The following is an 85,515-nucleotide window of genomic DNA, read 5'->3' on the forward strand; positions in this document are numbered from 1 at the left end:
CAAATGGCACAAGTGTCCTATAACGGTGTTATCGAAAGCGGCAACGCATCCCGCGGATTCCAACGCATGGAAGAGAAGATCATCCAGCTTGAAGTTGAAGCCGAAATCGCTCGCAAGCCATACGTACCTGCTGGAACTGTAGGCAGCTATAACAGCTACACGCCGGTTGATACAGCGAAGCAAGCCAAAGTGGATGAGCAGCTAAACCTGCTCAAAGAGAAATTGAGTGGCCAAGCGGCTGAGTAGCAGCTTGCAGCAAGGAGAGGCCGGAGAGCGTTAGCCCGGTACGGAGAAGCGGTCCCAATGTCATCACAGATGACGGCGGGGCGGCTTTTTTCTTTTTTAGTAGGTGGGGGAGCAGGCGAGCCCTTAGCATCTGCTAGTGCTTCCTTACAGCCATCGCCCCACGCACAGCCCGCCTCCATCGCTATCTCTATCTACAGATAGAGAGACGCTGATCCAAAGTTCAACCGCGCGGTAGAAGCCGCGAATCAACGCTCATGATAAGCTAGCTAAGTAGTCAAATTACTTATTCGAAGGAGACGTTGATAACGTTGAATACAACAACTTGGATTGAAATTTTACTAATTATGGCGATTGCTATGTGGACGCAAATGGGGAGAAGGGCTTTTACCACGCGAAGAATCTTTATGCCTTTTATCGTGTCGATTATTATGGGGCAGCAATATTTGCATGGTATTCCGATGAGCGGTTCGAATCTCGGCGCACTCGGATTGTGTCTTCTTGTAGGAATCGTATTCGGAGGATTGCTTCTTGCAGCGACTACTGTGGAGCGGGATGCCAGTGGTGTTGTATATACGAAAGCAGGTTTACCTTATCTAGTGATTTGGGTGCTGGAGCTGGGTTCACGTGTTGCGTTCGCTTATTATGCGCGGTCGCATCAACAACAGGTTGGGCATTTTCTACTTTCGCATCACTTGAGTCCCGATGTTATCGGATCTGGCTTCATGCTCATGACGATTGCGATGCTTTTGACGCGGGTGTTAGGGATTGTGGTCTGGGGGAAATGGGTCCGAACATCGCGAAAGGCTGTTATGTAGGGAGTCCCAAGCTGTAACGAGGTATACGGCATCGGAAAAACATAATAAAGAAGAATGGCAAGCTAGAATAAGCCCACAGCGAGGTCCTATTCACTGGCATATAGCGAATTCCTAAGGAGTAAGCAAGCTGAGCGTGCTTATTGTGAGGAAAATCAGCCAATGTGGTCCAGGATAGAGCTAATAAGCACTTTCCATGGTCTTGAACCGGGTCATATCCCGATTTCAGAAGTAATAAGCAAGTTGACAGTGCTTAATGTGAGGGAAATTCACAGTAAGTGGTCTCTGCGCGGAACAGATGCAATAAAGATCACTGCACGTAAAAACCTTCAATACCACGCCTACGAGGCTGGTCTTGAAGGTTTTTTTGCATGCCTACAGTAAGAGGTCACAACACGCAACCAGTTCCGCGCCTTCGACTAATCAGAAGATTTTCAACGTTTTTGAAGAGATTTATCCACTCTCATTCCAGCTTCTGGCAGGTAGAATGAACTCATGAGCAAGGGACATGACGAACGAGGGTACGAGGTGAGATAGACAATGAATGAAGAAGTGTTGCTGCGGATGGAAGGGATTGAGAAGCATTTTCCCGGTGTGCACGCGCTGCATCAGTGCCAACTCGAGCTGGCAGCAGGTGAAGTTCTCGCACTTGTCGGTGAGAATGGGGCAGGCAAATCGACCTTGATGAAAATCGCCACAGGCGTATACCAAAAAGATGAAGGCAGCATTTGGGTAAAAGGCAAGGAAGTGAGCATCCCAAATACGCGATCCGCACAGCTGCTGGGTATCTCCATGATCCATCAGGAATTGAATCTGATGCCAGATTTGACGATAGCACAGAATATTTTTATCGGCCGCGAGCCGAGACACAGCGTCAGGCTGTTCATCGATGAGCGCAAGCTGAACGAGCAAGCTCAGCTGTTACTGGATCAAATGAATCTCCAGCTAGACCCGCGAACGAAAGTGGCGGATTTGACGGTTGCGAAGCAGCAGATGGTGGAGATTGCGAAGGCGTTGTCCTTCCAATCTGAGGTGCTGATTATGGATGAGCCGACAGCTGCTCTTACGCACGCAGAGATCGAGGAACTGTTCCGGATCATCAATCAGCTGCGCGCCCGAGGTGTTGGCATCGTTTACATCTCACACCGGATGGAGGAATTGAAACGCATTAGCGACCGCATCACCGTGATGCGTGACGGCCGCTATATCGATACGGTACAGACGCAGGCGACATCTATCGATCAGATCATCTCGATGATGGTAGGCCGCGAACTCTACGTCAGCCAGAATCAACAAACAACCACCAACTCGCAGACGAAGGTGCTGGAAGTATCCAAACTAAACCGCGGCTCAGCCGTGAAGGATGTCTCCTTCCACTTAGCCAAAGGGGAAATCCTCGGCTTCGCCGGCCTTATGGGAGCGGGGCGCACGGAGGTGGCTCGGGCGATTTTTGGCGCAGATGCGATTGATTCAGGCGACATCCGCATCCACGGACGGCAAGTCCAGATCCAAGCCCCGCATGATGCGGTGAGGCACGGCATCGGCTACTTGTCCGAGGATCGCAAGCGTTACGGTCTCATGGTGGATATGGATGTGAAAATGAACATCGCACTAGCCTCTTACAAAAAGGCACGGCGGCTCGGCTGGATGCAAGATGGCATCATCGGCGAGAAAGCGCAGCACTATGTGGAAGCGCTTCAAATCAAAACACCAACCATTCACCAACAGGTGAAATTCTTATCTGGCGGTAACCAACAGAAGGTCGTTATTGGCAAATGGCTGCTGCGAGACTGCGATATTCTCATCTTCGATGAACCAACGAGAGGTATCGATGTAGGAGCCAAAACTGAGATCTACAAGCTGCTCGATGATCTCGCGGCGCAGGGGAAATCGATCATCATGATCTCCTCGGAGCTGCCCGAAATATTGCGCATGAGCCATCGCATTATGGTCATGTGCGAAGGACGCATAACCGGTGAGCTCACACAACAAGAAGCTACGCAGGAAGCTATTATGAAATTCGCCACGATGCGGATCAGTTAGGAGGCGCCCCATGTCAACACGACTAGCGCATGCATACAAAAAAACCATCCCCACCCTGTCTAAACAAAGCGGGGCTACACAGAAACTGCTGGCATTCGCCAGCTTGATCATGTTAGTTATTATTTTTTCCGTATCGTCGAGCAATTTCTTTCAGTTTGATAACCTGATTGCGATTATGTTATCGACCGCCGTTATCGGCGTTCTGGCTCTGGGCTCAACGTTCGTTATCATCACCTCAGGGATTGATTTGGCGGTCGGAACGGTGATGACGTTCTCGGCTGTGATGGCCGGCGTTATCATCACAACTTGGCAATTGCCGCTGCCGCTTGGCATTGTTGGAGGCATTCTTGCCGGTGCTGTTTGCGGGCTCATTAGCGGACTTCTTGTAGCCAAAATGAAAATTCCGCCCTTCATCGCAACGCTCGCCATGATGATGGTGACGAAGGGCTTATCGTTAGTTATTTCAGGAACGAAGCCGATTTATTTCAATGATACGCCCGCATTTAGCAAAATCGCGATGGGTTCAATCATTAGCGACATCCTGCCTGGCGTGGAGATTCCGAACGCGATTCTCATCTTCTTCGGGGCAGCGATTGTGGCCAGCATTATTTTGACCAAAACGATTATCGGTCGTTATAACTTCGCCCTAGGCAGCAATGAAGAGTCCACGAGGCTTTCCGGTGTTAACGTCGACTATTGGAAAATCGTTATTTACACACTTACAGGTGTATTTAGTGGGATAGCCGGCATTATGATGGCTTCTCGGCTCAATTCTGCACAGCCTGCACTCGGATCGGGTTATGAGCTGGAAGCGATCGCAGCTGTCGTTATTGGAGGGACCTCGCTCAGCGGAGGCAAGGGCTCCATCCTCGGAACCGTCATTGGCGCCTTGATCATGAGTGTATTGACGAATGGATTGCGCATTTTATCCGTGAAGCAAGAGTGGCAGACCGTCATTGTTGGGATTGTGATTGTGTTGGCGGTTTACGCAGATATGATGCGCCGCCGCAAGAAATAACCTTGGTATTCACTCCACTCGGAGTTCTATACAACCAAAATGAGAAGCAAGGGGCGATGTACAGTGCATAAACGGACTAAGAAATTTGCTGTAATATCATCAGTAATATTGCTATCAGCGATCGTGCTGAGCGCATGCGGTTCCACGACAACGAAAACAGCAACCTCCACAGCAGGAGCAAGTGCAACTACAGCGGTGAAGTCAGATAAGATTTATATCCCAGTGATCTCCAAGGGATTCCAGCATCAGTTCTGGCAAGCGGTTAAGCAAGGCGCAGAGAAAGCAGCGAAGGAGTTCAACGTAGAAATTACATTTGAAGGTCCTGAGACGGAAACACAGGTGGATAAGCAAATTGAAATGCTGCAAGCTGCACTGGGTAAAAAGCCGCAGGCCATCGCGTTCGCTGCCCTTGACAGCAAAGCGGCGACGCCGCTGCTCGAGAAGGCCAAAGCAAGCAAAATCCCGATCATCGGCTTTGACTCCGGTGTGGACAGCGACATTCCGATAACGACGGCCGCTACGGATAATAAAGCCGCGGCTGCGCTCGCTGCCGACAAAATGGCTGCGCTTATCGGGAACGAAGGCGAGATCGCTTTGGTTGTGCATGACCAAACGAGCCGCACAGGCGTTGATCGCCGAGATGGCTTCACCAATGAAATCAAATCGAAGTTCCCGAATATCAAAATTGTGGATACGCAATACGGCGGCGACCCGCTGAAGGCTACGGATTTGGCGAAAGCGATTTTCCAAGCTCACCCGAATATTAAAGGGATTTTCGGCTCTAACGAAGGTGCGGCGATTGGTGTTATCAATGCGATTACAGAAAGCAAGAAAGATGGCAAAATCGTTGTTATTGGCTTTGACTCCGGTAAACAGCAAATGGATGCGATTAAGAGTGGTAAAATGGCAGGCGCCGTTACACAAGATCCGATCGGCATCGGCTACTGGTCCGTGAAAGCGGCTGTGCAAGCGATTAAAGGTGAAACCGTTCCGAAAAATATCGATACCGGCTTCCACTGGTACGACAAAACAAACATTGATTCACCGGATATCAAAGCACTCCTATACGAATAAGATAGGATAGAGGCTGACCCCTAGGGGCAGCCTCTATTGCCAGTTGTTGGGACTGCTGTGTACAATACATATAGAGCTTAATTTGATTTCGCCAGAGGTGAACGGACATGTACACAATCATCATGATCGATGATGAGGATGAAGTCAGAGAAGGCATTAAGCGGAAGACGAACTGGGAAGCATGCGGCTTCCAGCTTATCGGTGATTATGATAACGGCCGCGACGCCTATGAGGCGGTTGAACGGCAGCAGCCTGACGTCGTTATTACCGACATTAACATGCCCTTTATGGACGGACTCCAGCTCACAGAGCGGATTGTCACCAAGTATCGTACCGTTAAGGTTGTTATTGTAACCGGTTACGAGGATTTCGAATATGCCAAGCAAGCGATCAAGCTGAAGGTCAAAGACTATCTGTTGAAGCCGATCAATAGCGCAGAATTCACCGAATTCTTACAGAAGCTATGCCTAGAGCTGGATGAGGAACGCAAGCAACGGGAAGACATCACCTTCCTTCGCCACCAGTTTCAAGAAAGCATGCCACTGCTGCGTGAACGATTCCTAGAGCGGCTGGTCACTTCAGGCATGCGCAAAGACGAGATAGAGCGGAAGCTGCCGATGTTTGGCTTACATTTGAACAGAGTCTCAAGTTCGGCTTCCGTTTTGCAAATAGGCGCTGGCGCTGGCTCAGATCTGGACGCTAGCTCAGTTTCCAACTTCGGACATACCATACTCGCATTAGATATTGACGATTTCCATAGGGAGTTGTACAACGACCAAGTGGCCGAGGAGGAACTGCTGCGGTTCGCGGCGTTTAATATTTTGCATGAAATCGTGGAGCAGGAGCATGGCGGGGCGGTATTCCGAACCCGTGATGATAAGCTTGTTGGCCTCATTTCGGGGCAGCAGGATCAAGTGGAGGTTATCTGTCAGACACTTGCGGAACAGGCGAGATACAGCATTGAGAAATATTTAGGGATGACGGTTACGATCGGCATTAGCCGCATGTATGAAAGTTTACAGGAGCTGCCGAAGGCTTTTCAGGAAGCGCTTACGGCACTCGATTATCGTTTCATGCTCGGGAACAATCGGATTATCGCGATTGGCGATATGGAATTCGGGAGCAGCCTAGATAACACGAGTTATTTACGTATGGAAAAGAGATTGATCGCTGCCATGAAAATGGGAGAAAAGTCGGTCATCACGCATACGTTACAGGAATGGATCGAAGATTTGAAGAAATCGGCTTGCCCGATGGATAAATGCTATGGCAAGCTCAATAAATTACTCGTCGCCCTAATGAATGTCGGTATGGAGACGGGTCTAGAAGAAGAAGATGTACTCGGGCTAGGCGATCATTCATTTATGGAGCTGTACGCGCGCAAAACGTTAGACGATGTACGTCTGTGGCTTGAAGCCATCTGCTTGGCCTTCGTGGATCGGCTGGCGGATAAGCGCACACATGTGTCGCAAGCTCAGCTGGAGTCGGCTGTTGCCTACATCCATGAGAATTACGCCGACGAGCAGCTTTCGCTGCAAGGGGTATGCAATCATATTTATATGAGCATGAGCTACTTCAGCGCTTTGTTCAAGCCGCACACGGGGGAGACCTTCATTGAGTATGTGACACGTTACCGCTTGGAGAAAGCCAAAGAGATGCTGGCCACGACCCAGCTCAAAACGTATGAACTTGCCGCTAAAGTCGGTTATAGTGATCCGCAATATTTTAGTGTTATTTTCAAAAGGCATACCGGAATGACGCCGAAGGAGTTCAGAGCCGCCAATAAGGCTGGGTCGAACGTATGAGACATGTCCTTCGCTCTTTTCAATTCAAAAGCATTCATACGAAGTTTGCGCTGGCCTTTTCCTGTTTAATTTTATGCACAACGGTCATTCTCAGCTTTAGCGCTTATCGACTGTCGACGGTTGCTGTGACAGATGCCTCCTTGACCTATACGAACCAACTGATCGAGCAAGTGAATAAGAACATTCAAACCTACATCGGGAACATGGAGAGCATCTCCACACTTTCCCTCAGTAATACGGACTTGAAGCAGTATCTTTCCTTGAAAAATCCTCAGGAGGCTGAGGCCCAGCAGCTTGAGCGCCAAATCAGCGGTTACTTTAGCACGATTGTGGCATCGCGAAATGATATCGCTTCCATTATGTTTGTAGGCTCGAATGGCGCTATCGCGTCAGATCGGGTGGCTCCCCAATTTAAGCCGTATGCGGAGCTCATTTCACAGGAGTGGTACACGAAAGCAAGTAGAAGCAAAGGCGATGTGGTGATCTCGTCCTCCCATGTTCAGCACCTGTACCAAGATGAATATAAATGGGTCGTGTCGATTTCGAAAATGATGCCAAGTCCTGCGCCCGGTGCCGCAAGCGGCGTGCTGCTGGTTGATTTGAATTTTAACCTGATTAATGATCTCTGTAATCAAATTCAGTTAGGCCAGCGGGGGTATGTGTTCATCCTCGATCAAAGCGGCGATCTGATCTATCATCCTCAGCAGCAATTGCTGTATTCGGGCTTGAAATCTGAGGATATCCGCGCGTTGATGCAGGCCAAGGATAGCACGTTCGAGACGCTGACGTCGGATGAAAATAAGATCTACACCGTGCGCACAACGAGCTTTGGTTGGAAAATTATTGGCGTTACCTACGCCGGTGACCTCAGCGGAAACAAGAAGGAAATGCAGTTGACCTCGGCGATGTGGGGCGGGATTGCGCTGATTATTGGGCTTGCGATATCCGTTTGGCTATCCATTACGTTGACCAAACCCATCAAGCAGCTTGAAGTGCATATGAAGCAGGTGGAGAAAGGGAATTTCGACATCCGCGTCGATGTCGAGGGTGCGAACGAGATCAGCAAGCTGTCACGGACGTTCAATCTGATGATCAGCAAAATCAAAGAACTGATGAGCCAGACGGTGCTGGATCAAGAGGTGAAGCGGATCAGTGAGCTCAAGGCGTTGCAGGCGCAGATTCAGCCTCATTTTTTATACAATACACTCGATTCGATCATATGGATGGCCGAGATGGGGAAGGTCGATGATGTCGTGACGATGACTTCTGCCCTGTCCAAGCTGCTGCGTTCGAGCATTAGCAAAGGGGAGGAGCTGATTCCCATCTCGGTGGAATTGGCTCATATTGAGAACTACTTAACGATCCAAAATATCCGTTACCGCAACAAATTTACCTACACCATCGAGGTGGAGGCAGATCTCTTGGAGGATCGTATTTTGAAAATCGTCCTACAGCCGCTTGTCGAAAATGCGATTTATCATGGCATGAAGCATTTGCCTGAAAGCGGTCATATCCGGATTACGGGGCGGAAGCGGGATGGCGTTATCGAGCTGAAGGTCATGGACAATGGCGTGGGAATGAGCGAAGAGCAGCTCAAGTCGTTGAGGCTGAAGACGCACCAAGCGCAGTCAGGCAAGGGCTTCGGCTTGCACAATGTCAACCATCGTATTCAGTTGTATTTTGGAGAGCTGTATGGCTTACAATTCGAAAGCGAGCTGGAAGAAGGCACCACGATCACGATAACCATTCCAGTCATGCCAACTATTTCGGAACAAAGTGAAAGTTAGAAGCGAGGTGTTCCTTTTGAAAATAAGAGTTGGCGCTGTCGTGATTACGTTAGCTGCAAGCATTCTATTGACGTTGGGATACAGCGTCGTAGCGAAGAGCCTTAGCGCAAAAGAGGAAACGATCATCTTGATTCCCAAGACGATTGATTCGCGTGTGGAATTTTGGCAGGTACTTAATCAGGGCGTTTTCGCAGCGGCAAAAGAGTATAATGCGGAGATAAAGATCATGGGAACTGCTTCGGAATCGCAAATCGATGAGCAGATTAAGATTGTGGAACAAGCGATAGCGGAGAAGCCGAAGGCGATCATTCTAGCGGCGACGGATTACAATCGGCTCGTCCCCGTTGCACGGCGCGTGATCGATGCGGGGATCACGCTCATAACTGTGGATTCGGGGTTGGAAGGCGGCGTGTCTACGAGCTTGATAGCGACCGATAACTATGCGGCTGGACGCAAAGCGGTGGAAACAATGCGGAGCTACGTGCAGGAGTCGGCTACCTATGCTATCGTTAGTTTTGTGAAAACCTCGAACACACAGATGGACCGTGAGAATGGGGTACGGGATGGCTTGAAGAGCGATACTTCGATTAAGCTGTTGGATACGTTATATAGCAATGGATCAGAGGATAAGGCGTATGAGCTGACGAAGGAACTGCTACAAGAGCATTCGGAGATTCGCGGTATTTTTGGCTTGAATGAGCCATCTACAATGGGCGCGGCCCGTGCACTGAAAGAGTTGGATCCCGACCGAAGGATCAAGCTTGTGGGCTTCGACAGCTCCATGAATGAAATTTCGTTCCTGGAATCGGGGATTTTGCAAGGGACGGTCGTGCAGAAACCTTTTAACATGGGATATTTAGCTGTCAAAACAGCCCTTCAAGCTCACCGCGGTGAAACGGTCAAACACATGATGGATACGGGCTCCGAGGTCATTACGAAAGAGAATATGTATACGAATGAGAATCAGAAGCTATTGTTTCCTTTTGTCGGGAAATAGGTTGGGGGCTGTGTCCTCATCATCAGTTTCGAGGTAATTAGACAAACGCTATCGCTCTTCTGCAAAATTTCCCAGGAAATAGTAAGGGGATTGTCGAAAGTTAAGCGTGTTAATGAAATGGTTAAGGGAAAAGAGTCGGAGGTTGCTTATGCCTGATGTGGTACAAATCGGATCGCTGCAGTTGCAGGGAAAATTAGTCGCTCTGTTATTGGCGTGCGTGCTCGGGTACTGGCTCATGCGGCGGGTGATTCAGAGAATGAATCGGGAGGGGCTCTCGAGTCGGAAAACATATGAGGATAATGAGACGCAGGACGCTCATGATGGCGAAGCTAGGGAAGGCAAAGTTAAGGAAGGGCTGCGCGTAACAGGTGTTGACGATCTTATTCTAAACAGTGCTCTAATCGTGTTCTTTACTTGGCGCTTAGGCAATCTGCTGACAGATCCATCGCTGTTATGGAAGAGCCCAATGAAGCTGCTCCTGACCGCGGGCTCGAATATGGAGATCATTGTAGGCATCGTTTTGGCGTACATCTACCTAAGCTACCAAGTACGTAAGCATGCTATGGATTGGCGGCTTTTGCTTGATGTTCTCGCTATCGGCGCAGGATCTGCTATGTTCCTTTATGCCGCGTTGACGCCTGCCTTCGGGCTGCCAACCTCGATGCCTTGGGGCATTGGCGTGGAAGGCACAGTCTCACGGTTTCATCCCGATCACGCGTATCTAGCCATTCTTTTACTGCCAATATTGGTGTGGCAACAGATGGTGACAGTCCGTTCGACGGGGATTCTAGGTTCAGGTGTTTTGCTTAAGTTCACCTTGGTATATGGTGGTGCGGCTGGAATGATTGCGAGCTTTTTCGCCTTGGTTGAGCCGACAGCGGCGTATCTCAGCCCTGGGCAGTTATTGAATCTAATCCTGATGATCATTGGAATGATCCTCCCTGATTTGTCGCATACTACGGGCAGAAGGGAGCTGATGGATATGAGTCAGAACGATTCCAAAATGCAAATCCAGCAAGAACAACAAAACCAAGAGCGCGCCAAAACACCCGCAGGTAAAGAGGGCTTCGTCGATAAAAAACTGGACGGTCCCAACCGCCCATCCACATGAGTCAGGACAATAAAAAGTCGACCAAGTCAGCCAAGGACCAGAGCGAGCTTGATCCCTATGAGATTGACTTTCTGCCACAGTTTGAGCAGGGACGCGGACCGCGAGCTCCATTTGTGAATGAGTACGGGGTGACCATTGGAGATCATGATTATGAATCCGATAACTCCCCTCTTGAACAATGGACAGCGGAAACCAACCCGGAGGTTATGGCGGGAGATCAATGGGTGCATCCATTCAAGGATGTTGGCTTTCAGAGCGCAGAGAATCGGGAGCTGTTTGAAGAGGGCATCGTGCCACAGAGCGGCATTTTCACCCACCCGGATAAAAATGTTGCCTATGAGCCTGGAGAAGCTATTGGTAAGGAAAAGGATGATAAAGCGGAAGCCTAACAGCTTTCGCTTTATTTCTGTGTCATGGAGAGGGACATTGGACTTTGCTTTCACTGCCAACGGATGTATAATATAAGTTGTAGTCATTACGTTTTAAGAGTAACTATTAAATCCTAAGGGGTGGCACATATGGCAATGTCTTTTGATTCATACATGAAGGATATGGTTAAACCGATGAGAGAAGATTTGACTCGTCTGGGTATTACGGAGCTTCTGACTCCTGAGCAAGTAGAAGAAGCAATTGAGAAATCCAAGGATGGCACGATGCTGCTTGTCGTGAACTCCGTTTGTGGTTGTGCCGCTGGCCAATGTCGTCCAGGTGTAGCGAAAGCTCTTCAGAACGATACAGTGCCAACGTACACGTACACGGTATTTGCTGGTCAAGAGAAGGATGCAACTGCGAAAGCGCGTGAATTCCTAGCACCTTACCCGCCATCATCCCCATCCATCGCGTTGTTCAAAAATGGTGAGCTCGCTCACTTCATTCAACGTCACCAAATCGAAGACCGCTCCGCGGACATGATCGCTGGCGATTTGATTGGTGCTTTCGAGCAATATTGCAAATAATATAAGCTAGGAACCATAGAGGGCCTACCTGCGAATGAGCAGGTGGGCTTTTTCTTTGTGTAGATTGGTTGAGCGAGGACGGTGAAGGCCGCCCGTGGAGATTTGTGCAACGGGGTGAAAGGCGGGAAGAACGACTAAGGCGAAGGAAGAGCGTCTTTGGTTGAGGTGTAAGTTGAAAAAATCGACAAAGGGGAAGGAAAGGGTCCTCTGGCTGCTGTGTAAGTCGAAAAAATCGATTAAGGCGGAGGAAAAGCGCCTCTGGCTGCTGTGTAGGTCGAAAAAATCGACCAAGGCGAAGGGGAAGCGCCTCTGGTAGATGTGTAAGTCGAAAAAATCGACTTGCAGGCAAGAAAAAGAGAATTACTGATGCAGATAGCCGGAAAACCCGACTAACCGACAAGAAAAGCAGGCCAAACTGATGCAGATAGTCGGAAAACCCGACTAACTGATAAGAAAAGCAGGCCATACTGATGCAGATAGCCGGAAAATCCGACTATCTGCCAAGAAATCAAGGCCCCACCAATGCAGATAATCGGAAAACCCGACTATCTGGCAAGCCACCGAGGCTTTGTATCTCTTTTTCTCTTTTCCTGCGGATTACACTTTGAAATTTAAGGGCCGAAAGTCTATACTAGATCTCAAAGAAGGCATCATTCCAAAATTTAGATAAAAGGTGGAGAGTTGCATGAGTTTGCAAACAGAAATCATCGCAAAACTTGGCGTGAAGCCGGAAATTGATATTGACGAAGAGATCCGTAAACGGGTGGATTTTCTGAAAAATTACGTACTTGGCGCACACGCGAACGGCTTGCTGATCGCGATCAGCGGCGGTATTGACAGCGCGGTAGCGGCAGGGCTGTGTAAGCAGGCAACCGACGAGCTGACAGCGGAAAAAGGCAAAGAATACAAAACCGTCGGCGTGTTCCAGCCCTATGGGCAGCAAGTCGACATCGAAGATAGCTACGCTGTGGCGAAAGCCTTCGATTTGAAATATCAAATCGAGAACAACATCGAAGAATCCGTCGATGAGATCGCGATCGAGGTCGAGTACGGCCTCAAGCATATCGGCGTTCACCAGCACGTGAGTCGCGGCGGCAAAGGCAACATTAAGGCGCGTACACGCATGGTTATGCAGTATGCCTTGGCTTTTGAGCTGGGCTTGATCGTCGTAGGCACGGATCATGCATCTGAAGCGGTCACCGGCTTCTATACGAAGTACGGCGACGGTGCAGTTGACATCACGCCGCTCAGCACGCTGAACAAGCGCCAAGTTCGTTCACTCGCGGCCAAGATTGGCGTACCGCAAAGCGTGCTGGATAAAGCACCGACAGCTGGACTGTGGGATGGCCAGACGGATGAGGGCGAGCTAGGCATCACGTATGGTGATAACAGCGACTATCTCGAAGGTAAGCAAATTGATCCTGCTGTGCAAGAAAAGCTGGAGAAGCAGTACTTGAAGACCGAACATAAGCGTGTTCCGATTCCAGGGATTTAGGATTTACGGCAAGCAACTCGGAGCAAACATGGCCGGAAGATAGACTATCCATTTCAAACATGGATGGTCTTTTTTTATTTTTCAAAGTGGTAAGGGGATCGGAACTGCTAGGCTTGACAAGTTTGGATTACAACTGTAATATTCAAAGTGTATTACAGTTGTAATCCAATGAAAAGGAGGTAACGAAGTGAAGACGGTCCCTCATATTACGGATGCCGAATGGGAAGTTATGAAGGTACTCTGGAACGAATCTCCACGCACGGCTAATGAAGTGATTGAGGCTATGCAGGAACGGACGGAGTGGAAGCCCAAAACAATTCGAACTTTGTTAAACAGGCTAGCGCAGAAGCAGGCGATATCTTTTACGCAAGAGAACAGAGTTTATGCTTACTTCCCTTTGGTTTCTGAGGGTGAGTGTGTCAAGTCGGAGACGCAATCGTTTCTGAAAAGAATTTATGGCGGGGCTTTTAAGCCGATGCTCGTTAATTTTTTGAAAGAGGAGCAATTATCGGAGGAAGATATTCAAGAGTTAAGGGCGATGCTCGACGGTAAAAACAAATAACAGGGATACCGAGAACAGGCAGTCCTGATTCTGGAAGTTTCCACTTCTAGGAAAGAAGGGAGGCGTGAATGTGCACCAAACCAGTGAACTTCTCAGAGGTTTTTTTGATTGGATTATATCTGTATCGATCATGGCAACCATTACGGTAATGTTCATCATGCTGATCCAGCGCGTCCTGCATAAGCGGATAAAACCTAGATGGCACTATCTCATGTGGTTGTTGGTGTTGGTAAGGCTGCTCCTACCTTGGCACTTGGAAAGCGACCTAAGCATTTATAATTGGATATCTTACCCAGATAGCATTCACGAAATCGACTCAGCCGCAGCGGTTGGGACACATGCAGAATTAGCCGCTAACAACACAACGGAGAATCTGTTATATAAATATGCGATGTATATATGGCTGCTGGGCATTGTCCTTTTTGGGATATACACATGCGTGATCAACCGTAAATTTACGCTCAAAATATCGAAGGAAACAAGACCGATAACAGACATCGGCATCGTACAGTTGTTTGCTCAGTGCCAACAGCTTATGTCGATACATAAACCTGTCACATTAGTGGTATCGGACAAAATGTCGATGCCGACGCTTTTTGGATTCAGGAACCCTCGGTTAGTCTTGCCGCAGACGGCCATCGACAGTTTGAACAAGGAACAACTACGGCATGTCTTTCTACATGAATTAGCACATTGCAAACGAAATGATATTGGTGTTAATTGGCTGATGCAATTTCTGTTGATCATTCATTGGTTCAATCCTGTACTTTGGTATACTCATCAACGTATGCGTGAAGACCAAGAGATCGCAAGCGATGCGCTAGCTCTTTCTTATTTAGAACCGTCAACAAGAGAAGAGTACGGATACACGCTCATTCAATTGTTGGAAAATTATGTGCGCCCCGTCAGTGTGCCAGGCAATGTGCATTTATCAGGAAATAAATCGCAGTTAAAAAGGAGAATTATGATGATTAAACAGTTTCAATTTAATTCATATCGTTGGTCGTTCATAGGTTTGGCTGCCGTTCTCATCATTAGTGGGTGTTCGTTGACGAATGCTAGTGTGGATAAAAAGTCAGCAGCTGAATCGAATTCGCCGATTGTTGATCAAAAGACGACAGATACAAGCACGCAAACAACAACGGGGACGGATAAAACGACTTCATCAGTAACCGTAGGTGAAATGAAGGCTGCCGACGTACCAACTCCGACAGTGGAACCAAGTCCAACCCCAGCAGTTCAACCAGTGGAGGAGTCAAAGCCAGCCCCTGCGCCCCAAGTAGTGGAGGATGTAAGGTCGGCACGTGCAGCCCAAGCAGTAAGGCCAGCTCCAGCACCTCAAGTAGTGGAAGAGGTAAGATCAGCACGTGCAGCTCAAGCCGTGGAGGAGTTAAAGCCAACCGCTGTCCCCCAAGTAGTGGAAGGGTCAAGATCAGCACGTACACCCCAAGCAGTGGAGAAGTTAGTACCTGCACCAGCAGTTAGAAATTAAAGTCACTCCCAGCAGTACCAACTGTCAAACAATTACATTTGTCGGACTAGCCTGCTTAAACAAAAAGACCTGAGGGATTCAACAAATCCCCTCAGGTCTCTTCTATATCCCAACCGCTAGCCTAAGGCAAGCGCTGCCCGCGGGAGCTCTCTAACAGCGCGTACCACTCGTCGCGCGTCATCGCTTCTGAGATGCGAACTGCGTCTTGGCAAGCGAGTACACGCTCGGCGGATGAAGTGCCAATGACCGGCTGAATGCGAGCCGGATGCTTCATGAGCCAGCCCAGCACGATCGCTTCGGGCGTCGTTTCTTTTTCTGCAGCGAGCTTCTGCACGAGTGCGGCTGTGTTCTTCACAGTGTCTGGCGCATCTTCGATCACGCGGCCAGAGAACTTGCCTTGGGCAAGGGGACCCCATGCCTGAATTTGAATATTAGCCATTTGGCAATGTTCCAGAATGCCGTCGGCGAAATTGATGCTGGTTCCGGCTTTTTGATTCACCAGAATGCCTTGTTCCACCCAATCCAAGCGAGCTAAGCTCATCTCCAGTTGGTTGACGACAAGCGGCTCTGGCAGCGAGTTTTGAATGAAGCGCATTTGTGCGGAGGTCATGTTGGACACACCGAAATGGCGCACCTTGCCAGCTGAACGCAGCTGATTGAAAGCTTCGGCGATTTCTTCAGGCTCCATGAGCGGATCAGGGCGATGCAGCAGCAAGATATCGATATGCTCTACGCCAAGGCGGCCGAGAATACCATCAACGGAGCTAATAATGTGGCTTTTGCTAAAATCGAAACGATGCGGATGTGCATCATCTGGAAAACGAATTCCGCATTTCGATTGCAAAATGATTTGGTCACGCAAATCAGGTCTATTCTTGAGAATTTGACCGAAGACAGTCTCCGAATTCCCTCTTTTATAAATATCCGCATGATCGAACATCGTAATGCCAATCGACAATGCAGCTTCTACGGCTTTTTCAGCTGTTACATAATCGTCCTTCGTCAAAGGACTTCCGGCCCAATCCCCGCCTAATCCCATACATCCGAACACAATTCGGCTATTCGAAATTCCGCGTCTTTCCAGTGGCATGATCTTCACTATGTTGGCCTCCTAGCTATGATTTCTAAGCCTAGTATAACCCTTGTGGCAGATTGGCATAAGAACTGAAAATAGGGTAACTTACTTACCTCCATGTAAGCTATGGCACTGCGAAGATCAGGCGTTGGTAACTTCAGGTTATCTGCTACAAAGTTCGCGATCTTGACCTTGACCGAGGAATCGGTTAAATTGTACGCAAAGCGTATCATTAGCAGAAATGAGGAACACGTAGCAATGATCATTGGGGTCGGAACAGATTTAATTGAAATTGCGCGAGTAGGCAAAATGCTAGAGGGATCTTCCGGCGATCGGTTTATGGAGCGGATTCTGACACCGGCGGAGCGGGAGTTAGCGCAAAAGCGCCGTGGACGACTCGCTGAATTTGTAGCAGGCCGTTTCGCCGCGAAGGAAGCGATCGTGAAAGCGATTGGCTGCGGCATCGGCAAGCAGATCGGTTTTCAAGATGTGGAGGTACTGCCGGATGCCCTAGGCAAGCCAACCTGCCAGGTGAAAGAGGAGGCCCTGCTGCGAGCAGGACTGGAAGGCAGCCACCGCATCCATATCAGCATTACACATACGGGATCCATGGCTGCGGCTTATGCGATTGTGGAGCAGGCGTGATGAAAGTTAGTTTAACGTCTTAGCTAGTTCGTACAAAGCAGTTCCAATGGAGCAGATTGGGCTCCACCTTAATTGAAGCAGACTAACTGCATTTCCTGCATGTAATTGAACAGATTTTGAAGCTGTAAAACAAATAGATGGATTTTCCGCTGTTAATTTCAATCGATGAAGCCGAAACCAGCTGCAATCGATGAAAATAGAAGCAGAAAATCCATCTAAACCGCGAATTTCAACGTTTTCCCCGAAATTAGCGGGAGGTTTTCCAGTTAGTTGGAAGCCCGTCCCCAAACCCGCAGCATATACCCGCTCACGAGCAGGCTGATGCCGCCCATTCCCTCAAGAATCACACCCGAATACCCCAGATACCACACGCCCATGATGGCGGTTAGCACGAATAGCCACAATCCCAAATAAATGAGGGATCTGCCGAGCAACAACCCGGCCTGCACGAAGCCGATGGCGAGTAGGAACGCTCGTAAAATCGGTGCAAACAGCGGATTGACCGCGCCAATCGCCTCCAACAAAGCAACTGCTGCGATGAGCAGCGCCCCTGGCAGCACGAGCATGAAGGGATGTCCCCAACCGCTGCTACTGCGTGCGGAGTCCTCATTTGCCTTCGAGTCCCCTGCACCCTCTCTAGGGCCAAATAGCTTCCGCATCCCCCAAATCTGAATTAAGCTGGCAACTACTGCGGTGATAAAAGCAGCTTGCTTCAGCCAATCCCAATCGCGCCAGTAGATGGCAAAATCAATAACGGCATTGAAAACCCACTCTGTGCCCCAGATGAAAAGCAACGCAATGAAACCTTGCGCTTCATGGAGCCAATCTTTTCTTTTATTATGTAACTGTTGGTTGCGAGTTTGGGCTAAATCAGCTTGCTTGGACGTTTGCATACATTCACCTCTAGTTTTATGTTCCATACTTCTCGTATAATGGTACCATATTCATTCATCTATTATAACTTGAACGTGCCCCATAGAGAAGGAGAGCTCATGTACAGCGAAGAACAGAAATTATATTTTTCCCAAAATCTCTTGGATTGGTACCAGACACATAAGCGTGATTTACCATGGCGAAGAAGTAAAAACCCTTATTATATATGGATTTCCGAAGTGATGCTGCAGCAAACTCGTGTGGATACCGTGATTCCGTATTTCCATCGGTTTGTAGATCAATTTCCAACCGTGGAAGCTTTGGCAACGGCACCAGAGGAGAATGTACTCAAAGCGTGGGAAGGACTCGGCTACTACTCGCGTGCGAGGAACCTGCAATCAGCAGTCAGAGAAGTACACGAACGTTACGAGGGCATTGTCCCGCAAAATAAAGAGGATATCTCCGCGCTCAAAGGTGTCGGCCCTTACACCTCTGGGGCGATCTTGAGTATCGCCTATAATAAGCCAGAGCCGGCGGTCGACGGCAATGTGATGCGCGTGCTTTCGCGTTATTTTCTGATCGAAGAAGATATTATGAAGCCCTCCACCCGCACAATTATGGAGAAGCTGGCGCGTGAACTCATCTTGGAGGGGACCGCAAGCGACTTCAATCAAGCGCTCATGGAGCTAGGAGCTATGGTCTGCACACCGAGGTCACCGCACTGCCTGACATGTCCTGTGATGGCACACTGTTCGGCACGAGAAGCTGGCATGGAAGAAGCGCTGCCGATCAAAAAGAAAGCCAAACCGCCCCGTCCAGAGCTGCGAGCAGTGGCTTTCATTGAAGGTACTGGTGAGCATGCGGGCAAATGGTTGATTAGACAGCGTCCGCAAGAGGGCTTGCTGGCACGCATGTGGGAGCTTCCCCATGTAGAATGGGCGACAGCTGCCTGGCAGTCCGATGAAGTGAATATGTCCGAGCTTCGCGAGGCGCTTGCCGAACAGGAACAAATTGGGATTCAACCGGATGAATGGTTTATGGATACCGAGCATATTTTCAGCCATATTGTCTGGAAAATGAAGGTGTACCGCGCTACGCTCGGTGACGCGAACCGGCCGAGTACGGGAGAAGAATGGATACCGTTCCATTATCGCTGGGTAGGTCCGGAGGACCTTCAAAATTACGCGTTTCCTAATGTTTTCGTGCGAATAATGAAAGAATGGCAGGAGCGAAACGAAGAGTAGCAGCAGCCCTAATCTATAATCGATAGGCTAGCGAATCTCGGCTTGTATCGCCTCTATATTTCTTAATGTAATTAGCTTTTTATCAATGTGAATAAGCTCGTCATCCAGAAGTTCTTGCAGCACTTTCGTCACGGACTCCCTTACGGTGCCTACTAAATTAGCCAGTTGCTGGTGAGTTAGCTTCACATCGATCAATAGTCCATTTGGTGTTGGAATGCCGTGCTGCTCGGATAAGCGGATTATCATTTTAATAATACGTGAGCGTACCCCGAGGAACGTTAAATCATAGATTTGATCATTCGCATGGCGCAAGCGTTGCATCGTCGTTTCCAGGAGCTTTAGGCATAGCCTAGGGCTCTTTTCCATGAACGAAGTGAATGCAGTTCGGTTAAGCACGTACAGGGTGCAAGGCGCCATCGTCTCGGCCGTTGCCGAACGTGTCATTCCACTGCTTAGCAGCGACATTTCCCCGAAAAAGTCTCCATCCCGAAACAAGGCCAGCGTGACTTCCTTCGCTTCATCTAGCCGATATATTTTCACGACGCCAGCTTGAATCACAAATAACTCCTCACCAACATCTCCTTCTCGGAAAAGGATTGTGTTCTTCTTTACTTTCTTTTCTGTAAACAAAGGGGCAATGGTAATCAAATCTTCTTCAGCGAGCTCTTGAAAAAGAGGGATATGTTGGAGCAAAGGGATAATGCCCAAGACCTCGTCAACTCATTTCCGGTTTAGATGTATTTACCATTATCGTACAGCTTGGCTCGAATGACGTAAAGAGAAATTAGGGTTTGTATGATAGGACTTTAGCCTACGCGTGTGGGTATTAATTGAATAAAATAAGAAAAAATGTCGAATTGGGCTGCTGAGTTGTATCCTATCCCATACAGGATGAAGAATATCTGAATATACTGCACCATCTCAATGGGAGGTGTATGCTTGTTGAAGCAAAGTTCAAGTAATAGCAGGAAAAAAGCAGTGGTGGTGAGTGGTTGCCACGAGAAGAAGAAAATCAGTAAAGCATGCTGTAAACCGACTAAACGTGGTCGCTCTTCATGTGTTGTAAAGATTACTTTACCGCCATCTGAAGGCGGGTATTGTCCGCCATGTCCACCGGGACCTCAGGGACCTCAAGGTCCGCAGGGTCCTCAAGGTGTGCAAGGACCCCAAGGCGTACAGGGCGCAGCAGGGGGGCAAGGGATGAAAGGAGACCCTGGAGCTACGGGGTCTACAGGGGCAACCGGAGCCACAGGGGCAACGGGAGCAACAGGAACAACAGGAGCCACGGGAGCCATGGGAGCCACAGGGGCAACAGGAGTTACAGGAGCCACAGGGAATACCGGCGCTACTGGGGATACTGGAGCGACAGGAGATACCGGAGCTACCGGGGATACAGGAGCAACAGGATATACTGGAGCTACTGGGGGTACCGGAGCGACAGGATATACTGGTGCAACAGGGAATACAGGAGCGACAGGAGATACTGGAGCGACTGGGGATACCGGAGCCACAGGGGATACCGGAGCCACAGGGAATACTGGAGCGACAGGAGATACCGGAGCCACAGGGGGTACTGGAGCGACCGGGGATACCGGAGCAACAGGAGATACTGGTGCGACTGGGAATACTGGAGCTACCGGGATTACCGGGGCCACCGGGGACACTGGAGCTGCGGGGAATACCGGAGCCACAGGAGCCACTGGGGCCACGGGAGAAGATGGCCCAACAGGTGCGACAGGATCAACAGGAGTTACTGGTCCCACCGGAACGACCGGAGCAATGGGAGCCACAGGAGATGCCGGGCCAACAGGAGCGACGGGAACAACGGGAGTCACAGGTGCAACTGGGCCTAATGGAACGACCGGAGCCACTGGAGCGACAGGAGATGCCGGCCCAACCGGTGCGACAGGATCTACAGGCGTCACAGGAAATACAGGCTCAACTGGAACGACCGGAGCAACCGGAGCCACGGGAGATGAGGGCCCAACAGGGCCAACAGGTGCTACAGGTGCAACTGGCACCACAGGAGCTACGGGTTCAACAGGGACTTTTACACCAGCATATGGTCAGATCTATAACAACACAGCAAGAAAAATCGATACTGGTGATAAAATTATTTTTAATAACAATGGTATTTTAGTAGGGATGACGCATGCGGTAAACTCGACGGATCTCATCGTAACAGTTGCCGGGGATTATGATGTGATCTACGAAGTTCTGACTAGAACTTATGGAGAAGATTCTTCACTTAATAGTGCTTATGCCATTTTTATCAATGGGGTTGCACAACCGCAATCTCAATATGGCATCCATGCTGATGTGGGGATAAGCCTAGATCGATTAATGACAGGATCGGCAATCGTGACGATTCCGGCGGGAGGCATTGTGACACTTGGGAATGTTGGGGTAACGGACGATATTATTCCTGACATTGTTGATGGTGTCACCGTCATTAATGCCTCGATTCGTTTGATCAAACTAAACTAGCGCTAAGCAACAAAAAAAGCGACCCGCGGGGTCGCTTTTTCAATGCCAATTACTTCGCTGCGTCGTAACGTTTGCCAACTTCGTTCCAGTTAACAACGTTCCAGAAAGCTGCGATGTAGTCAGGGCGTTTGTTTTGGTAGTTCAGGTAGTAAGCATGCTCCCAAACATCAAGACCAAGAACTGGCGTTTCGCCTTCCATGATCGGGCTGTCTTGGTTTGGCAAGCTGTATACTTTCAATTTACCAGCTTTGTCAACAGCTAGGAAAGCCCAGCCAGAGCCAAAACGTGTAGTTGCAGCAGCAGCGAAGTCTGCTTTGAATTTATCAAAGCCACCAAGCTCGCTGTCAATTGCAGCAGCTAGAGCGCCTGTAGGTGCGCCGCCAGCTTCTGGTCCGATTGTTTCCCAGAATAGGGAGTGGTTAGCGTGACCGCCACCATTGTTACGAACTGCAGTGCGGATATCTTCAGGAAGGCTGTTTAGGTCAGCGATCAGGTCATTAAGGGATTTATCATGCAGAGCAGGATGTTTGTCCAATGCTGCATTCAAGTTTGTTACATAAGCGTTATGATGACGATCGTGATGGATTTCCATTGTTTTTGCGTCGATGTGCGGCTCAAGAGCTTCGTTCGCGTACGGAAGAGCTGGTAGTTGATGTGCCATTGAATAAATACCTCCTAAAAGTTATGTAGTTTCAACTTCATTATGAAGCAACTCCGATAATAAAGCAACATTTGTGTTTACTAAGTCGGTCGCTAATCAGATACCTCGGCGTTCCATTTCCCTTGTAATTTGATTGTGCATAGCGGAATCTTGCTCGTGAAGCCAAGGGGATAAGTCGCTCATCGTGCGGTGGAGATGCAGCAGCTCGATTTCGGTCCATTCTTCAGGCTTTTTGGTGCTCAGCAGCTGAAAATCAGGAATGTTACGGGGATACTCTCCCTCGTTATCGAGTGTAATAATTTTATCAGACATGAGTTTCACCTCTTTCTCGTAGGAATATCCTCCTATAAGATGGTTTTTTTGGAGCGATCTCATACATCAGGCAAGGATGTAATCCTATATTTATCATGTCATGTCTAAAGCGTGTGGACTAAGCAGGCGATCATTAGAACTAGAATATTCTGCTCTATATTATAACTTAATGTTGTAAACGCTTGCATTTAAGCGCTTTCACGAGAAATATCGAAAAAAACAAAGTTTTTTGTGAATTTCACCACAATTTCAGCAGGATTTCGTGTTTTTTTGTCGTATTTACTAATTTACCAGAAAATTAATATCAACAAATTAATATGGAATTGGGAGAGAACCGTATGCATGTTCGTTCATTTCAGCTTGGTGATACCTCTTCGGTAAAAGAACTTCTAGAGGACGTTCTGTCGGAAACCTGCTATGAAGAGACGATTGAAGCCTTCGCACGTCAGCTATCGTGGGACACGGAGCTCGTTTTAATCGCGCAAGAAGAAGAGCAAGTTGTAGGCTTGATTATCGGTACGATTGATAATAACAATGGCTACTACTATCGGATCGCAGTCGCAACAGCATATCAACGTAAGGGTATCGGTAAAGCATTGATCGAAGCAATGAAGCAGCGGTTCCTCCAACGGAACGTGAAGAAAATTATGGTGACGGTTGATGTTCATAACGAAATCGTATTGCCTGTGTACGAGTCTGCGGGTTACAGTGCTGCTGACTTTTCCAGGGCTGCTCATCGCCTCAGTATTGTGAAGAAAGTAAGCGTGTAGCCCTTCACGGGGCTCAGCATGGAAATGAATAGGTTTGGCTTATAGGAAGCATATCTGTGCCGCCATTGCAATTGGGGGTCAGATATGCTTTTCTTAAAATATGAGAAAAACTTTTTGAGAGCGACTACAGGTTTAGATGTTGTTTTGTTTTAGGTTTAACATAAGGTGACGTTTTCGGCAGCAATTAACAAGGGAGCTTTGAACATGGATAAATTCACGCCGTATGTGATAAAAAGCTTCAAACATGACGGGCATCTGCATCGGATGTGGTTGACCAACTGGCGAGTACCCCAGCATATTCTCCATGAAGAGCATCAGAAGATGGGCATGATGGTGTTCATTAACAGCCAGACCAAGATTCAAGAAGCAGACGGCAAAGAATGGGTGAGCCGCATTCCAGGTGTTTCTTTTTTCATTCCGAAAATGTGGTTTAATATCGTTGCTCTAATGGAAGAAGCAGGTGTGCGCTATTATTGCAATGTGGCCTCACCACTTTATGTGAACGGGCGTGTGTTAACCTATATTGATTACGATCTGGATGTGATTCGGATGCCGGATCGAACTGTACATATCGTGGATCAAGAGGAATACGAGCGCCATAAGCTTCACTATCACTATTCTACTCTCGTCGAGTCGAAGGTGAAAGATGGCCTAGCTGCGCTGCTTGCGCTAGTTAATGGAGACAAGCCTCCCTTCCAGGATGAAACGGTGATTTACTATTACGAAGAGTGGGAAAAGCATAAGAACGGGGGCGTTTGAATGGGCTTTTTCGCAGGACGCGAAGATTCGAATGAAGTTATGGCTGCGCCGAGACATAATCATGAAGCCAAAAGCTTCACGCATGAGCTGTGGGATTGGACCAAATCCATTCTCGTAGCTCTTCTTGTTGTTATTGTTGTTCATCAATTCGGCTTTAATCTTTCCACAGTTCGCGGGCACTCGATGGACCCGACGTTAGCCGAAGGGAATTGGCTGTTCGTGAACAAAGCCATCACCTATCTGAAAGCGCCTAAACGTGGGGATATTGTCATACTGAAGGAGCCTGAGAAGCTCGTGCTACCCCAGCAGCACCCTTTCCTGGTCAAAAGGGTCGTCGCCATCGCGGGCGATGAAGTACAAGGGCGCTCAGGGGCGCTCTTTGTGAATGGCGACAAGGTCGATGAGTCGTACACAGATACGCCTATCGAGGATGGCGACTTCGGACCGACAGAGGTCGGTCAGGGAGAAATCTTCGTGATGGGCGATAATCGCCATCTGGCGGCAAGTGCAGACAGCAGACTGTTCGGAGTGATTCCGACTAGTCTTGTGCAAGGACGGGCAGAATTTGTACTTTGGCCGTTCGACATGGCTACGAAGCTATAAAGAAACCAATAAAGAGATGTAAATAACACAGTAATCAGATAGCCATTCAGGGAGGTGAGAGGGTTGACGGTTTCAGGCGAATTCAGCCTAGATGGGACAAGATTGGATTGGCGCAAGCTGAAACAAGAGATCGTGGAAGCCGCGCCCTCTCTCGGCATTGATAAGATCGGCTTTACTTCCGCGGAGCCGTTCCATGAACTTAGGGATATCCTTCTCCGCCACAGGGAGAAGGGCTTCGAATCCGGCTTCGAGGAGCCGGATATCGATAAGCGGGTATACCCCGAGCTGAGCTTCGAATCACCGCGGTCGATCATTTCGATCGCGGTCGCGTACCCGTCGAAGCTGGCGGACCCGCCCCGATCCGAGCCGGGAGCGTATCGGGGCATCATCTCGCGCTCCTCGTGGGGGAGCGACTATCACGACGTGCTTCGCGACCGACTCGCGAAGCTGGAGGCCTTCATCGCCGAGCGCGTGCCGGAGGCGAGACTGCAGAGCATGGTCGACACCGGTGTCCTAGTCGACCGTGCTGTCGCCGAGCGTGCCGGCATCGGCTGGAGCGGCAAAAACTGCGCCGTGATCACCCCCGAGTGGGGGTCGTGGGTATATTTGGGCGAAATCATCACGAACATTCCATTCGAATCCGATATATCGATTATGGATCAATGCGGAGACTGCACGATATGCATCGATGCTTGTCCGACAGGGGCGCTAGTCGGCCCAGGGCAGCTCAATTCAAGTCGCTGCATCTCGTTTATCACACAGACCAAAGGGTATGTGGATGACGAGTACAAACGCAAAATCGGCAACCGACTCTATGGCTGTGATACCTGCCAGATCGTCTGCCCGAAGAACAAGGGGATGAACTGGACGCATCATCCCGAGTTCACGCCTGACCCCGAGAAGGTCAAGCCGTTACTGATTCCCTTGCTCACAATGTCGAACAAGGATTTCAAAGAGCAGTACGGACGCATCGCGGCCTCCTGGCGCGGCAAAAAGCCGATCCAGCGCAACGCGATCATCGCGCTCGGCAATTTCAAGGACCGATCGGCGGTGCCGGTCCTGGTGGACCTGCTGCGGAGCGATCCCCGCCCGGAGATCCGGGCTACCGCAGCATGGGCCCTTGGCCGCATCGGCGGCGAGGAGGCCGTGTCGGCGCTGGAACGAGCTGCTGCAGCTGAGCAAGAGCCTCAGGTGCAGACGGATATCGACAAGGCGCTGGCTGCGCAGAAGAGCACAGCAGCCGTACAGGAGGAATAAAGATGAAACAGCTTCAGGAGCCAGTCCTGCTTTCTTATACAGAGATCCATACACCCATCGGTCCGCTAGTTCTTGTGGCATCTCCACAAGGGCTGTGCAAGGTGGAGTTTGGCACGTTCGAAGAGAACCGCGAGCGGCGCGAGCAGTGGGCTCGTCGCTGGTACGGAGAGTACGAGCTTAGCGAGAACACGGATGAGCAATTGACGTCTATCGCGCAGCAGTTAACGCAATATTTTACAGGTGAAAGAAAGAGCTTTGAAGGCGTCATGGATCTGCAAGGGACGGACTTTCAGAAACGTGTCTGGCAAGCGCTGCAGACGATTCCTTATGGAGAGACCGCATCGTACAAACATATTGCAGAGGCGATTGGCTCGCCGAAGGCCGTGAGAGCTGTTGGGGGAGCGAACAATCAGAACCCGATTCCTGTCATCATCCCGTGTCATCGCATCATTGGCGCAAGCGGTGATCTCGTTGGTTACGGTGGAGGCTTGCCGACGAAAGTTCACTTATTGGATTTAGAGCAAAACAAAGCAAACGCATAAGTTCAACAACTATAATACGTGGAGTGAATCCTATGAAATACGTGCACTTGGATTCTGTAGAGCCAGGACAATATCTGGGACGTACGATTTATTCAAGTAATGGCGCGATTCTGCTCGCGGATAATGTGCAATTAACGGTATTTATGATTAATACGCTGAATCGCATTGGGGTTACGATGATTTATATCAAAGACCCGAATCTAGAGGATGTCGAAATCCCGGAAATCCTTTCAGATGAAACGAAGCGGCTTGTCATGACTCAAATGGGGCAAACGTTTGCGGCAATCCAGTCGGGCAAAGAATTTAATACGCGTTCCGTCAGTATGTCGATTAATACGCTGCTCGATGAGATCATGAAGAATCGCGATGTCCTTATTCAACTGAATGATATTCGAACGCAAGACAACCAAATGTACATCCACGCGATGAACGTATGCATGATGGCTGTGCTCATCGGGATGAATATGGGGATGAATGCGACGCAGCTGAAAGACCTGGCCATGGGGGCACTCCTGCACGATATAGGCAAAGTGGAGCTGTTAACCGACGATGAGTCAGACGATCCGCGGAGGCATCATACATGGAGAGGCTTTGAGCTATTGAAGAGCAAGCGCGAGTTCTCTCTGTTGATTGCGCATGTGGCGTTCCAGCACCACGAGACGTTGACGGGGGATGGTGTTCCTAGAGGGCTCATGAATGAAGACATTCATCTCTATGCCAAAATAACGGCCGTCGCGAATATGTACGATAATTTGCTCTTCGATATGTCCGCCGGCAAGCGTAAGCTGCCTCATGAAGCTTGTGAATATATGCTGGCGCTAGCGGAAACGAAGCTGGATCGCGATGTGTTGATCCAATTCCTTAAAATCGTTTCTATCTACCCGACAGGTACTTCCGTGCGGTTAACGAATCGCGAGACGGGTGTTGTCGTGGGTCAACATAGAGGACTGCCGACGCGTCCGATCATTCGGATTGTGAAACAGGATGCTACAGACAAGGTGCTTGAGATCAAAGAGCTCGATTTGGCCAAAGAAACGACTCTATTTATAGAACAAGTGCTTTAGAAGCTAAGCATGTCTAGGGTATTATTTCGATTTGTAAAGCGTGGAACAGTAATGATATGATAGAACAAGTATTCTATTCTAATTATGTACAAGCAGGGGGCACAGGTTATGTGGAGTTATTTGATTCCCATTCTCACATTGATTGTTGGCTTGGTTGGCGGTTTCTTTATTGGGGTATTTTATTTGAAGAGACAATTGGAATCTATGCAGAACAATCCTGAAATGTTAGCCAAAATGGCGAAGCAAATGGGTTACAACATGAATAAGCAGCAGCTGAATAAAGCACAGCAAATGATGAAAAACCAAAATTTCAACCAAAAGAGGAAATAAGAAATAGGGTGGAGTGGTAGAGAAGATGGCATCCATCGACTATAAAAATGCATTGGTCGCAGAGAATCGTGAGAAGATCGAAGGCCATGTGCGGGAGATTTTACGCTTAATTGGTGAGGATGTAGATCGCGAAGGTCTATTGGATACACCAGCTCGTGTTACGCGTATGTATGAAGAAATTTTCTCGGGTTATGCAGCGGATCCTCGTGATGTGATCGGCGTAACCTTCGATGAACAGCACGAAGAGCTAGTGATCATCAAAGATATCGTGTATTACAGCCAGTGTGAGCACCATATGGCGCCTTTCTATGGCAAAGTCCATGTGGGTTACCTGCCAAGCGGTAAAGTAGCGGGGCTCAGCAAATTTGCTCGTCTAGTCGATGTCATTACTCGCAAGCTGCAGGTGCAAGAACGAATCACCTCTGAGATCGCGGATATCCTGGATGAGGTGCTCAAGCCGCATGGCGTCATGGTCGTCGTTGAGGGCGAGCATATGTGTATGTGCGCGAGAGGCGTGAAGAAATACGGCAGCCAAACAGTTACATCCGCAGTACGCGGCTCGTTCCGCAAGGATGCAACATTGCGTTCGGAATTCCTATCTTTAATCAAATCCTAATCAAACAGGGAATGTGCATGGAGACAATGGTCTTGTGCAGCATTCCCTTTTTTTGCGTATGCTGTAAGTTAGGCTTGTTGGCGACTGAGGAATATAGTATTCTTGTAAATTAATAAGGACGACAGAGTCGGTGATCGGTGGAGTCGGGTACCTTGCCATAGGAGTGAAGAGCGAAGTAGATGTTCGAAGAGTGACTATCGTACATGCTCTCGCATAAACTGAAAATAATGAATAGATGGCTTCAGCAGCAGGATACTGGTGAAAGATCGGCGCCTTTACAGCGCTAGAGGAGGCAAGCATATGAACGACATACGGAAATATCGGCCTGGTGAGGCAGCTTCCTCAAAATGGAGTGAAGAGCGGGATGAATTTGAGCGGGATTATGCAAGGTTGATTCAATCGCCGACCTTCCGGCGTCTGCAGGGGAAGTCTCAGGTGTTCGGTGCGGGTTCGGGGGATTACTATCGCACGCGTCTGACGCACTCCTTAGAGGTCGCTCAGATTGCACGGGAAGTGGCAAAGCGGTTAGAGCGGACGAATCCTTTTCTGAGCAAAAGGGAGCATCCAGGCCTGATCATCGATCCTACCGTGGTCGAGTGCGCATCGATTGCGCATGACTTCGGGCATCCGCCTTTTGGTCATAAGGGCGAAGAGGTGCTGAATCATATCCTGATGAGGGATCACGGCTTGAAATACGAGGGCAACGCGCAAAATTTCCGCATCTTAATGTTTTTGGAAAAGCGAGCAGGCAGCGAGAGCGGTCTAGACCTGACGGCAGCAGTGCTGCTCGGCATCAATAAGTATCCTTTTCTCATCGAGGAAGAGGGACGCCTCAAAGGTGTATATGGCGCCGAGTGGGACGTTATTCGCGAGCTGCGTGATACTTGGAAAATGCCTGCGGGCTGCTCCACATTAGAAGCGCAATTGATGGATTTATGCGATGATATCGCGTATTCCACGCATGATATTGAAGATGGGATTCGCGCGGGTAAAATCCAGATGAACGCCACGTTCTTCGAAGATCAACGGTTAAGACGGCATCTCGTGATGGAAATCCTGAATGACCCGAATCAGCACAAGTTCGGCTGGGAGCAAGTGGATATTGAGCAGATGGTAAGCCGCGTGCTGCATGACTATTTAGCGCAATGGGAAATTATTTTTGCCGAATGCAACCGAGAGGAATCGCGCACACGCCGAGAGATGAAGGCGCGCTGGGTCAGCTCTTTTGCTTCGAGACTCGACATCATCGATGATACGGAGCGCGGCTGGAAGAAAGTCGCGCTCGTCAGAGACGGCGCCGAGGATATGGACCTGCTGCGGACGATGGAAATTCTTAAGAAGCTGGCGTGGGTCACGCTGATCAAGGATTTCCGCGTCCTGCGTTTGCAGAAGCGCAGCGAGATCATCGTGGAGCGACTCTGGGACAGCTTCATCGATCAAGAGAAGGGGCAATGGATCATTCCGCCCGACTGGATCGATAGCTACGAGCGGCGCAACAGCAATTGGAGCTGGCCGCGCTTCGTGGCGGACTATATCTCAGGCATGACCGACGCGTATGCGGAGAAGGTGTATGCGGAGCTGTTTGCGAGTAAATCCGGCTCGATTTATGAGATGGATTGATGGATTGATGGAGTGATGGAGTGAGTGATTGGTTGCGTGAATGGGTGTTTGATGGATGGATGGTTTGAGGGATTGAGTGAATGAGTGATGGATTGAGTGATGGATTAAGTGATGGATTAAGTGATTAATTGAGCGGCCGATTGGGGGCTGCAGAATGAGTTCCTGAAAGGGCTCCTTCTGCAGCCCCTATTAGCTAGTGGAGCATCTACTGCGAACCCCAAACGGCCGTGCGCTGCACACTTTAGTGTTGCATCACTGCTGTAGCTGCTACAGTAGCACTACTTGCAGCCTACAGTTCATTCTCGCCCCGCCCCCGCCATTATTCGAAGAATAACTGGATTTTAGGTAGTTAATTCTGCCGTTTCCCGCCTTTTGAGATCGATAGATGGATTTCCTACAGTTAAATTCGGTGATTTTGAGCAAAGTGGACGAATAGTGTCGGATTAGCTGTACATTTTCCAGTTAAACGCTTTGTAGAGTGGAAGATGAGAAAATTAGCTGTATGTTATCCAGTTAGTTCATTGAGATTGGGATGTCAGACTAGCTAATGGATTAGGTATAGTTGGTTGCCGCTGTAGCTGCATCGAACAGCATGTGAGTTAGCACAGTGCAAGCGTTGAGGCAGTGTGGGTGAAACGACTAGCACGAAGTTAGTTGACTGAGTTGGGGGGAGCGTATGCTTGCCCCTTTTTAGCACATCCAGCGAAACGTAATGAATTAATTGACATACGGTTAATTATTCTGAAAAAGGGCAAAAAAATACCGACCTCACAGGAGGTCGATTTTATAGGGAGGAGGGAATACCAGCGTCAACTTGCACGGCTGTGAGAGTCGGCTGGATTCCGTTAAGGAAGTCCATCGTGCGGCTCACATACGTTTTAGGCTCAGCACGGTAAAGAAGCTCATGCTGCGCGTTAGGGAGAATCCAAAGCTTAGAAGCGGTGTTATGCTGTTGCTTGAACATCGACTCGACTAGAGCGTAAGGCGCTTTGTTGTCACTGGTGCCATGAATCATGAAAATCGGCATCGTGTACGAGGTCGTGGTTACTTTCGTGAAAGGAACCTGATGTAAGCTGATCCCGTTCAGCAAAGGGAAGAACATACGGACAAGCGGCAGAGAAGGATACTTAGGTACATGCACGGATTGATTTATATTTTGATAAAGGGTGTCCGAATTCAGCAGGAATGTGCTGTCCAGGATCATCCCAGAAATATCGCCGTTTTGCTGGAGCGCCGTCTGAAGTGCAGTGCCTGCTCCCATGGAAAAGCCCCAGATGTAGATCGAACCACCAGTTGTTTGTTTGATGTAATCGATAGCGCCGAGCAGCTCTTTGGACTCTTGGATACCACCAGTCATCAAGCGATTACTAGTTGGATTCACATAGCCATAGTCAAACATAAGCACATTATATTGCTGTTTATGAAGTTCACGGGCGAGAGTGTACAAAGGAACCCATTCTTCTTCGCGATTTCCACCATAGCCGTGGGAGAAAATAACCGTTTTAGCTGACGCCGCGGCTGGGATGAACCAACCTTCTAAGGTGGATTTGCCATTTTGACTCGGGAAAGATACGTTCGTGTAAGGCAGATGAACAGCTTTCAACGGATTCGAGTGAAGCGGGTCTATATGCGGTCGAGCCAATGTCCAAGCAATGTAGGCATGGAAGACGAGTACGGCCATGGTGCTGATAATTAAAAGGGCGAGAAGGATTGTCGTGATGAATTTTTTCCTGCGTAAAAAGGGTTGTGTAATGACCTGATCCAGTGTCGGTTGGAGCGATCCAGTAACAGGATTGAGTGTAGTTGTAGACATCGATGTAGCCTCCCTCCATGAAGATGTGTGTATGTGTGAAATGCCGCTAGTTAGAGGTGTTAACAAGTGAAGGGAGAGTAAATTGTTTAAATATTCTGATAAGTAATGCTATACTTTAATAGTAGTCTGAATGCGCTTTCAAGTCAATGTGGATGCGCCATTTGTAAGCCTATTGTAACGGTCCTGTAATAATGGGAAAAAGAGGTGATTGACCTTTACGAGGCGGGCGAGTTTCGTTATACTGAACATAACAAGGTTTCATATAGTGAAACTTTTTTCGTTTCATGAAGGTGGTGTTCATCCATGGAAGATGGCAAGCTTACCGTGCGTGCTGTTGAGCGCGCTTTAGATATTTTGCTTTGTTTTACGGGGGCGTCGGAACTGACGTTAACCGAAATTGCTAGCCGTGTTCAGCTTCACAAAAGCACTGTGCATCGCCTTCTAGCTTCCCTAGAAGGCAAGGGCTTCATCATGCGTGATGAAGCGACGGACAAATACAGATTAGGTTACCGGCTCTGGGAGCTTTCCGCTAACTTGTCCAAAGAAGGCGACCCTGGCATCATTCTGCTGCCCGAAATGGAAAGACTGCGCGATCAGCTCGGCGAAACGATCTCGCTGTACGTCCAGGACGGCTTGGTGCGTGTCCGCATCCAAGCGGTGCAGAGCAACCATGCCATCCGCCGTGTAGCCCCTGTGGGGGCGCGTATGCCGCTCTACGTCGGCGCCTCGAGCAAGGTGCTCGTCGCCTTCGCTGAGCAAGGGCTACTGGAGCAGCTGCTAGCCTCGGCCGATTGGCCGACCGGGCTAGACACGCAGACGTACCTGCAGCAGCTCAGCGACACCAGACGCGCAGGCTTTGCCACGAGCGTCGAAGAGCGCGAGCCGGGCGCGGCGGCTGTGTCCGCGCCGGTTCTAGACCGCGGCGGACGTCTCGTCGCCGCGCTTGCGGTCTCTGGCCCAGCGAACAGGCTCACGCTGGAGCTGATGCAAGAGCAGGCGCCGACGATTATGGAGGCGGCGCGCCGCATGGGGACGATGCTGCGGTAGGCAGCGTTCGTCAATCAGCCATGCGTGGGCTGGGGGTGGCATGCACGGAGCATGCCATGGCTTCCGTGGCGGCGATAAGCCTATCGCCCGCAAGTCCGCCGGATGGCAGGCGCGGGCGTAATAAGCCCTCGCCGTGGTCTAATCCCGAGAAATGGCTATTCGGGTCTTGCGGTAAGCAAGCTACGATGGCTTATCATGTGCTAACCACCCAGCTACCCCGCTGTCGGAGTAAATCTCCGCATCGAGGTGGCTTTTTCTAAGTACCCTTCGCACGTATCACCGTACCTATCACCGTACCTATCACCGTACCTATCACCGTACCTATCACCGTACCTATTTCCATACCTATTTCCATACCTATCTCCATCTCCATACTTGCATTTAACCATCGCCTCCATCTCTTCCCCCCCAACCAACATTCTCTCCTCACACTAACTCTCATTCACAAATCAGCTCACAACCCTCGTCCCTCCAACGGATGCTTTCCCGCCAAAAAGCCATACTAGAACTGGGAAGGGGAGTGTTCCAACCATGAAGAAGACAGCCTCGATGCTGGCGATCTGGATTAGTCTGGCCAGTAACATCGTGCTGACCGCAATCAAAATCATCATCGGCTTCATGTTCCAAAGCCAAGTGCTTATTGCCGATGGCATTCATAACGCGGGTGATGTCATCGCATCAGCGACAGCCTTTAGCGCTATGCGCGTGTCATCGAAGCCAGCGGATGTCGATCATCCTTACGGACATGGCAAAGCGGAGGTACTCGGCGCTTTTATCGTAGCCATTATATTAGGCGGGGCCGCGATCTATATGGGCTATCACTCGGTCCATGCCCTATTTGAGCCAGCTGGAGAGGCACATATCATCGCTTTATGCGCAGCAGTTGTATCACTCATCTGGAAGCAGATCCTCTATGTCTACACAATGCGCATCGGAAAAAGCCTCAACAGCAAAGGGCTCATTGCCACAGCTTACGACCATTTAGCGGACGTATACGCCTCGATAGCGGCTTCCGTGGGGATCGGATTGGGGTTGATTGGAGATCACTTCAATATTAGCTACCTAGCGTATGGAGATCCGGTAGCGGGGATCATTGTCTCTTTTCTCGTTTTAAAGCTGGCATATGAGATGGGCAGCGAATCCTTCGATATTTTGATGGAGCGGAGTGTAAGTGCCACCTATATCGAGCAATATGCGACGTTGATCCGTTCTGTACCAGAGGTTAAGCGAATCGACCGCCTGCGGGCGAGGGAGCATGGTCATTACATATTAGTGGATGCGCGGCTGGGCGTTTCGGGCACCTTGACGATTCAGGAAGGTCACGATATCAGCCGCAGAATTAAGCGTAAAATAAAAGAAGCCCATAGCGATGTGGATGAGGTGCTGGTGCATCTTAACCCATGGTATAAGGAAGAACAAGCTGACGCATGATGGAGTGCGCCAGTTTTTTTTGTGTTTCTTTGGATAGGTTAAAAAAAAGGAAACACCTCCACACAAGGCCGCTTCATCAGCGACTTCATATGCAGAGGTGTTTCCTTTATACATCACACTCATATTAGCTTTTTCACATACTTACTTCGCAAAAATATGATTTCCAATCTGTACCGTCTGTTGACGTGACCAGATCCAAGCGCTTGTCGCTGTTTTTGGGTTAAAATAGTACAACGCCCCGCCGGTTGGATCCCAACCGCGTACCGCATCCAAAGCTGCTTTGTAAGCCGTGCTATCTGGCGTTAGCCAGTACTGACCGTCACTTACAGCTGTGAAAGCACCAGGCTCGAACACAATGCCTTGAATCGTATTAGCGAACTGACTGGACTGCAGTCGGTTCATAACAACTGCACCTACGGCGACTTGACCTTCATACGATTCACCGCGGGCTTCACTGTAAATGACTTTAGCCAGCATATCCAGTTCAGCTTGGTTTACTGTGTACTTACGAAGCATTTCCCATGTTCTCGCACCAACGATGCCATCAACGCTAAGTCCATAGTTCGTTTGGAAATTACGAACGGCCGCGGCTGTAATCGGACCGTATTTGCCATCTATGGAAGGCTCATATAAGCCTAAAGTTTGAAGTCGGAATTGAGCATCCCATACATCACCATTTTGTGTGCCTTGTGTTAATGTCGTAGCTCCTGCTGCGGAAACCTTCGGGCTCCACGTTCCTGCATTCATTCCTAAACCAAAGGAAGCTACAAGTGCGACTACGACTAGTTTTTTAATCAACTTCATCTTCATCTCCCCTTTCGCTCCTCTCAGTATAGGCACCGATATAGGCGGTCTCAACCCGCAGTTTTTGGTAATGTAAGTCAATCCCTTGGGGCCGTAAGGCTAGAGCGGTGTTCATTTTTGATCAAAATGACCGATTTTTCGTCACTATTTCCCTTAAATATGGAAAAAGCCCGAGACCGCCATAAAGGCAATCCCGAGCTTTTTTGAAATGTGAGCATATACATGTTTCATATAATAATTTGGCTATATTTCTCCATAAACGCTCCCATCCTTGAAGGACGGCGTCGGCGTTTAATTTGGGTTATTCTGGTGTGCATTTCTTAGGTGTGTGTGTTTTGCTAATTGCTAAAACCTGTGTGTCTTAGTTTTTATTCTCAGCAAGAATCGAACGAAGAACGGTTTGCAGGATACCACCGTTACGGTAGTAGTCTACGTCAACCAAGCTATCCAAACGCACAAGAGCTGTGAATTCGAAGCTTGTGCCATCTTCGCGAGTTGCTGTTACTTTAACCGTTGAACCTGGTTGAACATCGTTGCTCAAGCCAGTGATGTCGAACGTTTCGCGACCTGTAATACCTAGCGTTTTCCAGCTTTCGCCGTTAACGAATTGAAGTGGAAGAACACCCATTCCAACAAGGTTACTACGGTGAATACGCTCGAAGCTTTCTGCGATTACAGCTTTAACGCCTAGCAAGAATGTACCTTTTGCTGCCCAGTCACGGGAAGATCCAGTTCCGTACTCTTTACCAGCGATAACGACTAGGTTTTGACCTTCAGCTTGATACTTCATGGAAGCATCATAGATGGACTCCACTTCGCCAGTTGGCAAGTAAGTTGTTACGCCGCCTTCCGTTCCTGGAGCCACTTGGTTACGAATACGAATGTTCGCGAACGTACCGCGCATCATTACTTCGTGGTTACCACGACGGGAACCGTAGGAGTTGAAGTCTTCTCTTTTTACACCATGGTTAATCAAGTATTGGCCTCCAGGGCTGTCAACTTTGATGTTACCAGCAGGGGAGATGTGATCCGTTGTTACGGAATCGCCCATAAGTGCTAGAGTTTTCGCGCTTCGGATATCTGCGATATCATCAAGAACTGTGCCTAGGTCTGTGAAGAACGGAGGCTCTTGGATGTATGTGGAGTTCGTGTCGAACTCGTACAGATCGCCTTCTGGAATTTGGATTGCGTTGAAACGCTCGTTCGCACGGAATACATTGCTGTATTTGTCGCGGAACATGTCAGGGCTCATTGCAATAGTAAGTGCATCTTGAATTTCTTGGTTTGTAGGCCAGATATCTTTCAAGTACACTGGTTTGTCGTTTTGGTCGTAACCGATTGGATCTTTCGCAAGATCGATGTTCACCGTACCAGCAAGAGCGTAAGCAACAACTAATGGAGGTGATCCAAGGTAGTTAGCTTTTACTTGTGCATGCACACGGCCTTCGAAGTTACGGTTACCAGAGATTACAGCTGCAACCGTCATATCGTTGTCGATAATTGCTTTGCTTACTTCGTCTGGAAGCGGACCGGAGTTACCGATACAAGTTGCACAGCCGTAACCTGCAACGTGGAAGCCAAGAGCTTCAAGGGACTCAAGAAGGCCTGCTTTGATCAGGTAGTCAGTAACAACAAGGGAACCTGGCGTCAAGGAGCTTTTCACGTAAGCTGGTTTTTTCAAACCAAGCGCTACCGCTTTTTTCGCTACAAGTCCAGCACCGATCATAACGCTTGGGTTGGATGTGTTTGTACAGGAAGTAATCGCCGCGATGACGACTGCGCCAGTACCCATTTTAACTGTTTCATTTGGATACACAACATCAACAACTTCAGCTACTTTCTCTTCTGACAAGCCGTATCCGCCTTTTTCTATCGGCGTACGGATGATAGCGTTGAAAGATTCTTTCATGTTCGTAAGCTCAACGCGATCTTGCGGACGTTTAGGACCAGCTAAGCTTGGAACTACCGTGCTAAGATCAAGCTCAAGAACTTCTGTGAACACTGGATCTGGTGTGCTGTCAGTGCGGAACATGTTTTGTGCTTTGTAGTAAGCTTCTACAAGCGCAATTTGCTCTTCTTCACGGCCAGTAGCACGCAAGTAGTTCAATGTTTCGTTATCAACAGGGAAGAAACCGATTGTTGCGCCATACTCAGGAGCCATATTGGCAACAGTTGCACGGTCAGCCAAGGAGATGTTGCTTAGACCAGGACCGAAGTACTCAACGAATTTACCAACAACGCCTTTTTTACGCAAAATTTGAGTAACAGTCAATGCCAAGTCAGTCGCTGTAGCGCCTTCTGCCAATTGACCAGTCAATTTAAAACCAACAACGTCTGGAGCGACGAAGTATAGAGGTTGACCAAGCATACCAGCTTCCGCTTCGATACCGCCAACGCCCCAACCTACAACACCAAGACCGTTGATCATTGTTGTATGGGAGTCTGTACCTACAAGGGAATCTGGGTACACGACAGTTTCGCCGTCGATTGTTTTCGTTGCTGCAACAGATGCCAAGTACTCCAAGTTAACTTGGTGAACGATACCTGTTGAAGGTGGCACAGCACGGAAGTTATCAAATGCAGTTTGTGCCCAACGCAAGAAACGGTAACGCTCTTCGTTTCTTTCGAATTCTAAGTCAATGTTCATTTCGAGTGCATCCGGGGATCCGAAAGCATCAACCATGACAGAGTGGTCAATAACAAGGTCTACAGGAACAAGCGGGTTGATACGTTTAGGATCTCCGCCTTCACGAGCCATAGTCGCGCGCATTGCCGCAAGGTCAACGACGACTGGAACGCCTGTGAAATCTTGAAGAACGATACGAGCTGGGATGAAAGGAATTTCTTTGTTCTCATCGCGGCCTTGAGCCCAACCAGCGATTTGTTTAACGTGCTCACTTGTAATCGCGCGACCGTCGAATTGACGGATAGCAGCTTCAAGCAAAACACGGATGGAAACAGGAAGGTTACTGATTGTGCCGTGACCTTGGCTTTCAAAGTCAGGAAGGCTGTAATACTGGAACGATTTCGTGCCGACAGTTAACTGCTTACGCACAGAAAAAGAGTCCTTATTGGACATGGGTAGTTCCTCCTCAAATAATAATATCAATCATCCATCGGATTTCATCTAGTGAAACTCGATTTCATAATTCCCTCTACCTCAAGTATAGCGTTTCATTGTGTATGAGTAAAGATTAATTTCAATCATTTTTACCATCAAAATGTCATATATTGAAACAATTCAAAGCAATTTAGGCTTGTCCTGCCAAAAGATAGATCGATCCTATAAAATCGCTAAGGAGGGTTACCAAGATGTCCTGGAAAACAGCGCTCTACAATTACGTTCATGCCAAAAATCAGGCAGAGCTCGAAGGCTCAGCCGCGCCCTTGGAAGCTTTTGTCTCGGACAGCGCTTATGTACGGAAACAGGATGTCAAGGTGCGTAAGCTCCTGAACAGTTACCGTGAACGCGATGCACAGCTGCTGAGAGGCGAGACGAAGCTTCGTCTGAAGGGCATGAAGGAATCGCCATACGGCATCATTGCCGATATTCAGCTGCACCGTTTTTTACATTATCGGATTGGTTCCATAGAACATCAGGAAGAGCGCATAGAGTCAGAGCGTGTGATTATTGAGAGCCGGGCCGCTGGGTGGCAAGTCCAAAGTGCGGAACTGCTGCAAAGCGAGAAGCAGCTTGCCCACAGTGGGCGCAGCTTTCACCAATCAGAGAATACCTCATTTCTAGATGCAGGGCGCAGTTCGCCATCTCTACCTTATATCAATCCTAGTATACGCAACACAGGGGGGATGGAATCCGTCCACCGCAAAATCATTTATAACCGTCCCAAAGCCGTCCAATATGCGGAAACTTGGTGGCAAACACCGAATCCGAGATACGAGTATTTCGAGGTAGATTGTACGAACTATGTCTCGCAATGCCTCTTTGCAGGCGGGGCCCCAATGGACTATACTGGAAAAAGGGATTCAGGCTGGTGGTATGCTGGTAAAAAGGGACATCAAGAGCTCTGGAGCTTCAGTTGGGCTGTTGCCAATAGCCTGCATCATTATTTAGCACGTTCCCATACACATGGGTTGACAGGTACGGAAGTAAAAGACCCGCGAGAGCTTCAGCCAGGAGATACCATCAGCTATGATTGGGATGGTGACGGCCGCTTTCAGCACAATACGGTTGTCATAGGTAAAGATGCCAATGGAATGCCGCTTGTTAATGCGCATACCTTTAATAGCCGCAATCGGTACTGGGCATATAAGGATTCACCTGCTTGGTCGGAACGGACGAAGTACGTGTTCATTCATGTTGCTGATGAAATGTAAGGCCAAGATATTGTAAATACTAGACGGAGGTACGTAATGAGCCGCAAAATACGAATTGGATTAATTTATGGAGGGAAATCCGGTGAGCATGACGTGTCTTTGCAAACAGCACTGGCCGTGATGAAAGCTGTGGACTTCACTAAATATGAAATAACACCGTTTTATATATCCAAAAAAGGCGAATGGAGAAGCGGAGCACCGCTATTAGGTCCTGCGGAATCGAGAGAAGTGCTGACGTTCAGCACAGGCGCAGATGCTGGAGCACCGGCTTCGAATGCGTTAGCGCCTATTTTCGGAGGCATCCAAACGAAGGGCGATGTAGCCATTTCAACGGCTAGCGGAGCTGAAGACGTAGGATTAGACGTTGTGTTCCCGCTTTTACATGGTACGTTTGGGGAAGACGGCACGATCCAAGGACTATTAGAAATGGCGAATATTCCTTATGTAGGAGCTGGTGTATTGGCTTCCGCGGTAGGCATGGATAAAGTCATGATGAAAAAAGTGTTTGCCCAAGAGGGGCTTCCACAGTGCATTTTCCGTCACTTCACCCGCACCGAGTGGGAAAAGAACCGCGCTTACCACCTGATGGAGCTCGAAACGGCGGTAGGCTATCCTTGCTTTGTAAAACCAGCTAACTTAGGCTCCAGCGTAGGGATCTCGAAAGCAAGAAACCAAGAGGAACTCATCGCAGCTGTTGCTTTTGCCTTCCAATATGACCGCAAGGTCATTGTTGAGGAAAATATCGATGCGCGTGAGATCGAGGTTGCCGTTCTAGGCAACGATGAGCCAATCGCTTCTGTCGTCGGCGAAATCGTATCTTCGAACGAATTCTACGATTACAAAGCCAAGTACCTGGACGGCAAATCAGCTATGGTAATTCCGGCTGAAATCTCCCAGGAAATCTCAGATGAGGTTAGACAGCTAGCGACCCGCGCCTTCTTGGCGGTGGATGGCAGCGGCTTGTCACGTGTCGACTTCTTCCTAGGTAAAACCGATCAAAAGATCTACATCAATGAAATCAATACGATGCCTGGATTCACACCTTTCAGCATGTATCCGCTGTTGTGGCAAGAGACAGGTAAACCCTATAAAGAGCTGCTAGATGATCTGATTCGCTTAGCACTTGAACGTCATGCAGCTAAGCAAAATATCCAATATTCTTTCGATGCGGAGTAGATGAGCCATGGGTTTTCAAACGGAATTCAATTCAGTTTGTAAGTTTAAGTCGGAGCAAGAGCTTTACGAGCTGCTCGAATATGGCCGCGGCAAAATGGTGAAGAGCGGCTTCCGCGTATTCCCGACCGGTCAGAAGGTCATCGCGTACACGCCTGATAATCAGGCGATTGCGATCGTTCGCATCGTGGCTTCTATCGCGGAAATTAATTTCCAAGGTGAAGAAGTCACACAGGTGGAGATGGAACTCATCCGCCGGTTAACGGAGGAAGAGTCTCGAGTTCAAACAGCACTTGCGTTTGAGATGTTTTTTGGAGAGCAAGCGTAGAGGGAAAAGCATAGAGAAGCATCGTCCTTTAGTTTTGAGGGGCGGTGTTTTTTGTTTATAAGCCTCTTATGCAGTTCATTGTCCCTTTCGAACGGAGTGCTAGCTTCATATAATAGCGTATCTTCGTAGAAAGGAAGTGTCATCAATGAAAAGGCACACAATCATTAGTACGGATGGCAGTTGGGTAAATGCTCTTGAAAACGAGCCAATCGAGGCATGGGTGCAACCGAGAGAAGGTGAAGCTTATGTGTGGGGGGCGAGTGATTCCATTGGGCCAGCAGCAGTGGTCGCCAAAACATTCAAAGTTCATTCAAATGAAATTAGGATAGCCACCTTATTCCTGTCCGTTGACAACTATGGCATCGTGCTCATTAACGGAGTCCCTGTGATTATCGACGAACCGCAGGATACTTTAGCCTTCTACAATCCAGGAAGAACCTTTCATATCGAGCCTTTCCTTCATAAAGGTGAAAATAACATTGTGATCGCTGGCTTTAATTCTCCATCCAATGCAAACCGAAGCGTTGGCAATCCAGCTGGTATCCTTGCTCGTATCGAAATCCAATACGAACAATAACCGAATCTTCTTATGAACAAAGGCCCCTTATGACGTTCTTGAACGTCGAAGGGCTTTTTGTGCTTGAGTAGGGTAAATCAAGACAAGATTAGGCCGTAAAAGAGGACGCTTAAGTTGGTATGTGCATCTATGGGCTAGGGTAATCTAATTATGAGAAAATTCGGGTTTCTTAGCAACGAGACCATAGCAACTCTATAATCCATTTTGGAAACGAACCTGGAGGTTAACCGAAATGCTCATTCGCCTCGGATATGTAGCCATGTCCACCGTGGTAAAGAATGCATCCCCGTCCAAGACGATGACGGCAACGAATTTTAATAAACTGCTCGATCGTGAAGCAGCCATTCGTAAACTGCAGCGTATCGGCGCCGAAAATTTACATAATACGCTCCGATTGCTCAAACATAATCGTGCCCATGACATAATGGTATTCCGATTCTCGTCGCGATTTATCCCACTGATCGGTCATGAGATGCTGGGCGATTGGGATCCGATTCCGGCGCTATCTGCGGAATTCGAGGAGCTTGGCAGCTATGCCAAGCAGAATGGCATGCGCGTCAGCTTCCATCCGGATCACTTCACCGTGCTGAGCACCCCGCGGAAGGATGTTCTCCAGAAATCTGTCGAAGATTTAGAGCGTCACTCCGCCATGCTGAACGCCATGGGGCTAGGTATGGAGGCGATGTGCAACATTCATGTCGGCGGCTCTTATGGCGATAAAACGAAATCCGCGAAGCGATTTGTGCAGAATTTCAACGCGCTTCGAATCCCCATCCAACGGCGGATCACACTCGAAAATGACGACAAAACCTTCAACGCGCTAGAGACGCTTGAGATTGCCGAAGAAGTCGGAGCTCCGATGGTGCTTGACGTTCATCATCATGCGGTTAATAACGGCGGAGAAGATGCTGCCGAACTGTGGCCGCGCATTCAAGAGACATGGCTGACGCGTGCACGGATGCAGCTCGATGAGGCATCAGCAATGCTGCCCCCCAAAATCCACGTTTCCAGCCCGAAAGCAGAAACAGAGCCGAGAAGTCACGCTGATTACGTGGAGGTGGGGCCGCTCTATGATTTTCTCAAGAAGATCGCGCCGATGACGCCGAAACTCGATATTATGATTGAAGCGAAGATGAAAGACAGCGCCTTATTCAAGCTGATGGAAGACTTGAAGGAACAGGAAGGCGTCACGGAGATTGATCAAGCATCGCTGCAACTTTAAATTCCATATTTTGCTTGAAAATTCGGACAAAATGGGGTAGCTTGGAGAGTGGGAATGCACGACTAACCATGCCATTGGAGAGGGGCTTCAACTAACCATGAGTCAATTATTAAACGGGAAAAATATACTTGTAATGGGTGTTGCGAATGACCGCAGTATCGCTTGGGCTATTGCACAATCTTTAGCCGCACAAGGCGCGAATTTGGTATTCACCTTCGAAAATGAGCGCGTTGAGGAACGCGTGCGCAAGCTGGCTGACACGATTCCAGGCTCAACTTTGATGCCTTGCAACGTAACCGTAGATGCAGAGATTGATACGCTGGCATCTGCGCTTAAAGAGAAGTTCGGTGTAGTACACGGGCTTGTACATAGTATTGCTTTTGCGAAAACAGAAGAGTTGGACGGGCTGTTCGTGGATACATCACGTGATGGCTTCGCACTTGCCCATGACATTAGCGCTTACTCCCTAGTAGCAGTATCCAAACGCATTTACCCGCTAATGACAGAGGGCGGAAGCATCATGACCATGACGTACCTCGGCGCAGAGCGCGCAATGAAGAACTACAACGTCATGGGCGTTGCCAAAGCTGCGCTTGAAGCTAGCGTTCGCTACCTGGCAGCAGATCTTGGCCAATTCGGTATCCGCGTGAACGGGATTTCTGCTGGTCCAATTCGTACCTTAGCAGCTAAAGGGATCAAGGACTTCAACTCGATCCTGCGTCAAGTCGAGGAGAAAGCGCCGCTTCGCAAAACAACAGATACAGCGGAAGTTGGCGACACAGCCATGTTCCTTATGAGTAATCTGTCCCGCGGCATCACGGGTGAAGTGATTTATGTTGACGGCGGATACCACATCGTAGGTATTTAAGTGAGTAGGCCTTATTTTCATAGATAAAAGAACAAGAATTCCGTACGGCCTCGCGGCCGCTACGGTTTTTTCTTTTGCTGACCCCTGTACTACATTGACAGGAAAAAACGATGAATGGTAAAGTTGAATTAAATCCGAGTTAATTCATTGGAATAATTAAACTTAAAAGGGTCGGAGTGTTCATATATGGAAGATATAAAGATCCTGGAAGCTTCTCCTGCAGAAGTAGAAGAAGTGCTATCCTTATGGCTTGAAGCTGCGCATTGGATGCAGTCCAAAGGAATCGATCAATGGCGGCCTGAATATTTTAACCGCGAAAACGTGTTGGCTTATTTTGAGGACAGACAGATCTTTCTAGCCAAACATAATGGGGAATATGTAGGCAGCTTTGCTCTGCAATGGTCGGATCCTAGCGTGTGGGGAGATTTGCATAATGAGGAGTCCGGTTATTTGCACAGGTTTGTAGTGCGGAGAACACAAGCAGGTCGCAAGTATGGCGAATATTTCCTCAAATGGATTGAGGACTATGTGAAATCGCGGAACAAAAAGTATCTAAGACTTGACTGCATGGCAACCAATGACGCGTTGAATACGTATTATCGACAGCGGGATTTTACTTATGTGGGAACATTTGAATTGCAGGCTGGGGAACTTAACTGGTCAGGGAACTTATATGAAAAGAAAGTATGACACAAAAGTGATTGCATAAATAATTATTTAGAGCCTGAGTAATCAGGTTTTTTACCACATTAGAAAGTATAAATTTTCGGTTCCCGAAAACGTCTTGATAATTGGCGATAAAAACTACCTATAAAACGCGGTCGCACATCCTCGAAGGACTTCGATAGAAGTTTTTCTCATTTTTATCACGTGAGGGACAGTGATTCTCGTTTTTCCGCGCGCATGTGAAAATGTACGAATAAATTAGGATGAAACGCACTAGTATTAGAAACGTATAATTTACTATACTTAACGTATTATCTAAATTAATGAAAAGAAAGAGTTGATATATATGGTGCAAGGTGGAACAGAAACCTTCGTAGTGGGGAGTAAAAGTTTTACAGCTGTTGCCATTAATACGGCGGCCAAAGCAGGACAATGGATTAAGACGAAGCTCGGAGACATCAATCATGTGGGGACGAAGTTCTCTACTCAAGACCTTGTGACAGAGGTGGATAAAGGATCAGAGAAGCTGATTCGTAATTTGATCATGACACATTTCCCTAACCATTCGATTCTCGGGGAGGAAGGCGTTGAGCCAGGTCCAGAAGCATCGGTTAAAGCGCTGCAAGAGATGAGCGACGAAGAGTACCTCTGGATCGTAGATCCGATCGACGGGACAACGAACTTCGTGCACGGATTCCCTTTTTACTCGGTATCGATTGCGCTTGCGCATAAGGGGGAAGTTATTGTAGGTGTAGTGTACGACCCATCACGTGACGAACTGTTCGTTGCGGAGAAAGGGAAGGGCGCTTACATGCACGGAAGAAAGACGGAAGTTTCCGAAGATGATACGCTGCTCACGAGTTTGATTGCCACGGGGTTCCCGGCGGACCGCGATGGGGCTTTGCCGATTAACCTCAAAGGTGTCGTGGCGCTCTCTCCGAAAGTGCGTAACATCCGTGTGGCAGGCTCTGCTGCGCTGCATTTGGCTTATGTGGCCGCTGGCCGGCTTAGCGGATTTTGGGAAATTGGCTTGAATGCGTGGGACATTGCTGCAGGTGCCTTGCTGATTCAAGAGTCTGGCGGTCATGTCACGGATACAGAAGGCAAGCCTTATCACTTAGGCGTGCGTAACATCTTAGCGTCGAATGGCCGCATTCACGAGGAGTTCCAGCGTGAGCTTGCGTCGGCTGAGGCGACGGGTCTTTAAAGAAACTAACCTCTTGCCAGGTCGTTCCTTGAGGAATGAGGGGGCAGGAGGTTTTTTCAATATTTGGAAGAGGGGAATCTCTTCGCAAAACGCTGGTGAAATCCGTTAAAATCCTCTATAATATGAGATATCTCATTTATTTAAACGTTTCAATTAACGGGACACGACACGTCGTGATCGGAATGGATGGAGTGCTTTTATGACGGTAAATACAGGATTAGTGCCAGATATACTTACGTTTGGGGAATCCATGGCATTGTTGATGCCTTCTAATGGCAAGGGCTTGGAGTACTCTTCAGAGCTGCACAGCCTGTTCGGTGGTGCAGAGAGCAACGTGGCCATTGGTATTTCACGCCTGGGCGGCAGCGTAGGCTGGTTCGGCAGGCTGGGCAAGGACCCGCTGGGCCGCATGATTTTCAAAAAGCTCCGTGGCGAAGGCGTTGATGTCTCTCGTGCGGAATTAACGTCCGATGCGCCGACAGGGCTTATGATGCGTGAAGTGATAATGGGCAAGACATCCGTCTACTACTACCGCAAAAACTCGGCAGCTAGTCAGATGAGTGCTAGTCATTTGGATGAGGCGTACATCGCTGGGGCTCAAATATTGCATGTGACAGGGATCACACCAGCCTTGAGTGAGTCGTGTAAGGAGGCCGTTTTCGAGTCGGTTCGTTTGGCTCGCAAGCATGGCGTGAAGGTTAGCTTTGACCCGAACCTGCGATTGAAGCTGTGGAGTATTGAAGAGGCGCGTCCTGTGCTGCTCGAGCTTGCGAAGCTTGCTGATATTTTCTTGCCAGGCTTGGACGAGCTGAAGCTTCTGTACCAAACCGAGGATTGGGATGTCATTGTGAGCAAGCTGCGCGAATTATCGGCGGTTTCCATTGTCAAAGGTGGAGAAGACGTGACGTATGTCGTGACAGCAGACACGATTACCGAAGTGCCCTACTTTAAAGCGGAGCATGTGGTTGATACTGTGGGTGCAGGAGATGGGTTCTGTGCGGGCTTTTTGGTTGGCGTGACGAAGGGGTATGCGTACCCTGAAGCCGTCCGCATCGGGAATTTGGTGGGCTCCATGATCGTACAGACCGAAGGCGATTGGGAAGGCGCTCCGACGTGGGAGCAAGTAGATGCGGTCCTTAATGACGTTAAACATATAGAACGCTAATTGTAGTTGTGAATCGAATTTCATCCATCATACATGCTTGCACATAGAAGGGAAGATTGTTGTGAAAAAAATTAAATTACTTCAGCAAATTACAAATGAGGGCGTCGTTGCCGTTCTGCGTGGTGAAACGCCAGAAGAAGTCGTCGAAATGGCGGATCAAGCCATCGCCGGCGGAATCAAAGTCATCGAAGTCACGATGACCGTGCCTTTCGCGCTGCGCGCGATCGAGGAGCTGGCGAAGCGCTACTCGAGCACAGCGAAGGACGCGTCCAAGTACGCGATTATCGGGGTGGGCACAGCCCTCGACCCCGAAACGGCGCGTGCCGCGATTCTAAGCGGGGCCGAGTTCGTTGTCGGCCCGTCTTTGAACCCGAACACGGTTGCGCTGTGCAACCGGTATCGTGTTCCCGTCATGCCAGGATGCATGACGATTGCGGATATCCAAGCCGCGCTGGAGCTCGGCGTGGATATCGTGAAGCTCTTCCCCGGGAATCTCTACTCCCCGGCGATGATTAAGGCCATTAAAGGTCCGCTGCCGCAGGCGAACATTATGCCAACCGGCGGGGTGTCGCTGAGCAACCTCGGCGAGTGGATCCAGGCCGGCGCAGTTGCCGTCGGCATCGGCTCCGATTTGACGAGCGAAGCCGTCAAAACAGGGGACTACAGCCTTGTTGCCAAGAAGGCTGCGCAATATATCGAGGCCTACCAAGCGGCTAAGAAGTAGGTATGAGAGTACGCTCCGTCGAAGTTAGGACGGAGCGTATTTTTGTGTACGGAAGCGGAGGCATAGACGATGAAGCAAGGACGGGCCAGAATTTTGCTGCGCGTGGACAATGTGCTGGATTCTTTATCTTTTTATATCGACCAATTAGGGTGGGAACTGCAGGAGTTGGCAGATGAGAAGGGTGCAGCATTGCTGCGTATTGGCGGGGTTCAGGATGAAGCTGTATTGGTGTCTCCCAGTGGTGAGAGTGGGGCAGTGGAGCGGGATGAAGATCCTATCGCGTCGTACTTGAATCGGTGGCTGCAGCCTAATCATACGACCCCGCCCAAAGGGAGTCTTGTGTATATCGGGATCGACTCCGTGGCTGAAATGGAGACGAGCTTGCGCGCAATCGGATGCCGAATGCCGATGCAGAACTTTGAAGAGCCTGGTCACATCCGTGAGCTGCATGTTCCGACGGATGACGGGTACACAATGGTGTACTGGGAAGAGCTATTTCCGTCTCATGCGGAGATTATGGCGATGTATGAAACCGGTGTATCAGAGTTGGAAAAGGCAATAGCCGGCTTATCGGAGACAGAGCTAAGCTGTACGGAGAAGCCTGGTAAGTGGTCGATTCGTGAACACGTGCTTCACCTCATCGATTTGGAGCTTGTCGCCATGCATAAAGTGAAGTTCGCCCTGGCCGAGCCAGGACGGATGTATCAAGGGAATGCCTTTAAGCCCGATGATTGGCAAAGTGGACTGCAGTATGCGTATCGTCCAATTGCAACTGAAGTGATGCTATTTCGTGCGACTAGAGCACATATAATAGGTCTTTGCAAGCATCTGCCAGATGCCTTGGAGCGAACGGTTCGAACAACAAATCGGGAAGAGACGGTTGCGCAATTACTGAAAATGATGGCAGGACACGCCAACCATCATGTGAGAGCTGTAAACCGAATACGTGCGAAGGGATAAGGCAGGAGTCATCTTAAGGAGCTTACCGAGAGGTAGCTCCATTCTCCCTTATGCCATGATAGGCGAAAACCGCCGAAAAGAAGGACGTAGCTGCGTTTGACAACCATTGTGGACAGCGGTATGGTGTGAATAATTGCTGATTCATCACGCAATAAGTCATTTATTATTGATTCACATCGTACCCGAGATTCGCTAGACGTTCTCTCATTTTAACGGTAATGGAGGTTTTGGTTTTGAATAACCTTGTTTCGGAGTGGGCAGAGTCTCATTTTCCGTTATATACGGCTGACAGCATCCATTCGCTGTACAGCACCTCGAACCTGCGCTTATATAAGATCAAGGAGAGTTTATCTGTGCTGCTTGCGATTGCTGGCGGTAAAGGGATGCTTAGGACCGAAGAGCAAACATATGAGCTTGTAGAAGGAAGCGTCCTTCTTCTCCCTGCGCATTGTCTTGCCTCATTGACTGCAGATATTCAGCAGCCCATTCATGCTTATAAGCTGTTAATTAGCACACGAGAGCAGGAGAGAGCGATGCCTGCAGGCGCAATGATAAGGAAAAGCGAAGTACTTTCCAATGCAGATGTCTTATTTTTTCCATACGAGCCTGCGATTGTGGCCAATGTGGAAGAGCTGTATGTCCATCGTTTACCCGTAAGCGAAGTTCGACATGTACAGAATCAAATTAAATTGCACCAAATCATTCTCCAGCTGCTGGAAAATCAGGATGAAAAGCTTGCTACCAGCGACCAACCGTCAATGGAACGAAGCATTGCTTATTTGGAGAACCACTATCATGAGAAAATAACGAGTGAGCAGCTGGCCGCAATGGCAGGCGTAAGCCGATCTCACTATTCAATTTTGTTCAGGAAGCTTACGATCTTTTCTCCCAATGAATATTTGTCACGCTTGCGCGTTCATCGAGCTAAGGAGCTATTAATGACAGGTTCGGGATCCCTTCGGGAGATTGCGCTCAAGGTAGGTTATAAGGATGAGTTTTATCTCAGCCGCCGTTTCAAACAGCACACGGGGACATCACCTTCAAGCTATATCCATAGTGAAATTCAACGCGTGGCCGTGTTAGGGATACCTTATGCCAGCCATCTGCTATTGCTAGGCTTGGAGCCTGCTGTCACCATTTCGGATAGCGGCGAGTATGTAAATACGGCTGAATTGGAGCCGCAAACGATGATGTTCATAGATGTAAACAGTTCATCTGAACAAGTAAAGACTGTACTGCTTCAGGCCAATACCGAGTTGATTATTACGCCAAAAGAGCAATTACAGGAATATGGGCTAGACCCTGGATATTTGCGCGTTGTGGCACCTATCTTGGAGATTTCCTGGATGGAGTTAGGCTGGAAGGAACATCTGCGTCTCATTGCTCAGGCCATTCAGAAGAGTGAGCGGGCAGAGCAGTGGCTGGCAGCTTTTGAAAAGGAAGAACAGGCAGCTCGTTTACTTGTCCAGCAAACGGCATTCGCCAAGGAAATTCTCACGATTCTGGTTATTAAACCGGAGGAACTGCTCGTGTATGGTGCGCGGAATGTCGGCTATGTCATGTATCAATCGCTGGGACTGCAGCCACCTGCAATCATTGAACAGGAGATGAAGAAGCGCGGGGATCAGTTTCATTCCATTCCTATCGAGCTATCGGAGCTGGAACAATACGCAGGGCCTCAAATCTTAGTGATTATTTTTCAAGATGAAAAAGGTTCTATTGCGCACTCTGAATCGATATTCAATTCATCGTATTGGAAACAGCTTTCTGCCGTACAGCAGAATCGTGTCTATCATCTTGATCGGGATGAATGGATACCTTATAATCCCGTTTCCATTCACTTACAGCTTCAACGTGCTGTAGCCCTATTTACAGGCAACCAATAGTCCAAAGCGATTTCCCAACAAAAAGGCATGGCTTGGTGTTACATAGACAAATATAATATGTAAATGAGAATGATTTTCATGATCATTGAGGAGAGAGCCAAACCTGACTTGTAGAAGTCTAAAGTTTGCCTCTTACGCGTGATACGATTATCGATTTCAAACTGAGCCATGAAAAGGGAGAGAGTCTTGATATGAAGAAATTTTTAGTTCCAGTAGTCCTGACATTTATACTAGTTCTTAGCGCTTGCGGCAGCAAGGAAGCATCGACCGACACGGCATCGAGTCCTGCATCAAGCCCAGCGTCGAGTACTGCGACAAGCACGGCAACAGCGAGTACATTCACCTACCAATCCGAGGATGGGCCTGTACAGGTTCCGACGAATCCACAACGTGTCGTGGTGCTTACCCGTTTTTTAACAGGTAACGTTATGGCACTTGGGGTGCCTTTGGTCGGAGCGGACGAAATGTCCAAAGCGAACCCTAATCCAAGCTTTCAAGAAAAATTGAAAAACGTAGAAGCTGTTTCTGATGAGAGTCTTGAGAAAATCATCGAGCTGAAACCGGATCTGATTATCGGGCTGTCCGATATTCAAAATATTGATAAATTCAAGAAAATTGCGCCTACAGTCACGTATACGTATGGTAAAGTGGATTACCTAACGCAGCAACTTGAAGTTGGTAAATTGTTAAACAAACAAAAAGAAGCACAAGCTTGGGTCGATGATTTCAAAGCACGCACCAAAAAAGTCGGAGATGAAATCAAGGCAAAAATCGGTGCGAATTCAACAGTTTCAGTTATCGAGACATTCAATAAACAGCTATACGTATATGGCGATAACTTTGGCCGCGGTACTGAAATCCTCTATCAGGCGTTCGGACTACCTATGCCTGAGAAAGTCAAAGAAGCAACGAAGAAAGAGGGTTACTTTGCACTCTCTACAGAAGTACTGAAAGATTACTTTGGCGACTATGTTATTTTCAGTAAAAATGCGGAAGAAGACAACTCCTTCCAAAATACCGCCGTATACAAAGATGCTAACGCAGTTAAAAATCAACATGTATTTGAAGCAGATGCGAAGGCATTCTATTTCAATGATCCGCTAAGCATGGAATACCAACTCACGTTTTTCACAAAAAGCTTTCTTGGTAAGTAAGTGAACAGCGAATGATGTGGAAGATATAACACAAAGAACCCGAAGACCCTGTTTCCGTAGAGACTGGTCGAGCGGGCTCTTTGTGTTGATCCCTCTTTTTGTGGGAGGAGGGGTACTTATTTACTTCTTGTTTTCCGCTTCATACTCGCTGGCGAATTCCGCCAGGGCTTTCACCTTACCATGTGGTGGATGTTGAGCTTGTTTACGACCCTTCCATGCAGCTTCTTCGCGGCGTTTTGAGTGGCTCATCGCTTAAAACCTCCTCTGGCATGCGGATGGTGTTGCACTAATAAAATGCGATGGAACTGTGTATTTTATGCAACCAAAACTATGTTCTTACAAAAAAACACCACAAGACCGATGAAGGTCCTGTGGTGCTTATTGCTATCCTATTCCGTAGCAACGGATTGGTCAGCTTGCATGTTGACCGGGGAGATACGGATGAAGTTAGCTTCAAGGTTGCTCAGCAAACCTTCGATTTTCGCTGCGGCTTCGGATTGACCGGAGTTCGCAAGCTCAGCGTGGTAAGCTGTGAGCAATTCAGTAAGATCTTTTTTGCTTTGAAGGCCGATAGGCTCAAGTTTAACTTTAGCACCTTTCGCAATACGACGCTCGATCGCGGCTTGATCAAGACCCATTTCTGGCACTAGACGTTGGTAGATAACCCCACCTGTCATACCTGCACAGATCCATGGACCTGGATCGCCCATAACAACGGCACGGCCGTTTGTCATGTACTCGAACGCGAAGCCTTTGAGGTTCGCACGAGCAGCTAGACCGCCAAGCTCATCTTGCAAAGGTGTCGTGATTTCGCCACCGAAGACAACGTCAGCACCGGAGAAACGGATACATGCACGTGTATCTGCACTGCCTTGAATCAAGAACAAACCTTTTTGTGCGCCGTAACCGAACGATTTACCAACGCTACCGTTGATGAACGTGTTGTTTTGGCCAAGTGACTTCACGATAGCAACTTTACCGCCGAACGCCATTTTACCAAGACCGTCTTCAGCTCCGCCGTGTACAGTAATGTTCACGCCGCGTGCGTTGAATGCTGCAAGACCGTTACCAGGAACGGAACCGTCAATCAAGTTAAGTGCAACAGTTGGAAGCTCATCGTAGCTGTTGTTGTAACGGTCTCTTACACGATGACTGGAATAACGAGTTCCTAGAATACGGGACTCAGCGTCCACTTTGGACCAGTTGCGAACGACAGGACCATCGAAGGAAACGGACTCTGGGAAGAAGTCCAGACCTTCTGTACCAGCCGCGATACGGATATCAGAGGAAACAGCCGCTTCTTCAAGCGCTCTTTCTGCATCGGATATGTTATGCATTGGAACAAAACGTAGAATGTCGGAAAGATCAATACGCTCGTTGTGGCTGATTTGCTCTAATAGATCGGAACGGCCTACAAGTTCTTGCAAGCTGTTGTAACCAAGGGAAGCAACAACTTCACGAACTTCTTCGCCAATACCGCCGAATAAGCGAACCAAGCTATCTACTGCCGTGTCAAAGACACGAGGTACGAAACGGCGAAGACCTTTTTCTTCGGCTTCTTCCATGGAATCGATTTGAGTTGCGATACCAACGTGACACGTGTCCAAATGACAACCACGACATGTTGTACAACCGATGGATTGCATGGCGATACTACCGAAACCTGCACGGTTCGCACCGAGCATAACCATTTTAACAACGTCAGCGCCTGATTTCAGACCGCCATCGGACCACAGCTCAACGCGGTGACGAAGACCAGCTTCAATCAAAGCAACGTGAGCAAGTTTCGTACCGATCTCAGTAGGAAGACCAACGTGTGTCAAGGAGTGAATACGAGCTGCACCTGTACCGCCGTCGAAACCGGAAAGGGTAATCACGTCAGCACCAGCTTTAGCAACACCAACTGCAATCGTACCGATACCAGGAACAACTGGGATTTTTACGATGATTTTGGCTTTACGTCCGCTGCCTTCTTTAAGCTCGGAAATGATTTGCGCCAAATCCTCGATCGAGTAAATATCGTGGTTGTTGGATGGTGAAATCAAGTCAGAACCAATCGTTGCGTTACGAGCTTCAGCGATTTTCGCTGTAACTTTGGAGCCTGGTAAGTGACCGCCTTCACCTGGCTTTGCCCCTTGACCGATTTTGATCTCAAGGAAAGCAACTGCGTTAGCAAGTTCGATGTTCACACCGAAACGTCCGGAAGCGACTTGCGCTCCGCGCGTTTTTTTGTAACGGCCAAGCATATCTTTAATCTCTCCGCCCTCGCCGTTCATGGTAACCATGTTCAGACGTTCGCCGGCTTCAGCGTAGGCACGGAAAGCTGTTTCGTTTTGTGAACCGAAGGACATCGAAGAAATCAACATCGGCAAGGAATGACCGCCAATGGAAATATCAACTTGTGACGGGTCAAGTGGCTGACGGCCATCGCTGATTGCTTTAAAGCCCGCAATGTGGCGAATGGAGATCGGGTTCTTTTTCTCTTCTTCACGCAGCTTGTCGCGGTAGTCGCTGTAAGGAGCAGCTCCTGATGCAGCATCGCCTAGTGCTTTCCACATACGTTGGAAGAAACGGAAGTTCTTCGCTGCTTTCGCTTTGGCATTCGTGAAATCTGCATAACGTGCTTCTGCCTCAGCTTCAAGCTGTGCAAAGCCAGTTCCTGCTTTTTCACTACCCAGGTAGTTCACGATATCAAGCACCTCGGACACTTCCGGGTGGAAGCCGATGGAGGAGAAGAAACGTGTGTACCCACGAAGTTCGTGTGTTCCGATCGTTGAAATGACTTTCTCAAGTCCTTTGGTAAGAGCCGCGTACACTTTACGCGCTGCTGCTGCATTGCCTTCTTTGTCAGAAGCTGTAGCGAAGAGCAAGTAAGGTGAAATCACATCTGCACCAAGTCCGCAAGCTACCGCGATATCATGCAAGCTGCGAATAGCAGCTGAACGAAGGATCAACGTAACATGACGGCGCAGGTTGTCGCCGAAACCAAGTTTCTCCGCACGAAGTGCGATGTCAATTTTGGAAACGACAAGGTGCGGATCTAGCCACAAGCGGTCGTTCTGATGCGCTTCTGCATCGTCCAAGACGAGAAGTACGGCGCCATCACGAGCTGCGGAGATTGCATCTGCTGCTAGTTTGTTCAAACCATCTTGCAGAGAAGTTCCTCTAGCGAATGTTGTGGATAGAACAGCAACTTTGTTATCACCTTGTGCACGGAATTGGGCAAGTAATTGCTCCAAAGACGGTTGGGATAAGTTCTCTTCGCTGCCTACACCGTTCGTTCCTTCAAGAACAAGCGGAGCCAGAAGCTCAAGACGAAGGTTCGCATCTACCTGTGCAAATACCGGAAGACGAGCTCCAGCGATAACACGTGTGGAGAAATGCTCCATTTCACGGTCACGGTCGATAGCAGGATTCGTTACAACGGCTACACTTTCTTTAATGAAGTCAGGCACGTTCTGACGTTCCCATGCAAGAGCAGCATGCGGTGAATCATGACCCAATGAACGAATCGGCTCAGCGCCAGTTTCAGACATTGTTTCAATGTGTGAAATGCCGTCACGATCCCAGCCAAATGCACTATACACTTGATCTGTTGCTATAACATTCTCATGAAGTTCTGCTTCTGTATTTGTTGGAGCAGGGTTCAAATAAGAGCGAAGACCGCCAAAGTTCACGCGCTTGCTTACGCGATCATAGACCAAGCTTTGTACTTCATGGTAAGGAATGACTTGAATGTGTTCGCCAGGTGTAAGAACAACACCCACTTTTTCGCCTGGTGCAATTGGTTTCGGATCAGCAACCATCTCGCCAACCGTGATAACACCTTGCTCAGAGGAGAAGTAGAGAGACGTGTCACTTTCAACCATCCATACAGGACGAAGACCAAGTGCATCAACACTGAAAATACATTCGTTGCCATAACGGGAGACAATCCCCGCAGGACCTTGGGCAAAATGGCCCCAAACTTGACGGTAGTAGACATAGAGATCTTGAAGTTCCGGACGGAACTGTTTCATTTCATTAATAATAGGAGGGAAAACCATTTCCATGGCTTCAAAGAGGGACAATCCAAAACGATGAATGAATGTTTCGATTGTTCTATTCATGTCTTGGGAGTCAGATCCACCGCTAACGAGTGGAACGCCCACCATGTCAGCCTCAAGACGAAGTTTTTTGACTGTGTTGATTTCACCGTTGTGTCCAAGAAGGGAGAACGGCTGCACGCGGAAGAAGCTAGACAGTGTGTTCGTTGAATAACGGTTGTGACCAATCGTTACTTGGGATGCAAATAACGGATCGCGCAAGTCGTTAAAATATTTAGGCAGGATGCTTGCAGCACCTAGTACTTTGTAAGCAGATGTTACATTGCTAAGTGTAGCAACGTGTACGTTGTAACGATCTTCGATCGCAATATGCAGCTCATAAAGGTGATCGGCAACTTGACCTTCTGTTTTGTTGCTGATCGCTGCAATTTGCCAAAATGTTGGCTCATCGAGCAAACCGTTAGCGCCCAGCGAACCGCTGTCAACAAGGTTTTCTTGCTCGAGAATAATGGATACATCATGGGAGGCAAAAAGCTCGCGAATGCCGTTTTGAATCTCAGCAGCAGTCAGGTCCAGGTTGCGTGGAACAAAGATGTGTCCAACAGAAAAACGGTTGTCATAAGCAAGTTTGCTGTCCAGACCCGCGTCTGTTAATTTCTTTTCCCAGAGAGCACGTGGAATATCTGTTAGAATACCGCAACCATCGCCTTCACCATTGATAAATCCAGAACGATGTTCCATTTTAACTAGTGCATCAATCGTTTTTTGGATGTTATCTCGGGAAGGATGACCATTCTTTTCAATAATACAAATAATACCGCAGCTGTCGTGTTCAGTTCCTAGTAGATCTTGAAAACGGCCTTCATTACGCATAATTTCATTCATTTGCTCTGGTCAGTCGCCTGACCGTCACCCCCCATACATAATTAAACTCCTCTTACTTTCCACATCGGAAAGTACAAGTTTTCGGTTCCCGAAAACAGCTTTCCTATTGGCGATAAAACCACCATGTAAACGCGGTCGCTCATCTGTGAATAGCCTCGATTAAGGTTTTCTCGCGCTTCTTGCATTTTGGCACGGTCGAGCCTGCTAGCTATCCTATTTCCGGGACAAATCCACAATGTGGGCTAAATCCGAAATATGCATAATCGTGTATAAAAATGCAATTTAACTGAATATCATGCCAATTTGCTGGAGATTAGTCTCTTAAAATACGGCATAAATCGACTCGTAGGAAAGTAAGGCATCACACACAAAAAACCATGCAGTATTTGTAAATCATGCCCTAAGTTTCTAGGAAAATACTGTGAAAACAAGCGATTTCGCTAAAAGGGTAAAAGTAATCTTAGAATAGCATGAAAAAGTTCATCCGACAATACTTGCAGACCGAAATCGTAAATGTAAGCGTTACCTTTTTTGTATACAGGTGAATAAAAGCACAATTCTTACAACTCATGTAAGGGTAGAAAGACGAACGAACTATAATCCTGAGAGGATCATAGTTCGTTTCTGGGACAAGCTGGTGTAGGCAGGGAAGTGCTGGAAACGAGAAATATCTGTTGATTTTCCTATGAAAACTAGTCTTTTTGACTCATCGAGTGTCATGTGAGAGCTCTAGGTTTGCTGCAGTTTAGCGTGTTTTCATGATTTGGAAAGCACGGTCGGCGGCTTCGAGTGTCTGAGCAATGTCTTCATCCGTGTGCGCGATCGTCATGAACCAAGCTTCATATTTGGAAGGGGCAAGGTTGATGCCTTGCTCCAGCATGAGACGGAAGAAATCAGCGAAGCGTTCGCCATCGGTATCTTGGGCTTCATCAAAGTTGGTGATCGGATGATCGCAAAAATGGGTAGAGAAGGCGCCGCCGATGCGATTCAGCGTGAGGGCGATGCCATGGCGGGCGGCGGATGAGGCGATGCCGTCCGCGAGGGTCTTGCCAAGCTGCTCGAGCTTGGCGTAGACGCCGGCCTGCTGGAGCACCTCCAAGCAGGCGATGCCGGCCGAGATGGAGGCGGGGTTCCCCGCCATCGTGCCGGCTTGATACGCAGGTCCGAGCGGAGCGACCTGCTCCATCACAGCCTTGCGGCCCCCGTAGGCCCCGATCGGCAGCCCGCCGCCGATCACTTTGCCGAGGGCCGTCAGGTCCGGTTCGACGGCAGCGAAGCGCGCCGCCGCCTCGGTAGGGCCTCCCTCTACGATAGGGAGGCCTTCATAGGTCTGTGCCGCTCCATAATGGAAGCGGAACGCCGTGATGACCTCGTCGTAGATGACGAGGGCGCCGTGCTTGCGAGCAGCTGCGCAGAGCTGCTCGAGGTAACCGGCATGGGGCATGACCATGCCGAAGTTGCCGACGATGGGCTCCACCATCACCGCGGCAACGTCTTCACCCCAACGCGCAAGCGCGGTTTCAAGTGCCGGAATGTCATTGAACGGCACGGTGATGACCTCTTGTGCGATGCTCGCCGGCACGCCTGCGCTGTCCGGTATGCCCAGTGTGGACGGCCCGGAGCCGGCCGCTACGAGCACGAGATCCGAGTGGCCGTGGTAGCACCCGGCGAACTTAATGATCTTGGTGCGCTTCGTGAACGCGCGCGCCACGCGGATCGTCGTCATCACGGCCTCGGTTCCGGAGTTGACGAAGCGCACTTTGTCGAGCGAGGGAATCGCCGACTTCAGCATCTTGGCGAACTCGATCTCGAGTTCGGTCGGGGTGCCGTACAGCGTGCCGTTCTGTGCGGCGCGGCAGATCGCTTCGGTCACGTGCGGATGCGCGTGACCGGTAATGATGGGACCGTAGGCGGCGAGGTAGTCAATGAAGCGATTCCCGTCTACATCCCAGAAGTGCGCGCCTTGCGCACGCTTCATGAAGACGGGGGCGCCGCCGCCGACAGCTTTGAATGAGCGGGATGGGGAGTTGACCCCACCGACGATGTGTTTTAGTGCTTCTTGGTAAAGTACTTCGGATTGCTTGCGTTCCATGAGCGTATCATTCCTTTTATATGTAGTAGTTTTTGTGGTTTTTGAATTTGATAGAGAATTCATGACGAGTGTGTGGCAGTGGCAGTCTCAATCGAAAGGGAACGAGAGGGCGCTATTTATGACGTTTCCCGCTTTTTGGGGAAGTTGCGGAACGTGGTTCCACTATTGCAACGAAAACACGTGAATTTCCACCGAAAACTGCGAAATAGCGCACTGACGTTCCGCTACGGTTGCAAATTGGCTAATCTGGTGGAAATAGCGCACTGACGTTCCGCTACGGTTGCAAATTAGCTAATCTGGTGGAAATAGCGCACTGACGTTCCGCATTGATCGCAAATTGGCTATTCTGTTGCAAATAGCGGAGTCGCTCGCGATTATTCTATTTCGAAATCCGCCGCACCGAGTGAATCAGCACTCATACAAAAAATAAGAGTGGATACCCACTCTTATTATCCGTTCGTAAGTATTCATACTTTCTACCGATTTACTTGGCGGTCTTCCCAGTCGCCTTCGGCGTCGGTGTGGGACTCGGCTTGGTTGAAGGCTTCGTAGGACCTGTATCGGCGTCCGCGGTGCCTGCGAACAAGTCTTTCACATATTTCTGAAGATCTGCTTTATCCGCCGTAATCACGGATGCACCGCGGATATTCTTCTCTACAAGAAGATCAGAGGGTGGCAGCTGCGATGAGATAATGCCATCCGCCTTAGCTTCATAGCCAAGCGTTCCGAGCTTGAGCATGTCCGTAACGCTGAGATTCGTATCAATATACGGATCGATCGCATTCAGAATGCGCGGCAGTTTGATCAAGGAAGAGGTGGACTGCATTTTACTCGCTACAGCCGTTAGGAACTTCCGTTGTCGCTCTGTTCGGGAGAAATCGGATAAGGCATCATGACGGAAGCGAACGTATTGGAGGGCCGTTTTGCCGTCCAAGTGCTGCTGTCCCTTTTTCAAATTAATATCATACACATGGTCGTCCTCGGAGTCGGTATACTTCATATCCTTCTCGACATCGATATCGATGCCGCCGACAGCATCAATGAGGGCGATGAACCCTTTGAAATCGGTGTAGACATAATATTGGACCGGAATGCCAAGCAAATCACTGACGGTTTTCATAGCCAAATTCGGGCCGCCCGTCGTAATTGCGGTATTAATGCGATCGTCGCCTTCGCCAGGGATTTTCACATAGGTATCCCGCAGAATGGAGAACAGATAAGCTTTCTTCGTCACAGGATCGATCGAGGCGAGCATAATACTATCCGAACGCGGCAGCTCATTTTTCACCATCCCACGCGAATCTCCGCCTAAGATCAAAATGTTCACGCGCTGCTTGCCTTCCCATTTGGGCGGGGTGTACTTATCCCCTTTTTCCTTCACGGTATTGGGAATTAAGGAAGCACTGCCGCTGCCTTTCCCATCCACATTGTCCGATTTGTGTGAAATATTATTGGCAAAGCTATAGAACGCATAGGAATAATAGCCAGCGACCACCAACAGAAGCAAGGCAATCAGGAGCAGAGATCGTTTGAAGATTTTCATGCTATGTAAGCTCCTTTCATAAGTGAATATGGGGGAATAGTAGGCGAAAAAAATGGAATTCTAATCTGTACTTTTTTTTCTTACAGAATTACTGTATCATGAGCATGTTATAGGTTGGTTGTTAGAAAGACGTTTTTGGGAACCGAAAAGTTAAACTTTCTTATGTGGTAAGAAACACCATTATGATCCATATTATAGATGCTACGAAACTTCGATAGCAAGTTATGACGAATGTTGCCGTAATCTGTAATCTGTAACCGAGACGACAAAGTCAGGGGGAAAGACGCATGTTAGCAATAGATGTACAAATGCTTCGCAAAGAATTCCAAGTGCAACAAAGCCGCGGAGGCTTAAAGGGAGCCGTACAAGATTTATTCAAACGAGAGTATAAGCAAATCACAGCCGTGAAGGACATCTCCTTCCAGATTCCAAAGGGCGAAATTTGTGGATATATTGGTGAAAATGGAGCTGGGAAGTCAACTACGATCAAGATGCTTACGGGTATTCTCGTACCGACATCGGGCCATCTCATGGTGAACGGCTATGTGCCTTTCAAAGAACGTGAGAAATTCGTTGCTGAGATCGGTGTGGTGTTCGGCCAACGCAGCCAGCTGTGGTGGGACATTGGTGTTGTTGAATCCTTTCAACTATTGAAAAAGGTGTACCGCGTTTCAGATGCCGATTACCGAAAGCGCCTCGACGAGCTCGTTGATCGCCTTCAACTATCCGATCTACTTACACGACCTGTCCGCAAGCTGAGCTTGGGTCAGCGGATGCGCTGTGAGTTGGCGGCATCGCTCATTCACAACCCGAAGATCTTGTTCTTAGACGAGCCGACGATCGGCCTCGATATTATTGTCAAAACCGAAATTCGTGAATTCCTGAAATCGCTGAATCAACGGTATGAAACGACCATCTTGCTAACGACGCACGATCTGCAAGACATCGAAGCATTATGCTCCCGTGTTATTATGCTAGATGACGGCCGAATTATTTATGACGGTGGCTTGGAAGAGCTGAAAGCCAGATGGGGCAAGGGAAAAGAAGTTGTGCTTCAGTTCGAGCATCCGACCACCTTGGCACGCCTGCAAGAGTTAACCTCAGGTTTGGATGTCGCTTGGCAGCTTGAGAACGAGCTTTCGGCCAAAGTGTTCATCCCATACGAAAGAGCAAACATCTCGGATGTGTTAAGCCGCGTCGTAGGTGTCCTGCAAATTCAGGATATTAAGATCAACGAAACGAATACTGACGATATCGTGCGTGAAATTTATAAATCCGGCTCAGCCGAAGTGAAGCGTTTGGACATCCCGCAGCCTGAGGGAGTCACGACCCATGTTTAGTGCTTATATAGAAGTAATCCGAATGAGATTTCTCATGATGCTCGCCTACCGGGTGAATTATTACAGCGGAATTCTGATCTACGCCCTGAATATCGGTTCCTACTACTTCGTCTATAAAGCGATTTATGGTGACCAAGCCGTTATTGGCGGCCTTACACTAGGGCAAATGACGACCTATGTGGCGATTTCTTGGATGGGCCGCGCCTTTTACTTTAACAATTTAGATCGAGAAATTGCCAATGAGATTAGGGATGGCAGCGTTGCGATTCAATTCATCCGGCCGTACAACTATATTTTTGTGAAAATGATGCAGGGCTTAGGTGAAGGTATTTTCCGATTGTTCCTGTTCACCACACCGGGTATGGTCTTTATCTGGCTGCTGCTGCCAATTAAGTTCCCAACCGATCCAAGCTTGTGGGTCACTTACTTAGTCATGCTGTTCTTTAGTTTCCTGATCAATACGCAGTTGAATATAATCACAGGCTTGTTCGCCTTTTTCTTGGAAAATAATGAAGGCCTCATGCGCATGAAGCGCGTGGCGGTTGACTTGTTCTCGGGCCTCATTATCCCGATCTCCTTTTTCCCAGGATGGTCGAAGTCGATCTTGGAGTGGCTTCCTTTTCAAGCGATCACCTACTTACCAAGTGCAGTGTTCACTGGCAAAATTACAGGCAGCGCGATACTCCAAAATTTCGGCGTACAAGTACTATGGTTCCTGCTCCTGATTATTCCGATCTATGCCCTTTGGGTTAAATCCAAAACACGTCTATTTGTACAGGGAGGGTAGGGCATGTTCTATATCACCCTCGTTTATGACTATTTCAAAAACTACATGAAAACAAGGCTCACCTACCGATCCGATTTCTGGATTGAAGTGTTGTCCGACTTGTTGTTCAATGGCTTGAACCTATTCTTCATTCTTGTCGTCTTTCTGCAAACGCAATCGCTCGGCGGCTGGAATCAAGAACAAATTTTGTTCATCTACGGATATTTTATGATCCCGTATGGTATATTTATTTCCTTTTTTAATTTATGGGGATTTAGCGAGCGTTATATCATCAAAGGCGAAATGGACCGTATCCTGACGCGGCCTGCGTATAATCTGTGGCAGCTCATGCTCGAGAATCTCGACCCGGCTTCCATGTTCAGCGCGTTGGCAGGATTGGTCGTGATGATCTATTCCTGGGTCAAGCTCGACCTGCCGTTCCACTGGCATGATCCGCTGATCTTCATTGTCATGGTGATAGGCTCGATCCTGATTTATGCAGGTGTATACATTTCGCTAACGGCATCAGCTTTCTTCTCAGACGCACCGACAGGCATCCTGCCGTTGATCTGGAACATTCAGAACTATGGGCGCTACCCGGCGACGATTTATAATAAGTTGTTAAAGAGTATTCTGACATGGATTCTACCGTTTGCGTTCGTTGGCTTCTATCCAGCAGCGTATTTCATCGATCCGGATAACTGGAAATGGTTCGCCCTGCTAACACCGGTGGTTGGCATCGTGTTTTTTGTACTAGGCATTACGATCTGGAATTTTGGTGTCAAAAGATACCGCGGCGCCGGATCATAAGTTGGAGCCGTCTCCAAGGTTGCAAGTGGACCTTGTGGGACGGCTTTTTTGCGCTGCAAATAAGGAATGTATTTTATTGAATACCCACGAAAGATCAAGTTCAAGCATAAAACTGTAAAATTACATTTTTATTAGGGGGAAAGGGCCGAATCCCGAGGAATACCTGCGAAAATACATCCTTTTTTAGTGAATATCTATAAAAGGGCAAATCTGGTGTACATTCATGCACATTTGTATCTTTCTACTAAAATATGGATTTCCTTGAGGAAAAGGATGCAGATTCGCATCTTTTTCTAGATCTTGATGTTAGAGGGCGGCGCTGCCGTCCTTCGTCCTGTACGTCGTCTCCACCCATGCGCTCAACGTCACCCTCACTCCGAGCAACGATTCTGCCCATGAGCTCAACTTCCCCCTCGCCATATACGTCGTCCCCGCACCTTGCCTAACTCACTTCGGCGCCTTCTTCGCCTTCGAACACGTCAAATCATACTTCCGGCCATTAGCCCGGCCGTAGCGGATGATTTTGCGGATGATCGACTGATCCTCCAGCTTGGTGAAAGGGCAGGGGTCGGGCCGTGTGTTGACCTCGAGAATCCATGGCCGCAGCTTATGGTCGACGGCGATATCGAGCCCGAGCTCATCCATAGCTGGATACGCGCGGCCGAATTGAACGGAGGTCAAATAAGCGATGGTCTCCATTTTTCGCAAGAGAGAAAGCGTGGCTTCACGCCCAATCTTGGGGGCTAGAAGGTCGTAGGGACTGTAAATTGTACCGCCTTGGCTGCCATTAGTCACGGCCTTCTGCGGATGAGCGACCCGGGCCGCGGTGCCGGTGCATACCCATTTGCCAGTGGGGCTGCGCTGAATCATGACCCGGAAATCGTAGGGATTTCCCTCGTGTTTGAGAACGTGGATACCCTTCTGAATGAGATAGCGCTTGGTGCCGCAGCGAAGGAGCAGCGACTGGTACAGCTTATCAAATGAAGAAAAACGATAGACGCGAGTCCCGCTTTGATAGCGGTAAGCGCCGCCTTTGGCCTCGACGCGCATGACGCCGATCCCGAGGGAGCCCGCATCGGGTTTGACATAGACCATGCCGTGCTTGGCGAGCATGTCTTGTAACCTTTTAAGATCAAAAGGGTGCGTAATCGGTACATATTTGCGCAGCTTCGGATCTCGAAGCGTAACGTCTGTTTTAATTAATTTGCTTGAAATGGCCTTCCGTGAACTGGTCATGGGTACGATCCTTTCTCTACTAGAGATGACGTTTCCTTATGATATGAGCACGCAAGGGGGCGGGTGAGGATAGATTCTGTGATGTTCCTCGGGCAAGGTTCAGGAATAGTGAACGATGGGCAGGATGGGCGCATAGGATAAGGAGTAGGCAGTAGTCAAGTGTATAGAGGATTCATATACATGATAAGAGTGCTCGGAGAGGAGGAGCTGCACGTCCATGCACAGGCACATCAAAGAAACGATTCAAGTGATGAAGCGGCAATTTCCTTGGATTTGGTCAGAAGGAAATGTGAGGGATTGGCCGGATGGAGCGGGCGCTGACGTGTTGGCTCCGTTGCCGCTAGTGACCGCGTCGATGTTGGAAACATTCTATTACACGGATGCGAATCCCTTCGCTCAGGCTGCGGACATGAATCGGTATCAGACATCCGGTACCAGTTCGAAGCGGCGAAAGACGATTTATTATTCACCATCAAATGAGGAAGCGTATTTGCGCATAAAGCTGGATGTTTTTCGCAAAATCCTAGATGAAACGAGGTACCTAACCGCGATGGCGGATATGGGTACAGGACATGCGGAGGCTACGGCCGTTGATGTCTTTCGTCAGCTGGGGATGGAGGTTGAATCCGTATCCTTTCGGCTTCCTATTGAAGAGCATGTCGAACGTCTGAAGAGTTTCAGGCCCGAAGTGTTGTATACGATGCCGTCGATTTTGGATCGGATCCTGCACGCTTCCGAGAAACCCACTGAATATGGCATTCAGCATATCATTCTGGTGGGGGAAATTGCTTCGCCTGGGTGGCGGAAGCGCGTTGCCGAGAGGCTGAGCATCCCGGAAACACGTGTCACGGATACGTATGGCTCCATTGAGATCGGAACGATTGCTTACTTTTCCCACGAGCATAGTAGGTATTTGTTTACAGAGGGCATCGTGGCAGAGGGGATTCCTGCAGAGTTGTTGGGTACAGATATGGAGCCGCTGCCGGATGAGCTGGAGCAAGTATTGGTCCTCACATCTACTGTGCGAGATTCGTTCCCGGCACTGCGTTACGTCACATACGATGTGGTGCGGGATTTAAGAACCATCTCCGTGGACGGCATCCCGACACAAAGCTTTCAAAGTATTGTGAAGCGCATTGGGCCTGATCTGAAGCATGGTGAGAAAATCAGCATCTATGACATCGAAGATATCGTATACCGTTACCTTGAGGAAGCGAGTGTTCGGGTCCAAGTGGCTGAGAACGCCCTTACGGTGCATGTCTATAGCTCACAGGCAACGCCAGAAGTTCTAACCAGCATTCGCGCAGACGTGGAGAGCTGCATTCCAGCGATCGGCATGATGATTAAAGCCCGGCTTTTAGATGGCATTCAAGTTATCGGGGGCACCTTTGAGGATTCACAGAACCGCACCTCCGTGAAAAATAAAAAGATTTTTTACACGTAAAGGAGGAAAGCGCATGGAACTTGAAGGAGGAATTGTGGGGGCCACCGGACGGACGCCGCTTATTCGACTATCGCGTTTGTTTAAGGATCAACCTTTTGACGTCTATGGCAAAATGGAATGGATGAACCCGGGCGGCAGCGCGAAGGATCGGCCGGCGTTGTTTATGCTGCGGGAGGCGATTCGCCGTGGCGAGGTGACGAGCGAGAGTGTCATCGTGGAGTCTAGCTCCGGCAATTTGGCGATTAGTCTCGCGCAGTTCTGCCGTTATCTCGGGCTCCGATTCATCTGTGTGGTCGATCCGCGAACGACACAGCAGCATCTGCAAATTATTCGCAGCTTTCACGGCGAAATCGATCTGGTTACGGAGCCGGATGAGGCGACGGGCGAGTTCCTGCCGGCGCGGATTCGGCGAGTAGCGGAGCTCGTGAGACAAATCCCGAATGCCTATTGGACCAATCAATACGGGAGTCCAGACAACGCGCTGGCGCATAGAGAGACGACGATGCGGGAAATTGGCGAGAAGCTGGGCGAGATCGACTATTTATTTTGCGGCGTCAGCTCGTGTGGAACGATTCGTGGCTGTATGGAATACATCCGCAGTCAAGGATGGGCAACGCAGATCGTTGCGGTGGATGCCGAAGGCAGTGTGATTTTTGGCGGGGAAAAAGGATCGCGTAGATTCCCTGGACTTGGCGCAGGCATCACGCCTGGCTTGCATCGCCATGATGTGGCGGACTTGGTCATGTACGTATCCGACAAGGATTGCGTCGAGGGCTGCCGCGCGTTAGTGCGTGAAGAAGCCATACTGGCGGGCGCCTCCTCAGGCGGCGTTATTTCAGCGATACGCAGGCTTAGCAAAGAGATTCCGCCGGGCGCGATTTGCGCAGCGATTTTGCCAGATCGAGGCGAACGATATTTGAACACGGTGTACAATGACGTATGGGTTGCGCAAGAAATCGGGTACACACCGAGTAACTAGCATGGGAGACTAGCGGGATGTTGTATGTACAGGATGACCATATCCGAGAGATCGGTATCGATTGGACGAAGTTAACGGACATCATTCAAGATGTTGTTGTGATAGGAGACAGCGGTGACTGCGTTCATCCGTTGAAGCCCTACTTACGCTTTGGCGACCCCAAGAACCGGATCATTGCCATGCCTGCTTATGTAGGCGGAACCATCAATTTGGCAGGGATTAAATGGATTGCCAGTTACCCTAACAATAGCCTTGTAGGACTGCCACGGGCTCATAATACGTTGATTTTGAACAAACCTTCGACAGGTGAGCCAATTGCATTTATCCACAGTGGATTGCTAAATGGCTTGCGCACAGCAGCGGTGAGCGGTGTCATGTTGAAACAGTACGTGTCAGCCAGGCAGCCAGCCGATTTAAGCATCCACCTCATCGGGTGGGGGCCGATTGGCCGGTTGCATTTGGATATGTGCATCGCCTTGTTTGGTGAGCGTATTCAACAGGTTCGGATATTTGACCTCAAAGGTGTGAACACCAACACAATTCCTGCATCAGTTCGGGGGAAGACGCTGGCTGTGAGCGATTGGCGGCAGGGCTATCAGGAGGCCAATGTCATAATGACCTGCACGGTGTCGGCAGAGCGTTACATCGATGAGGCTCCGCCTCCGGGGGCACTGCTGCTCAACGTATCGCTCAGAGATTATAAGCCTGAAAGCGTATCGGCTGTAACAACCATCATCGTGGATGATTGGCGTGAGGTGTGCCGAGAGCAAACGGACATTGAGCAGCTGCATCTGCTGTATAACCTACAGGAGACGGATGTTCGTACGTTAGCGGACGTGGTGCTGCGCGATCATCTGGCTGGTGTGGAAGCGAAGGAGCCGATTTATTTTAATCCGATGGGCTTAGGCATCTTCGATATTGCAATTGCGGGCTACTATTGGAAGGAAGCTGTGCGGTTGAATAAAGGCGTTACGTTAGAGGCGAGTAAGTCGATATCTCCGACCAGTAGGGAATAATTACAAAAGTAAACAGAGGCCCGTCCGCTCTTACACGCGCCCTATAGGTGTTATCCACTGTTATCCACAAAGTTACCCACAAGTCCACAGGGCATAAAGTCCCTGGTGTGTATAACTTTTAACTTCCATATTAACATATCCACAAGCTAAGATATCCACAGAAATTCATCTGTGGATTATTTTTTTTGTCACAAAACACCTGCCTATTTCGCCATATAGATGTAAAAGCGAAACGGAGGATGAGACACATGACGAAATACGATACAGCCGTTATCGGTGGAGGCTTAGCAGGATTAATTGCGGCGATTGAAGTAGCCCAAGGCGGGAAGCAAGTCGTGCTGCTGGAGAGAGCGGGACGCTTAGGCGGCAGGGCGATGACGAACAAGAAAAACGGCGTGTTATTCAATCTAGGCGGACATGCGCTATACCGTGCTGGAGCGGCCTACCGCATTCTGCAGGAGTTAGGCATTCGCATCGAAGGGTGTGCACCGCCATCTAAAGCAAGCGCGCTTTGGAACAATAAGCTTGTCCCGATGCCAGCAACGGCGCTGACCATGCTTACATCGAAGCTGCTCTCGTGGTCAGGAAAGCTCGGACTGCTGCGACTCGTTATGCGGTTGTCGAAAATGGACGCGAACCAGGCCGGTGCTGCATCACTGAGAGAATGGGCAGAACGAGAGATCCCTGATCCGATGGTCCGCCATATTTTTTACGGCTTGTGCCGTACGGCTACCTATGGACACGATACGGATCATCAGCTTGCTACCCCTGTGCTCGCACAGGTACAACGCGCGCTGAAAGGCGTGCTCTATCTCCATGGAGGCTGGCAGACGCTCATTGATCAGCTACAAGAGAAAGCGGCACGTGCAGGGGTTCACATCCTCAGCGGCGTGGACGTGAAAGAAATCGTGCATGCCCATGGTCAGGTGAAAGGACTTCTACTAGCCAATGATCAACAGCTTGTCGTATCACATGTCATCAGCACCGCTTCCCCAAGCGAGACCTATAAGCTGGTTCCCAATGCGGAGCAAACGATCCTCAAGCAGTGGAAGGAGGAGGCTCGCCCGGCGAAAGCTGCCTGCCTTGATTTAGGGTTGAGGAAGCTTCCCGTTCCCGGACGGGATTTTGCCCTGGCGTTGGATCAGCCAATCTATTTCTCGCATCACACTCTGAATGCCAAGCTAAGCGATGACGGTACGTTGGTTGTTCATTTGATGAAGTATAATGGACCTGGGGAACACAACCCGAAGGCTGATGAAGAGATGCTGACCGCTGTCATGAATACCTTGCATCCTGGCTGGGAACAAGAAGTGGTAGCCAGACAGTTTCTACCGAATATAACGGTGGCGCACGATACGCTTCATAAAGGCAAAAGCAAGCTCATGACAGGACCAGTTGTTGCGGGCATTCGTGGTTTGTATGTAGCTGGCGATTGGGCAAGTCATGGCGAAATGCTCGCGGATGCTTCAGCAGCAAGCGCTAGGCGTGCGGCCCAAGCTATTTTAAAACAATCCTAATTGGCTTACTATTAGAATTAGCGTAACGAAAGGGAGGTGTGCCAGATGGAGATAGAGATCACTGGAGCAGAAATGGAAACTGCCATGCAGCGCTATCTGTCCTATAAACCATTGATGTTCTCTTTGGCGTATCGCATGCTGGGAAGTGTGATGGATGCGGAAGATATTGTTCAGGAGGCCTTTCTGTATGCCAGTGGAACCAATCTGGACCATGTTCACAATCCCAAGGCGTACCTGTGCAAAATCGTAACCAACCGCTGCATCGATCACTTACGCTCCGCCAGTAAAAAGCGAGAGGTCTACGTCGGTCCTTGGCTCCCTGAGCCATTGTTGACGAGTGAAGAACATCCAATCCCACCTGACCTCGCATTGACACATAAAGAATCGCTGTCCACCGCCTATCTTCTGCTCCTGCAGCAGCTGTCGTGGGTAGAGCGGGCTGTATTCCTGCTGCGGGAGGTTCTGCAATACGACTACGAAGAAATCGCCGAGATTGTGGGCAAAAGCAGCACGAACTGCCGGCAGATTTTCCGCCGGGCGAAGCAGGCGATCAGCCCCTCGTCTGGGCAGGACAGCGAACGGAACACGAAGATCAAGCAGCCACTCAAAGAACAAACGGCTGCTGTCGTTGAACAATTCGTTCATGCGCTAACCTCAGGAAACATGGCGCAACTGTTAAGCATCGTGAAGTCCGATGCGATCCTGTATTCCGATGGCGGCGGCAAAGTCAAAGCCGCGATTAAGCCGATCGAGGGAGCAGAGCGCATCGCCATGTTCTTGGCGGGCGTTTTGGCGAAGGTGCCGGAAGGCTACCATTACGCATTGGCTAATGTGAATGAGCAACTGGGTATTGTCGCCTATGTGAACGATCAACCGCATAATGTGCTGACCTTCCAAGTAGAAGGCGGACAGATCCAAGCCTTCTATCTCGTCGTTAATCCAGATAAATTGCGACACCTCGAAGCGGGTTCAGTGGAATCCTAGTCTTCATCTTGTATGTTTGATAAGCTGCTCACGAAGTCTTTATGATTCGTAGCAGCTTTTTTCGTTTGATGTCATCCAGCGAATGTCGCATAATAAATGAATATCATAGCTGGATAGCAAGAGGAGAGAGCATCATTGACTAAATTGAATGAACCGGCAGTAAGTAAGCGGAAGGCACCATCCTTTTCGCTGCCTGCCTCGAACGGAAAGAAAGTTTCTTTAGCCGATTACAAAGGGCGCAAAGTCGTCATTTACTTTTACCCGCAGGACAATACGCCAACCTGCACACAGGAATCTTGCGATTTCCGTGACTATAATGGGAAGTTTGCAGAATTAGGGGTAGAAGTGATTGGCATTAGCCCAGACGAGCTGAAGGCGCATGATAAATTTATTGCGAAGTATGAACTGCCGTTCCTGTTGCTCTCGGACACGGAGCATAAAGTCGCAGAGAAGTATGGCGTATGGGCGATGAAAAAGCTATACGGACGCGAGTATATGGGCATTATTCGATCGACATTTCTGATCAACGAGAAAGGCTATATCGTGAAAGAATGGAGTAAAGTGAGGATTAAGAATCATGTGCAATCCGTGTTGGATGCTGTGATGGAAATGGCTTAGCCTCAAATCCTGCTTCACACTTATAGACATCGGAGGCAATAACATCATGTGGCTCATGCTTAAAGACAGACGAATGACCTTTCTAATGATCGCGAATATCCTCTCCTCCATAGGTTCCGGGATTACGATGATCGGGGTACCTTGGTTACTGGTAAACCGGGCTGGGGGGAGTGAAATATACGGATACGCGACACTTGCTTCTACGATCATTCTATTCCTGCTATCGCCGCATATTGGCGCGTATATTGACCGTATCTCCCGCAAAAAAATGCTGCTGGGCAGCGAAATTATCGGTGGCGGTGTAACGCTCCTATTTGCGTTATGGGGGCTATTAACGGGTCATTTTGAAACGTGGCAATTGATTGTCATCTATTTCAGCGGCTCACTCTACTATAATGTTCATTTTCCAACGCAGTTCGCGTTCACCCAGGAGATCTTCTCCAAGGAGCAATACAAGACGTTAAACGCTATTCTTGAGGTTCAAAATCAATCGACCTCCATGATCGCAGGGGGGATGGCGAGTCTGCTTATCGATCATATCGATTTTGCGTGGATTCTCTTAGCAGATGCGATGACCTACTTCTTAGGGTTCGGTCTATTTCTGCTCATTCCTTATATGAAGAATAAGTCAGTTACGGCAACGGGCGCCGTTTCCATGTGGGCGAATTTCAAAGAGGGCTACACGTATTTGCGAACAAGGCCGCTGTTGGTTCTATTTTTCCTATGCGCGCTCATGCCATTTCTCTGTGTTATGGTGGGCAATTACCTGTACCCAGTCTACATCACAAGTGTCCTCCATGGCGGAGCAAATGTTCTTGGGGCGGCGGATATGATCTTCGCGATAGGGGCGGTCGTTGCAGGTTTAACAATCCCGCTCATCATGAAGCGATTAGGCGCTTATGCGACAACGATTCTATCATTTTTGATGTTTAGCCTATCGATTGTGTTCTTTTACTCATTTCCCATCGTTTCTATCTTTCTAGTATTCAAAACATTAAATGGTTGGGGAAATGCAGGGAGTCGCGTCGCGCGGAACACGATTCTGATGGAAATGGTTCCGAATCATCTGATCGGTCGTGTGAATAGTTTTTTCAACACCGTGGGGATGGGGATGCGTGTTCTGCTTATCGCGGTTTGCACACAAATCGTTTCCTTTCAAGGGGCTAGGTCCGCGATTTTATTGCTGGGCATACTGCTACTCGTGAGTTTGGTGGGTCTCATTGGCAGTCGGTCCTTGTTCTATACGGCTTCACAAAAGGAGAGTAAGTCCCTTTCCTAGGATGCTTAATGGCATTAAATACACAGCGTGAAACGATTCTTCTCAAGGCTGAGGAGGATCGTTTTTTTGTGTCATACTCTCACGCCTGCCTCCATATAATCTATCAGATGTCAAAATGATAGAACATGCGGAGGGATCATCGGATGCGCTTACGAGTACAATCTCCTAGAAATGGGCGGCTAAGGAATCAACTTACTATGGTTGTCGTTTTACTAGTTTCACTTTTGGTAGGTATGTTGCCAGCCAAAGCAGCAGAGAGTGATGGTGACCAAGCGGGGCAAGAGGTGTATCAGCAGCTTTCAGCAGGGAAGCGAGTGAAGAGTGAAGGAACTTACGAAACCCCCGAGCAGCCCACCGTGTATCTAACGTTTGATGATGGTCCGAGTAAGCTGACGAATCAGGTGTTGGATATTTTAGATAAAGAAGGCATTAAGGCTACATTCTTCGTACTAGGGGAGCAAGCGAAAGCGCATCCGGCTGAACTCAAGAGAATCGTGAAAGATGGTCATGCGGTTGGCAATCATACCTATAATCATGTATATAAAGAGCTTTATGGTGATTTTCAAACCTTCTGGGATCAAATTCAACGCAGTGAAAACATCATTTCAGATATAGCGGGGATCAGACCGCAGTTAGTTCGTGCACCAGGAGGGACAGCGACGAATTTCGATGCTTACTACTATTATTTGATGGATCAAGCTGGCTATATCATGGAGGATTGGAACGTAGACAGCGGTGATTCAAGCCGAGCGAATGTACCCGTGAATGAAATCTGGCAAACCGTGAAGGCTTCGCCGCTTGAACATGAGATCAATATTTTATTTCATGATGGTACGGGTCACGCGTCTTCCGTTGAGGTATTGCCCCAAGTGATTAGCTATTATAAAAAGCTAGGCTATGCGTTCGCCACATTGACTCCGCAGGTGAAGCCCAAACAATTCGGAGTCACGAAGACGAAATGGTCGCGGAGTATGAGCTTGAAGCAATTCCAAGGGCTGCTGAACCAAACGCAGCAGTATGCGACGGCTCATCCAAGCCCTGCTGAGATTGCGAAACGTGAAGCGGAAGAACTGGAAGCTCAGAAAGCGCAGACCGAGGCGGAAGCCAAGGCCAAAGCGGATGAGGAAGCCGCCCGCATACAGGCACAAGAAGACGCGCTGCCTCTGCAGATAAAGGTGTTTGGAAGCAATGCTTTAACGATTGAGCCCTCCGCTTATAAGCTGCGCGCCAATCGGATCGAGTTGTCGTTGCGCTATCTGATCGAGAAGATGGGCGGGAACGTGGAGTGGCAGGCAGCTTCCAAAACAGCCGTTGCTCATTATGGGATCTACGATATGTACTATGATCTTACTGATCGAAGAATAAGCTTATTCACCTTAGGTAAACAAACAGCTGCCTATTCGCTCGCCGATATGACGATGCAAGATAGTCAAATTATCGTGCCTTTACGCAAAACGATAGATTCGCTAGGCGGTCGGATTACGGATGCGGTCATGTCCAGAGATAGCCGGCAAATCACCATGGCGCTTCGTCCACTCTATTTTTTCAAAGAAAATGATGCGATTCTTCAAAACTCTCTATTTGCCATGGGTTGGTAATGTCTAAAAGAGTAGAGAGCTGGAAAAACTAGAAGCATACCCTTATAAAGGAGGCTTCTTGTCCATGTCATCGAAAACCCGAATATTCGATCAACCGCAGCCTCTAGTGGAACGGATGATCATGAACGTAGAGAAAGTGATAGTTGGCAAAAGAGAGACGATAGAGAGAGCGTTTATCGCGATGTTAAGCGGCGGACATGTTTTACTAGAGGACGTTCCCGGTGTAGGCAAAACGATGCTGGCACGCGCCTTGGCGAAAACGATCGGTTGCGAGTTTAAGAGAATTCAATGTACGCCGGATCTGCTTCCTTCCGATGTAACAGGCGTTTCCGTTTTTAATGTGAAAAGCAATGAGTTTGAGTTTCGTCCTGGTCCTTTGATGACCTCAGTTGTCCTTGCGGACGAATGTAACCGGACTTCTCCGAAGACGCAGTCTGCTTTCCTTGAAGCGATGGAAGAGAAACGGGTGACGATTGACGGCATTGGCTATGAGCTGCCGAAGCCTTTTGTCATCATCGCAACGCAAAATCCGATGGATTACGAAGGTACGTATGCGCTGCCGGAAGCGCAGATGGATCGTTTTATGATGAAGCTTTCGCTCGGTTACCCTTCCCAAGATCAAGAGATCCTGATGCTAGACCGGCTGCAGGACCGTCACCCTGTAGATCACTTAAAGCCTGTGATTGTTCAGGATGAGTTTGTCCAATTGCAGAAAGAAGCCGCGATGATCCATGTGGATAACACGTTAAAGGATTTCATCGTTCGATTAGCGTTAGCCACGCGAGATCATGCTGACTTCTATATCGGAGCAAGTCCGCGAGCGTCCTATGCCTTGATGCGTGCTGCCCAAACGGCAGCTTACGTCAAGGGAAGAAGCTTTGTCGTTCCCGATGATATTAAAGATTTGGCGCTGCCTGTTTGGGCGCATCGACTTATTCTAACTTCGGATGCTCGGATGATGGGGCGTTCGGCCGAAACGATTCTTAAAGGCTTACTAGATGGCATGCAAACACCAGTTCTTCGTTACGTAGCGGCGAAGTAGGGGGCCATCCAATGAAAAGCTGGGGAAAAACGACGCTATTGTTTATCGGGTGTGTAGTATCCATCGTTTTGGCGTATCGTCAAGGCGGAGTTGCCGCGTGGTATCTAGGGATCTGTTTATCGTTGATCTGGATTCAGGCGGGTTTGTTTTATGTCTTTGCTTTGAGAGGCTTGCTCTTGAATCGCCATATGTCTGGCGATGTCTTTCTTGCTGGTGATGACTTGACTATAGTCGTGGAGATCAAGCATCGCTCACCAGTACCGCTGCCATGGCTGTTAATGAGAGAAACATGGATACATGAAGGAACAGGGCGCAAACTCAGCTATAGTAAATTGCTTTTTCCATGGTTCCAACATACACTCCTGCTCCCGTACAAAATGACGAATCTGATGCGAGGCAGCTACCGATTTGCTCACCTTGAAGCAGTGACAGGTGATCTTTTTGGATTCGCTCTTCGTAAAATACAACGTGAAGACCTTCAACGATACGTTGTGTATCCACGTCCCGATGCACTGGGGCGCAGCGGCATGACGTTTCAATCCGATGAGGGGGAAATCTCCGCAGCCCGTGGGCCTAAAGCTGAAACGCCGCTGATCAGCTCCGTTCGTGACTACGTCAGCGGTGACCCCTATCACCGCATCCACTGGAAATCGACGGCTCGTCTGAGCCGTCTCATGACCAAAGACCCCGAGCAGGCCGCCTCCACGAAGTGGATGCTGCTGCTCGATGTAGCGCCTGCGGCGGGCCCAGCTGAGGCGGCGCAGCCGCTGCTGGAGAAGGGCATCGCCCTCGCGGCCGGCTTCTTCGAAGCCGCAGCCAGCGGGCGGGAGAGCTGCGGCTTCGCCTGCAGCAGCTCGAGCACAAGGCGAATCGCGCCGACGATTCGCCCCGATCTGACGCTCGCGTACGAAGTACTCGCGAGCGTTGGCGGCAAGCCCGCCATGTCCTTTCCTGACCTCGTCAGGAAAGAGGCGGCAGACTTGCCGCTGCATGCGTCGATGCTGTGCATCACATCGACGCTGGATGTGGCGCTGGTGCGCGCGATCGCAGATAGCGGCACCAGGCGCCGGGCCGTGCACGTGATCTACGTGCACGCACGGCCTTCCCTCTCGGTCGCAGAGCGAGAGGGGGCTTCTCAGCTGCAGGCCGCAGGCTGCAGCTTCACGGAAGTGCCGCATCCGCAGAGCCAGTGGCAGGCGCAAGGAGGTGTTGCGGATGCAACCGCTTGAACCACGCCGTGCGCGCTCGCGCACTTCCTTTTCGCTCAAGCCGCATGGAGATTCACAACCCAATCATGCGTCCTTACCTACTTCGCAGGCAGACACCTCTCCACCTAGATCATCCCGCAACCCTTCAGGCCTTATCTTTCGCGCGGACACAGTACCGCCGAATCAGACGAGTCTTTTCCGAGACGGCCTCATCACCCTGTTGCTCTTCTTGCTTCTCTCGGAATGGTTGCACCCACTGGCATGGATGGCGGATGCTTCGATCCAAATTGGACCCATCCTTGTTGTATTTGCACTTTGTTTAGCGCTGGATTGCTTCAGAGTGCCTTATGGAGTGGGTTGGTTGGTGAAGTGTTGTATCGTCATATTCTTTATTGGCTTCATGTTTGACCGAGAGGAATTGCTTGCAGGCGGGTGGCTCATCGGCTTGGTGAGAACGTTCGTGCAAGATTTTCTATATATCGTAGGGGCTCATTTTGACCTCATCAGTGGAGAAATGCGGACGTTGCTGTTCTTAATGGGATGGGCGCTGCTGCTTTCCGTCATCCAAGCCCTCATGCTGCAGAGGCAACATAGTCTCTGGTTTGTTATGGCGACCTTGATCTACTTGGTGGGCATTCAGCTCGTATTAGGAGCAGATACCGCCCAGGGGATCATACGGACAGTCAGTTATGGACTCATCTTGTTGGCTCTCCTGAACCTGACAAGAATCGAACAGACCTATCGCATCACAACTACGCGAGCGGGAAGTTATATGGGATGGCTAATGGTTAGCATCCTCGTTGTTGGCGTACTGTCAGGCGTGGGTTGGTTAACGGCCAAACAAGCGGATGCTGCCCCGCTAATGAAACCAGTAAGTTGGGTGCAGTGGTATGATCGCCTATTCGAGCTCTATAACGAAGAAACAGGTGTAAGCAGTGCCGTCGCCAAGTCGGGTTATGGACAAAATGATACTTCCCTCGGAGGTCCACTCCAGGTGGACACTACACCGGTGTTTACGGCTAAGACCTCTGAATTAACCTATTGGCGCGGCGAATCCAAAAGCTTTTACGACGGCAAAGGCTGGACCCAGCCGGATGATCAGCTAATGCCTTTTGTCGCACAGAATCCATCGTCTGCGTCTATAGTGAGGCAGGAAATATTGCTGAATGCCAAGTCACCGAATAAACAATTGTTTGTAGGGGGGCACCTGCTGAGTGTAGATGTGCTCTTGAACGAGAAAGGAAAGCCGCTGTCTGCGAGTAAGCTCCTGACTTCTAGCCAAAGTGGCAAAACGATCTCGCCCGAAATCGAAGATCCTTTATCTTATTACAAAATAACGGTTCAACCTGTCAAAGAAGACGCAACGCTTCTCACCGCCGACACGGCACCATATCCGGAAGCGATATCGAATGAATATCTGCAATTGCCGCCGAGTTTGCCGCGGACGGTTCGAAACCTTGCGGAGCAAATAACAGCTAGTCGGCCAACGCCCTATGCCAAAGCGGTAGCGATCGAGCAGTATTTGAGCCAGACCTATCCTTATAGTCTCGAAAAGCCTACCCCTCCCAGCCGCAGTGAGGATTTCGTCAGTCATTTCCTGTTTGTTGATCAAACGGGATATTGTGACCATTTCTCCACGGCAATGGTGGTGATGCTGCGTTCTGTCGGTGTACCCGCTAGGTGGGTTAAGGGGTTTGCCCCTGGCACCGCGCAAGGCGCGAATGATGACGAGGGTTTGCAGGAAGTGGTGATCCGGAATCAAGATGCCCATTCGTGGGTAGAAGTGTATTTCCCTTCTATGGGATGGGTGCCTTTCGAGCCGACACCAGGCTTTGCGGGGGTTTCTGTTGATCAACCACGAGATGCCGTTTCGACGGTAGCACTAGATCCATCCATTCGTACAGCATCCCCGACCGATACGTCTGCGTCCCAGTCGATAATTGCACGTATGAACGCGTGGCTGCACACATTTACGCATAATCTGTTCCAAATGGTAAAGGCTTATAGGAGTGTCGTTTTTGCTCTAATTGGCAGTCTCGTTGTGATCGTTGGTTTGTTGTTTGTTTTGCGACGCCAAGGGTACTTACTCCAACCGTCGGTGAAGCTTCCAAGTGACCATGCAGGTCTTCAAGACCAGCCTCAGCATCCGCTGACGCCGTATATGGACCGCTTGTGGCGACAGCTTTTCCGCAAATACGGTGTAAAGCCCGCGAACCAGACGGTCCGTGAATATGTAAGAGACCTTCCGGTAACGGATCAAGGGAGACAGCAAGCTCTGCTTTCTTTTGCCCAAATTTATGAAAGTGTCCGCTATGACCCGGCTCGTGCTCTGGCCTATTCGAAGCGGGAAATTACAGCGATTTGGAAAGCCATTCAAAAGACACATTAAATCCCCTTTACATCCTAGGTGCCTAATGTTTAAAATTAGTACCTAGAAATAGCGGTAAGTGGACAAGGGTTCTCCTCACGGTTTTCCCAAATCTTCAATCGCTATGAACCTAGGAGGTCGGATAATGAGTAAACCAAGTGAATTGATCGTTGTTTTAGATTTTGGAGGCCAATATAACCAACTGATTGCTAGACGAATCCGTGATTTGGGCGTATACAGCGAATTGCTGCCGCACAATACAACGGTTGATAAAATTCGTGAGATTAACCCAAAAGGGATCGTATTCTCTGGCGGACCTGCAAGTGTGTATGGCGAAGGTGCTCCTTCGGTGGACCCTGGCATTTTTGATTTGGGTATTCCGATTTTAGGTATTTGTTATGGGATGCAGCTGATTGCTCACCAATTGAACGGTAAAGTTGAACGCGCACATACGCGTGAATATGGGAAAGCAGATCTGCTTTTCTCCAATGAAAGCCCGCTTGTCAAAGGTCTTGAGGCGAACCAAACGGTATGGATGAGTCACGGTGACCATGTTTCTGTTCTACCTGAAGGGTTTGTTGTTGAGGCAAGCACGGAATCACTGCCAATTGCGGCAATGAGCAACCGTGATCGCAAGATCCATGCTGTACAGTTCCACCCTGAGGTTCGTCACTCAGTTCAAGGGAACGAAATGATCAACAACTTCATTTATGAAGTGTGTGGTTGTGTTGGCGATTGGACGATGTCCTCTTTCGTTGAAGATATGATCAAAGAGCTTCGTGCTGAAGTCGGCGATAAAAAAGTGCTTTGCGCACTGAGCGGCGGCGTAGATTCCTCCGTTGTTGCGATTCTGCTTCATAAAGCGATTGGCGCACAATTGACGTGTATGTTCATTGACCACGGCTTATTGCGTCAAGGTGAAGGCGAAAGCGTTATGGATACGTTCGTCGGTAAATTTGATATGAAAGTTGTTAAAATCGATGCGAAAGACCGTTTCCTCGGCAAATTGGCTGGCGTAGCGGATCCAGAGCAAAAACGTAAAATCATCGGCACCGAATTCATTCGCGTGTTTGAAGAAGAATCCAGTAAGTTCGATGACTTCACTTACTTGGCACAAGGCACGTTGTATACAGATATCGTAGAAAGTGGCACAGCTACTGCGCAAACGATCAAATCACACCATAATGTTGGCGGTCTGCCGAAAGATATGAAGTTCAAGCTCATCGAACCGTTGAAAACACTTTTCAAAGACGAAGTACGTAAAGTCGGCGAAGAATGTGGTCTTCCTTCCGCGATCGTGTGGAGACAGCCATTCCCAGGTCCAGGTCTAGCTATTCGTGTTCTAGGCGAAGTTACCGAGGATAAGTTGAAAATCGTTCGTGAATCCGACGCCATTCTACGTGAGGAAATCGCCAAAGCTGGCCTAGATCGTGAGATCTGGCAATACTTCACGGCGCTTCCAGGCATGAAAAGCGTTGGTGTTATGGGCGACGGCAGAACCTACTCCTACGCTGTAGGTATCCGCGCTGTTACTTCCATCGACGGCATGACAGCTGACTGGGCACGTATCCCTTGGGATGTGCTTGAAAAGATTTCCGTACGTATCGTAAATGAGGTTGAGAACGTGAATCGTATCGTATACGACATCACTTCGAAGCCGCCGGCTACGATTGAGTGGGAATAGGTTGGATTAATTAATGGTGTCAAAAAATACTCTCTTTTATTTGCGTTGTTTAGCGAATAGAGGAGAGTTTTTTTATGATCAAAATCAAAGAATTTATTGAGGATGTTGAATTTTGAAATTTCAAAAAAATTATATACACCAATAACAGTTTCGTGTAATATAAAAAATACAATAATGTTCTTTATTAAGAACAAAATAATTGATAAGGGGGAGAAATTTTTGAAGGGAGTAACAGTCCTTATTCCATCTTATAACGAACAAGAAGTACTTCATCAACTGTATGCACGACTTACGGATGTTGTTGCAAGTTTGCACCATTATAAATTTGAATTTCTTTTTATTAATGACGGAAGTAAAGACAACACGCTGCAAATTATTATGTCTTTAGCAGAAAATGACCAGCGTATTTCTTATGTGAGTCTTTCACGCAATTTCGGTAAGGAAACTGCTATGCTTGCAGGATTGGATTATGCCACAGGTGATGCTGTTATCATTATTGACGCAGATCTTCAAGATCCCCCAGAGTTAATTCCAGTTATGATTAAATACTGGGAAGAAGGATATGACGATATTTATGCGAAAAGAAGAACCCGTGCAGGTGAAACTTGGTTTAAAAAATGGACTGCAAGGACCTACTATCACATGCTGAGAAAAGTAACGAGAATACCTATACAAGAAAATACGGGGGATTTCCGTTTACTTGATAGACGTTGTATTGAAGCGTTGAAGCAATTACGAGAGGTGCACAGGAATACAAAGGGAATGTTTAGTTGGATTGGATACCATAAGAAGGAAATTTTGTTTGATCGTGACCCAAGAGCAGCAGGTGAAACAAAGTGGAATTATGTGAGATTATTTGATTTAGCGATAGAGGGGATAACATCATTTACAACAACACCTTTACGGCTATCAACTATATCTGGAGGTGTCATTTCAGTCTGTGCTTTTATTTATATGTTATTTATTATCATCAAGACAATACTGTACGGTGCAGATGTTGCTGGGTACCCGTCAATAATAACTGTAATTTTATTTTTAGGAGGAATACAATTATTATCCTTGGGAATTCTTGGGGAATATTTAGGTAAGGTGTTTAATGAGACAAAGAGGAGACCACTATATTTTGTTGATTTATACAATGGAAGTAAGCGAGGCACTAGTGAATTCCGAACTACAAAAGACAAAATTGTCTTGAATAATGAAAAAGTGAAGTCAATTGTTTAAAAAAATGCGAACAATCCCGTAGTCGCTCAAAAAACTAAATTGGGGGGGAGTTAGGTTGTGCTTAAAAATAATATTAAAATATATTTTATCTTGATGCTTATAACCATATTTCATATTTCAATGCAAATTTATTTTTTTCATATCAATAACGAGGTTCCAACAGATGGAGATGGTGTTAATTACATAAGTAGAGCAAGTAATTTCACTGATTTCGCCAATGTATTCGGTGATGGCTTTAGATTACCGGGATACCCCTTTGTAATTTGGTTTTTAGGCTTGTTATCAGGAAAATCACTATTATTTATCAGAATTATACAGGTTATTTTAACGTCTAGTCTAATTATTATTTCATTTTTTATTTTACTTAAATTAACAAGATCAAAGTTTTTCTCACTATTTGGTGGAATTATAGTGGGAAGTTGGTTACCACTGTATGTTTTTTCGAAAGAAATATACGCAGAAAGTATCAGTTTGTTCTTAATTGCACTTCTAATTTTAATAATAATTGATATTAATACGAATAATTATTTATTGAAATCAATTTTGATTTCAATTTTAATTGCTCTTCTCACTTATTTAAAGCCAAATCAAATTATGATTTTGCTGCCAACATGTATATACTGTGTTTACAAACTAAAGAATTGGAGCACTATAAAAAAACATTTACAATTCACTATCGGCCTGTTAATGATATTAATAATGCCTTGGACAATTTTTATTTCCGTAACTAATTCTTCGTTTATCCCTCTTTCCACAAACCAAGGATTAGTCTTATATCAAGGTGCTGGTGGATCAGATGGAATTGAGTATTATACGTTGTCGGATAAAGTGAGAAAATATTTTAATTTGAATAATACTGATTTAAATGTTTACGAGGTGCTAAGTCAATACAACGAAAAGATAGATCCGGAACACAATGACCATAAAAAGGCAGTTACTTATAATAAAATGTTTCAGAGTAAAGCTATTGAATTATGGAAAGAAAGACCTCTTGAGGAAGTCATACTTGGATTCGCAAAAGTTTTACATGGTTTTGGATTTTCCTTAAGAGGCCTTAAGGATATTGTTTTAGCACTGTTTAGTCTTACATCTATACTTACATCAATTATTTTATGGAGGACTAGGAAGCATAGAGATTTCATTCTTTTATTTTGGATGTTGATTTTTATTTTCAGTTTTCAAGCCTTTTTATACCAAGGCGATCAGAGATTTAAAACCATTCTATTTGATTTGCCTGCGATACTAATTCTTTTACTAGCATTAAATGTGTTGAAAAATAATATGGCGGTATCGATGATCTGGAAAGGATGGCGTAAAATAGCTCGACCTATAATTAACAATAGTAATCTTTAATTGTTATCACTGGTTTACCTGCTATGATGTTTTCCGTAAACAACGGATTAATTACATAGTAATTCGCTCGAGTGAAGAGCCTGTTCATCGTGTGCGACATCACTTCAGATCCACCGGCTACCATCGAGTGGGAATAGTTATTTGAGCTAAATCTAAATCTATAGTAGGATGAACGAAGGACTCTCTTTGAGCTGTGATCGGCAGCCGGAAGAGAGTTCTTTATTTAGCACATAAGAATTTATAAGTTTCCGATACACGGAAGAACAAATTCTTATTGGCGATAAAAACAACATTTAAAACGCGGTCGCTCATCCTCGAAGGACTTCTATAAAAGTTTTTCTCATTCTTAAACAAGTTTATTGGGTGAATATGTTATATTAAATAGAAATCCAATATGTTGGAGAGCCTAATGGAGGAATGATTATGGTTGTACTTGCATCTATATTGGTCGGCCTTGTTGCACTAGAGCACTTATATATCTTGGTGCTAGAAATGTTTCTATGGACGACACCTCGCGCAATGAAGTCGTTGGGCATGACCAAGGAGAATGCACAGACCACCAAGAGTTTGGCCGCGAATCAAGGGTTGTACAATGGATTTCTGGCAGCAGGTCTCGTATGGGGGCTTGTCCATCCAGATGCTTCTATAGGGCGTTCAATCGAGATTTTTTTCCTTGTCTGCGTACTAGTTGCGGCTGTATTCGGAGGCGCCACTGCCAAAAGATCCATTCTACTCGTACAGGGTTTACCTGCGTTGATAGCGCTTGTTTTCGTCCTTCTTACATAGCCGTGAAACAGCCAGTTTACCATTGCGTGGTAATCAGACATGAATTTAGATAAAAGACGAACGTTCTGGGAGAAATTACCCTCTAAACGTTCGTCTTTTTTATTGACAGTTGTTCATTTCCCGACTAGAATATGAAATTGGATAACAGTTTTTCGTATAATCTCGGGAATTGGCCTGAGAGTTTCTACGAGATCACCGCAAATGATCTGGCTACGAAAAAAAGGAACGGTATCCGTATGAGTTTTTACGTGCGACTTCACCTTTTGAAGGCAGCCCTCATATGGACGGCTCCTTTTTCGTACCCGGAATCAGGCAACATGATTCCGGGTTTTTTGCTGTTCCCCACCATTCGTTTAGGAGGAGTAGGAAAATGGATCGTTTTTTTAAACTGAAACAAAATGGCACCACCGTAAGAACAGAAATCATGGCGGGGATTACGACGTTCATGACAATGGCTTACATCCTTGCGGTAAATCCAGACGTATTAAGTGCTTTTAAATCGGGGGCAACTGGCGGAGATTGGACTTCCATTTTCTTAGCTACAGCGATTGCAGCAGGTGTTATGACGATTGCAATGGGGCTTTTCGTAAACTTTCCTGTGGCACTTGCACCGGGAATGGGTTTGAATGCTTACTTCGCAACGATCATCATGACCTCACAAGGTAAATTCACGTTTTCAATGGGACTCACAGCGGTATTCATTTCGGGGATCATTTTTATTATCCTCACGGTGACAAGAGTGCGTCAAATGCTTCTCGTTGCTATCCCAGATAGCTTGAAGCATGCGATTACGGTGGGTATTGGTTTGTTTATTGCCATGATCGGTTTCAAAAACAGCGGTATTCTAAGCGTTGCGGTTGAAGCGGGTAACGATTTGAAAGCACATCAATATACAGAAGTACTTTCCTTTGAAACGATTTTCCACTTAGGTTCATTTGAAGATAAAGGTGTTATTTTAACAATCGTAGGTATTCTATTGATTTCGATTCTAATGGTGCTTCGCGTTCGTGGCGCAATTCTATTCGGTATTCTAGGTACAACGGTTATCGGTTACTTCATGGGTATGGTTGATCTAGGTACATTAACTAGTGACAAAACAACTTGGGTGCCTGATATGTCCAAACTGCGTTTTGCTGATTTTGACTTCCCAGGTATTATGACTACAGGGATTATTTCCGTCATTGCGACATTTACGTTCGTTGAGTTATTCGATACGTTTGGTACGATGGTCGGGACAGCATCCCGTGCAGGTATTATGAAGAACAAAGAAGAAGGCAACAAACGTGTAGGTAAAGCGATGTTCGTTGATGCGATCGGTGTAAGTGGCGGCGCATTAGTTGGTACAAGTACAGTAACTGCATTCGTAGAGAGCGCAGCAGGTGTAGCAGAAGGCGGACGCACTGGTTTGACAGCTGTAACAACAGGCGTATGTTTCTTGCTTGCTTTGTTCTTAGCGCCAATTGCGATGTTGATTCCTGGTTCGGCAACAGCAGCAGCGTTAATCGTAGTTGGTGTTCTGATGGTTCAATCCATTAAAGAGATCGACTTCCAAGATTTCGTTATCGCGATCCCAGCGTTCCTTACGATTGTATTGATGCCTTTCACATACAACATTGCAAACGGGATTTCCTTCGGAATTGTAACCTATGTCGTTCTAGCAACAGCAGCTAATATAAGTGGCAGAAGTGAGAAGAAATACAGTGTTCACTGGTTAATGTGGATCCTTGCCGTTCTGATCATAGCGCGTTATGTCTTTATTGGCAGCCAAGGTTAAAATAAGGTAAGGCTCTGGTGCATCATGCGCCAGGGCCTTTTTTTTGTTCCGTTTTTTACCAGTATTAAAAACTTGCATTCACTTGGAGGATTTGTTATATTACTCCTTGTCGCTTCGGCGGTCGAACGAAAGAACGAAAGGTCCGAAAGAAACTTGAAAAAAGTTCTTGCATTCGAATTAGCTGATGTGGTATATTACTTCTCGCTGCTTCGGTAACACGGCAGTGAGCGAAAGAAATTGATCTTTGAAAACTGAACAACGAGTGAGTAAGCACGAACGAGTAATCGTTCAAATAAAGAGATTGCAA

73 protein-coding genes and 1 riboswitch (1 of these 74 cut by a window edge) are annotated in these 85,515 nt (G+C 48.3%); of the genes, 60 read left to right on the forward strand and 13 right to left on the reverse strand.

All coding sequences use genetic code 11. The features are described from left to right. From A8709_RS07275 to A8709_RS07345, 14 genes are all read left to right on the forward strand, one after another. A protein-coding gene (locus tag A8709_RS07275) for a PspA/IM30 family protein (RefSeq protein WP_065851525.1) crosses the window boundary here: on the forward strand, positions 1–246 show its end. 450 nt of this gene lie to the left of the window's left edge; only the last 246 of its 696 coding nucleotides appear in the window; its start codon lies beyond the left edge, outside the window; it ends in the stop codon at positions 244–246. 308 nt (positions 247–554) lie between these two features. Then, the gene (locus A8709_RS07280; RefSeq protein ID WP_065851526.1) at positions 555–1,061 is read left to right on the forward strand and encodes a hypothetical protein; all 507 of its coding nucleotides are present in this window, start codon (positions 555–557) and stop codon (positions 1,059–1,061) included. A gap of 537 nt (positions 1,062–1,598) precedes the next feature. Next, positions 1,599–3,101, forward strand: coding sequence for a sugar ABC transporter ATP-binding protein (locus A8709_RS07290; RefSeq protein ID WP_065851530.1), 1,503 nt, complete (start codon positions 1,599–1,601; stop codon positions 3,099–3,101). Positions 3,102–3,111: 10 nt separating this feature from the next. Next, positions 3,112–4,119: an ABC transporter permease gene (locus A8709_RS07295; protein ID WP_065851532.1), complete on the forward strand. Its 1,008-nt coding sequence runs from the start codon at positions 3,112–3,114 to the stop codon at positions 4,117–4,119. Between the two features lie 63 nt (positions 4,120–4,182). Next, positions 4,183–5,193 (forward strand): ABC transporter substrate-binding protein, encoded by a 1,011-nt coding sequence (locus tag A8709_RS07300; protein WP_244163121.1) that lies wholly within the window; start codon positions 4,183–4,185, stop codon positions 5,191–5,193. A gap of 107 nt (positions 5,194–5,300) precedes the next feature. After that, complete coding sequence (locus A8709_RS07305; RefSeq protein ID WP_065851536.1) at positions 5,301–6,998, forward strand: response regulator; 1,698 nt, start codon at positions 5,301–5,303, stop codon at positions 6,996–6,998. Next, positions 6,995–8,785, forward strand: a complete 1,791-nt coding sequence (locus A8709_RS07310; RefSeq protein WP_065851538.1) for a cache domain-containing sensor histidine kinase — start codon at positions 6,995–6,997, stop codon at positions 8,783–8,785. Before A8709_RS07305 ends, A8709_RS07310 begins: the two co-directional genes overlap by 4 nt. A 16-nt stretch (positions 8,786–8,801) precedes the next feature. Then, positions 8,802–9,782 carry a substrate-binding domain-containing protein gene (locus A8709_RS07315; protein WP_065851540.1) on the forward strand — a complete coding sequence of 327 codons (981 nt, stop codon included), beginning with the start codon at positions 8,802–8,804 and terminating at the stop codon, positions 9,780–9,782. Between the two features lie 148 nt (positions 9,783–9,930). Further along, the gene (locus A8709_RS07320; protein WP_065851542.1) at positions 9,931–10,893 is read left to right on the forward strand and encodes a prolipoprotein diacylglyceryl transferase; all 963 of its coding nucleotides are present in this window, start codon (positions 9,931–9,933) and stop codon (positions 10,891–10,893) included. After that, on the forward strand, positions 10,890–11,282 hold the full coding sequence (locus A8709_RS07325) for a DUF3905 domain-containing protein (RefSeq protein WP_065851544.1): 393 nt from the start codon (positions 10,890–10,892) through the stop codon (positions 11,280–11,282). The genes A8709_RS07320 and A8709_RS07325 overlap by 4 nt, the downstream gene beginning before the upstream one ends. Before the next feature lie 129 nt (positions 11,283–11,411). Further along, positions 11,412–11,849, forward strand: coding sequence for a BrxA/BrxB family bacilliredoxin (locus A8709_RS07330; RefSeq protein ID WP_065851546.1), 438 nt, complete (start codon positions 11,412–11,414; stop codon positions 11,847–11,849). Positions 11,850–12,534: 685 nt separating this feature from the next. Beyond that, on the forward strand, positions 12,535–13,344 hold the full coding sequence (nadE, locus tag A8709_RS07335; RefSeq protein WP_065851548.1) for an ammonia-dependent NAD(+) synthetase: 810 nt from the start codon (positions 12,535–12,537) through the stop codon (positions 13,342–13,344). A gap of 187 nt (positions 13,345–13,531) precedes the next feature. Then, a complete protein-coding gene (blaI, locus tag A8709_RS07340) occupies positions 13,532–13,906 on the forward strand; it encodes a penicillinase repressor BlaI (RefSeq protein WP_084224727.1) in 375 nt (124 codons plus the stop codon). Positions 13,907–13,976: 70 nt separating this feature from the next. Beyond that, the gene (locus tag A8709_RS07345; protein WP_065851550.1) at positions 13,977–15,398 is read left to right on the forward strand and encodes a M56 family metallopeptidase; all 1,422 of its coding nucleotides are present in this window, start codon (positions 13,977–13,979) and stop codon (positions 15,396–15,398) included. Positions 15,399–15,519: 121 nt separating this feature from the next. Here the strand turns inward: A8709_RS07345 and A8709_RS07350 are convergent, their stop codons facing one another. After that, complete coding sequence (locus A8709_RS07350) at positions 15,520–16,497, reverse strand: aldo/keto reductase (RefSeq protein ID WP_065851552.1); 978 nt, start codon at positions 16,495–16,497, stop codon at positions 15,520–15,522. Between the two features lie 102 nt (positions 16,498–16,599). Between A8709_RS07350 and acpS the strand changes: the two genes are divergently transcribed. Further along, positions 16,600–17,118 carry a holo-ACP synthase gene (gene acpS, locus A8709_RS07355; RefSeq protein WP_341833416.1) on the forward strand — a complete coding sequence of 173 codons (519 nt, stop codon included), beginning with the start codon at positions 16,600–16,602 and terminating at the stop codon, positions 17,116–17,118. Positions 17,119–17,384: 266 nt separating this feature from the next. On the opposite strand, the gene A8709_RS07360 is transcribed toward acpS, so the two are convergent. Beyond that, positions 17,385–18,011, reverse strand: coding sequence for a hypothetical protein (locus A8709_RS07360; RefSeq protein ID WP_065851556.1), 627 nt, complete (start codon positions 18,009–18,011; stop codon positions 17,385–17,387). Positions 18,012–18,110: 99 nt separating this feature from the next. Between A8709_RS07360 and mutY the strand changes: the two genes are divergently transcribed. After that, positions 18,111–19,235, forward strand: coding sequence for an A/G-specific adenine glycosylase (gene mutY / locus A8709_RS07365; protein ID WP_065851557.1), 1,125 nt, complete (start codon positions 18,111–18,113; stop codon positions 19,233–19,235). A gap of 27 nt (positions 19,236–19,262) precedes the next feature. On the opposite strand, the gene A8709_RS07370 is transcribed toward mutY, so the two are convergent. Beyond that, positions 19,263–19,928, reverse strand: a complete 666-nt coding sequence (locus A8709_RS07370) for a Crp/Fnr family transcriptional regulator (protein WP_244163122.1) — start codon at positions 19,926–19,928, stop codon at positions 19,263–19,265. A gap of 507 nt (positions 19,929–20,435) precedes the next feature. Here A8709_RS07370 and A8709_RS35410 point away from each other — a divergent pair. Further along, positions 20,436–21,722, forward strand: coding sequence for a collagen-like protein (locus A8709_RS35410; RefSeq protein ID WP_279615847.1), 1,287 nt, complete (start codon positions 20,436–20,438; stop codon positions 21,720–21,722). Between the two features lie 49 nt (positions 21,723–21,771). Here A8709_RS35410 and A8709_RS07380 read toward each other — a convergent pair whose 3' ends face one another. Further along, the gene (locus A8709_RS07380; protein WP_028555379.1) at positions 21,772–22,383 is read right to left on the reverse strand and encodes a superoxide dismutase; all 612 of its coding nucleotides are present in this window, start codon (positions 22,381–22,383) and stop codon (positions 21,772–21,774) included. Between the two features lie 96 nt (positions 22,384–22,479). Continuing rightward, complete coding sequence (locus tag A8709_RS07385; protein ID WP_065851561.1) at positions 22,480–22,695, reverse strand: hypothetical protein; 216 nt, start codon at positions 22,693–22,695, stop codon at positions 22,480–22,482. Between the two features lie 338 nt (positions 22,696–23,033). On the opposite strand from A8709_RS07385, the gene A8709_RS07390 reads away from it, so the two are divergent. The 9 genes from A8709_RS07390 (at position 23,034) to A8709_RS07430 (ending at position 30,256) form a co-directional block, all read left to right on the forward strand. Next, on the forward strand, positions 23,034–23,465 hold the full coding sequence (locus A8709_RS07390; RefSeq protein WP_065851563.1) for a GNAT family N-acetyltransferase: 432 nt from the start codon (positions 23,034–23,036) through the stop codon (positions 23,463–23,465). 204 nt (positions 23,466–23,669) lie between these two features. Beyond that, entirely contained in the window at positions 23,670–24,224 is a 555-nt protein-coding gene (locus tag A8709_RS07395; RefSeq protein WP_065851565.1) for a DUF402 domain-containing protein, read from the forward strand. Beyond that, positions 24,225–24,827, forward strand: a complete 603-nt coding sequence (gene lepB / locus A8709_RS07400) for a signal peptidase I (protein WP_065851566.1) — start codon at positions 24,225–24,227, stop codon at positions 24,825–24,827. 63 nt (positions 24,828–24,890) lie between these two features. Then, positions 24,891–26,084 carry a tRNA epoxyqueuosine(34) reductase QueG gene (gene queG / locus A8709_RS07405; RefSeq protein ID WP_065851568.1) on the forward strand — a complete coding sequence of 398 codons (1,194 nt, stop codon included), beginning with the start codon at positions 24,891–24,893 and terminating at the stop codon, positions 26,082–26,084. A gap of 2 nt (positions 26,085–26,086) precedes the next feature. Beyond that, the gene (locus A8709_RS07410) at positions 26,087–26,626 is read left to right on the forward strand and encodes a methylated-DNA--[protein]-cysteine S-methyltransferase (protein ID WP_065851569.1); all 540 of its coding nucleotides are present in this window, start codon (positions 26,087–26,089) and stop codon (positions 26,624–26,626) included. A gap of 32 nt (positions 26,627–26,658) precedes the next feature. Further along, positions 26,659–27,690: an HD-GYP domain-containing protein gene (locus tag A8709_RS07415; RefSeq protein WP_065851571.1), complete on the forward strand. Its 1,032-nt coding sequence runs from the start codon at positions 26,659–26,661 to the stop codon at positions 27,688–27,690. 108 nt (positions 27,691–27,798) lie between these two features. Continuing rightward, positions 27,799–28,020 (forward strand): YneF family protein, encoded by a 222-nt coding sequence (locus A8709_RS07420; RefSeq protein ID WP_028555371.1) that lies wholly within the window; start codon positions 27,799–27,801, stop codon positions 28,018–28,020. Between the two features lie 25 nt (positions 28,021–28,045). Continuing rightward, complete coding sequence (gene folE / locus A8709_RS07425; protein ID WP_065851573.1) at positions 28,046–28,636, forward strand: GTP cyclohydrolase I FolE; 591 nt, start codon at positions 28,046–28,048, stop codon at positions 28,634–28,636. Positions 28,637–28,936: 300 nt separating this feature from the next. Next, positions 28,937–30,256, forward strand: coding sequence for a deoxyguanosinetriphosphate triphosphohydrolase family protein (locus tag A8709_RS07430; RefSeq protein WP_065851574.1), 1,320 nt, complete (start codon positions 28,937–28,939; stop codon positions 30,254–30,256). 784 nt (positions 30,257–31,040) lie between these two features. Here the strand turns inward: A8709_RS07430 and A8709_RS07435 are convergent. Then, complete coding sequence (locus A8709_RS07435) at positions 31,041–32,069, reverse strand: alpha/beta hydrolase (RefSeq protein WP_065851576.1); 1,029 nt, start codon at positions 32,067–32,069, stop codon at positions 31,041–31,043. 303 nt (positions 32,070–32,372) lie between these two features. Here A8709_RS07435 and A8709_RS07440 point away from each other — a divergent pair, with 303 nt between their 5' ends. Both A8709_RS07440 and A8709_RS07445 read left to right on the forward strand, forming a co-directional pair. Further along, positions 32,373–33,116: an IclR family transcriptional regulator gene (locus A8709_RS07440; RefSeq protein WP_065851578.1), complete on the forward strand. Its 744-nt coding sequence runs from the start codon at positions 32,373–32,375 to the stop codon at positions 33,114–33,116. A 531-nt stretch (positions 33,117–33,647) separates the two neighbouring features. Next, a complete protein-coding gene (locus tag A8709_RS07445; protein WP_065851580.1) occupies positions 33,648–34,547 on the forward strand; it encodes a cation diffusion facilitator family transporter in 900 nt (299 codons plus the stop codon). A gap of 141 nt (positions 34,548–34,688) precedes the next feature. On the opposite strand, the gene sleB is transcribed toward A8709_RS07445, so the two are convergent. Together sleB and acnA are read right to left on the reverse strand one after the other, a co-directional pair. Then, positions 34,689–35,357: a spore cortex-lytic enzyme gene (gene sleB / locus A8709_RS07450; RefSeq protein WP_065851582.1), complete on the reverse strand. Its 669-nt coding sequence runs from the start codon at positions 35,355–35,357 to the stop codon at positions 34,689–34,691. Positions 35,358–35,712: 355 nt separating this feature from the next. Further along, positions 35,713–38,430, reverse strand: coding sequence for an aconitate hydratase AcnA (gene acnA, locus A8709_RS07455; RefSeq protein WP_065851584.1), 2,718 nt, complete (start codon positions 38,428–38,430; stop codon positions 35,713–35,715). 233 nt (positions 38,431–38,663) lie between these two features. Here acnA and A8709_RS07460 point away from each other — a divergent pair, with 233 nt between their 5' ends. From A8709_RS07460 to A8709_RS07520, 13 genes are all read left to right on the forward strand, one after another. Then, entirely contained in the window at positions 38,664–39,686 is a 1,023-nt protein-coding gene (locus A8709_RS07460; RefSeq protein WP_065851586.1) for an amidase domain-containing protein, read from the forward strand. A gap of 36 nt (positions 39,687–39,722) precedes the next feature. After that, positions 39,723–40,862: a D-alanine--D-alanine ligase gene (locus A8709_RS07465; protein ID WP_065851588.1), complete on the forward strand. Its 1,140-nt coding sequence runs from the start codon at positions 39,723–39,725 to the stop codon at positions 40,860–40,862. A 7-nt stretch (positions 40,863–40,869) separates the two neighbouring features. Beyond that, a complete protein-coding gene (locus A8709_RS07470) occupies positions 40,870–41,187 on the forward strand; it encodes a hypothetical protein (RefSeq protein ID WP_065851589.1) in 318 nt (105 codons plus the stop codon). Positions 41,188–41,332: 145 nt separating this feature from the next. Further along, positions 41,333–41,764, forward strand: coding sequence for a hypothetical protein (locus A8709_RS07475; RefSeq protein WP_065851591.1), 432 nt, complete (start codon positions 41,333–41,335; stop codon positions 41,762–41,764). Positions 41,765–41,996: 232 nt separating this feature from the next. Next, positions 41,997–42,986, forward strand: coding sequence for a UV DNA damage repair endonuclease UvsE (gene uvsE, locus A8709_RS07480; protein ID WP_065851592.1), 990 nt, complete (start codon positions 41,997–41,999; stop codon positions 42,984–42,986). Positions 42,987–43,083: 97 nt separating this feature from the next. Then, positions 43,084–43,854 carry an enoyl-ACP reductase FabI gene (gene fabI / locus A8709_RS07485; RefSeq protein WP_028555353.1) on the forward strand — a complete coding sequence of 257 codons (771 nt, stop codon included), beginning with the start codon at positions 43,084–43,086 and terminating at the stop codon, positions 43,852–43,854. 186 nt (positions 43,855–44,040) lie between these two features. Further along, a complete protein-coding gene (locus A8709_RS07490; protein WP_065851594.1) occupies positions 44,041–44,544 on the forward strand; it encodes a GNAT family N-acetyltransferase in 504 nt (167 codons plus the stop codon). 322 nt (positions 44,545–44,866) lie between these two features. Beyond that, a complete protein-coding gene (locus A8709_RS07495) occupies positions 44,867–45,727 on the forward strand; it encodes an inositol monophosphatase family protein (protein WP_065851596.1) in 861 nt (286 codons plus the stop codon). Between the two features lie 199 nt (positions 45,728–45,926). Next, positions 45,927–46,892: a sugar kinase gene (locus A8709_RS07500; RefSeq protein WP_065851598.1), complete on the forward strand. Its 966-nt coding sequence runs from the start codon at positions 45,927–45,929 to the stop codon at positions 46,890–46,892. A gap of 61 nt (positions 46,893–46,953) precedes the next feature. Beyond that, the gene (locus A8709_RS07505) at positions 46,954–47,616 is read left to right on the forward strand and encodes a bifunctional 2-keto-4-hydroxyglutarate aldolase/2-keto-3-deoxy-6-phosphogluconate aldolase (protein ID WP_065851600.1); all 663 of its coding nucleotides are present in this window, start codon (positions 46,954–46,956) and stop codon (positions 47,614–47,616) included. Positions 47,617–47,685: 69 nt separating this feature from the next. After that, positions 47,686–48,576 carry a DinB family protein gene (locus A8709_RS07510; protein ID WP_065851603.1) on the forward strand — a complete coding sequence of 297 codons (891 nt, stop codon included), beginning with the start codon at positions 47,686–47,688 and terminating at the stop codon, positions 48,574–48,576. A 233-nt stretch (positions 48,577–48,809) separates the two neighbouring features. Continuing rightward, the gene (locus tag A8709_RS07515; protein ID WP_065851605.1) at positions 48,810–50,462 is read left to right on the forward strand and encodes an AraC family transcriptional regulator; all 1,653 of its coding nucleotides are present in this window, start codon (positions 48,810–48,812) and stop codon (positions 50,460–50,462) included. 191 nt (positions 50,463–50,653) lie between these two features. Next, positions 50,654–51,616, forward strand: a complete 963-nt coding sequence (locus A8709_RS07520) for an iron-hydroxamate ABC transporter substrate-binding protein (RefSeq protein WP_065851668.1) — start codon at positions 50,654–50,656, stop codon at positions 51,614–51,616. A 120-nt stretch (positions 51,617–51,736) separates the two neighbouring features. Here A8709_RS07520 and A8709_RS35090 read toward each other — a convergent pair whose 3' ends face one another. From A8709_RS35090 to A8709_RS07535, 4 genes are all read right to left on the reverse strand, one after another. Then, on the reverse strand, positions 51,737–51,865 hold the full coding sequence (locus tag A8709_RS35090; protein ID WP_244163123.1) for a DUF6254 family protein: 129 nt from the start codon (positions 51,863–51,865) through the stop codon (positions 51,737–51,739). A gap of 140 nt (positions 51,866–52,005) precedes the next feature. Then, the gene (locus A8709_RS07525) at positions 52,006–56,547 is read right to left on the reverse strand and encodes a glutamate synthase-related protein (protein ID WP_244163124.1); all 4,542 of its coding nucleotides are present in this window, start codon (positions 56,545–56,547) and stop codon (positions 52,006–52,008) included. A gap of 745 nt (positions 56,548–57,292) precedes the next feature. Next, the gene (locus tag A8709_RS07530) at positions 57,293–58,639 is read right to left on the reverse strand and encodes a glutamate-1-semialdehyde 2,1-aminomutase (protein WP_065851607.1); all 1,347 of its coding nucleotides are present in this window, start codon (positions 58,637–58,639) and stop codon (positions 57,293–57,295) included. Positions 58,640–59,123: 484 nt separating this feature from the next. Continuing rightward, positions 59,124–60,182, reverse strand: a complete 1,059-nt coding sequence (locus tag A8709_RS07535) for an LCP family protein (RefSeq protein WP_065851609.1) — start codon at positions 60,180–60,182, stop codon at positions 59,124–59,126. A gap of 287 nt (positions 60,183–60,469) precedes the next feature. Between A8709_RS07535 and A8709_RS07540 the strand changes: the two genes are divergently transcribed. The 3 genes from A8709_RS07540 to A8709_RS07550 are packed head-to-tail and all read left to right on the forward strand — an operon-like array spanning position 60,470 to position 63,098. Then, positions 60,470–61,522 (forward strand): ABC transporter ATP-binding protein, encoded by a 1,053-nt coding sequence (locus tag A8709_RS07540; RefSeq protein WP_065851611.1) that lies wholly within the window; start codon positions 60,470–60,472, stop codon positions 61,520–61,522. After that, the gene (locus A8709_RS07545; RefSeq protein WP_065851613.1) at positions 61,515–62,309 is read left to right on the forward strand and encodes an ABC transporter permease; all 795 of its coding nucleotides are present in this window, start codon (positions 61,515–61,517) and stop codon (positions 62,307–62,309) included. Before A8709_RS07540 ends, A8709_RS07545 begins: the two co-directional genes overlap by 8 nt. A 3-nt stretch (positions 62,310–62,312) precedes the next feature. Beyond that, positions 62,313–63,098 (forward strand): ABC transporter permease, encoded by a 786-nt coding sequence (locus A8709_RS07550; RefSeq protein ID WP_065851615.1) that lies wholly within the window; start codon positions 62,313–62,315, stop codon positions 63,096–63,098. A 447-nt stretch (positions 63,099–63,545) separates the two neighbouring features. Here A8709_RS07550 and A8709_RS07555 read toward each other — a convergent pair whose 3' ends face one another. Next, positions 63,546–64,334: a YheC/YheD family protein gene (locus A8709_RS07555; protein ID WP_065851616.1), complete on the reverse strand. Its 789-nt coding sequence runs from the start codon at positions 64,332–64,334 to the stop codon at positions 63,546–63,548. A 217-nt stretch (positions 64,335–64,551) separates the two neighbouring features. Here A8709_RS07555 and A8709_RS07560 point away from each other — a divergent pair, with 217 nt between their 5' ends. From A8709_RS07560 to A8709_RS07635, 16 genes are all read left to right on the forward strand, one after another. After that, positions 64,552–65,778 carry a phenylacetate--CoA ligase family protein gene (locus A8709_RS07560; protein ID WP_244163125.1) on the forward strand — a complete coding sequence of 409 codons (1,227 nt, stop codon included), beginning with the start codon at positions 64,552–64,554 and terminating at the stop codon, positions 65,776–65,778. Positions 65,779–65,791: 13 nt separating this feature from the next. Beyond that, positions 65,792–66,757 (forward strand): 2,3-diaminopropionate biosynthesis protein SbnA, encoded by a 966-nt coding sequence (gene sbnA / locus A8709_RS07565; RefSeq protein ID WP_065851618.1) that lies wholly within the window; start codon positions 65,792–65,794, stop codon positions 66,755–66,757. A gap of 17 nt (positions 66,758–66,774) precedes the next feature. After that, positions 66,775–67,773, forward strand: coding sequence for a 2,3-diaminopropionate biosynthesis protein SbnB (locus tag A8709_RS07570; protein WP_065851620.1), 999 nt, complete (start codon positions 66,775–66,777; stop codon positions 67,771–67,773). A 248-nt stretch (positions 67,774–68,021) separates the two neighbouring features. Beyond that, positions 68,022–69,290, forward strand: coding sequence for a phytoene desaturase family protein (locus tag A8709_RS07575; protein WP_065851622.1), 1,269 nt, complete (start codon positions 68,022–68,024; stop codon positions 69,288–69,290). 45 nt (positions 69,291–69,335) lie between these two features. Next, on the forward strand, positions 69,336–70,274 hold the full coding sequence (locus tag A8709_RS07580) for an RNA polymerase sigma-70 factor (protein ID WP_244163126.1): 939 nt from the start codon (positions 69,336–69,338) through the stop codon (positions 70,272–70,274). 135 nt (positions 70,275–70,409) lie between these two features. After that, positions 70,410–70,892, forward strand: coding sequence for a thioredoxin-dependent thiol peroxidase (gene bcp, locus A8709_RS07585; RefSeq protein ID WP_065851624.1), 483 nt, complete (start codon positions 70,410–70,412; stop codon positions 70,890–70,892). Between the two features lie 46 nt (positions 70,893–70,938). Then, positions 70,939–72,171, forward strand: coding sequence for an MFS transporter (locus A8709_RS07590; protein WP_065851626.1), 1,233 nt, complete (start codon positions 70,939–70,941; stop codon positions 72,169–72,171). A gap of 197 nt (positions 72,172–72,368) precedes the next feature. Then, positions 72,369–73,769, forward strand: coding sequence for a polysaccharide deacetylase family protein (locus A8709_RS07595; protein ID WP_065851627.1), 1,401 nt, complete (start codon positions 72,369–72,371; stop codon positions 73,767–73,769). Between the two features lie 64 nt (positions 73,770–73,833). Continuing rightward, positions 73,834–74,811, forward strand: a complete 978-nt coding sequence (locus tag A8709_RS07600) for an AAA family ATPase (protein ID WP_065851629.1) — start codon at positions 73,834–73,836, stop codon at positions 74,809–74,811. Between the two features lie 11 nt (positions 74,812–74,822). Further along, positions 74,823–76,040 carry a DUF58 domain-containing protein gene (locus tag A8709_RS07605; RefSeq protein WP_065851631.1) on the forward strand — a complete coding sequence of 406 codons (1,218 nt, stop codon included), beginning with the start codon at positions 74,823–74,825 and terminating at the stop codon, positions 76,038–76,040. Then, positions 76,027–78,408, forward strand: coding sequence for a DUF4129 domain-containing transglutaminase family protein (locus tag A8709_RS07610; RefSeq protein ID WP_065851633.1), 2,382 nt, complete (start codon positions 76,027–76,029; stop codon positions 78,406–78,408). Before A8709_RS07605 ends, A8709_RS07610 begins: the two co-directional genes overlap by 14 nt. A 124-nt stretch (positions 78,409–78,532) precedes the next feature. Continuing rightward, positions 78,533–80,071 carry a glutamine-hydrolyzing GMP synthase gene (guaA, locus tag A8709_RS07615; RefSeq protein WP_065851635.1) on the forward strand — a complete coding sequence of 513 codons (1,539 nt, stop codon included), beginning with the start codon at positions 78,533–78,535 and terminating at the stop codon, positions 80,069–80,071. A gap of 219 nt (positions 80,072–80,290) precedes the next feature. After that, entirely contained in the window at positions 80,291–81,295 is a 1,005-nt protein-coding gene (locus A8709_RS07620) for a glycosyltransferase family 2 protein (protein WP_065851677.1), read from the forward strand. Positions 81,296–81,352: 57 nt separating this feature from the next. Beyond that, a complete protein-coding gene (locus A8709_RS07625) occupies positions 81,353–82,648 on the forward strand; it encodes a glycosyltransferase family 39 protein (protein WP_065851637.1) in 1,296 nt (431 codons plus the stop codon). Positions 82,649–83,071: 423 nt separating this feature from the next. Next, the gene (locus A8709_RS07630; protein ID WP_065851639.1) at positions 83,072–83,434 is read left to right on the forward strand and encodes a DUF1304 domain-containing protein; all 363 of its coding nucleotides are present in this window, start codon (positions 83,072–83,074) and stop codon (positions 83,432–83,434) included. A 132-nt stretch (positions 83,435–83,566) separates the two neighbouring features. Continuing rightward, positions 83,567–83,667: riboswitch (purine riboswitch) on the forward strand. 137 nt (positions 83,668–83,804) lie between these two features. Beyond that, positions 83,805–85,208 carry an NCS2 family permease gene (locus A8709_RS07635; protein ID WP_065851641.1) on the forward strand — a complete coding sequence of 468 codons (1,404 nt, stop codon included), beginning with the start codon at positions 83,805–83,807 and terminating at the stop codon, positions 85,206–85,208. Positions 85,209–85,515: the final 307 nt, after the last annotated feature.

It is taken from the genome of Paenibacillus pectinilyticus, assembly GCF_001700435.1.
GTDB lineage: Bacteria > Bacillota > Bacilli > Paenibacillales > NBRC-103111 > Paenibacillus_E > Paenibacillus_E pectinilyticus.

Bases quoted from the DNA above. Each gene is read 5' to 3' on its own strand.
- A8709_RS07290 (WP_065851530.1), top strand. From the start codon at position 1,599: ATGAATGAAGAAGTGTTGCTGCGGATGGAAGGGATTGAGAAGCATTTT.
- A8709_RS07295 (WP_065851532.1), top strand. From the start codon at position 3,112: ATGTCAACACGACTAGCGCATGCATACAAAAAAACCATCCCCACCCTG.
- A8709_RS07305 (WP_065851536.1), top strand. From the start codon at position 5,301: ATGTACACAATCATCATGATCGATGATGAGGATGAAGTCAGAGAAGGC.
- A8709_RS07310 (WP_065851538.1), top strand. From the start codon at position 6,995: ATGAGACATGTCCTTCGCTCTTTTCAATTCAAAAGCATTCATACGAAG.
- A8709_RS07320 (WP_065851542.1), top strand. From the start codon at position 9,931: ATGCCTGATGTGGTACAAATCGGATCGCTGCAGTTGCAGGGAAAATTA.
- A8709_RS07325 (WP_065851544.1), top strand. From the start codon at position 10,890: ATGAGTCAGGACAATAAAAAGTCGACCAAGTCAGCCAAGGACCAGAGC.
- A8709_RS07330 (WP_065851546.1), top strand. From the start codon at position 11,412: ATGGCAATGTCTTTTGATTCATACATGAAGGATATGGTTAAACCGATG.
- nadE (WP_065851548.1), top strand. From the start codon at position 12,535: ATGAGTTTGCAAACAGAAATCATCGCAAAACTTGGCGTGAAGCCGGAA.
- acpS (WP_341833416.1), top strand. From the start codon at position 16,600: ATGGCACTGCGAAGATCAGGCGTTGGTAACTTCAGGTTATCTGCTACA.
- A8709_RS07360 (WP_065851556.1), bottom strand. From the start codon at position 18,011: ATGCAAACGTCCAAGCAAGCTGATTTAGCCCAAACTCGCAACCAACAG.
- mutY (WP_065851557.1), top strand. From the start codon at position 18,111: ATGTACAGCGAAGAACAGAAATTATATTTTTCCCAAAATCTCTTGGAT.
- A8709_RS35410 (WP_279615847.1), top strand. From the start codon at position 20,436: ATGAAAGGAGACCCTGGAGCTACGGGGTCTACAGGGGCAACCGGAGCC.
- A8709_RS07380 (WP_028555379.1), bottom strand. From the start codon at position 22,383: ATGGCACATCAACTACCAGCTCTTCCGTACGCGAACGAAGCTCTTGAG.
- A8709_RS07385 (WP_065851561.1), bottom strand. From the start codon at position 22,695: ATGTCTGATAAAATTATTACACTCGATAACGAGGGAGAGTATCCCCGT.
- A8709_RS07390 (WP_065851563.1), top strand. From the start codon at position 23,034: ATGCATGTTCGTTCATTTCAGCTTGGTGATACCTCTTCGGTAAAAGAA.
- A8709_RS07395 (WP_065851565.1), top strand. From the start codon at position 23,670: ATGGATAAATTCACGCCGTATGTGATAAAAAGCTTCAAACATGACGGG.
- lepB (WP_065851566.1), top strand. From the start codon at position 24,225: ATGGGCTTTTTCGCAGGACGCGAAGATTCGAATGAAGTTATGGCTGCG.
- A8709_RS07410 (WP_065851569.1), top strand. From the start codon at position 26,087: ATGAAACAGCTTCAGGAGCCAGTCCTGCTTTCTTATACAGAGATCCAT.
- A8709_RS07415 (WP_065851571.1), top strand. From the start codon at position 26,659: ATGAAATACGTGCACTTGGATTCTGTAGAGCCAGGACAATATCTGGGA.
- A8709_RS07420 (WP_028555371.1), top strand. From the start codon at position 27,799: ATGTGGAGTTATTTGATTCCCATTCTCACATTGATTGTTGGCTTGGTT.
- folE (WP_065851573.1), top strand. From the start codon at position 28,046: ATGGCATCCATCGACTATAAAAATGCATTGGTCGCAGAGAATCGTGAG.
- A8709_RS07430 (WP_065851574.1), top strand. From the start codon at position 28,937: ATGAACGACATACGGAAATATCGGCCTGGTGAGGCAGCTTCCTCAAAA.
- A8709_RS07435 (WP_065851576.1), bottom strand. From the start codon at position 32,069: ATGTCTACAACTACACTCAATCCTGTTACTGGATCGCTCCAACCGACA.
- A8709_RS07440 (WP_065851578.1), top strand. From the start codon at position 32,373: ATGGAAGATGGCAAGCTTACCGTGCGTGCTGTTGAGCGCGCTTTAGAT.
- A8709_RS07445 (WP_065851580.1), top strand. From the start codon at position 33,648: ATGAAGAAGACAGCCTCGATGCTGGCGATCTGGATTAGTCTGGCCAGT.
- sleB (WP_065851582.1), bottom strand. From the start codon at position 35,357: ATGAAGATGAAGTTGATTAAAAAACTAGTCGTAGTCGCACTTGTAGCT.
- acnA (WP_065851584.1), bottom strand. From the start codon at position 38,430: ATGTCCAATAAGGACTCTTTTTCTGTGCGTAAGCAGTTAACTGTCGGC.
- A8709_RS07460 (WP_065851586.1), top strand. From the start codon at position 38,664: ATGTCCTGGAAAACAGCGCTCTACAATTACGTTCATGCCAAAAATCAG.
- A8709_RS07465 (WP_065851588.1), top strand. From the start codon at position 39,723: ATGAGCCGCAAAATACGAATTGGATTAATTTATGGAGGGAAATCCGGT.
- A8709_RS07470 (WP_065851589.1), top strand. From the start codon at position 40,870: ATGGGTTTTCAAACGGAATTCAATTCAGTTTGTAAGTTTAAGTCGGAG.
- A8709_RS07475 (WP_065851591.1), top strand. From the start codon at position 41,333: ATGAAAAGGCACACAATCATTAGTACGGATGGCAGTTGGGTAAATGCT.
- uvsE (WP_065851592.1), top strand. From the start codon at position 41,997: ATGCTCATTCGCCTCGGATATGTAGCCATGTCCACCGTGGTAAAGAAT.
- fabI (WP_028555353.1), top strand. From the start codon at position 43,084: ATGAGTCAATTATTAAACGGGAAAAATATACTTGTAATGGGTGTTGCG.
- A8709_RS07490 (WP_065851594.1), top strand. From the start codon at position 44,041: ATGGAAGATATAAAGATCCTGGAAGCTTCTCCTGCAGAAGTAGAAGAA.
- A8709_RS07495 (WP_065851596.1), top strand. From the start codon at position 44,867: ATGGTGCAAGGTGGAACAGAAACCTTCGTAGTGGGGAGTAAAAGTTTT.
- A8709_RS07500 (WP_065851598.1), top strand. From the start codon at position 45,927: ATGACGGTAAATACAGGATTAGTGCCAGATATACTTACGTTTGGGGAA.
- A8709_RS07510 (WP_065851603.1), top strand. From the start codon at position 47,686: ATGAAGCAAGGACGGGCCAGAATTTTGCTGCGCGTGGACAATGTGCTG.
- A8709_RS07520 (WP_065851668.1), top strand. From the start codon at position 50,654: ATGAAGAAATTTTTAGTTCCAGTAGTCCTGACATTTATACTAGTTCTT.
- A8709_RS35090 (WP_244163123.1), bottom strand. From the start codon at position 51,865: ATGAGCCACTCAAAACGCCGCGAAGAAGCTGCATGGAAGGGTCGTAAA.
- A8709_RS07525 (WP_244163124.1), bottom strand. From the start codon at position 56,547: ATGAATGAAATTATGCGTAATGAAGGCCGTTTTCAAGATCTACTAGGA.
- A8709_RS07530 (WP_065851607.1), bottom strand. From the start codon at position 58,639: ATGGAACGCAAGCAATCCGAAGTACTTTACCAAGAAGCACTAAAACAC.
- A8709_RS07535 (WP_065851609.1), bottom strand. From the start codon at position 60,182: ATGAAAATCTTCAAACGATCTCTGCTCCTGATTGCCTTGCTTCTGTTG.
- A8709_RS07540 (WP_065851611.1), top strand. From the start codon at position 60,470: ATGTTAGCAATAGATGTACAAATGCTTCGCAAAGAATTCCAAGTGCAA.
- A8709_RS07545 (WP_065851613.1), top strand. From the start codon at position 61,515: ATGTTTAGTGCTTATATAGAAGTAATCCGAATGAGATTTCTCATGATG.
- A8709_RS07550 (WP_065851615.1), top strand. From the start codon at position 62,313: ATGTTCTATATCACCCTCGTTTATGACTATTTCAAAAACTACATGAAA.
- A8709_RS07555 (WP_065851616.1), bottom strand. From the start codon at position 64,334: ATGACCAGTTCACGGAAGGCCATTTCAAGCAAATTAATTAAAACAGAC.
- A8709_RS07560 (WP_244163125.1), top strand. From the start codon at position 64,552: ATGCACAGGCACATCAAAGAAACGATTCAAGTGATGAAGCGGCAATTT.
- sbnA (WP_065851618.1), top strand. From the start codon at position 65,792: ATGGAACTTGAAGGAGGAATTGTGGGGGCCACCGGACGGACGCCGCTT.
- A8709_RS07570 (WP_065851620.1), top strand. From the start codon at position 66,775: ATGTTGTATGTACAGGATGACCATATCCGAGAGATCGGTATCGATTGG.
- A8709_RS07575 (WP_065851622.1), top strand. From the start codon at position 68,022: ATGACGAAATACGATACAGCCGTTATCGGTGGAGGCTTAGCAGGATTA.
- A8709_RS07580 (WP_244163126.1), top strand. From the start codon at position 69,336: ATGGAGATAGAGATCACTGGAGCAGAAATGGAAACTGCCATGCAGCGC.
- A8709_RS07590 (WP_065851626.1), top strand. From the start codon at position 70,939: ATGTGGCTCATGCTTAAAGACAGACGAATGACCTTTCTAATGATCGCG.
- A8709_RS07595 (WP_065851627.1), top strand. From the start codon at position 72,369: ATGGTTGTCGTTTTACTAGTTTCACTTTTGGTAGGTATGTTGCCAGCC.
- A8709_RS07600 (WP_065851629.1), top strand. From the start codon at position 73,834: ATGTCATCGAAAACCCGAATATTCGATCAACCGCAGCCTCTAGTGGAA.
- A8709_RS07605 (WP_065851631.1), top strand. From the start codon at position 74,823: ATGAAAAGCTGGGGAAAAACGACGCTATTGTTTATCGGGTGTGTAGTA.
- A8709_RS07610 (WP_065851633.1), top strand. From the start codon at position 76,027: ATGCAACCGCTTGAACCACGCCGTGCGCGCTCGCGCACTTCCTTTTCG.
- guaA (WP_065851635.1), top strand. From the start codon at position 78,533: ATGAGTAAACCAAGTGAATTGATCGTTGTTTTAGATTTTGGAGGCCAA.
- A8709_RS07630 (WP_065851639.1), top strand. From the start codon at position 83,072: ATGGTTGTACTTGCATCTATATTGGTCGGCCTTGTTGCACTAGAGCAC.
- A8709_RS07635 (WP_065851641.1), top strand. From the start codon at position 83,805: ATGGATCGTTTTTTTAAACTGAAACAAAATGGCACCACCGTAAGAACA.